The organism is Enterobacter sp. BNK-16 (genome assembly GCF_048684955.1).
Classification (GTDB): domain Bacteria; phylum Pseudomonadota; class Gammaproteobacteria; order Enterobacterales; family Enterobacteriaceae; genus Enterobacter; species Enterobacter bugandensis.
Window position 1 is genome coordinate 2283462 of record NZ_JBLQTQ010000001.1, and the last position, 114500, is coordinate 2397961.

At 59.2% G+C, this 114500-nt stretch carries 105 protein-coding genes, 1 tRNA gene and 1 pseudogene (2 of these 107 cut by a window edge); 55 read left to right on the forward strand and 52 right to left on the reverse strand.

Features of this window, described 5'->3' with window-relative positions; translation table 11 throughout:
• Both ACMGGH_RS10895 and tesA read right to left on the reverse strand, forming a co-directional pair.
• Nucleotides 1–308: the beginning of an SDR family oxidoreductase gene (locus ACMGGH_RS10895; protein ID WP_232948771.1), read on the reverse strand. It extends 502 nt beyond the left edge of the window; the window shows 308 of its 810 coding nt (coding positions 1–308); its start codon is at nt 306–308; the stop codon falls past the left edge of the window.
• Nucleotides 298–921 (reverse strand): multifunctional acyl-CoA thioesterase I/protease I/lysophospholipase L1, encoded by a 624-nt coding sequence (gene tesA, locus ACMGGH_RS10900; protein WP_041911043.1) that lies wholly within the window; start codon nt 919–921, stop codon nt 298–300. The genes ACMGGH_RS10895 and tesA overlap by 11 nt, the downstream gene beginning before the upstream one ends.
• On the opposite strand from tesA, the gene ybbA reads away from it, so the two are divergent.
• The 3 genes from ybbA to ACMGGH_RS10915 all read left to right on the forward strand — a co-directional run bounded on the left by ybbA (nt 892) and on the right by ACMGGH_RS10915 (nt 5317).
• Nucleotides 892–1578, forward strand: coding sequence for a putative ABC transporter ATP-binding protein YbbA (ybbA, locus tag ACMGGH_RS10905; RefSeq protein ID WP_232948772.1), 687 nt, complete (start codon nt 892–894; stop codon nt 1576–1578). The genes tesA and ybbA overlap by 30 nt on opposite strands.
• Nucleotides 1575–3989, forward strand: coding sequence for a putative ABC transporter permease subunit YbbP (gene ybbP, locus ACMGGH_RS10910; protein ID WP_232948773.1), 2415 nt, complete (start codon nt 1575–1577; stop codon nt 3987–3989). The genes ybbA and ybbP overlap by 4 nt, the downstream gene beginning before the upstream one ends.
• 182 nt (nt 3990–4171) lie before the next feature.
• On the forward strand, nt 4172–5317 hold the full coding sequence (locus ACMGGH_RS10915; protein WP_047367634.1) for a porin: 1146 nt from the start codon (nt 4172–4174) through the stop codon (nt 5315–5317).
• 122 nt (nt 5318–5439) lie between these two features.
• Here the strand turns inward: ACMGGH_RS10915 and mnmH are convergent, their stop codons facing one another.
• The 5 genes from mnmH to ppiB all read right to left on the reverse strand — a co-directional run bounded on the left by mnmH (nt 5440) and on the right by ppiB (nt 9508).
• Entirely contained in the window at nt 5440–6510 is a 1071-nt protein-coding gene (mnmH, locus tag ACMGGH_RS10920; protein ID WP_045260707.1) for a tRNA 2-selenouridine(34) synthase MnmH, read from the reverse strand.
• Nucleotides 6511–6594: 84 nt separating this feature from the next.
• On the reverse strand, nt 6595–7662 hold the full coding sequence (purK, locus tag ACMGGH_RS10925) for a 5-(carboxyamino)imidazole ribonucleotide synthase (RefSeq protein ID WP_232948775.1): 1068 nt from the start codon (nt 7660–7662) through the stop codon (nt 6595–6597).
• Nucleotides 7659–8168 (reverse strand): 5-(carboxyamino)imidazole ribonucleotide mutase, encoded by a 510-nt coding sequence (gene purE / locus ACMGGH_RS10930; RefSeq protein WP_006809824.1) that lies wholly within the window; start codon nt 8166–8168, stop codon nt 7659–7661. The genes purK and purE overlap by 4 nt, the downstream gene beginning before the upstream one ends.
• A gap of 119 nt (nt 8169–8287) precedes the next feature.
• The gene (gene lpxH, locus ACMGGH_RS10935) at nt 8288–9010 is read right to left on the reverse strand and encodes a UDP-2,3-diacylglucosamine diphosphatase (RefSeq protein ID WP_232948776.1); all 723 of its coding nucleotides are present in this window, start codon (nt 9008–9010) and stop codon (nt 8288–8290) included.
• Between the two features lie 3 nt (nt 9011–9013).
• The gene (ppiB, locus tag ACMGGH_RS10940) at nt 9014–9508 is read right to left on the reverse strand and encodes a peptidylprolyl isomerase B (RefSeq protein WP_000256009.1); all 495 of its coding nucleotides are present in this window, start codon (nt 9506–9508) and stop codon (nt 9014–9016) included.
• A 175-nt stretch (nt 9509–9683) separates the two neighbouring features.
• Here ppiB and cysS point away from each other — a divergent pair, with 175 nt between their 5' ends.
• Nucleotides 9684–11069 (forward strand): cysteine--tRNA ligase, encoded by a 1386-nt coding sequence (gene cysS, locus ACMGGH_RS10945; protein ID WP_193051080.1) that lies wholly within the window; start codon nt 9684–9686, stop codon nt 11067–11069.
• 42 nt (nt 11070–11111) lie between these two features.
• Here cysS and ACMGGH_RS10950 read toward each other — a convergent pair whose 3' ends face one another.
• The 5 genes from ACMGGH_RS10950 to folD all read right to left on the reverse strand — a co-directional run bounded on the left by ACMGGH_RS10950 (nt 11112) and on the right by folD (nt 15610).
• Nucleotides 11112–11633, reverse strand: coding sequence for a metal-dependent hydrolase (locus ACMGGH_RS10950; RefSeq protein WP_028012221.1), 522 nt, complete (start codon nt 11631–11633; stop codon nt 11112–11114).
• A 73-nt stretch (nt 11634–11706) separates the two neighbouring features.
• Nucleotides 11707–12723 (reverse strand): Mal regulon transcriptional regulator MalI, encoded by a 1017-nt coding sequence (gene malI, locus ACMGGH_RS10955; RefSeq protein WP_028012222.1) that lies wholly within the window; start codon nt 12721–12723, stop codon nt 11707–11709.
• Between the two features lie 83 nt (nt 12724–12806).
• Nucleotides 12807–14306: a PTS transporter subunit EIIC gene (locus ACMGGH_RS10960; RefSeq protein ID WP_028012223.1), complete on the reverse strand. Its 1500-nt coding sequence runs from the start codon at nt 14304–14306 to the stop codon at nt 12807–12809.
• 223 nt (nt 14307–14529) lie between these two features.
• Nucleotides 14530–14742: a ribosome-associated protein YbcJ gene (gene ybcJ, locus ACMGGH_RS10965; protein WP_028012224.1), complete on the reverse strand. Its 213-nt coding sequence runs from the start codon at nt 14740–14742 to the stop codon at nt 14530–14532.
• 1 nt (nt 14743) lies between these two features.
• A complete protein-coding gene (gene folD, locus ACMGGH_RS10970) occupies nt 14744–15610 on the reverse strand; it encodes a bifunctional methylenetetrahydrofolate dehydrogenase/methenyltetrahydrofolate cyclohydrolase FolD (protein WP_028012225.1) in 867 nt (288 codons plus the stop codon).
• Between the two features lie 310 nt (nt 15611–15920).
• Between folD and fimA the strand changes: the two genes are divergently transcribed.
• The 6 genes from fimA (at nt 15921) to sfmF (ending at nt 21932) form a co-directional block, all read left to right on the forward strand.
• Nucleotides 15921–16484 carry a type 1 fimbrial major subunit FimA gene (gene fimA, locus ACMGGH_RS10975; protein WP_028012226.1) on the forward strand — a complete coding sequence of 188 codons (564 nt, stop codon included), beginning with the start codon at nt 15921–15923 and terminating at the stop codon, nt 16482–16484.
• Between the two features lie 68 nt (nt 16485–16552).
• Entirely contained in the window at nt 16553–17098 is a 546-nt protein-coding gene (fimI, locus tag ACMGGH_RS10980) for a type 1 fimbrial protein subunit FimI (RefSeq protein WP_028012227.1), read from the forward strand.
• Between the two features lie 34 nt (nt 17099–17132).
• Nucleotides 17133–17825: a type 1 fimbria chaperone FimC gene (gene fimC, locus ACMGGH_RS10985; protein ID WP_028012228.1), complete on the forward strand. Its 693-nt coding sequence runs from the start codon at nt 17133–17135 to the stop codon at nt 17823–17825.
• A 14-nt stretch (nt 17826–17839) separates the two neighbouring features.
• Nucleotides 17840–20401, forward strand: coding sequence for a fimbrial biogenesis usher protein (locus tag ACMGGH_RS10990; protein WP_232929514.1), 2562 nt, complete (start codon nt 17840–17842; stop codon nt 20399–20401).
• Complete coding sequence (fimH, locus tag ACMGGH_RS10995) at nt 20394–21401, forward strand: type 1 fimbria D-mannose specific adhesin FimH (protein ID WP_059355415.1); 1008 nt, start codon at nt 20394–20396, stop codon at nt 21399–21401. Before ACMGGH_RS10990 ends, fimH begins: the two co-directional genes overlap by 8 nt.
• Nucleotides 21402–21410: 9 nt before the next feature.
• Nucleotides 21411–21932, forward strand: a complete 522-nt coding sequence (gene sfmF / locus ACMGGH_RS11000) for a fimbria assembly protein (RefSeq protein ID WP_226858963.1) — start codon at nt 21411–21413, stop codon at nt 21930–21932.
• Nucleotides 21933–21983: 51 nt separating this feature from the next.
• Here the strand turns inward: sfmF and fimZ are convergent, their stop codons facing one another.
• The 3 genes from fimZ to ACMGGH_RS11015 all read right to left on the reverse strand — a co-directional run bounded on the left by fimZ (nt 21984) and on the right by ACMGGH_RS11015 (nt 24868).
• Entirely contained in the window at nt 21984–22616 is a 633-nt protein-coding gene (gene fimZ, locus ACMGGH_RS11005; protein WP_028012232.1) for a fimbria biosynthesis transcriptional regulator FimZ, read from the reverse strand.
• Nucleotides 22617–23428: 812 nt separating this feature from the next.
• Nucleotides 23429–24145: a helix-turn-helix transcriptional regulator gene (locus ACMGGH_RS11010; protein ID WP_028012233.1), complete on the reverse strand. Its 717-nt coding sequence runs from the start codon at nt 24143–24145 to the stop codon at nt 23429–23431.
• A gap of 24 nt (nt 24146–24169) precedes the next feature.
• Complete coding sequence (locus ACMGGH_RS11015) at nt 24170–24868, reverse strand: EAL domain-containing protein (RefSeq protein ID WP_059357448.1); 699 nt, start codon at nt 24866–24868, stop codon at nt 24170–24172.
• 278 nt (nt 24869–25146) lie between these two features.
• Between ACMGGH_RS11015 and ACMGGH_RS11020 the strand changes: the two genes are divergently transcribed.
• The 8 genes from ACMGGH_RS11020 to ACMGGH_RS11055 all read left to right on the forward strand — a co-directional run bounded on the left by ACMGGH_RS11020 (nt 25147) and on the right by ACMGGH_RS11055 (nt 35989).
• Nucleotides 25147–25223: transfer RNA gene (locus ACMGGH_RS11020), tRNA-Arg, on the forward strand.
• Nucleotides 25224–25511: 288 nt separating this feature from the next.
• On the forward strand, nt 25512–27695 hold the full coding sequence (locus tag ACMGGH_RS11025) for a TonB-dependent receptor (protein ID WP_193052451.1): 2184 nt from the start codon (nt 25512–25514) through the stop codon (nt 27693–27695).
• 127 nt (nt 27696–27822) lie between these two features.
• Nucleotides 27823–29796: a PhoX family protein gene (locus ACMGGH_RS11030; protein WP_420299120.1), complete on the forward strand. Its 1974-nt coding sequence runs from the start codon at nt 27823–27825 to the stop codon at nt 29794–29796.
• Nucleotides 29797–29898: 102 nt separating this feature from the next.
• A complete protein-coding gene (pheP, locus tag ACMGGH_RS11035; RefSeq protein ID WP_047367642.1) occupies nt 29899–31287 on the forward strand; it encodes a phenylalanine transporter in 1389 nt (462 codons plus the stop codon).
• A 243-nt stretch (nt 31288–31530) separates the two neighbouring features.
• A complete protein-coding gene (locus ACMGGH_RS11040) occupies nt 31531–32766 on the forward strand; it encodes an MFS transporter (protein WP_136486474.1) in 1236 nt (411 codons plus the stop codon).
• A 15-nt stretch (nt 32767–32781) separates the two neighbouring features.
• Nucleotides 32782–33807, forward strand: a complete 1026-nt coding sequence (locus ACMGGH_RS11045; RefSeq protein ID WP_045260717.1) for a sugar phosphate isomerase/epimerase family protein — start codon at nt 32782–32784, stop codon at nt 33805–33807.
• The gene (locus ACMGGH_RS11050; protein WP_232948778.1) at nt 33800–34942 is read left to right on the forward strand and encodes a Gfo/Idh/MocA family protein; all 1143 of its coding nucleotides are present in this window, start codon (nt 33800–33802) and stop codon (nt 34940–34942) included. Before ACMGGH_RS11045 ends, ACMGGH_RS11050 begins: the two co-directional genes overlap by 8 nt.
• 75 nt (nt 34943–35017) lie before the next feature.
• Nucleotides 35018–35989: a LacI family DNA-binding transcriptional regulator gene (locus tag ACMGGH_RS11055; protein WP_420299121.1), complete on the forward strand. Its 972-nt coding sequence runs from the start codon at nt 35018–35020 to the stop codon at nt 35987–35989.
• On the opposite strand, the gene ACMGGH_RS11060 is transcribed toward ACMGGH_RS11055, so the two are convergent.
• On the reverse strand, nt 35990–37234 hold the full coding sequence (locus ACMGGH_RS11060) for a mechanosensitive ion channel family protein (RefSeq protein WP_041911005.1): 1245 nt from the start codon (nt 37232–37234) through the stop codon (nt 35990–35992).
• Nucleotides 37235–37299: 65 nt separating this feature from the next.
• Entirely contained in the window at nt 37300–38736 is a 1437-nt protein-coding gene (locus tag ACMGGH_RS11065) for an MFS transporter (protein WP_232948780.1), read from the reverse strand.
• A gap of 107 nt (nt 38737–38843) precedes the next feature.
• On the opposite strand from ACMGGH_RS11065, the gene ACMGGH_RS11070 reads away from it, so the two are divergent.
• The 3 genes from ACMGGH_RS11070 to ACMGGH_RS11080 all read left to right on the forward strand — a co-directional run bounded on the left by ACMGGH_RS11070 (nt 38844) and on the right by ACMGGH_RS11080 (nt 40449).
• A complete protein-coding gene (locus tag ACMGGH_RS11070) occupies nt 38844–39713 on the forward strand; it encodes a helix-turn-helix transcriptional regulator (protein WP_232948781.1) in 870 nt (289 codons plus the stop codon).
• Nucleotides 39714–39851: 138 nt separating this feature from the next.
• Nucleotides 39852–40181 (forward strand): type II toxin-antitoxin system RelE/ParE family toxin, encoded by a 330-nt coding sequence (locus ACMGGH_RS11075; protein WP_028012246.1) that lies wholly within the window; start codon nt 39852–39854, stop codon nt 40179–40181.
• Complete coding sequence (locus ACMGGH_RS11080; RefSeq protein ID WP_028012247.1) at nt 40162–40449, forward strand: helix-turn-helix domain-containing protein; 288 nt, start codon at nt 40162–40164, stop codon at nt 40447–40449. The genes ACMGGH_RS11075 and ACMGGH_RS11080 overlap by 20 nt, the downstream gene beginning before the upstream one ends.
• A gap of 36 nt (nt 40450–40485) precedes the next feature.
• Here ACMGGH_RS11080 and nfsB read toward each other — a convergent pair whose 3' ends face one another.
• The 3 genes from nfsB to ACMGGH_RS11095 form a co-directional block, all read right to left on the reverse strand.
• The gene (nfsB, locus tag ACMGGH_RS11085) at nt 40486–41139 is read right to left on the reverse strand and encodes an oxygen-insensitive NAD(P)H nitroreductase (protein WP_047367650.1); all 654 of its coding nucleotides are present in this window, start codon (nt 41137–41139) and stop codon (nt 40486–40488) included.
• A gap of 120 nt (nt 41140–41259) precedes the next feature.
• The gene (locus ACMGGH_RS11090) at nt 41260–41628 is read right to left on the reverse strand and encodes an MmcQ/YjbR family DNA-binding protein (RefSeq protein WP_126300327.1); all 369 of its coding nucleotides are present in this window, start codon (nt 41626–41628) and stop codon (nt 41260–41262) included.
• Nucleotides 41618–42208 (reverse strand): TetR/AcrR family transcriptional regulator, encoded by a 591-nt coding sequence (locus ACMGGH_RS11095; RefSeq protein ID WP_232948782.1) that lies wholly within the window; start codon nt 42206–42208, stop codon nt 41618–41620. The genes ACMGGH_RS11090 and ACMGGH_RS11095 overlap by 11 nt, the downstream gene beginning before the upstream one ends.
• 190 nt (nt 42209–42398) lie before the next feature.
• Here ACMGGH_RS11095 and ACMGGH_RS11100 point away from each other — a divergent pair, with 190 nt between their 5' ends.
• A complete protein-coding gene (locus ACMGGH_RS11100; RefSeq protein WP_048960930.1) occupies nt 42399–43502 on the forward strand; it encodes a RomA family MBL fold metallo-hydrolase in 1104 nt (367 codons plus the stop codon).
• Nucleotides 43503–43534: 32 nt separating this feature from the next.
• Nucleotides 43535–43876: a RamA family antibiotic efflux transcriptional regulator gene (locus ACMGGH_RS11105; protein ID WP_028012253.1), complete on the forward strand. Its 342-nt coding sequence runs from the start codon at nt 43535–43537 to the stop codon at nt 43874–43876.
• Between the two features lie 56 nt (nt 43877–43932).
• On the opposite strand, the gene ACMGGH_RS11110 is transcribed toward ACMGGH_RS11105, so the two are convergent.
• On the reverse strand, nt 43933–44181 hold the full coding sequence (locus tag ACMGGH_RS11110) for a DUF1158 domain-containing protein (protein WP_041910998.1): 249 nt from the start codon (nt 44179–44181) through the stop codon (nt 43933–43935).
• A gap of 488 nt (nt 44182–44669) precedes the next feature.
• Here ACMGGH_RS11110 and ACMGGH_RS11115 point away from each other — a divergent pair, with 488 nt between their 5' ends.
• The 3 genes from ACMGGH_RS11115 (at nt 44670) to ACMGGH_RS11125 (ending at nt 51661) form a co-directional block, all read left to right on the forward strand.
• Nucleotides 44670–47378 carry a cation-transporting P-type ATPase gene (locus ACMGGH_RS11115; protein WP_232948819.1) on the forward strand — a complete coding sequence of 903 codons (2709 nt, stop codon included), beginning with the start codon at nt 44670–44672 and terminating at the stop codon, nt 47376–47378.
• Between the two features lie 74 nt (nt 47379–47452).
• Nucleotides 47453–48517, forward strand: coding sequence for an efflux RND transporter periplasmic adaptor subunit (locus tag ACMGGH_RS11120; protein ID WP_232948783.1), 1065 nt, complete (start codon nt 47453–47455; stop codon nt 48515–48517).
• Between the two features lie 9 nt (nt 48518–48526).
• A complete protein-coding gene (locus ACMGGH_RS11125) occupies nt 48527–51661 on the forward strand; it encodes an efflux RND transporter permease subunit (RefSeq protein ID WP_232948784.1) in 3135 nt (1044 codons plus the stop codon).
• Here ACMGGH_RS11125 and ACMGGH_RS11130 read toward each other — a convergent pair.
• Nucleotides 51612–52733 (reverse strand): YbdK family carboxylate-amine ligase, encoded by a 1122-nt coding sequence (locus tag ACMGGH_RS11130; RefSeq protein WP_041910994.1) that lies wholly within the window; start codon nt 52731–52733, stop codon nt 51612–51614. The two genes, ACMGGH_RS11125 and ACMGGH_RS11130, sit on opposite strands and share 50 nt — an antisense overlap.
• Before the next feature lie 104 nt (nt 52734–52837).
• Between ACMGGH_RS11130 and ACMGGH_RS11135 the strand changes: the two genes are divergently transcribed.
• Nucleotides 52838–53728, forward strand: coding sequence for an oxidoreductase (locus tag ACMGGH_RS11135; RefSeq protein ID WP_232948785.1), 891 nt, complete (start codon nt 52838–52840; stop codon nt 53726–53728).
• A 53-nt stretch (nt 53729–53781) separates the two neighbouring features.
• On the opposite strand, the gene ACMGGH_RS11140 is transcribed toward ACMGGH_RS11135, so the two are convergent.
• From ACMGGH_RS11140 to tssD, 3 genes are read right to left on the reverse strand one after another with little or no spacing between them, the layout of a single operon-like run.
• Nucleotides 53782–54216 (reverse strand): hypothetical protein, encoded by a 435-nt coding sequence (locus ACMGGH_RS11140; RefSeq protein ID WP_232948786.1) that lies wholly within the window; start codon nt 54214–54216, stop codon nt 53782–53784.
• Entirely contained in the window at nt 54213–54569 is a 357-nt protein-coding gene (locus ACMGGH_RS11145) for a tlde1 domain-containing protein (RefSeq protein WP_045325586.1), read from the reverse strand. The genes ACMGGH_RS11140 and ACMGGH_RS11145 overlap by 4 nt, the downstream gene beginning before the upstream one ends.
• A gap of 10 nt (nt 54570–54579) precedes the next feature.
• The gene (gene tssD, locus ACMGGH_RS11150; RefSeq protein WP_232948787.1) at nt 54580–55071 is read right to left on the reverse strand and encodes a type VI secretion system tube protein TssD; all 492 of its coding nucleotides are present in this window, start codon (nt 55069–55071) and stop codon (nt 54580–54582) included.
• A gap of 447 nt (nt 55072–55518) precedes the next feature.
• Here tssD and ACMGGH_RS11155 point away from each other — a divergent pair.
• Nucleotides 55519–55671 (forward strand): annotated as a pseudogene (locus ACMGGH_RS11155) (ketopantoate reductase C-terminal domain-containing protein); the annotation flags it as partial.
• Between the two features lie 170 nt (nt 55672–55841).
• On the opposite strand, the gene ACMGGH_RS11160 reads toward ACMGGH_RS11155, so the two are convergent.
• Nucleotides 55842–56741 (reverse strand): LysR family transcriptional regulator, encoded by a 900-nt coding sequence (locus tag ACMGGH_RS11160; protein ID WP_045260750.1) that lies wholly within the window; start codon nt 56739–56741, stop codon nt 55842–55844.
• Between the two features lie 128 nt (nt 56742–56869).
• On the opposite strand from ACMGGH_RS11160, the gene ACMGGH_RS11165 reads away from it, so the two are divergent.
• On the forward strand, nt 56870–57442 hold the full coding sequence (locus ACMGGH_RS11165; protein ID WP_048998943.1) for a flavin reductase family protein: 573 nt from the start codon (nt 56870–56872) through the stop codon (nt 57440–57442).
• 179 nt (nt 57443–57621) lie between these two features.
• Here ACMGGH_RS11165 and ACMGGH_RS11170 read toward each other — a convergent pair whose 3' ends face one another.
• Both ACMGGH_RS11170 and ACMGGH_RS11175 read right to left on the reverse strand, forming a co-directional pair.
• Nucleotides 57622–58077, reverse strand: a complete 456-nt coding sequence (locus tag ACMGGH_RS11170; protein WP_028012261.1) for a hypothetical protein — start codon at nt 58075–58077, stop codon at nt 57622–57624.
• 192 nt (nt 58078–58269) lie between these two features.
• Nucleotides 58270–59151 carry a LysR family transcriptional regulator gene (locus ACMGGH_RS11175; RefSeq protein ID WP_048998942.1) on the reverse strand — a complete coding sequence of 294 codons (882 nt, stop codon included), beginning with the start codon at nt 59149–59151 and terminating at the stop codon, nt 58270–58272.
• A 105-nt stretch (nt 59152–59256) separates the two neighbouring features.
• Here ACMGGH_RS11175 and budA point away from each other — a divergent pair, with 105 nt between their 5' ends.
• The 4 genes from budA (at nt 59257) to ACMGGH_RS11195 (ending at nt 63125) form a co-directional block, all read left to right on the forward strand.
• A complete protein-coding gene (gene budA / locus ACMGGH_RS11180) occupies nt 59257–60036 on the forward strand; it encodes an acetolactate decarboxylase (protein WP_028012263.1) in 780 nt (259 codons plus the stop codon).
• Complete coding sequence (alsS, locus tag ACMGGH_RS11185; RefSeq protein WP_208298099.1) at nt 60008–61729, forward strand: acetolactate synthase AlsS; 1722 nt, start codon at nt 60008–60010, stop codon at nt 61727–61729. The genes budA and alsS overlap by 29 nt, the downstream gene beginning before the upstream one ends.
• A 20-nt stretch (nt 61730–61749) precedes the next feature.
• On the forward strand, nt 61750–62520 hold the full coding sequence (locus ACMGGH_RS11190; protein WP_045631532.1) for a (S)-acetoin forming diacetyl reductase: 771 nt from the start codon (nt 61750–61752) through the stop codon (nt 62518–62520).
• Between the two features lie 131 nt (nt 62521–62651).
• Nucleotides 62652–63125: a cold-shock protein gene (locus tag ACMGGH_RS11195; RefSeq protein ID WP_045260739.1), complete on the forward strand. Its 474-nt coding sequence runs from the start codon at nt 62652–62654 to the stop codon at nt 63123–63125.
• 43 nt (nt 63126–63168) lie between these two features.
• Here the strand turns inward: ACMGGH_RS11195 and ACMGGH_RS11200 are convergent, their stop codons facing one another.
• From ACMGGH_RS11200 to ACMGGH_RS11220, 5 genes are all read right to left on the reverse strand, one after another.
• Nucleotides 63169–63873: an ABC transporter ATP-binding protein gene (locus tag ACMGGH_RS11200; RefSeq protein ID WP_048998940.1), complete on the reverse strand. Its 705-nt coding sequence runs from the start codon at nt 63871–63873 to the stop codon at nt 63169–63171.
• Nucleotides 63860–64696 carry an ABC transporter ATP-binding protein gene (locus tag ACMGGH_RS11205; RefSeq protein ID WP_193066769.1) on the reverse strand — a complete coding sequence of 279 codons (837 nt, stop codon included), beginning with the start codon at nt 64694–64696 and terminating at the stop codon, nt 63860–63862. The genes ACMGGH_RS11200 and ACMGGH_RS11205 overlap by 14 nt, the downstream gene beginning before the upstream one ends.
• Complete coding sequence (locus ACMGGH_RS11210) at nt 64689–65522, reverse strand: ABC transporter permease (RefSeq protein ID WP_048998938.1); 834 nt, start codon at nt 65520–65522, stop codon at nt 64689–64691. The genes ACMGGH_RS11205 and ACMGGH_RS11210 overlap by 8 nt, the downstream gene beginning before the upstream one ends.
• Nucleotides 65522–66535 carry an ABC transporter permease gene (locus ACMGGH_RS11215; RefSeq protein ID WP_048961395.1) on the reverse strand — a complete coding sequence of 338 codons (1014 nt, stop codon included), beginning with the start codon at nt 66533–66535 and terminating at the stop codon, nt 65522–65524. The genes ACMGGH_RS11210 and ACMGGH_RS11215 overlap by 1 nt, the downstream gene beginning before the upstream one ends.
• A gap of 97 nt (nt 66536–66632) precedes the next feature.
• Nucleotides 66633–68201, reverse strand: coding sequence for an ABC transporter substrate-binding protein (locus tag ACMGGH_RS11220; RefSeq protein ID WP_232948788.1), 1569 nt, complete (start codon nt 68199–68201; stop codon nt 66633–66635).
• A gap of 200 nt (nt 68202–68401) precedes the next feature.
• On the opposite strand from ACMGGH_RS11220, the gene ACMGGH_RS11225 reads away from it, so the two are divergent.
• Entirely contained in the window at nt 68402–69100 is a 699-nt protein-coding gene (locus tag ACMGGH_RS11225; protein ID WP_048998934.1) for a GNAT family N-acetyltransferase, read from the forward strand.
• A 32-nt stretch (nt 69101–69132) separates the two neighbouring features.
• On the opposite strand, the gene ACMGGH_RS11230 is transcribed toward ACMGGH_RS11225, so the two are convergent.
• The 8 genes from ACMGGH_RS11230 to betI all read right to left on the reverse strand — a co-directional run bounded on the left by ACMGGH_RS11230 (nt 69133) and on the right by betI (nt 77580).
• Nucleotides 69133–70827, reverse strand: coding sequence for a thiamine pyrophosphate-binding protein (locus ACMGGH_RS11230; protein WP_232948790.1), 1695 nt, complete (start codon nt 70825–70827; stop codon nt 69133–69135).
• 33 nt (nt 70828–70860) lie between these two features.
• Nucleotides 70861–71601 (reverse strand): SDR family oxidoreductase, encoded by a 741-nt coding sequence (locus ACMGGH_RS11235; protein ID WP_232948791.1) that lies wholly within the window; start codon nt 71599–71601, stop codon nt 70861–70863.
• A 273-nt stretch (nt 71602–71874) separates the two neighbouring features.
• Nucleotides 71875–72522 (reverse strand): anti-sigma factor, encoded by a 648-nt coding sequence (locus ACMGGH_RS11240; protein ID WP_232948792.1) that lies wholly within the window; start codon nt 72520–72522, stop codon nt 71875–71877.
• The gene (locus tag ACMGGH_RS11245; RefSeq protein ID WP_059357470.1) at nt 72519–73073 is read right to left on the reverse strand and encodes an RNA polymerase sigma factor; all 555 of its coding nucleotides are present in this window, start codon (nt 73071–73073) and stop codon (nt 72519–72521) included. Before ACMGGH_RS11245 ends, ACMGGH_RS11240 begins: the two co-directional genes overlap by 4 nt.
• Nucleotides 73074–73116: 43 nt before the next feature.
• Entirely contained in the window at nt 73117–73680 is a 564-nt protein-coding gene (locus ACMGGH_RS11250) for a fasciclin domain-containing protein (RefSeq protein WP_028012276.1), read from the reverse strand.
• A gap of 148 nt (nt 73681–73828) precedes the next feature.
• Nucleotides 73829–75493, reverse strand: coding sequence for a choline dehydrogenase (gene betA, locus ACMGGH_RS11255; protein ID WP_232948793.1), 1665 nt, complete (start codon nt 75491–75493; stop codon nt 73829–73831).
• A 13-nt stretch (nt 75494–75506) separates the two neighbouring features.
• A complete protein-coding gene (gene betB / locus ACMGGH_RS11260) occupies nt 75507–76979 on the reverse strand; it encodes a betaine-aldehyde dehydrogenase (protein WP_059357472.1) in 1473 nt (490 codons plus the stop codon).
• A gap of 13 nt (nt 76980–76992) precedes the next feature.
• Nucleotides 76993–77580: a transcriptional regulator BetI gene (gene betI, locus ACMGGH_RS11265; RefSeq protein WP_232948820.1), complete on the reverse strand. Its 588-nt coding sequence runs from the start codon at nt 77578–77580 to the stop codon at nt 76993–76995.
• A 128-nt stretch (nt 77581–77708) separates the two neighbouring features.
• Between betI and betT the strand changes: the two genes are divergently transcribed.
• The 5 genes from betT to ACMGGH_RS11290 all read left to right on the forward strand — a co-directional run bounded on the left by betT (nt 77709) and on the right by ACMGGH_RS11290 (nt 83378).
• A complete protein-coding gene (gene betT / locus ACMGGH_RS11270; RefSeq protein WP_126300341.1) occupies nt 77709–79742 on the forward strand; it encodes a choline BCCT transporter BetT in 2034 nt (677 codons plus the stop codon).
• Nucleotides 79743–79976: 234 nt separating this feature from the next.
• Complete coding sequence (locus tag ACMGGH_RS11275; protein ID WP_232948794.1) at nt 79977–80888, forward strand: metal ABC transporter substrate-binding protein; 912 nt, start codon at nt 79977–79979, stop codon at nt 80886–80888.
• Nucleotides 80889–80890: 2 nt separating this feature from the next.
• Complete coding sequence (sitB, locus tag ACMGGH_RS11280; RefSeq protein WP_182034451.1) at nt 80891–81697, forward strand: iron/manganese ABC transporter ATP-binding protein SitB; 807 nt, start codon at nt 80891–80893, stop codon at nt 81695–81697.
• Nucleotides 81694–82542 (forward strand): iron/manganese ABC transporter permease subunit SitC, encoded by an 849-nt coding sequence (gene sitC / locus ACMGGH_RS11285; RefSeq protein ID WP_048959550.1) that lies wholly within the window; start codon nt 81694–81696, stop codon nt 82540–82542. Before sitB ends, sitC begins: the two co-directional genes overlap by 4 nt.
• On the forward strand, nt 82539–83378 hold the full coding sequence (locus ACMGGH_RS11290) for a metal ABC transporter permease (protein ID WP_232948795.1): 840 nt from the start codon (nt 82539–82541) through the stop codon (nt 83376–83378). The genes sitC and ACMGGH_RS11290 overlap by 4 nt, the downstream gene beginning before the upstream one ends.
• Here the strand turns inward: ACMGGH_RS11290 and entD are convergent.
• Both entD and ACMGGH_RS11300 read right to left on the reverse strand, forming a co-directional pair.
• Nucleotides 83314–84003 (reverse strand): enterobactin synthase subunit EntD, encoded by a 690-nt coding sequence (gene entD, locus ACMGGH_RS11295; RefSeq protein ID WP_232948796.1) that lies wholly within the window; start codon nt 84001–84003, stop codon nt 83314–83316. The genes ACMGGH_RS11290 and entD overlap by 65 nt on opposite strands.
• A gap of 81 nt (nt 84004–84084) precedes the next feature.
• Entirely contained in the window at nt 84085–86334 is a 2250-nt protein-coding gene (locus ACMGGH_RS11300) for a TonB-dependent siderophore receptor (protein WP_126300346.1), read from the reverse strand.
• A 145-nt stretch (nt 86335–86479) separates the two neighbouring features.
• Between ACMGGH_RS11300 and fes the strand changes: the two genes are divergently transcribed.
• Genes fes through entF form a run of 3 tightly spaced genes read left to right on the forward strand, consistent with a single transcriptional unit; the run spans nt 86480 to nt 91756 of the window.
• Nucleotides 86480–87679: an enterochelin esterase gene (fes, locus tag ACMGGH_RS11305; protein ID WP_420299122.1), complete on the forward strand. Its 1200-nt coding sequence runs from the start codon at nt 86480–86482 to the stop codon at nt 87677–87679.
• Between the two features lie 10 nt (nt 87680–87689).
• Nucleotides 87690–87902: an MbtH family protein gene (locus ACMGGH_RS11310; protein ID WP_028012289.1), complete on the forward strand. Its 213-nt coding sequence runs from the start codon at nt 87690–87692 to the stop codon at nt 87900–87902.
• On the forward strand, nt 87899–91756 hold the full coding sequence (entF, locus tag ACMGGH_RS11315) for an enterobactin non-ribosomal peptide synthetase EntF (RefSeq protein ID WP_126300348.1): 3858 nt from the start codon (nt 87899–87901) through the stop codon (nt 91754–91756). Before ACMGGH_RS11310 ends, entF begins: the two co-directional genes overlap by 4 nt.
• Nucleotides 91757–91830: 74 nt before the next feature.
• On the opposite strand, the gene fepC is transcribed toward entF, so the two are convergent.
• The 3 genes from fepC to fepD are packed head-to-tail and all read right to left on the reverse strand — an operon-like array spanning nt 91831 to nt 94615.
• A complete protein-coding gene (gene fepC, locus ACMGGH_RS11320; protein ID WP_232948798.1) occupies nt 91831–92625 on the reverse strand; it encodes an iron-enterobactin ABC transporter ATP-binding protein in 795 nt (264 codons plus the stop codon).
• Nucleotides 92622–93611 carry an iron-enterobactin ABC transporter permease gene (gene fepG, locus ACMGGH_RS11325; protein WP_120266909.1) on the reverse strand — a complete coding sequence of 330 codons (990 nt, stop codon included), beginning with the start codon at nt 93609–93611 and terminating at the stop codon, nt 92622–92624. Before fepG ends, fepC begins: the two co-directional genes overlap by 4 nt.
• The gene (gene fepD, locus ACMGGH_RS11330; protein ID WP_069733607.1) at nt 93611–94615 is read right to left on the reverse strand and encodes a Fe(3+)-siderophore ABC transporter permease; all 1005 of its coding nucleotides are present in this window, start codon (nt 94613–94615) and stop codon (nt 93611–93613) included. The genes fepG and fepD overlap by 1 nt, the downstream gene beginning before the upstream one ends.
• A 108-nt stretch (nt 94616–94723) precedes the next feature.
• On the opposite strand from fepD, the gene entS reads away from it, so the two are divergent.
• On the forward strand, nt 94724–95971 hold the full coding sequence (gene entS, locus ACMGGH_RS11335) for an enterobactin transporter EntS (RefSeq protein ID WP_047367699.1): 1248 nt from the start codon (nt 94724–94726) through the stop codon (nt 95969–95971).
• 46 nt (nt 95972–96017) lie between these two features.
• Here the strand turns inward: entS and fepB are convergent, their stop codons facing one another.
• Nucleotides 96018–96977 carry a Fe2+-enterobactin ABC transporter substrate-binding protein gene (gene fepB / locus ACMGGH_RS11340; RefSeq protein WP_232948799.1) on the reverse strand — a complete coding sequence of 320 codons (960 nt, stop codon included), beginning with the start codon at nt 96975–96977 and terminating at the stop codon, nt 96018–96020.
• A 188-nt stretch (nt 96978–97165) separates the two neighbouring features.
• Here fepB and entC point away from each other — a divergent pair, with 188 nt between their 5' ends.
• The 7 genes from entC (at nt 97166) to ACMGGH_RS11375 (ending at nt 104506) form a co-directional block, all read left to right on the forward strand.
• A complete protein-coding gene (gene entC / locus ACMGGH_RS11345) occupies nt 97166–98341 on the forward strand; it encodes an isochorismate synthase EntC (RefSeq protein ID WP_088205172.1) in 1176 nt (391 codons plus the stop codon).
• A 9-nt stretch (nt 98342–98350) separates the two neighbouring features.
• Entirely contained in the window at nt 98351–99961 is a 1611-nt protein-coding gene (entE, locus tag ACMGGH_RS11350) for a (2,3-dihydroxybenzoyl)adenylate synthase EntE (RefSeq protein ID WP_232948800.1), read from the forward strand.
• Between the two features lie 10 nt (nt 99962–99971).
• Nucleotides 99972–100826 (forward strand): isochorismatase, encoded by an 855-nt coding sequence (locus ACMGGH_RS11355; protein WP_063154729.1) that lies wholly within the window; start codon nt 99972–99974, stop codon nt 100824–100826.
• Complete coding sequence (entA, locus tag ACMGGH_RS11360) at nt 100826–101581, forward strand: 2,3-dihydro-2,3-dihydroxybenzoate dehydrogenase EntA (RefSeq protein WP_232948801.1); 756 nt, start codon at nt 100826–100828, stop codon at nt 101579–101581. Before ACMGGH_RS11355 ends, entA begins: the two co-directional genes overlap by 1 nt.
• On the forward strand, nt 101581–101994 hold the full coding sequence (entH, locus tag ACMGGH_RS11365) for a proofreading thioesterase EntH (RefSeq protein ID WP_028012300.1): 414 nt from the start codon (nt 101581–101583) through the stop codon (nt 101992–101994). The genes entA and entH overlap by 1 nt, the downstream gene beginning before the upstream one ends.
• Nucleotides 101995–102143: 149 nt before the next feature.
• A complete protein-coding gene (gene cstA / locus ACMGGH_RS11370) occupies nt 102144–104249 on the forward strand; it encodes a pyruvate/proton symporter CstA (RefSeq protein WP_232948802.1) in 2106 nt (701 codons plus the stop codon).
• Between the two features lie 59 nt (nt 104250–104308).
• A complete protein-coding gene (locus tag ACMGGH_RS11375) occupies nt 104309–104506 on the forward strand; it encodes a YbdD/YjiX family protein (protein ID WP_006809671.1) in 198 nt (65 codons plus the stop codon).
• Here the strand turns inward: ACMGGH_RS11375 and ACMGGH_RS11380 are convergent.
• The 4 genes from ACMGGH_RS11380 to ACMGGH_RS11395 form a co-directional block, all read right to left on the reverse strand.
• A complete protein-coding gene (locus ACMGGH_RS11380; RefSeq protein ID WP_232948803.1) occupies nt 104503–104907 on the reverse strand; it encodes a helix-turn-helix domain-containing protein in 405 nt (134 codons plus the stop codon). The two genes, ACMGGH_RS11375 and ACMGGH_RS11380, sit on opposite strands and share 4 nt — an antisense overlap.
• Complete coding sequence (locus ACMGGH_RS11385) at nt 104882–105184, reverse strand: type II toxin-antitoxin system RelE family toxin (RefSeq protein WP_017899060.1); 303 nt, start codon at nt 105182–105184, stop codon at nt 104882–104884. Before ACMGGH_RS11385 ends, ACMGGH_RS11380 begins: the two co-directional genes overlap by 26 nt.
• Nucleotides 105185–105367: 183 nt before the next feature.
• Nucleotides 105368–106111, reverse strand: coding sequence for an SDR family NAD(P)-dependent oxidoreductase (locus ACMGGH_RS11390; RefSeq protein WP_028012303.1), 744 nt, complete (start codon nt 106109–106111; stop codon nt 105368–105370).
• Nucleotides 106112–106168: 57 nt separating this feature from the next.
• The gene (locus ACMGGH_RS11395; RefSeq protein WP_232948804.1) at nt 106169–107257 is read right to left on the reverse strand and encodes an oxidoreductase; all 1089 of its coding nucleotides are present in this window, start codon (nt 107255–107257) and stop codon (nt 106169–106171) included.
• 159 nt (nt 107258–107416) lie between these two features.
• Between ACMGGH_RS11395 and ACMGGH_RS11400 the strand changes: the two genes are divergently transcribed.
• From ACMGGH_RS11400 to ACMGGH_RS11415, 4 genes are read left to right on the forward strand one after another with little or no spacing between them, the layout of a single operon-like run.
• A complete protein-coding gene (locus tag ACMGGH_RS11400; protein ID WP_232948805.1) occupies nt 107417–108919 on the forward strand; it encodes a sugar ABC transporter ATP-binding protein in 1503 nt (500 codons plus the stop codon).
• Nucleotides 108916–109911 (forward strand): ABC transporter permease, encoded by a 996-nt coding sequence (locus tag ACMGGH_RS11405; protein WP_069733597.1) that lies wholly within the window; start codon nt 108916–108918, stop codon nt 109909–109911. Before ACMGGH_RS11400 ends, ACMGGH_RS11405 begins: the two co-directional genes overlap by 4 nt.
• A 19-nt stretch (nt 109912–109930) precedes the next feature.
• Nucleotides 109931–110995 (forward strand): sugar ABC transporter substrate-binding protein, encoded by a 1065-nt coding sequence (locus ACMGGH_RS11410; RefSeq protein WP_232948806.1) that lies wholly within the window; start codon nt 109931–109933, stop codon nt 110993–110995.
• Nucleotides 110992–112233, forward strand: a complete 1242-nt coding sequence (locus tag ACMGGH_RS11415; protein ID WP_126327301.1) for an LVIVD repeat-containing protein — start codon at nt 110992–110994, stop codon at nt 112231–112233. Before ACMGGH_RS11410 ends, ACMGGH_RS11415 begins: the two co-directional genes overlap by 4 nt.
• Before the next feature lie 40 nt (nt 112234–112273).
• Here ACMGGH_RS11415 and mtnK read toward each other — a convergent pair whose 3' ends face one another.
• Entirely contained in the window at nt 112274–113473 is a 1200-nt protein-coding gene (mtnK, locus tag ACMGGH_RS11420) for an S-methyl-5-thioribose kinase (RefSeq protein ID WP_045261032.1), read from the reverse strand.
• Between the two features lie 104 nt (nt 113474–113577).
• Here mtnK and mtnA point away from each other — a divergent pair, with 104 nt between their 5' ends.
• On the forward strand, nt 113578–114500 hold the 5' portion of the coding sequence (gene mtnA, locus ACMGGH_RS11425) for an S-methyl-5-thioribose-1-phosphate isomerase (RefSeq protein ID WP_060573655.1). 94 nt of this gene lie beyond the right edge of the window; 923 of the gene's 1017 nt are visible here — the first part of the coding sequence; the start codon lies at nt 113578–113580; the stop codon falls past the right edge of the window.

Consider the following 114500-nt stretch of genomic DNA (forward strand, 5'->3'; position numbering starts at 1 on the left):
AGCGGGCCATACACGCCGTAACCGGCATTATTAAAGAGACCGTACAGACGGCCTTCGGTTAGGGCTATCACCTCGTCGGCGGCGCGTTCAACGCTCTCCGGCGAGTCCATATCCAGCTGTATGCCGGTAAAGCCCAGCCCGTTCATGCGCTCGACATCCTCAGGCTTGCGGCACGCTGCCAGCACCCTGAATCCCTGGCGCTTTAGTTCAAGCGCGCTTTCAAGGCCGATTCCGCTGGAACATCCTGTAATTAAGACCGATTTTTGCATAACTTTACCTGTCAGGAACTCCGCTGAATTACGAGTCATGTTTAACTAAAGGAGCCAGCCGCGTTGCCATCCAGTCGGCAATAAACGGCTGCGCATCGCGATTGGGGTGGATACCGTCGTCCTGCATCCACTGAGGTTTGAGATAGACCTCTTCCATGAAAAATGGCAGGAGCGGAATATCAAACTCTTTGGCAAGCTTAGGGTAGATCGCGCTAAAGGCCTCATTATACCGACGACCGTAGTTGGCGGGCAGGCGAATTTGCATCAGCAGCGGCTGGGCGTTTGCCGCCTTGATGTCCTGCAAAATGGTGCGCAGCGTTTGCTCGGTTTGCTGAGGCTGGAAGCCACGCAGGCCGTCATTACCGCCAAGCTCAACCAGCACCCAGCGCGGCTGATGCTGCTTGAGCAGCGCAGGCAGGCGCGACAGACCCTGCTGCGAGGTATCGCCGCTGATGCTGCCGTTGATAACGGTCGTCTTGCTTTGCCATTTGTCATTGAGCAGAGCCGGCCAGGCTGCGCTGGCCGCCATGCGGTAGCCCGCGCTCAGGCTGTCGCCAAGAATCAGTAACGTGTCCGCTGCCGCCGCGCGGAAGGTCATCAGCATCAAAAACAGGAAGGGCAAATGCCAGCGGAAAACAGTGTTGAAGTTCATCGTCTTAAGAAGTCCGTCGGTCAGGGGGAGCAGGAGCTTTCAATCCTTACCGGAGTTGAACTCGTTGTCAAACGCGCCGAAACCATCGCGCTGATTGGCGAATCCGGTTCCGGCAAGTCTACGCTGCTGGCGATTCTGGCCGGTCTGGACGACGGCAGCAGCGGCGAAGTCCACCTGGTCGGGCAACCGCTGCACCAGCTTGATGAAGAGGCGCGAGCCGCGCTGCGCGCGCGGCATATCGGTTTTGTCTTTCAGTCCTTTATGCTGATCCCGACCCTGAACGCGCTGGAAAACGTCGAACTCCCGGCGCTGCTGCGCGGCGAAAAGAGTCGCGAAAGCCGCACGCATGCGAAGGCGCTGCTGGAACAGCTCGGCCTGGGCAAGCGCCTCGACCATCTTCCGGCACAGCTTTCTGGTGGCGAGCAGCAGCGCGTGGCGCTGGCGCGGGCGTTTAACGACCGCCCGGAAGTGCTGTTTGCCGATGAACCCACCGGCAACCTTGACCGTAAAACCGGCGACAAAATTGCTGACCTGCTGTTTTCGCTTAACCGCGAACATGGCACCACGCTGATCCTCGTGACCCACGATCCGCAGCTGGCCGCCCGCTGCGACCGCCGCCTGCGGCTGGTGAACGGTATTCTTCAGGAGGAAGCATGATCGCCCGCTGGTTCTGGCGCGAATGGCGCTCGCCCTCACTGCTGATTGTCTGGCTGGCGTTAAGCCTGGCGGTGGCCTGCGTGCTGGCGCTCGGCAGCGTCAGCGACCGTATGGAAAAAGGGCTCAGCCAGCAGAGCCGCGAATTTATGGCCGGGGACCGGGCGCTGCAAAGCTCGCGTCCTGTGCCGCCTGGCTGGATTGAGGAAGCGCGCAAGGAAGGGCTAAAGGTGGGGGAGCAGCTCACCTTCCAGACCATGACCTTCGCGGGGGACACCCCGCAGCTCGCCAGCGTGAAGGCCGTGGACGACATCTACCCGATGTACGGGGAATTACAAACCAGCCCGCCGGGGCTAAAGCCGACGCCCGGCACGGTATTGCTGGCCTCGCGTCTGATGGCGCTTCTTAACCTGAAGCCCGGCGACAGTATTGACGTTGGCGATGCCACGCTGAAAATCGCCGGGGAAGTGGTGCAGGAGCCCGACTCCGGCTTTAACCCGTTCCAGCTCGCGCCGCGCCTGCTGATGAACACCGCCGATGTCGCGAAAACCAACGCCGTCCAGCCGGGAAGCCGCGTCACCTGGCGCTACAAGTTTGGCGGCACGCCCGCGCAGCTGGAGGCGTATGAAAAATGGCTTCTGCCGCAGCTCAAGCCGGAACACCGCTGGTACGGGCTGGAGCAGGACGAAGGGGCGCTCGGCAAATCCCTCGAACGTTCCCAACAGTTCCTGCTGCTGTCGGCGCTGTTAACCCTGCTGCTGGCGGTGGCGGCGGTTGCCGTGGCGATGGGGCACTACTGCCGCAGCCGCTACGACCTGGTGGCGATCCTTAAAACCCTCGGCGCGGGGCGGGCGCAGCTGCGCAAGCTGATCGTCGGTCAGTGGCTGATGCTGCTGGCCCTCTCTGCGCTTACCGGCGGAATAATAGGCCTGCTGTTTGAAAAACTGCTGATGGTGATGCTGAAACCGGTGCTGCCGGCCGCTTTGCCCCCGGCAAGCCTCTGGCCGTGGCTGTGGGCGATGGGCGCGATGACGGTGATCTCGGTGCTGGTGGGGCTGCGCCCGTACCGCCTGCTGCTCGCGACGCAGCCGCTGCGGGTGCTGCGTAATGATGTGGTGGCGAACGTCTGGCCGCTGAAGTTCTATCTTCCGGCGATTATTGCTGTTGCGGTCGGGCTTCTGGCCTGGCTGATGGGCGGCAGCACCCTGCTGTGGGCCGTGCTGGCCGGCGCGGTGGTACTGGCGCTGCTGTGCGGCGTGCTGGGCTGGATACTGCTCAACGTCCTGAAAAGGCTGACGGTAAAATCCCTGCCTGTGCGGCTGGCGGTCAACCGCCTGCTGCATCAGCCCTGGTCAACGCTCAGCCAGCTGTCGGCCTTTTCGCTGTCGTTTATGCTGCTGGCGCTGCTTCTTGTGCTTCGCGGGGATCTGCTGGATCGCTGGCAGCAGCAGCTTCCGCCGGAAAGCCCGAACTATTTCCTGATCAACATCGCACCGGAACAGGTGACGCCGCTGAAGGGTTTCCTGTCGGAGCATCACATTATCCCCGAGTCGTTCTATCCCATCGTCCGTGCGCGTCTGACGCAGATCAACGGCCAGTCAACCGAGGGGAACAAGGACGAGTCGCTTAACCGCGAACTCAACCTGACCTGGCAGGAGAAACGTCCCGACCATAACCCGATTACCGCCGGTAGCTGGCCGCCGAAAGCGGGAGAGGTGTCGATGGAAGAGGGGCTGGCGACGCGCCTGAACGTGAAGCTCGGGGACAGCGTGACCTTCACCGGTGATACCCAGGATTTTACCGCCAAAGTCACCAGCCTCCGTAAAGTGGACTGGGAAAGCCTGCGGCCAAACTTCTTCTTCATCTTCCCACCGGGCGCGCTGGGCGGGCAGCCGCAGAGCTGGCTGACCAGCTTCCGCTGGGAAAACGGCAACGGCATGCTGACGCAGCTTAACCGGGAGTTCCCGACGGTGAGCCTGCTGGATATTGGCGCGATCCTCAAACAGGTCGGGCAGGTGCTGGAGCAGGTGAGCCGCGCGCTGGAGGTGATGGTGGTGCTGGTGACAATCTGCGGCATATTGCTGCTGCTGGCTCAGGTGCAGGTGGGCATGCGCCAGCGTCATCAGGAACTGATAGTCTACCGCACGCTCGGCGCGGGTAAGCGGCTGCTGCGGGCGACGCTCTGGAGCGAGTTTGCGCTGCTTGGGCTGGTGGCGGGTCTGGTCGCGGCGATTGGCGCGGAGACGGCGCTGGCGGTGCTGCAGACAAAGGTCTTCGACTTCCCGTGGGAGCCTGACTGGCGTCTCTGGCTAGTACTCCCTCTCTGCGGCGCGGTGCTGCTCTCCCTCTGCGGGGGCTGGCTCGGGGCGCGATTGTTAAAGGGCAAGGCTCTGTTCCGGCAGTTTGTGAATTGATTTGGCATGGTAATAATTACGCACCGGTTTTTATGCCGGTGCGTAATGCTTAAATAGCACAAAGTGATAATGCCAACGCATTTAGTAGCACAAAACATTAAAAACCCGCCCACACAGCCCGAAAATTTCCGGTTAATATTCACCAGCTAAATATTTAGCAGCGTGTCTATTAAGGAAAAATAATGACTATAAAAAAATCAGCGCTGGCGGCAACGATCGGCGCGGCAGTGGCATTGACTACTTTTGCATCTCAGGCAGAAATCACCGTACTTAAGCAGGATCCTCAGGCGGGTAACCCGCTGAGCCGCCTGAACTTCACCGTTGGCGGTAGTATTCGTCCTCAGTTCCAGAACATGACCGGCGATGACGGCAAAAACGGCTACAAGCGTAACGGCTTTGACGGCGGTACCCGCTTCCGTTTCGCGGCAGACTACTACCTGTTTGATGACATCAGCTGGATCAGCTACTACGAGCTGGGGGTGAACATTCCGGCGCAGTTTAACTGGGATAACCACTACGCCGACGGCGCGCACGACACCTCACGCCGTATGCTCTACACCGGCCTGAAGAGCGATACCTGGGGTACGCTGACCTTCGGCCAGCAGAACAGCGTGTACTACGATGTGGTGGGCGCGAAAACCGATATCTGGGACTACGACATGATCGGTCAGGCGCCGGGTAACGGGATCAACGGCGACTACGACGGCTCTTACCGTTCACGCCAGATGCTGAAATATAAGAAAACCGTGGGCGATGCGGACATCTATGCATCCTACCTGTTTGAAGACAGCGAATACCTGCCGGGCAACGGCCTGCGCTACAAGCGTAAAGGCGGCGGCTCACTGGGTATTGATTACCACCTGACCACCGATCTGACCTGGGGCGCTGCGTGGAACTACACCCGCGCGGACATGCGTAACCCGGACAACGGCGACAGCAAATCCTACGACCAGAATATTGTCGGTACTGCGCTGAGCTGGACGCCGGACAACTGGACCTTCTCCGCGGGCGGCGGCTGGTACCAGAACTTCCTGACCACCAAAAAAGTGTCTGTTAACGACTACTTTGCGGGCGACGCGTGGGGTATTGAATACTTCGCAGGATACAAATTCCCAATCGGTCAGTACGCGGTGAAATCCATCCAGCCTTACTTCATGGGTGACCGCATCGAGTACGTGAACGGCCGTAACTACCAGCGCATCGACAACGGCGTGGGTATCAGCTTCCAGCTGGATTACGGTTTCCGCGTGGATTACGAACACGTGTTCACCTCCAGCACCGACAACCTGGGCGACATGAACCTGGTGCGTCTGCGTTACGACTTCTAAGGTGTCATGTAGGGTGCGGCCTGATGCCCTCACCCTGACCCTCTCCCACGGGGAGAGGGAAAAAACATTAAAAACGGCAACCCAGGTTGCCGTTTTGCTTTTACCTCGCCACCCGGCTTTTTTTAGCGATTAAGCCACTCGGCAATTTCTGCGAACGTCCCGCGATAGACAATCTTCTCCGCTTTCTTCTCCAGCTGATAGCCGTACATCGGGTCGTAATAGTCCTTCAGCAGCGGTACAAGCCAGCTGAAGTGCGCGTCGGTGCTGCCCGTTCGCTGTTGTTCGGCAAGTGCCGCGTCCAGCAGCGCCGTAAATTCCGCAAAACGCTGTAGCCCAAGCCGGCGGCGAATGGCAAACAGGCCGTGGTGCAGATACTCGCTGTACTCCTTCCAGCCCGCCTCCTCACCGTACGCGGCAGAAAAATCCGCCCACATGTGGTCAAAATACTCTTCGCGCAGGCGCTCAAGTCGGGTTTCAAACGGGTCTTCGACGACAACGATAGGGGCGTCAACCATGCGGTCGCGCAGGCACTCCGGCAGGTGGTTGGAGCCAATCATCCGGCCCTCATCCTCCAGCACCCAGCGCGCGGCGTCTTTTTTCAATAGCTCAACCGCAAGGTGATTCTCAAAGCTCGCCTGGGAAAGCTGCGGCGTAAGCGTGCGGCCAAACGACGAACCGCGATGGTGCGCCAGCCCTTCCAGATCGATGCCCTGCGCGTGCTGCTTCACCAGCAGCGTTTTACCGTTGCCGGTACAGCCGCCAATAAGCACCATCGGCTTTTGCGACTGCTCAATGGTGACCTGAATCGCCGTCTGGCGCAGGGCCTTATAGCCGCCGCGGATCAGCGGGTAGTCGATGCCAGCCTCTTTCAGCCAGGCCTGAGAGATATGCGAGCGCTGACCGCCACGCGCACAGCAGAGATAGCCCTCGGGGTGCGCAAGGCTGGCTTCGCGCCAGGCGTTAATGCGCGCCTCCCGCGTCTCGCCGCTCACCAGGCTATGGCCGAGCGCCAGCGCGGCGTCGGGTCCCTGGCGCTTATAGCAGGTACCGACGGCGGCACGCTCGTCGTCGTTCATTAAGGGCAGGTTGAGTGCGGCGGGCATCGCACCCTGGGCAAATTCGATCGGCGCGCGAACGTCGATTAAAGGGGTATCAGACGCGAGGATCGCGCGATAGTCCGTTCCATCGTTCATGGTGATTCCAGAAGAAAACTCAGCAGCAATGGGCGGGGATTGTACGCCGGGGAAGGGGAAGGTCAACTCCCCGGCGCAGATGTCTTACTTGAGCTTTGACTGTGCCCAGACAATTCCGCTCGCGTATTCTGGCGGCAGGAGAGGAACGATCGCCTCCAGGGTGGCGCTAAGGCGGTCGGTATCGCTGTCGTTCAGGTTGAGATGACCCACTTTACGACCCGCGCGAACCTCTTTGTCATACCAGTGCAGATGCACCAGCGGCAGCTTCAGCCAGTCGTAGTTCAGATCGGTCCCGATCAGGTTGATCATCACCGACGGGCTGTTAACGACGGGCTGTGGCAGCGGCAGGTCGGTGATGGCACGCAGGTGCAGTTCGAACTGGCTGATAGAGGCGCCGTTTTGCGTCCAGTGGCCGCTGTTGTGCACGCGCGGCGCCAGCTCGTTGATCAGCAGGCCCGACGGCGTGACGAAGCACTCCATCGCCATCACGCCCTCGTAGCCCAGCTCGTGCATGATGGCAGAAAGCATCTCTTCCGCCTGCGCCTGCTGGTCGGCATTGGCGTGCGGGAAGGCGACGCTGGTGCGCAGAATGCCGTCCTGATGCAGGTTATGCGTCAGCGGGTAAAACACCGTGCGGCCATCGTGCCCGCGTGCGCCAACCAGCGACACTTCGCCGCTGAAGTTGATGCCCTGCTCAACGATGCACTCGCCGTAGCAGTCGTCCGGCAGCTCGGCGGTGTCGCCTGCGCGCAGGCGCCACTGGCCGCGGCCGTCGTAGCCACCCACTCGGCGCTTCACAATCGCCAGTTCGCCCAGCATGGCGAAGACGTCATTCCACTCGCTTTTATCAGACAACAGCTGCCACGGGGCAGTTGCGAGGCCCAGCTTGTCGAACAGCTGCTTCTGCGTCAGACGGTCGGCAATGATCGGGAACACGTCGCGGTTCACAAAGGCGTTATGGCGCGCCAGCTCGCGGGTCAGGGCGGTTTCCGGCCAGCGTTCAATTTCGGCGGTGATTACGCTCTGATGGAACGGCACGGCTTCCGGCTCGGCGTCCAGCCCGACGGGCCAGACGGAAATCCCCAACGGTTCGCCAGCCTGACGCAGCATGCGGCCCAGCTGGCCGTTGCCGAGGACGCAAACCTGCTTCATGCCGCACCCCGCGGGTCCGGGTTATCCAGCACCTCGTCGGTCTGGGCTTTACGCCACTCCGCCAGGCGTTGGTGTAAATCTTTGTCGTGCGTTGCAAGAATTTGCGCGGCCAGCAGGGCGGCGTTCGCCGCGCCCGCTTTGCCAATTGCCAGCGTGCCGACAGGAATACCGCGCGGCATCTGGACGATGGAGTAGAGGCTATCGACACCGCTTAACGCGGCGCTTTGTACCGGGACGCCCAGAACCGGCACCAGGGTTTTGGCGGCAATCATGCCCGGCAGATGTGCTGCGCCGCCCGCACCGGCAATAATCACCTCATACCCGTTCTCTTCGGCGCTTTCGGCGAAGCTGAACAGTTTGTCCGGCGTACGGTGTGCGGAAACCACTTCAACGTGGTGCGGAACATTCAGGATTTCAAAGATTTCGGCGGCGAACTGCATGGTAGCCCAGTCGCTTTTGGACCCCATCACGATGGCGACACGCGCCGGATTATTGCGGGAAGACATGCGTCTTAAAACTCCTGTGGTGCGAAACACACTGCTTTCGAGGGCACAGAGAATAGCATGTTATACGGGCAAGGAAAACGGTTGCGTGGCTGAGAAACAAGCGAAACGACGAGAAAACGTTAAAACGGAAAAGCGATCAGTTCGACACCGTCGGGAGTGACTTTGACCATCGAACCCTCAGTATGCCATGCGCCCAATACCACGCGATGGGCCGGTTCACCGTTGGCGCTCAGAGAATGCACGTCAGGGCGATGGGTATGACCGTGGATCAGCCACTGAACGCCATGCTTTTCCATCACGCTCACCACAGCTTGCGGGTTGACGTCCATGATGGTCAGGGATTTGCTGCTGTTGGCGGCTTTGCTGCCCGCACGCATTCTGGCGGCGATGCGGTTGCGGATAAACAGCGGCAGGGCAAGGAACACCTTCTGGATCCACGGGGTGTGGACCTTGGCGCGAAACGCCAGATAGCCGGTATCGTCAGTGCAGAGCGTGTCGCCGTGCATGATCAGTACCTTGCGGCCATAGAGATCGAGCACCTGCTCTTCCGGCAGCAGCGTCATACCGCTTTCGCGGGCATAGCGCTTGCCGAGCAGGAAATCACGGTTGCCGTGAATGAAGTAGCAGGGGACGCCGGAATCTACCAGCGTTTTAATGGCGGCAGCCATTTCACGATGCAGCGGGTTACGATCGTCGTCGCCAATCCAGGCTTCAAACAGATCGCCCAGGATGTACAGCGCATCGGCGCTTTTCGCTTCACCGCGTAAAAAACGCAGAAAACCGGCGGTTATCGCCGGTTCTTCTGTTTGCAGATGCAGATCCGCAATAAAGAGTGTCGCCACGAATTACTCGCTGACGGTCACGCTTGTAATTACAACGTCTTCTTTAGGAACGTCCTGGTGCATGCCGCTGCGGCCGGTAGAAACGGCTTTGATCTTGTCGACCACGTCCATACCTTCAACCACTTCTGCGAACACGCAGTAGCCCCAGCCCTGCAGGCTTTCGCCGGAGAAGTTCAGGAAGTCGTTGTCCGCTACGTTGATGAAGAACTGCGCGGTGGCAGAGTGAGGCGCCTGAGTACGGGCCATTGCCAGCGTACCGCGGGTATTTTTCAGGCCGTTGTTCGCTTCGTTTTTGATCGCCTCTTTGGTCTCTTTCTGGCGCATGCCAGGCTCGAAACCGCCGCCCTGGATCATAAAGCCGTTGATCACACGGTGGAAAATAGTGTTGTTGTAGAAACCTTCGCGGCAGTAGTCCAGGAAGTTTTTAACTGTTTCAGGCGCTTTGTCATCAAAGGTCTTGATTACGATATCGCCATGATTAGTGTGGAAAGTAACCATTTTTGCATCCTGTTCCGTTATTGTGGTACGTCGACCCGCCTTCGGGTCATATATAGGGGCTTGTTATAGCATAACCACAGGACGCGATCACCTTGCATTGTGTGCTGATCCTATTCCGAATTATGGGTATTATATGGAACAAACAACTCACACACGTGTTTACATGGAATCTTCGATGTTAAAAATCTTTAATACAATGACGCGCCAGAAAGAGGAATTTAAACCTATCCATGCCGGGGAAGTCGGCATGTACGTGTGTGGTATTACGGTTTACGATCTCTGTCATATCGGCCATGGCCGTACCTTTGTCGCGTTCGACGTGGTCTCTCGCTACCTGCGCTTCCTGGGCTATAACCTAAAGTACGTGCGTAACATCACCGACATCGACGACAAAATCATCAAGCGCGCTAATGAAAACGGCGAAAGCTTTGTTGCGCTGGTGGATCGCATGATTGTTGAGATGCACAAAGATTTTGATGCCCTCAATATTCTGCGTCCGGACAGCGAGCCGCGTGCGACCCACCATATCCACGAAATTATCGAGATCACCGAAAAGCTGATCGAACGCGGTCACGCCTATGTGGCAGACAACGGCGACGTGATGTTCTCCGTGCCGACGGATCCAACCTACGGCGCGCTTTCCCGTCAGGACCTGGACCAGCTGCAGGCCGGCGCGCGCGTGGACGTGGTTGACGTGAAGCGTAACCCGATGGACTTCGTGCTGTGGAAAATGTCCAAAGAGGGCGAGCCGAGCTGGCCATCCCCGTGGGGCGAAGGCCGTCCGGGCTGGCACATTGAATGTTCCGCGATGAACTGCAAGCAGCTGGGCAACCATTTCGACATTCACGGCGGCGGTTCGGATCTGATGTTCCCGCACCACGAAAACGAAATTGCGCAGTCCACCTGCGCCCACGGCGGCGAGTACGTAAACTACTGGATGCACTCCGGGATGGTGATGGTTGACCGCGAGAAGATGTCGAAATCGCTGGGCAACTTCTTCACCGTGCGCGACGTGCTGAAGTATTACGACGCGGAAACCGTGCGCTACTTCCTGATGTCTGGCCACTATCGTAGCCAGCTGAACTATAGCGAAGAGAACCTGAAGCAGGCGCGCTCGGCGCTGGAGCGTCTGTACACCGCGCTGCGCGGCACCGACAAATCTGTGCCTGCGGCGGGCGGCGAAGCGTTCGAAGCGCGCTTCGTTGAGGTGATGAACGATGATTTCAACACCCCGGAAGCCTACTCCGTACTGTTCGACATGGCGCGCGAAGTGAACCGCCTGAAGTCAGAGGACATGGCGGCGGCGAATGCGCTGGCGTCCCATCTGCGCAAGCTCTCTTCCGTGCTCGGCCTGCTGGAGCAGGAGCCGGACGTGTTCCTGCAGAGCGGCGCGCAGGCGGACGACGGTGAAGTGGCGGAAATTGAAGCGCTGATTAAAGCGCGTCTGGAAGCGCGTCAGGCCAAAGACTGGGCGGCGGCGGATGCGGCGCGTAACCGTCTGACCGAGATGGGGATCATTCTGGAAGACGGCCCGCAGGGGACGACCTGGCGTCGTAAGTAAGTCTGTAACGCCCGGTGGCGCTAACGCTTACCGGGCCTACTTTTACCTTCTTTTCCACCACAACATCCCCATCAGCACCACCCCCGGCAGCCACACCCACAGCAGTTCCGAGATAATGACCTCATGCCCGTACGGCGTGGCGTAGCGCGACAGCGCAAACGGCGCGACCTTAATCACCTGCCACGGCGCAAAGAAGCGCTCGTCTGACCACGGCCACAGCCAGCCGACGCCTTTTCCGCCGGTGGTAACGGAATCCAGCAGGCTGTGCGACAGCAGTGAAACGGTTAAGAACAGCCAGCAGCGCGTCAGGCTGGCCCGGAACCATCGTCGGCCAATCAGCACGCAGAGTATCGGTACCGCAAAGGCAAACAGCAGCGAATGGGTAAAGCCGCGGTGGCCGAAAATATTCCCGTAGGCGACGCCGAATTTGAACGCCAGCACGTCGGCGTCCGGCAGCATGGCGAGCACGATCCCGGCAAACAGCAGGCGGGGAGGGATGACTTTCGTTCCCAGACCTAAGCCCAGGCAAAGGGGAACAGCAGCGTGAGTGATAACGGTAGGCATTGCAATTATCCATGGCAAATCACAGCAATATAGCAGCGAATTCGCTGCAGCAAACCTGTGTCAAATTCTGATTTTACGCCGACTCGCGGGCGATAAGCTGCCCGGACAGCGTAATGCGCTGGGTTTGCAGATCCGGCTCCTTCAGCTTGCGGATAATCAGCCCCGCCGCCTGTCGTCCGGTTTCATCGCTGGCCGAAGAGACGTAGGTGAAGGAAGGGGAGGTGAGGTTGACGTGGAGCATATCTTCAAAACCGATCAGCGCCACTTGCTGGGTCAGGAACACGTCTTTCCCCACGGTGCGGCCCACCTGGTGAATGCCGGAAATGGAGCCGATCATCGCATCCGGGGAGTGGCAAAGCAGGGCGGTGATGGAGCTGTTTTTCTCCAGCAGCTGGCGCGTTGCCATCGCGGCGGCCTGGGTGTCGTCGCTGCAGGCCGGTGAATAATCATCGCGCCAGACCAGCCCGTTTTGCGTCATCGCGCTGCGAAAGCCGAGCAGGCGCTGCTCGCGGATAAGACAGCCCTCGCGCCCGCCAATGTAGGCGATCGTGCGGTGTCCGCGTTCGATAAGATAGCGTGCGGCAAGGTTCGCTGCCTGGCGATTATCGCGCATGACCAGATTGCATTTTTCGTCCAGCAGAGACTGCGAGACCGCCACCAGCGGCAGCGGGCACTGGCGGATCTGCTCCGGTAAAGCGGCGTTACGGGTGTCAGACGCCAGATAAATAACGCCCGCGACGCCCTGCTGCTTAAACGACAGCAGGGTCCGTTCCAGATGTTCCTGGTCGTTCAGCGGCTGGCCGAGAAACACCATATAACCCTGCTTCTCCAGCTCCTGAACGATGCTCGCCATCACCTTGATGGAAAAGCTGTCGCTGAAGTCGCGCAGGATCAGGCCGATAAGATTGGAGGTGTTGGCGCGGAGGTTGGCAGCGGCAACGTTATGAACATAGCCCAGCGTCGTGATGGCGGCATTGACCTTCTCGATCGTCGCCTCTGAGATTTTCCCTTTCTGACGTAGCACCAGCGACACGGTAGAGACCGAGACGCCCGCGTGCTTTGCGACATCAATGATGCTGACTTTCTTCAAAACCGCTCCCTGAAATTTACCGATTATCAGCCGGATAAGACACGTCTCCCAGCGTACAGGAGACGTGTCGTTCAGGCATCTTATTATTTGCCGATCATGGTGGACATGGTCTGGGCGATAAACTGTGCTCTGGCACCGAAAATCACCTGGATCCCGTTGTCGCCGACGAAGACCACGCCGCGTGCGCCAAGCCCGTTCAGTCCGTCCCTGTCCACCGCATCGCTCTTCGCCACTTCCAGACGCAGGCGGGTGATGCAGGAGCCGACGGAGTCAATGTTCTGCGCGCCGCCCAGCAGGCCGATGATTTCGGTGGCAAGTTCGGAATCGGACTTGTCATTCGCGCTGGCGGTCACCTCCGTACGGCCCGGCGTTTTCACGTCGAAACGACGGATCACGAAGCGGAACGTGAAGTAGTAAATCAGCGCCATCGGAATGCCGATGATAATGGCACTCAGGAAGTTGGTCTGATAGCCGTTAAACGACGGCAGGATCCCGAACGACAGGTAGTCGATAAAGCCCGCCGAGAACGATTTGGCGATATGCGCGTGCAGCAGGTACATGGTCATGTACGCCAGGCCCGCCATGATGGCGTTGAAGACGTACAGAATCGGCGCCACGAAGATAAAGGTGAACTCTACCGGCTCGGTGATCCCCGTCAGGAAGCAGGTGAGGGCAGCGGAGAAGAGAATACCGGCCGCGATTTTCTTATTCTTCGTATGCGCTTCGTGGTACATCGCCAGGCATGCCGCGGGCAGCGCGAACAGCATCAGCGGGAACTCGCCCTGCATGAATTTCCCGGCGTTCTGGTAGGTGTCGCTGCTGAAGGATTTCACCCCCTCTTCGAGCATCTTGAACCAGATGGTCTGGTCGCCGTGGATCACCTGGCCCGCCTGGGTGGTGTAATCCCCGAACGAATACCAGAAGGACGGATACCAGATGTGGTGCAGGCCGAGCGGGATCAGCGCGCGCTCCACCAGCCCGAAGATAAAGGTCGATGCCGCCTGGTTATCACCGTTTACGATCACTGAGAGCGCGTCGATACCGGCCTGAATATGCTGCCAGACGTACGGTAGCAGCAGCCCCATCAGGAAAGAGAGGAACGCCGTGGCGATCGCCACAAAGCGCTTCCCGGAGAAGAAGCCGAGGAACTCCGGCAGCTGCATGGTGTGGAAGCGGTTGTAGCACCAGGCTGCGAGAATGCCGCAGATAAGCCCGCCGAAGACGCCCATCTGCAGCGTCGGGATGCCGACCACCATGGCATATTTTCCGCCCTGTGAGGCCATTTCCGGCGTAATGCTTAATACGGTACTGATGGTGATGTTAGTGACAAACACCGACACCGCCGCCGAGAGTGCTGCAATACCGGATTCCGAGGCCAGACCGACAGCAGAGCCGATGGCAAACAGCATCGGCAGGTTATCAAAGATAACCCCGCCGGCGTTCATCATCAGCGGCAGGTGGAACTTATCGCCGAAGGCCAGCAGCAGGCCCGCAGCGGGAAGCAGTGAAATTGGCAGCATTAAGGCGCGACCAATCATCGATAACTTAGACAGCGATTTAACAAACCCTGATATCAGACTCATGCTGATTTCCCCCGAGTAGCGCTTTTTAAGCGCTGTTATTGTAAGTAGAACGTTTTAGTAGAACGTTCTACTTATCGTGGGGAAAGAGTGAAAAACGCGCAACTGAAATCTCACCTTTCAACAGATGAAATAGTGATTATTTGAAGTTGATCGATAAATAACCGTGATGGATATGGGGGGATTTTTGATCCCCTCTCCCCTTTGGGGAGAGGGTGAGGAGGACTCAGGCCGTCACGGTCACGCTCTGCCCTTCAAAGCTCACGGTCTGGCCGGCGACAATTTTGCAGCGCTTGCGGGTTTCCACCACGCCGTCTACTTTCACCTGTCCGTCGGCGATAACGATTTTCGCCTGCGCGCCGCTTTCGCTCCAGCCTTCAAGCTTGAGCAGATCGCACAGCTCAACGTGCGGGTGTTTGCCTAATGAAAATGTGGCCATCTTATGCTTCCTCTACATCGTGGTACTCTTCGCATGCCTGCAAAGTATTCTGAATCAGCGTTGCTACAGTCATCGGGCCAACGCCGCCCGGCACTGGCGTAATGTAAGAGGCGCGAGCCGCGGCATCTTCATACACCACGTCGCCGACCACTTTGCCGTTTTCCAGACGGTTAATCCCGACGTCCACGACAATCGCGCCCTCTTTGATCCACTCGCCTGGAATAAAGCCCGGCTTGCCGACCGCGACGATCAGCAGATCGGCGTTTTCAACGTGGTGACGCAGGTTTTTGGTAAAGCGGTGGGTCACGGTGGTGGTGCAGCCGGCCAGCAGCAGCTCCATGCTCATCGGACGGCCCACGATGTTGGACGCGCCGATGACCACGGCGTTCAGGCCGTAGGTGTCGATGTTATAACGCTCCAGCAGCGTCACGATGCCGCGCGGGGTGCACGGGCGCAGACGCGGCGCGCGCTGGCACAGGCGGCCCACGTTGTACGGATGGAAACCGTCGACGTCTTTATCCGGTGCGATACGCTCTAGCACCTTCACGTTGTCGATGCCCGCAGGCAGCGGCAGCTGAACCAGAATGCCGTCGATCTCTTTATCGGCATTCAGGGTGTCAATAAGTTCCAGCAGTTCCGCTTCGCTGGTGGTTTCCGGCAAATCGTAAGAGCGGGAGACGAACCCCACCTCTTCACACGCTTTGCGTTTGCTGCCGACATAAATCTGCGATGCCGGGTTGCTGCCAACCAGCACAACGGCCAGCCCGGGAGCGCGTTTTCCGGCGGCTTTACGCGCCTTCACTTTTTCCGCGACCTCAGAGCGCACCTGCTGCGCAATCGTTTTACCGTCAATAATCTTTGCTGCCATCAGAGAGAAGATTCCGTCTGTAACGTTTGAAAGGGGGGATTGCCTGTATTTTGTCAGAAGCGAGCGCCGCTGTCAGTCACCCTTTACGAGTTTTCATCCGCGAGGCGCAAAAACCCTTCTTAAGTGATGGTCAATTTCTTAGGCGGGATTAGGATGTGACCTGGCGAAATGGCAGTGTTTTGACATATTTAAAAATTACATCCTGAGCTACTTTGTCTCCTCCGAAATAAGTTTTCAATTATGCAATTGAACGTATTTCTTATTCCCGATTTTTCGCGGGAAGGGTTATTTACATTTTAAAGGAATAGACATGAAACTCAGCAACATTGCTTCTTCTGTTATTGCAACACTGGCCCTGGTCGCGGGTGCCGCTAATGCAGCCGATCCCGTTACGCCGGTTACCGTAAATGGCGGTACCGTGCATTTTAAAGGTGAACTGGTTAATGCTGCTTGTTCAGTAAATACCGATTCTTCCGAGCAGACGGTTAATCTCGGTCAGTATCGTACCGCGAAATTCACCAAAGTGGGCGACACCACCTCTAATATTCCGTTCAACATTGAACTGAATGACTGCGATCCACTGGTTGCGAAAACCGCTGCCGTTGCTTTCACCGGCCAGATCGACGCGACCGACAAAACCCTGCTGGCCGTGACGTCCGGTAACAACGACAACACCGCGAAAGGCGTGGGTATCGAGATCCTCGACAGCAAATCCAGCGTGCTGACCCCGGACGGTGCCACCTTCTCTGCCGCGAAAGACCTGATTAAAGGGACTAACACCCTGCAATTCACCGCGCGCTACAAATCAACGGCTGCAACCACCGAGCCAGGCCAGGCGAACGCTGACGCCACCTTCGTAATGAAATACGAATAATACCCTCGCACAGGGATGTTCAGGCCTCAGGGACGAGGCCCGTCATACGCTACTGCCAGGAACGAAGGATGACAAGGACTGGAACACTACTGCTGTTAACCCTTGCGATGGCCTGCCCGGCATCGGCGCATACCGTGGTGATCGAAGGCGGCAAGGTGCATCTTCGTGGGGAGCTGGTAAACGGCGGCTGTGCCGTGGCGCCCGACAGCCAGAATATGCGCATCGACATGGGGCAGTACCGAACCAATTCATTTTCCGGTGTGGGCAGCTTTTCAACGGTTAATGTGCCGTTCACCGTGCGGCTGCTGGACTGCAGCGTGGATGTCTCCCGCATCGTGGGGATCCAGTTTCAGGGCGTGACGCCCGCGGAAGATCCGCAGGTTTTTCTGGCGACATCGCGGCCAGGTGAAACGCCTGTCAGCAGCGGCGTGGGGCTGGCGCTTTTTGATGAGCAGCAGCGTCAGATTATCCCGAATGCGACGGCCGTCAGCTGGTTGCCCGTGAATACCAGCGAGCTCGCATTTCATTTTAGCGCCCGCTATCGCGCTATTTCCGAACACCTCGTGCCAGGCAATATTCAGTCGGATGTCTGGTTTACGTTGATTTATCCATAACACCTGCGAACACATTATTAAAGGTACGGTTTTGATGAATATGCTAATTAAACCAGGACTGCTTTTATCGTTTATTTTAATGATGGTTTCTGCTTGCGCGAATGCTTCCGGCGGTATTGCGCTGGGGGCCACGCGCGTTATTTATCCGGCGGATGCGAAGCAAACGTCGCTGGCGATCACCAACAGCAATAAACAAGAACGCTACTTAATTAACGCGTGGATCGAAAATGCCAGCGGGCAAAAGGAAAAAACCTTTGCCGTCACGCCGCCGCTGTTCGTTAGCGAGCCGGACAGCGAAAACACGCTGCGTATTATTTACGCCGGGCCCGCGCTGCCCGCCGATCGCGAATCGCTCTTTTACATGAACGTGAAGGCGATCCCGTCAGTGAACAAAGCGAAAACGGAAAACAATAACGTGCTGCAGCTGGCGATCCTTTCGCGCATCAAGCTGTTTGTGCGCCCGAATAACCTGGCGATGCAGCCGGATGAGGCGCTTTCCCAGCTGCGCTTTGAGCGCGTGGGGAACCATCTCAAAGTCAGCAACGCCTCGCCGTATTACATCACTCTGGTCAACCTGAAGCTGGGCGGTCAGACGCTGGAAAACCTGATGGTCGCGCCGAAAAACTCGGCTCAGCAGGTGCTGCCTGCCGGGGCTGGCGGTACGCTCTCCTGGCAGAGCGTGAATGACTACGGTGCCATTACACCGGCGCGCAGCGTCAACCTGTGAGCAGAGTCAGGGCGATGAAAAACCACCAGGGACGTTACTGCCCGGTTGCACTGGCGCTGATGGCCGCGCTCTGGCCGCAGGCTGGCTGGAGCGAAAGCTACTTCAACCCGGCCTTCTTATCCGACGACACCGCCAGCGTGGCGGATTTGTCACGTTTTGAACAGGGGCACCAGCAGGCACCCGGCATCTATCGCGTGGATATCTGGCGTAACGATGAGTTTATCGGCACCCAGGACGTGCGTTTTGAACAGGCCGAGAACACGCCGCCGGTGGCGGGCGGCCTGTCGCCGTGCATTACGCGCGCGATGCTCGATCGCTTTGGCGTCAACGTTGCCGCATTTCCCGAGCTGGCGAAGGTGCAGGGTGAAACGTGCGTTCCATTGACCACGGCCATTCCCGGCAGCGAAACGGTATTTAACTTTGCTTCACAGCGCCTGAACGTCAGCCTGCCGCAGGTGGCAATGCAAAACAGCGCGCGCGGCTATATTCCGCCTGAACAGTGGGATGAAGGCATTCCCGCCGCGCTGGTGAACTACAGCTTTACGGGCAACCGGGGAAGCGAAGACGACAGCTATTACCTGAACCTGCAGAGCGGGCTGAACTATGGTGCCTGGCGTTTACGCAACAACGGCGCATGGCGCTACACGCAAAATAACGGGAAGCGGCGCAGCGAGTGGCAGAATATTGGCACCTGGGCGCAGCGCACCGTTATCCCACTGAAAAGTGAGCTGGTGCTGGGCGACAGCAACACCGGGAATGACGTTTTCGACAGCGTCGGTTTTCGCGGCGGGCGGCTCTATTCGTCTGACAGCATGTACCCCGACAGCCTGCAGGGTTACGCGCCGACCGTGCGCGGTATTGCCCGTACGCCTGCCAAAGTGGTGGTTCGCCAGAACGGCTACGTTATCTATCAAAGCTACGTCCAGCCCGGCGCGTTCGCCATTACCGATCTTAACCCGACCTCCTCCAGCGGTGACCTTGACGTCACGGTGGAAGAGAAAGACGGCAGCCAGCAGCGCTACACCGTGCCGTACTCCACCGTGCCGCTCCTGCAGCGTGAAGGGCGCTGGAAATATGACCTCGTGGCGGGGGATTACCGCAGCGGTAACAGCGACCAGGATACACCGTTCTTCGCCCAGGGCACCCTGATTACCGGCCTTGCCAACGGCTTTACGCTCTATGGCGGCACCCAGCTGGCGTCACGCTATACCGCAGTGGCCGTCGGTGCCGGGAAAAACCTCGGTGACTGGGGCGCAGTCTCCGTCGATATCACCCACGCCCGCAGCCAGCTCGCGGACGACAGCAAACATGAAGGGCAATCGCTGCGTTTTCTGTATGCAAAATCGCTGAACGGGTTTGGCACCAACTTCCAGCTGCTGGGCTACCGCTACTCAACGAAGGGGTTTTACACCCTGGACGACGTGGCCTGGCGCTCAATGGAGGGCTACCAGTATGCCGATAGCCAGGACGATAACGATGTGCCGGACGTGCAGAGCTATCACAACCTGACGTGGAATAAAAAAGGCCGCTTCCAGCTCAACATTTCCCAGTCGCTGGGGGATTACGGCTCGGTCTATATCTCCGGGAGCGAGCAAACCTACTGGGGGACGGACGAAACGAACCTCTGGTATCAGCTGGGCTACGCGGGGGGCCTGAAGGGGATCAATTACTCCCTGTCATGGTCGTGGAACAAATCCGTCGGGATCGACGGTACCGACCGGATCGCGTCGTTTAACGTCTCCGTGCCGTTTAGCCTCTTTACCCGCCAGGGCTATCGCCGGGACAGCGCGATCGATCGCGCCTATGCCACCGCATCCGCCAGCCGAAACAGCGATGGCGACACGAGCTGGCAAACCGGCGTCAGCGGCACGCTGCTTGAGGACCGCAACCTGAACTACAGCGTGACCCAGGGACACGCCAGCACCAACGGCTCAAGCGGAAGCGCCAGCGCCAACTGGCAGGCAACCTACGGCACGCTGGGCGTGGGCTACAACTATTCCCGCGATCAGCACGATCTCAACTGGCAGCTCTCCGGTGGAGTGGTTGGCCATTCAGACGGCGTGACCTTCAGCCAGCCGCTGGGCGATACCAACGTGCTGATTAAGGCGCCGGGGGCATCAGGCGTCAGCGTGGAAAACCAGACCGGCGTGAAGACCGACTGGCGAGGCTACGCGGTCATGCCGTATGCCACCGTCTACCGCTACAACCGCGTGGCGCTGGATACCAATACCATGAGCAACAACACCGACATCGAAAACAACGTGAGCAGCGTGGTGCCGACCAAAGGCGCGCTCGTCCGCGCCAGCTTTGATACCCGCATTGGCGTGCGCGCCCTGCTGACGGTAACGCGCGGCAACCAGCCGGTGCCGTTCGGCGCCGTGGTGCGCGAAACCCAGAGCGGCGTGACCAGCATGGTGGGGGATGACGGGCAAATTTACCTGAGTGGGCTGCCGCTGGAAGGCGAACTGCTGGTCCAGTGGGGTAACGGGGCGCAGTCCCAGTGCCGTGCGCCTTACAGCTTGCCTGAAAAGAGCCTGCAACAGGCGATCACACTTAAGGGGATCCGCTGTGATTAAAATCCATATCTTTGCCTTGTCGCTTCTGGCACTCCTGCCCGCGACAAACGCGTTAGCCACCGTGTGCGTCAATGAAAAGGGCGTGCCGACGGAGGTGCATTACGACCTGACGGATAAATTCAACAGCTCGAATAACCAGGTTGGGCAGGTTGTCACCCTCAGCGAGAAATCGCAGTGGGTGGGGGTAAACGCCGTCTGCCCGAAGGGCACCGTCGGGAATACCACCAAGCGCAGCTACGTGACGGATTACCCGATCACCGGGACCAGCGATGGCTATCAGTATCTGAAGCTTAACGACTATCTGGACGGGGCGATGAAGATCACGGACAGCTATGCTGGCGCGTTTTATCCACCCAAAAGCTATATCCAGATGGGGAGCCATCCGAACGTTTCAAAAAACAAACCGTTTGGCGTGCAGGATTCCAGCCTTATTTTCCGTCTTAAGGTGACCCGACGCTTTATCAATATGGTGGTGATCCCGCGTGCCACCATGTTCCGCGTTTACGTCACTACCACCTCCTCCGATCCGTTGACCACGCCGGTCTACACCATCAGCTACAGCGGAACCATTCAGGTGCCGCAGAGCTGCGCCATCAACGCCGGCAATGTGGTTGAATTTGATTTCGGCGACATTGGCGCCTCCCTGTTCAGCAAGGCGGGCGTGGGTAACAAGCCGGAGGGCGTCTCATCGCAAAGCAAAACCATCGCGATTAAATGCACCAACGTGGAGGCAAACGCTATGCTGACGATGCGCGTCGAGGCTGAAAAGGTCTCCAATAATGTGGTGGTGTCGGATAACCCGGATGTGGGGTTTATCATTGCCAACGAGAGCGGTGCGCCGCTCACGCCTAACAACCTGACGAGCAAAATTCCGTTCCGCCTGGACGACAGCGCGCAGGCGCAGGTGGGGATCCGGGTCTGGCCGGTGAGCGTGACGGGCAACAAGCCAGCGGAAGGGCGCTTTACCTCGCGCGGATATTTGCGTGTGGATTACGACTAAGGAGCAGACATGCGAAACGGGATCCGTTTTATCACCGTGGCGCTCTTTGCGCTTTGCACCCAGGCTCAGGCGGAAACCGCATTGGGCGAAATTAATATTCGGCTCTACGGCAATATTGTCGATTTCACCTGCGTGGCAGAGGGCAACGATAGCGACAAAACGGTCACGCTGGGCACCTGGCCCACTAAGCAACTCAACACCACGGGGAGCCGCACGCAGCCTATGCCCTTCACGCTGAAGCTGACCGGCTGTCCCCCCGGGGCGGCGTCCATTACGTTCTCGGGTAAGGCTGACGGGAGCAATAGCGGGTTGCTGGCGCTGAATGATGCCAGTACAGCGAGCCACGTCGCCGTCGAGATCAGGGATGCGGATAAAACGCGTCTGGCGCTTCAGCAGGTCAGCCAGCCGGTCACGGTTGATGCACAGGGGAATGCGACCCTATCATTTTATGCCAATTATATTGCTACGGCCGATAACCCTCAGCCCGGACGGGCTGATGCGGATGCTACCTTCATGATTAATTATAATTAGCACTGACCGCACTCCCTGCAGCTCGGATAAACTGCAGGGAGTGAATTCAGGTTATAGCAGCTCGTGCGCTTTGGCGTAATCTATTAATTCCACGATGCTTTGTACGCCAAGCTTGGAATAAATATTGGATTTGTGCGCACTGATGGTCTTATTGCTTAACAGTAACTGTTCAGCAATCTCCTTATTGGATAATCCATTCGCCAGATAACGTAATACCGTGACCTCGCGATTCGATAATGGCATATCCGCTGCCATCCCTTTTCCCGAACCCATATGGTTTATAAAATTCAGCGTTTCCGACGGGAAAAAAGAATAACCCATCAGAATCATCTCTACGGCGTTGTAGATCTCACCCAAATCTTTTCGTTTACTGACGAAGCCGTTGGCCCCGGCGCGAATCGCACGACCCGCGTAAAATAACTCTGATTTAGAGGAGAGGAACAGAATCTTAATGTCTTTGTTTAAGTTTCTGATTCTCTTCAGTAAAGCGAAGGCGTCTGTGCCCGTAAGTTCGATGTCAAGGATCACCAAATCGATAGGATGATTGCGAATACAGTCAAGAACTTCATGGCTATCGCCAGACTTAAGCTTGACTGTGATATTTTTATTTTTCTGTAGCAGGACCTCTATCGACATTCTGACGATAGGATGTTCGTCCATAATGATAACGGATGCCGGTTTCATTTTTAATGCCTCAGATTGTTAAAAGCGTTATGCAGAGTTTTGTAAAACTCTCGAAATGCCGGAAGGATATAAAGTGCAGATCCCTATACCGTAGTATTTCCCTGGAAAGAGCGAAAGCATCCTTGTTTACGTAATGAAAAGAACAGTGCCTCAGCGCGGTCATCTCATTTGGCTGGTGTTGGCAAAAAGATTTTTCTTATTCAGATTTGGTACGCATCTTATTATACAGAGTAAGTTTTTTCCGAAAACCCTGTAAATTAGTCTCCGCTTATTGGTTTGTATTATCTTCTGGATCTTAATGGCTATGTTTTTAAATTTAGCGGAAATATCCTGTTATCCCATTTACCGCATCTTTTCATCTTTATGTAATAACAAAAAATAACAGATGTCACTTTATGTTGCGTAATTGTTAATAAAAAAGACCGTCGATTCGGCGGGCGACCCAGGGTCAAAGAGGCGAAAAAGTGCCCTCGCAAGGTGTCAAACCTTCATCTGAAAGTGCTTAAGGCGCATCAACGTCACGCCATCATCGCGCAGGAGAACATGCTATTCACTTTGCTTTCCGCTCCTGGAGAGTGAAGCGAAGCTGCTTGTTTTTACATCATTATCATCTTATTAACGCCTTCTGCATTCACTTAACGGATGGAGGAAAGTGCTGCCTTTGGTTCATTCTGTGACATTTCACATGGTTCCGAACCATAAATTAGGAATAGTTATAAAATCGAATACATTGTTAAAATTTAACCATTTCATAACATGCGTGGTAAGTAAATTCCTAAAGCGCTTTAGGAAATAAGAAGTTAGTGCGTAAGTTAAAACGTGCAGTCAGAGAGGTTATTAAGAAGGTGTAACAATTCCTGGCGATGGCTCAGCCCCAGCTTAAGCAGGATGCAGCTGAGACGATAGATAATGCGGCTATAGGGGCGATTCTGCAGAAGGGCAATCTGACGCAGCGTCTTACCGCGGGCAAGCTCCTGCAAAATGGGCCATTCATTGCGGGAAAACCAGTCTTTATCGGACCCCTGCGGTGGGCGGGCATCCATCAGGCTGTGTTGAAGCCCTGCCGCGTTCATCTGACGTTCCAGCACGTGAAAAGGCCCCGCAGCTTTGCAGAAGAGGCGGGTATCATAATTATCTGCCCGGACCAGTAGCCACGGCGTCAGGAAGGGGGGATACAGGCTATGCCTTCTTAACTGATCCAGTTGATCAATCAGCCCGGTGGAACGGCTTTCTACATCCACCACCAGACGCGCTGAAGGCCATTGTGCCTGAGCACCGAGCGCATCATCCAGTGAGATATAGTCGCAACAGCTGCTCAGGGGAAACTGCCCATTGAGAAAACCGGTGCGCAGAAAATGATCCTCCGTGACCAGAATGATAAACGGAGCGTCGGTTTTTCGGGGCTGGCTGATGGACTGGCTCAAAAACTCGAGCCGGTCGAAAAAGGGGGGAGCAAAAGGTGAGCGCGTAAATCCCAGTGCATCACTTCCTGTACGCCGCCGCCGGTAACGGCGCACTGTCATTCGCATGGTCTCCCTCCTGGAAATGGCTCTTTAATCCTCCGGCCATGTCCAGGACGGCCAGTAATATCCCTGGCCGAGATCTGCGCCTGCCTGCAGTGCCCAGGTGCGATCGCGTTCAGTCTCAATACCTTCGATGAGCACGCTCCCGGCCAGCTGAAAGCAACGTGAAACCAGCTGCCTCAGCGCGGGTGTGGCGCGTAAACGCCAGAATGCGCCCTTATCAATTTTGATGCCGTTCAACGGTAATCGACAAAATAAAAACGGCTGAATAACCGTTTCGTCGATGTCATCCAGCCATATACTGTGCCCCTGTTCCCGGAGTTTCGACAGGTTTTGAATGACGCGCTGCTTCTGTGCGGCAGAGAAAGCCAGAAAGACAGAGAGATCAACAATCTCGATATTCAGCGGCGTGTTTTTCAGATTGATGAGCCGCTGAAAGGACGCTGGCTCTGTCAGAACGGTTATCGGCAGATTAATAAAAAGATTTTTACCGTGCGGCGTCTTTTTTAGTGCAGCAAGCTGCGCTTCAAGCAGCGTCATTGACCAGCCTGCCGACTGATGGCGGAAAAAATCCTCGCTGTGCTGCGTTTCGGACAGAATGCTAAGCACCTCCACGCCAACCTGACGCTGAGAGGTGAGGGCGACGACAGGCTCCAGTTTGATGCCGACGATGTCCTGAGACATAAACTGTAACCGGGGGGGCGTATCGAACGGGTTGTGCGCTGTCACTCCATTGTCCTGTTGTCTGTCAGCCTCCAGGCGGCCGGGAAACCTCGCTCTAGTGTGACGAGCCGACGAGCAGGAAAACAGCAGGCGTTACTTAAATGCAACTAAGCCTTTTCGCAGCGCTAAATTTTACGGTGAAACAGCGAGAAATGTTGAGAAAATAGCCGTATTTACAATCGGCTAGCGGTAATTGCCCCCGAAAACGGAAAAGGCATTGACTCACCTGCCATTGACCGTATAATTCTTCGCGTTTCACCACCGCGAAGTTCACTCTTCTCAGTGCGCCCTTAGCTCAGTTGGATAGAGCAACGGCCTTCTAAGCCGTAGGTCGTAGGTTCGAATCCTACAGGGCGTGCCATTTAGAAACAGGCACTTACGCCAGTTTCAAACCATCCTGATTTTCTCCTTGTGTCGTATTTGCGTCATGGTTGCCAAAATGGCATCCATTTTCCGTGCGTGTTCACTTAAATGGTTCAGCGCAAGGTGAGCATCCCCTTTTATCACGCATTAACTTGAGCAGGATCCTGCAGAGATTTGCGCTTGCCAAAGCATAGATAATGCGTATAGTTCTCATTTGCATTGCAACCAATATATTCTAAGGCCCGTCCACGGGCTATTTTTGCGCGCACTTTCAAACGAGTTAACGATGAACAACACCAAAATGCATAAAACGCTGCTGGCGCTCGCCATTGGCGCGGTTACACATTCCGCCTGGGCGGCAGAGGATAAAAAAGAAGACACCATCGTTGTGCAGTCTGCACCTGCCGGCGACTTTAAACCCGGTGGCGACCAGCTGGTGCCGGCCTTCCTTGACGGACAGGTGGCGAACGGCGGGCGAATGGGGATGCTCGGCCAGCAGAACGCCATGGACGTGCCGTTCAACATCATCAGCTACACCTCAAAGCTGGTGGAAGATCAGCAGGCGAAAACCATTGCTGACGTGGTCGCCAACGACGCGGGCGTGCAGTTTGTTCAGGGTTACGGCAACAGCGCAGAAACCTTCCGCATTCGCGGCCTGAAGTTTGACGGCGACGACATGACCTTCGGTGGCCTCTCCGGCGTGCTGCCGCGTCAGGTGGTGGATGCCCAGATGGTTGACCGCATTGAGATCTTCAAAGGGGCCAACTCCCTGATGAACGGCGCGGCAAGCTCGGGTGTGGGCGGGATGATTAACCTTGAGCCTAAACACGCGGGCGACACCCCGCAGGCGAAAGTGGGCGTGGACTACACCTCGGATTCCCAGATTGGCACCACGCTGGATGCGGGGCGTCGCTTTGGCGATAACGACCAGTTCGGCGCGCGCGTGAACCTCGTGCATCGTGAAGGGGAAACCGGCGTACCGAACGATCGCCGCCGCACCACGCTGCTCTCCACCGGCCTGGACTACAAAGGCGACCGCTTCCGCACCTCGCTGGATCTGGGCTATCAGAAAAAAACCTTCCACGGCAGCCCGACCAGCGTCAACATCTCGGCGGTGGATTTTGTGCCAGAACCGCCGAAGAACGATCGTAACTTCTCGCAGAAGTGGGCCTACAGCGATATCGAAAACGAGTTCGGGATGTGGCGCAGCGAGTACGACATCACCGACAGCTGGACGGCCTATACCGGCCTGGGCGCGCAGCACGCGCATGAAGAAGGGATCTACAGCGCACCGAAGCTGGTGGACAAGAGCGGCAAGGCGACGGCCAGCCGACTGGATACCAACCGCATCAGCGATTCCGTCAGCGGCATGGCGGGCATTCGCGGCAACTTCAACACCGGCTTCGTCTCGCACAAGGTCAACGTCGGGTATTCCGCAATGACCAAAAACGAAAAAATCGCGTGGAAAATGTCGGCGACGGCGGATAACCCGACCACCAACATCTACCACAACACCGGCGTGGATATGCCGGACAGCACCAACTTCAACGGCTCCGGCGGTAAATACAGCGATCCGCTGACCAGCGGGCGCACCCGCACCCAGGGCTGGCTGCTGAGCGATACCTTGGGCGTGCTTGATGACAAGCTGCTGTTCACCGCAGGCGCGCGCCATCAGAAAGTGGTCGTTCGCGGGTATAACAAAATTACCGGCGCAGAGAACGACGCGGACGGCTTCGACGGCAGCCGCTGGATGCCAACCTACGGCGTGGTTTACAAACCGTGGGAAGAAATTTCCCTCTACGCCAACCACACCGAAGCGCTGCAGCCGGGCAAAACCGCACCTAACACCGCCACCAACTACGGCCAGAGCACCGGCATCGTTCACTCTAAGCAGAACGAAGTGGGCGTGAAGGCGGACTTCGGGCGCGTGGGCGGCTCTCTGGCGCTGTTTGAGATTAAAATGCCCTCGGCGATCCTCGATGCTAACAATCACTACGGCCTGGACGCTGAACAGCGCAACCGTGGCGTGGAGCTGAACGTCTTCGGCGAGCCGATGCTCGGGATGCGTCTGAACGCCAGCGCCACCTGGCTGCAGGCGGAGCTAACCAAAACCAAAAACGGCGTGAACCAAGGCAACGATGCAATTGGTATTCCGAACTTCTACGCCGTGCTGGGCGCGGAGTACGACATCAAGCCGGTTGACGGCCTGACAGCGACCGCGCGCGTGAACCACTCCGGCACGCAGTATGCCGACCTCGCGAACAGCAAAAAGCTGGATAGCTACACCACGCTGGATCTGGGCATGCGCTATCGCTTCGCGGTGAACCACAACGCAAACCAGATGACCGTGCGCGCGGGCATCGACAACGTGACCAATGAGAACTACTGGGCCAGCGTGGACGATTCCGGTACCTACATCACTCAGGGCGAACCGCGTACCTTTAAGGTCTCGGTTGGCTACGAGTTCTAAGCGTTCCACCTCGTTATCCGGGGCACGGATGCCCCCATCCTTCCGTCATCGTGTTATAAAATTGTAATAAAAGCTTCTTACACTGGTCGCCAACTCTTTACCTCTTGGCCAATGACAGGAAGCCGCTATGGGCAGACCCCTCAAATCCGTTTTTAAAAAAGAACATCGCGACGACATCGCTAACCGCAGCGCAAACCCGGTATTCTCCGAGGTGGCAGATGTGTTCCTCTCCCGCCGCCGTTTTCTCCAGATGGGGGCCGTTGCGGGGGCCGCCGTATCATTCCCGTTTCTGATCAAACCTGAGATCGCCATTGCCGCGGTATCGAAACCTTCCGCGCTGGCAAAAGCGGTTTCCCTGGGCTTTACCAGCATCGACGTCTCCACCGAAGATACGGTCAGGGTGCCGGAAGGCTATATTGCCCGCCCGTTCTATCGCTGGGGTGACCCGACGGGGATCAAAAACAACATGCCGGCCTTTAAGCCGGACGCCAGCAACACCACGGACGAACAGGCCGTGCAGGCGGGCATGCACCACGACGGCATGGCGTGGTTTAGCCTGCCGCAGGGGGAGCAAAACCCGGAGCATGGCCTGCTGGCGATGAACCATGAATACATCGACAACGGGATGCTGTTTACCGACGGTACGGCGAACTGGAGCCTCGACAAGGCCCGCAAGGGGCAGAACGCGATGGGCGTCTCGGTGGTGGAAGTGAAAAAAGCGGGCAGCGACTGGCAGGTGGTACGCCCGTCTTCATATGCCCGCCGCATCACCGTCAATACGCCGATGCAGCTTACCGGCCCGGCGCGGCATCAGGACTTAATGAAAACCGCCGCCGACCCGCAGGGGGAGCGCGTGCTGGGCACCATGCAAAACTGCGCTAACGGCCACACGCCGTGGGGCACCTATCTCACCTGCGAGGAAAACTGGTCGGATATTTTTGTCAAAAAAGCTGATCTCAATCCGCTGGAAAAACGCTACGGCATCAGCGACAGCGATGAATCCTACCGCTGGAACGAGGTGGACGAGCGGTTCAGCGTCGATAAAACCCCTAACGAACCCAACCGTTTCGGCTGGGTCGTGGAGATCGATCCTTACGACCCGACCTCTACGCCACGCAAGCATACCGCGCTCGGTCGCTTCAAGCATGAGGGGGCTGCCGTCACGCTCGCCGCCGATAATCGCGTGGTGGTCTATATGGGTGACGATCAGAAGTTTGAGTACATCTATAAGTTTGTCTCGGACAAAAAATACGATCCCGAGAACCGTGAAGCCAATATGCAGCTGCTGACCTCCGGCACGCTGTACGTCGCCAGGTTCAACGAGGACGGGAGCGGAGACTGGCTGCCGCTGATCTTCGGGCAAAATGGCCTGGATAAGAGTAAAGGGTTTGAAAGCCAGGGCGATCTGCTGATTAAAACCCGCCTGGCGGCCGACGCGGTGGGGGCGACCAAAATGGATCGCCCCGAATGGATAGCCGTCGATCCGCACGCCAGCGGCAGCGTCTACAGTACGCTCACCAACAACAGCGATCGCGGGAAAGAGGGGAAAGCGCCGGTGGATGCCGCCAACCCGCGCGCCAACAACGTGTTTGGGCATATCATGCACTGGCACGAAGACGGGGCCGATCCTGCTGCCGCGCGCTTTAAGTGGGATATTCTGGTCATGGCCGGACGCACCGACGGCGACGATCCGAAGGCCAAAGGCTCCATGCAGGGCGCGGCATTCGGCAGTCCGGACGGACTCTCTTTCGATCATCAGGGCGTCCTGTGGATCCAGACCGACGTCTCCTCCAGCACCATCAATAAGAAAGCGTATGAGGGGATGGGCAATAACCAGATGGTGGCGACCATTCCGGGCACCAACGAGTATCGCCGTTTCCTGACCGGGCCGCGCGGGTGTGAGATCACCGGCATTGCGTTTACGCCGGACAACCGCACGCTGTTTATCAACATACAGCACCCAGGGGAGGGCGGGGATGATATTACCGACCCGGCCAATCCTCGCGCCGTCTCCAACTGGCCGGACGCCAGCCCGAACGGACGCCCGCGATCGTCCACGGTGGTGATCGTTAAAGCGGACGGCGGAATTATCGGGTCGTGACGTTTATCCGCCGGGCGCACGCGCTGGCCCGGCGTTAAGCTTGCTACCACCAGCATGAAGTGTTAAAACGTGCCCCTTCTAAAAAAGAGACAGGGGTAGGGCGTGAAAGACGCGTCATCCGCTTCAGGCCATGGTCGCGCTGAAGCCTCGTCGGATCAGAATCCGACGCTGCAACGTGGTTTGCAAAATCGACATATTCAGTTAATTGCCCTTGGTGGCGCAATCGGTACCGGGCTGTTTCTCGGCATCGGCCCCGCCATTCAGATGGCCGGCCCGGCGGTTCTGCTGGGTTACGCTATCGCCGGGATTATCGCCTTCCTGATCATGCGCCAGCTCGGCGAGATGGTCGTTGAAGAGCCGGTGTCAGGCTCCTTCGCGCACTTTGCCTATAAATACTGGGGCCCGTTCGCAGGCTTCCTCTCCGGCTGGAACTACTGGGTGATGTTCGTGCTGGTGGGGATGGCGGAGCTGACCGCCGCAGGCATCTACATGCAGTACTGGCTGCCGGACGTGCCCACGTGGATCTGGGCGGCGGCCTTCTTCATCATCATTAACGCCGTTAACCTCGTCAACGTGCGCCTGTATGGTGAAACCGAGTTCTGGTTTGCGCTGATTAAGGTGCTGGCAATTATCGGCATGATCGGCTTTGGCCTGTGGCTGCTGTTCTCCGGCCACGGCGGCGAGCGGGCCACTATCGACAACCTGTGGCAGCACGGCGGCTTCCTGGCGACCGGCTGGAAAGGGCTCATCCTCTCGTTGGCGGTGATTATGTTCTCCTTCGGCGGTCTGGAGCTGATTGGCATTACCGCGGCCGAAGCGCGCGATCCGCACAAAAGCATTCCTAAAGCGGTCAACCAGGTGGTGTACCGTATTCTGCTGTTCTATATCGGCTCGCTGGTGGTGCTGCTGGCGCTTTACCCGTGGGTGGAAGTGAAGTCCGACAGCAGCCCGTTCGTGATGATTTTCCACGATCTCAACAGCAACGTGGTGGCTTCGGCACTGAACTTTGTCATTCTGGTGGCCTCTTTGTCGGTGTACAACAGCGGGGTCTACTCCAACAGCCGTATGCTGTTTGGCCTCTCCGTACAGGGCAACGCGCCGAAGTTCCTCACCCGCGTCAGCCGCCGCGGCGTGCCGGTCAATTCGCTGTTCCTTTCTGGCGCGATTACGTCTCTGGTAGTGCTAATTAACTACCTGCTGCCGAAACAGGCCTTCGGCCTGCTGATGGCGCTGGTTGTGGCGACGCTGCTGCTGAACTGGATCATGATCTGCCTCGCGCACCTGCGTTTCCGCGCGGCGATGCGCCGTAAGGGGCGCGAGACGCAGTTCAAAGCGCTGCTCTATCCGGCGGGGAACTACCTCTGTATCGCGTTCCTGGCGTTGATTCTGGTGCTGATGTGCACCATGGATGAGATGCGGCTTTCAGCAATGCTGCTGCCGGTATGGGTGGTGTTCCTGTTTATCGCGTTTAAGCTCTCACGCAAAAAGTAGCCCGTTTTTCTCCCTCTCCCTGTGGGAGAGGGCCGGGGTGAGGGCAACAGACCGCACCAAACCAGACCGCACCTGCCTTCACGCCCGGTGGCGCTGCGCTTACGGGCCTACAAAACACTGCTTCATCTTTATCGTGACCCCCCTCCCAAATCTTCTACGATCCACAGGATCTTTATTTTGTAATCGATTACTTTTCATTTGAGTTGTTTTGTAATCGATTACTTTTTCCGGGTGAGGCTTATCATGGTGTCAACTGAAAGTAGTGAAAAGGCGATAGCGCAGCACCGGCTGCTGGTACCGCGGCTGTCGCTGATGATGTTTCTGCAATTTTTTATCTGGGGTAGCTGGTCGGTCACGCTCGGCCTGGTGATGACCCAGCACAACATGTCTCTGCTGATTGGCGATGCGTTCTCCGCCGGGCCAATCGCCTCGATTCTCTCGCCGTTCGTGCTCGGGATGCTGGTGGACCGCTTCTTCGCCTCGCAGAAGGTGATGGCGGTGATGCACCTCGCGGGCGCGGCGATCCTCTGGTTCGTGCCGGGGGCGCTGATTGCCGAGAACGGCGCGCTGCTGATTGGCCTGCTGTTTGGCTACACGCTCTGCTACATGCCGACGCTGGCGCTGACCAACAACATCGCGTTCCATAGCCTGGCGAACGTGGATAAAACCTTCCCGGTGGTGCGCGTGTTCGGCACCATCGGCTGGATCGTGGCGGGCATTTTCATCGGCGTCACCGGCGTGGCGTCCAGCGTTACCATCTTTAAGGTAGCGGCGGCCAGTTCCGTGCTGCTGGCGCTTTACAGCCTGACGCTGCCGCACACGCCTGCGCCCGCGAAAGGCCTGCCGGTGAAGGTGCGGGATCTCTTCTGCGCGGATGCGTTCGCGCTGCTCAAAACCCGCCACTTTTTCGTCTTCTCCGTCTGCGCGATGCTGATCTCCGTCCCGCTCGGCACCTATTACGCCTACACCGCCTCGTATCTGGCGGATGCAGGAATTGCCGACGTCAGCACCGCCATGTCCTTCGGGCAGATGTCCGAGATCTTCTTCATGCTGGTCATTCCGCTGCTGTTCCGCCGTCTGGGCGTGAAGGTCATGCTGCTGATCGGCATGCTGGCGTGGTTTGTGCGCTACGCCATGTTCGCGCTGGGCGTCAGCGAGGAGGGGCGCATTCTGCTGTATCTCGGCATTCTGCTCCACGGCGTCTGCTACGATTTCTTCTTTGTCGTCGGCTTTATCTACACCGACCGGGTGGCAGGCGAAAAGGTGAAAGGCCAGGCGCAGAGCATGATCGTGATGTTCACCTACGGCATCGGCATGCTGCTCGGCTCGCAGATTTCCGGCGCGCTCTATAACCGCCTGGTGGCAGGGCAGGCCGTGCCGCAGGCGTGGGTGACATTCTGGTGGATCCCGGCGGTAGCGGCCGCGGCGATCGCGCTGATTTTCCTTCTCACGTTTAAGTATGACGATGACAAGGCGTAACGTTCAGGAGGTGGTATGAGGACGATGAAAGGACCCGGCATTTTTCTGTCGCAGTTTATTGGCGCAGAAGCGCCGTTTAATTCGCTCGACGGGCTGGCTGAATGGGCGGCAGGTAAAGGTTATAAGGCGGTGCAGATCCCCTGCAACCATCCGCACATCTTTGACGTCGAGAAAGCGGCGGAGAGCCAGGCCTACTGCGATGACATCGCCGCTACGCTGGCCGCGCACGGGCTGGTTATCAGCGAGCTGTCTACCCATCTGGAAGGGCAGCTCGTGGCGGTGAACCCCGCCTACAGCGACGCGTTTGACCACTTCGCGCCCGCATCAGTGCGCGGTAACGATGCTGCGCGTCGGGCGTGGGCCACGGAGAAGCTGAAGCAGGCGGCGGTCGCCTCGGCAAGATTAGGTCTGAAAGCGCACGCCACCTTCTCCGGCTCGCTGGCGTGGCCGTTTTTCTATCCGTGGCCGCCGCATAACGAGCAGCGTTTTCAGGAAGCGTTCGAGGAGCTGGCAACCCGCTGGCGGCCAATACTGGATACCTTTGGCGAGCAGGGGGTGGACGTCTGCTTTGAGCTGCATCCCGGGGAAGATCTGCACGACGGCGTGACCTTCGAGCGTTTTCTGGCGCTGGTGGATAACCATCCGCGCTGCAACATCCTCTTTGATCCGAGCCATATGCTGCTCCAGCAGATGGACTATCTGGCCTTTATCGACATCTTCCATGCGCGCATCAAGGCGTTCCACGTGAAGGATGCCGAGTTCCGCCCCAGCGGGCGCAGCGGCGTGTACGGCGGCTACCAGCCGTGGATCAACCGCGCCGGTCGCTTCCGTTCGCCCGGCGACGGGCAGATCGACTTTAAGGGCATTTTCAGCAAGCTGACCCAGTACGACTACGACGGCTGGGCGGTGCTGGAGTGGGAGTGCTGCCTGAAGGACGGCGATACCGGCGCGCGCGAAGGCAGCGAATTTATCCGCCGCCATATCATTCCCGTTTCCGGACGGGCGTTTGACGATTTCGCCGCAGGGGGCAGTCATGATTAACGTCGGGATCGTCGGCAGCGGGTTTATTGGCCCGGCACATATCGAGGCGCTCAGGCGCCTCGGGTTTGTTCAGGTGGTCGCGCTGTGCGACGGCTCGCTCGTTAAGGCGCAGGAAAAGGCGCGCCTGCTAAACGTACCGCACGCGTACGGCAGCGTTGAGGAGCTGCTCGCGCACCCTGATTTGCACGTGGTGCACAACTGCACGCCGAACCACCTGCACGCACAGATTAACCGCCAGATCCTGCGCGCGGGCAAACACGTGTTTTCCGAAAAGCCGTTGTGCATGACGCCTGAGGAGGCGCGCGAGCTGGTGGCGCTGGCGGAGCAGGCGGGCGTGGTGCACGGCGTGAGCTTCGTCTATCGCCAGTTTGCGATGGTGCGTCAGGCGGCGAGCATGCTGCGCGCAAGCAGCCTCGGGCGGATTTTTGCCTCACACGGCAGCTACCTACAGGACTGGATGCTGCTGGAAACCGACTACAACTGGCGGGTGGATGCCGCGCTCGGCGGCGAATCGCGCGCGGTGGCGGATATCGGCTCCCACTGGTGCGACACGGTGCAGTTCGTCACCGGGCGGCGCATTACTGAGGTGATGGCGGATCTCTCCATCGTCTGGCCGACGCGCAGGGCCAGCAAGGGCGGGAATCAAACCTTCTCCCATGACGAACAGGCGGAGTATGAAGACAAACCAGTCACGACCGAAGACTTTGGCTCGGTGCTGTTCCGCTTTGACGACGGCAGCAAAGGCAGCTTTAGCGTCTCGCAGGTAAGCGCCGGGCGAAAAAACCGTCTGACCTTTGAGATCAACGGCAGCGAGCGGTCGGTGGCATGGGATCAGGAGATCCCGCAGCAGCTGTGGATCGGCCATCGCGACCGGGCAAACCAGACGCTCACCGACGATCCGGGGCTGATGAACCCTGACGTTGCCGACAGCGCCCATTTCCCTGGCGGGCATATTGAAGGCTGGCCGGATGCCTTCAAAAATATGATGGCGCAGTTCTACCGCGCCGTGCAGGCGGGCGCAATGCCGGAGACGCCGCAGTTTGCGACGTTTCACGATGGCGCAAACGTGATGTATATCATTGATGCCATTGTGAAAAGCCATCAGCAGCAGCGCTGGGTGCGCGTGGAATGCTGACGCATTGCCCGGTTCGCCGGGCAACAAATTTATGGTAGCCTGCACAAAACGCTAACCGCAGGATGTATCGTCGCTATGTCAATTCAGAAAATCGCTCAGCTGGCCGGGGTTTCCGTGGCGACGGTCTCCCGCGTGCTGAATAACAGCGACACCGTGAAGGCGAAAAACCGCGAGCGCGTTCTGCAGGCGATTCAGGAGAGCAACTACCAGCCAAACCTGCTCGCCCGACAGCTGCGCACCGCTCGCAGCTATATGATCCTGGTGATGGTGTCCAACATCGCCAACCCGTTCTGCGCCGAAGTGGTGAAGGGCATCGAAGCCGAGGCGGAGAAAAACGGCTACCGCATTCTGCTATGCAACTCCGGCTCGGACATCGAGCGCTCCCGCTCGGGCTTGAGCCTGCTCTCCGGCAAAATCGTCGACGGCATTATCACCATGGACGCCTTCTCGAAGCTGCCGGAACTTGCCGCGCTGATTGGTTCTGCACCGTGGGTGCAGTGCGCCGAATATGCCGATGCGGGCGCGGTCTCCTGCGTCGGCATCAATGATGTGGACGCTTCACAGCATGCCGTCAGCCAGCTGGCCGACGGCGGCCGCAAGCGTATCGCGATGATCAACCACGATCTCAGCTACAAATATGCTCGCCTGCGCGAACGCGGCTACAAGAGCGTGATCCACCTGCAGGATCTGGACTATCAGGCGGTGGAGTATGCCAGCGATCTCAGCTCCGGGGCGGGCATGGCGGCGATGCAAAACCTGTTAAAAGATAATCCGCCGGATGCAGTATTTGCCGTTTCCGATACGCTGGCAGCGGGCGCGCTGCGCGCCATTCAGCAGGCAGGTCTGCGGGTGCCAGAGGATATTGCCGTGGTCGGCTTTGACGGTACTGAGCTGGCGGACATGATTTCACTTACCACCATCGAACAGCCGTCACGTGATATCGGGCGCAAGGCGGTCAATCTTCTCTTAAACAAAATCGACAACCCGGATGCGCCCACGGAAAGGGTGATGATGGACTGGCGCTTTATTTCCCGCGCCAGCACCTGATTATCTGGCAATAACGCCTGCCAGGGAGCGAATATCGTTCCCGGTCGGCGACTGGTGAATACGCAGGCCAAACTCATCCACTACCGCGAAAATATGGTCGAAGATATCGGCCTGAATATCTTCGTATTCCGCCCAGATTACCGTATTGGTAAAGGCATATATTTCAATCGGCAACCCGTTGGCATCCGGCGCCAGCTGGCGCACCATCAGCGTCATATCTTTACGAATACGCGGATGGTTACGCAGATATTCATTCAGGTAGGCGCGGAAGGTGCCGATATTGGTCATCTTGCGCAGGTTTAATACCGATTCCCCTTCGCCGTTCTGCTGATTCCACAGGCTAATTTCCTCATGCCGCGCGGCCAGATAGGGCTTCAGCAGTTTCGCCTGAATCAGCTTCTGCTGCTCCTGCTCGTCGAGAAAATGAATGCTGGTGGTATCGATATTCAGGCTGCGCTTGATGCGTCGCCCGCCGGAGGCGGACATCCCGCTCCAGTTGATAAAGGCGTCGGAGACCAGCGCCCACGTCGGAATGGTGGTGATGGTGTTATCGAAGTTGCGTACTTTAACGGTCGTCAGGCCGATGTCCGTCACCGTACCATTAGCGCCGTACTTCGGCATTTCCAGCCAGTCGCCGAGCTTGAGCATGTCGTTGGCGGAAAGCTGAATACCCGCCACAAGGCCGAGTATCGGGTCTTTAAACACCAGCATCAGGACGGCGGCCATGGCACCCAGACCGCTGATCAGAATCGCCGGGGACTGGCCGATCAGCAGGGAGATAATCAAGATCCCCACCAGGATAGCGCTCACCAGCTTAATGCCCTGGAAGATCCCCTTCAGCGGCAGCTGCGAGGCGGTCGCCATCTTTTGCGACAGATTAAATATCACGTCCAGCAGCGAGAAGAAGGAGAGCAGGGCATACACCATCACCCACAGCTTCGCGCAGGTGGTGAGTATTTCCGCCGCTTCGCTGCCTTTTTGCAGCCACAGTACCGCCTGAACGTTGACGATTATCCCCTGCAGGGTAAAGGCCAGACGGTGAAATAATTTATTCTGGGTAATGATTTGCAGCCATAAATGGCTACTGGCCTGCGCGCGTTTCTCGAATGCGCGCAGCACCAGTTTGTGCAAAATAAAATGAACAATGATGGCGGTGAGAAAAATAATACCAAAGATAATCACTAAAGAGGTGGTGTGATTAATTTCAATCCCTAACTCTTCAACCTGAGCAATTAATTCCTGCATAACGTCTCCTGTATTGATGCAGCCCCATAATGGCGGCTGCGGATCTATTATGCAAATTCACAGGGTTATTTGGCGGCCTCACAGACCTTCACTACCGGCAGGCAGAGACGATGACGCATGCGCAGCGTCGCCAGAGTCAGGATAACCATCAGGCCGGTTTCCACCGCCAGGAAAAGGTTAATCGCCTGCGCGTAATCCCCGTGGTAATTCTGCAGCCCGTGCAGCAAAATCGCCCCGAAAATGGCCGGTCCCAGACCCAGCGCGGCCTGCTGCAGCGTGCTGAGAATGGCGCTTGCGGCCCCTGCGTCGTCAGGCTGGATGTCGCGCATCCCGATGCGGTAGAAGCTGTTTACAATCAGCGCCTGGCCGTAGCCGACCAGCCCGGTGGCAGGGGCCAGCGTCAGCGCGGTGTTGTTCACGCCCCAGAGCCGGAACGTCGCGATGAGCGCCAGCAGGCCGATTATCTGAATTGCCAGACCCGTCAGCAGAATCGTGCTGGTACTGTAGCGGGCAATCAACCGCGGCGCGAACCAGGCAGAGATAAAATAGGTCACGCCCAGGGCGATAAAGCTGTTCCCGGACTGCCACGGCGCCATCCCCAGACCGGTCTGCATGGTCAGCGCCATACAGAACATAAACCCGGACCAGACGCTGAAAAAGAGCAGCGCAATCACGATGCCAAAGCGAACGCTGCGAAGCTGAAGCAGGCGTGGCGGGATCAGCGGATGGGCATTCTCTCTCTCCTTTTTGCGTGCGTTCTGCGCCATCAGCCAGGCCAGCGGAATAATGGCAAGAAGCATAACCTTCAGCGACCACGGCCAGTGCCACTGCGGACCGAGCGCCATCGGGAACAGCAGGCAGCAAAGAATGAGGGCCAGCAGCACGGTGCCTGTCCAGTCGATGCGCGACGGCGTTTCACGACGGGTTTCCGGCACGTAGCGGAGGCTTAACGCCAGCACCACCAGACAAATCGGCACGTTGATAAAGAAGGCGTTACGCCAGCCCAGCCCGGCGATATCCGCCGACACCAGCCAGCCGCCGCCCATCTGCCCGACGATAAACGCAATCCCGCCAATGCCGCCAAACAGGCTAATGGCCTTCGCGTGGGCGCTACCTTTTAGCGTGACGTGCAGCGTGGCGAGGATCTGCGGCATGATGAGCGCTGCCCCCGCGCCCTGAACGATGCGTGCGGCCAGCAGTTGTTCAATATTTCCCGCCATCCCGCACAGCAGCGAGGCCAGCCCAAAAACTGCCACGCCCCACATAAACAGGCGACGGCGGCCACGGTTATCCCCCAGCTTGCTGCCGAGCGCAAGGCAGACGGCAAAGGCCACGCCGTAGAGAGCGACAATGAGCTCCAGCTCGGTGGCGGTGGCGTGCAGCGAGTGGGTGATGGCGTCCAGCGCCACGTTGGTGATTGAGGTATCAATCATCGGCAGCATCTGGCCGGTTAACAGCAATATCAGGCCTGCGCGACCCGGTGAAACAACTGACGTATTCATGGTAACTCCATTGCGTCATTCATCAGATGGTCGTAGCATCAACCATCTGATAAACGGGTACCAGTTCTTGCTTATACTGGTACTGGCACTACCATGCAGGGGGATTTATGGCCTTGATGTCTGAACCCGTCACCTCACTTCAGGATGACACCCGAAAACAGCTGGGGGCATTTTTACGCGCCCGGCGGGAAAGCCTCGATCCCCAGCGTCTCGGCCTGCCGCGCAGCGGTCGGCGGCGCACGCCGGGCCTGCGCCGGGAGGAGGTGGCGATGCTCGCTGACGTGGGCGTGACCTGGTACACCTGGCTTGAGCAGGGCAGGGACGTCAACCCCTCCAGCGCAGTGATGGCCGCCATCGCAAAAGCGCTGCAGTGCACCCCGACCGAGGCCCGGCATCTTTTCGTGCTCGCCGGCTTGCCGCCGGGAGAAGCCCCGCAGGCGGTCTGCTGCGAGGGCATCAGCGAAGGCACGCGCCGCCTGCTGGATACCCTGATGCCTAAACCCGCCAGCATTCAGAAGCCCAACTTCGACATCGTCGCGTGGAATGACAGCTTCGGGCATCTCATGGGCGTCGATTTCAACGCCATCCCGCCGGAAGACCGCAACTGTATTTACCTGTTCCTTACCCATCCGGCGTGGCGTGCGCGTCTCGGCAGACGCGACGACGTGCTGCCGATTTTCGTCTCCTACTTCCGCGCGGCAATGGCCGAGCACCGGGGCGACCCGCTGTGGGAAGCCAAACTGGCGCGCTTCTTCGCGGTGTCCGAAGAGTTCAAAATCCTGTGGCACCAGCGCAACGACGTGCGCGGCGTGGAGAACCAGCTCAAGCTGTTTACCCATCCAGAACTGGGAGATTTTACGCTGCAGCAGATGTACTGGTACTCCGCGCCACGAAACGGATCGCGGCTGCTGGTGTATCTCCCGGTGGATGAGGCGGGGGAAAGGGCGATGGAATGGCTGGCCGGGCAGGGGAAATAAGTTTTTGCGAGGCGCTTTCAGGGAATCGAAGCGGATCCGGTTCTTCCTGTTAAAAATGGGTAAGGTGGGACACGAAAAGCTAAATTAGCCTTTAATGCAAATTGCCTTATATGCTAATATCATCAGGGATGAAATATCGTGTTCAGACTTATCGTTCATGAGGCGGTAAGGGAAGAGATTCTCTTACTGCCTGCTGGGGTGAAGGCGAAGCTGATTCGCCAGCTTGATAAATTGCGTTTAAACCCGACGGCTCTTCGGGAACCTGACAGCAAACCATTGCCGCATGGCCTGTTTGAAATAAGGACCGTTGGGCTGATCCATACCCGAGGTATCTATGTTTACCAGCGGGAAAAGACGATTTTTCTTTTGCGCGTGTTTGTTAAGAAGACGCAAAAAACGCCCTCTGCTGAACTTCGTCTGGCACTGAAGCGACAACAGGAGATGTTGGATGAGCAAGAAGATTATTGACTGGGATGAACTCAGGGCTGAACTGTTAAGCGATTCAGAGGTTCAGGCTTCCTTTGATGCAGAAGAGCGCAAGGAGCGTTTGCGGGAGATGCTGGCGCAATGGCGCAATCATGCTGGCCTGACGCGCGCCCAGGTGGCGGAGCGGATGGGCGTCAGCGCACCAACGGTTTCAAGAATGGAAGCGAATATTACCCGGGCGAGTCTCGATACATTAACGCGTTATGCGCTGGTGTGCGGGATAAAGCATCCGCAGATTACGCTTTATTGAAAACGGGCACGCCTCAAGCGGGCGTGCCCGAAACGATCAGCACTCGGTCACAATCGTGCTCAGCGGCAGACGAGACTTCGGCAGCGTGGCGTTAAAATCTTCCACGCTGTGGTGCCCGACCGGGACCACCACCAGGCTGGTGAAGCCTTTCTCTTTCAGGCCAAACTCTTCATCCAGAATCGCCGCGTCAAAGCCTTCAATCGGCACCGCGTCCAGACCCATCGCGCCCACGCCCAGCAGGAAGTTACCGACGTTCAGGTAAACCTGTTTCGCCATCCACTGGTCGTCATCTTTCAGATCCACGCGGTGCATATCGGCGAAGTAGGTGCGGCCCTTATGGTTCGCGGCTTTAGCTTCCGGCGTGTTGAAACGGCCATCGGCCTCTTCCTGGTCGACAACGCGTTCCAGCCAGGCGTCGTCCATCGCGGTTTTCGCGCAGAACACCACCACGTGAGAGGCGTCCAGCATTTTGCGTTCGTTGAACACGTAAGTGCCCGCCGCGGATTTCGCCACGCGGGCTTTACCTTCCTCGGTGCTGGCCACAATGAAGTGCCACGGCTGGGAGTTGGTGCTGGACGGGCTGTACTGCAGCAGGGTTTTGATTTTCTCTGCTTCTTCAGCGGTCAGTTTTTTGGTTGGGTCGAACGCCTTAGTAGAGTGGCGTTTCAGGGCGACAGAAATGATATCCATAACTACTCCTGGTAATGAAATTCGCCCGTGCGCGGGCGCGAAAGGAGAGCAGATTACCGCGCGAAGCGGCAAAAGATAAGTGCGATTCGAGCGGTTATACTGTTCGGCACAGACGAACAATCAGGCAGGGCGTATCCATTTCTGGTCTTTTTTCGGCAGCTTATCGACGACCAGGTTCCACGAATCCTCGATCAGGTCGGAGACCAGTTCTGGCGTGATGTCCTCGGTGCCGTAGAGCGAAATCCAGTGTTTTTTATTGAGGTGGTAGCCCGGCTCAACGCCACGGTAAATCTGCTGATTTAACAGGGATTTTTCCGGGTCGGATTTCAGGCTAACGTGGGGGCGTCCGTGCGCGGTGGCCATCAGCATAAAAATTTTCCCGCCCACCTTAAACACGTCGTACTCGGGGCCAAACGGCCAGCAGTGTTCGGTGAAAGGCATCTCCAGCGCGACGCGTTTTGCGTGCGCCTGCAGGGATTTACTGTCCATCGTTATCCTCCTGAGCCAGCCCGCGCCACATGGCTTCAAAACCCAGCGCTTTAAAATCGTTGGCGCGGGACGGATCGCGGGTGGCAAACTCCATGGTGGTTTCCGCCAGCGATAAGAAAAGCGCATCGCCAAACGTTTTGAATTCATCGGACATAAACACCGGGCGCACCGAACGGCGGCATAGCTCGTGAAGTTCCGGAAACATCTCTTTCACCGCCTGTTCCGTTTCAGCGCTCAGCTTTTCACTCACGCCAATCTGGCGGATCGCCGCATGCGCCACGGGGTTACGAATCCCCCAGTCCACGTAGCTGTTCCAGATATTGCGGGTATGCTCTTTAGGAAGCGTGAGGGTGCGATCGAGGTTCGCCAGCATGGTCTGGCAGAGATCCTGCTTGAGGTGCAGGTAAAGGGCATTCAGCAGATCGTCTTTAGTAGCAAAGTAGCGAAACAGCGTGCCTTCAGCGACGCCCGCATTACGGGCAATTAACGCCGTTGAGGCGGCAATACCTGACTGTGCAAATGCCACCGTCGCGGCTTCCAGTAAGGCCTGTTTTTTATCTTCACTCTTCGGACGTGCCACTAAATTTTTCCCCCTTTCAATTATAAAAACCCTGATTGAAACACGTGTTTTGACACGCTGCAACGCGGAATGTCAAAGATCGAAAACGTCTTGACGACTTTATCATCATATCTATAATGAGTGCTTACTCACTCATAATCAAGTTTCCCTCGCGTAAACCATCGGATGGCGCGCGTTTTCGGGTCAGGATATGAAAAAGCCTCTCTTCATCTGCGTGGTGTTCCTCATGATTATTGCTTCAGCTGCGAGTTTACCGTTTGTTCTGAATGCCGGATTTGGCCAGCCGCCGCAGGGTGCGCAGCTCACCGAAGTGGAGGCTTCTCCGCACTATCGCGACGGGAAGTTCCACAACGCGCTCCCGACGCCTGGCTTTACCGGGCAGCAAAACATGCTGGTGGCGTGGTGGCAGTTCCTGACCCGTAAAACCGAAAACGCTCGTCCGGCGCAGCCGCTGCCGCTGGTGAAAACCGATCTGGCGAGCCTGCCTCTGGAGCAGGATACGCTGGTGTGGCTCGGCCACTCCTCGTGGTATATGCAGCTGGCGGGAAAACGCATTCTGATCGACCCGGTCCTCGGCAACTACGCCGCGCCGTTCTCGTTCCTCAATAAAGCGTTTGCGGGAGAGTATCCGTGGCGCGCGGAGAGCATGCCGGAAATCGACCTGCTGATTATCTCGCACGATCACTACGACCATCTGGACTACGCCACCATCCGGGCGCTGCTGCCGAAGGTGAAGCGCGTCGTTACGCCGCTCGGCGTGGGATCCCACCTGCGCTACTGGGGAATGAAGCCTGAAATTATCGACGAACGGGACTGGAACCAGTCGGTGCACATCAGCGATGCGCTGACGGTTCATGTCCTGCCCGCGCGCCACTTCTCGGGGCGCGGCATTAAGCGTGACCAGACCCTGTGGGGCAGCTTCATGTTTGTCACGCCAGAGCAGAAGGTCTACTACAGCGGCGATTCCGGTTATGGCCCGCACTTTAAGGCCATCGGCGAGCAGTTTGGTGAAGTCGATTTAGCCATCATGGAAAACGGCCAGTACGACCAGGACTGGAAGTACATCCACATGCTGCCGGATGAAACGGCGCAGGCCTCGGCGGACCTCAATGCGAAAGCGGTGGTGCCGGGGCATAACGGACGCTTCGTGCTGGCGAAACACACCTGGAACGATCCGCTGATCCAGCTGGCGCGGGCCAGCAAGGACAAAAATTATCGGCTGCTGACGCCGGAGCTGGGTGAGCCGGTCCGGGTGAGCGATAGCACGCAACAATTTCGTGAGTGGTGGGAATAATGTTGAACCAAGAAACAGAGGGGGAGAGCAGCATGACGATTTCCGCTCAGGTCATTGATACGATTGTCGAATGGATCGATGACAACCTACACCAGCCGCTACGCATCGAAGAGATCGCCCGCCACGCGGGTTACTCCAAGTGGCATTTACAGCGGCTGTTTATGCAGTACAAAGGCGAAAGCCTGGGGCGCTACATCCGCGAGCGCAAGCTTCTGCTGGCGGCGCGGGATCTGCGTGAATCTGACGAGCGCGTGTACGAAATCTGCCTGCGCTACGGCTTTGAATCGCAGCAGACCTTTACGCGCATCTTTACCCGCACCTTCCATCAGCCGCCCGGGGCTTACCGCAAAGAGAACCATAGTCGGGCGCATTGAAATTGACGAAACAAAGGCCGGGTAAGGCATCGCTGCTACCCGGCTTTTTTATTGGCCTACGACGCCAGTGAAAACCAGCGGCGCCAGACGAAACGCAGGATGAAGAATTCGATAGCGCCGAGCAGTAAAAACCACACGCAGAACAAAATGGTGTAGAGCTGGTTCAGATCGACCATATGAAAGGTTTGAACCAGCTTCTGCGCCAGCACCAGACCCAGCGACGGCGCGGGTAGCAGTAAGCAAGAGATCAGGGCCATCAATAAAATGCCCCCCGCAGTCAGCAGCGATTCCAACGGGTGTTTCATCGTAATGTTAATCGTCAGTTAAAAATGTCATTGTCCGGCATCCTTTAACGTAAAGCAATATCAACCCGGCGGCCCTTTTTTAATTAAATAATTCCTTCCCTCGAAGAATAATGCGCGGAAGGAGAATAATTTAATCCTGATGATTAAATTAATATCGCGCTATGTAAATAAATGTCTGCATCACGAAAATAATTTTACAAACATATAGGTGCTATATCCAATTAACGTCGCAATAACAATGGCTGCGACAATGTATAACGCCAGGCGCCGTCCGCGATAAATACCAAACATGGTTCCCCCTCGTTTAGGATTGGTTTAGAAATATTTTGTAAAAATCAGCTCGTCGAAATAATTTTAATCAATTTTGAATAACCCAGTGGTAAATATATTGCGGTAGATCAATTTTACCCGCAAGACTTTAAAATCAATTTATTTAAGCCAGAAAGGAATTCAGGCTTCTGTTCACCGGATATTGAAGGAAAAATATGATGACCGAAAAAAAATACTCCCCAAACGTGCCGCCTTCCGGCGGGCTGGCATACCAGCAGACCGCAGAGCAGGCGCTTACCCACGTGCAGAGCCAGGCCAGCGGTCTGGATCGTGCAGAGGCGCAGGCGCGTCTGCAAAAAACAGGGCCGAACGCGCTGCCGGAGAAAAAAGGTAAACCCGCCTGGCTGCGTTTTTTGGCCCATTTTAACGATGTGCTGATTTACGTTCTGCTGGCCGCCGCGGTATTAACGGCGGTAATGGGGCACTGGGTCGATACGCTGGTAATTTTGGGCGTGGCGGTCATCAATGCGCTAATTGGCCATATTCAGGAAAGCAACGCAGAAAAATCGCTGAAGAGTATTCGCAATATGCTTTCCAGCGAGGCGCGCGTTATTCGTAACGGCAGCCATGAAACCATACCGACGACGGAAATAGTTCCGGGCGATATTATTGTATTGCGCGCGGGGGATCGTATTCCGGCGGATATGCGTTTAATCGAAGCGCATAATTTACGCGTGGAGGAGGCGATTCTCACCGGTGAGTCCACCGTGGTGGATAAACACACGAATTCGCTGAGCGGCGAATTACCGCTGGGCGACCGCACCAATATGGTTTTTTCCGGGACGACCGTGAGCGCAGGCGGCGGCGTCGGCGTGGTCACCGCGACCGGTAAGGATACGGAACTCGGCCACATCAACCAGATGATGGCGGGCATTGAAAAGCACCGTACCCCGCTGCTGGTGCAGATGGACAAGCTCGGTAAAGCCATCTTCGTCATTATTCTGGCGATGATGGCCGCGCTGTTCATCTTCAGCCTGATGTTTCGCGAGATCCCGATGGGCGAGCTGCTGCTCTCCCTGATTAGCCTGGCGGTCGCCTCCGTGCCGGAAGGTCTGCCGGCGATTATCTCCATCATCCTCTCCCTGGGCGTACAGGCGATGGCACGCAAGCGGGCGATTATCCGCAAGCTGCCGACGGTTGAAACGCTGGGCGCGATGACCGTGGTCTGCTCGGATAAAACCGGGACCCTGACCATGAACGAGATGACGGTAAAAGCCATCATCACCGCCGACGTCTGCTACCGCGTGGACGGCAACAGCTACGAGCCGGTAGGCAATATCTACCTGGAAGGCAGCGACGAGCCGGTGCAGATCCAGCCGGGCACCGTCCTGGAGCAGTATCTGCGCACCGTTGACCTGTGCAACGACAGCCAGCTGATTCAGGACGAGCGCGGCCTGTGGGGCATTACTGGTGGGCCGACCGAGGGCGCGCTGAAGGTGCTGGCGGCGAAGGCCAGCCTTGAGCCGGTGGCGACCACGCTGGTTAACAAGATCCCGTTCGACTCGCAGTACAAGTATATGAGCACCCACTACCAGATTGGCGGTGAGGAGCAGATTTTGATTACCGGCGCGCCGGACGTCATTTTCGCCCTGTGCAACCAGCAGCAGACGCGTAACGGTGCGCAAGCGTTCAACCGTGCGTACTGGGAAACGGAGATGGAGCGCTATGCGCGTCAGGGGCTGCGCATGGTCGCCGCGGCGTTCAAGCCGGCGAACGGCGAGCAGGAGCTGACGCACGACGACCTGAGCCACGGCCTGATCTTCCTCGGCATCGCCGGAATGATGGATCCGCCGCGCCCGGAAGCGATTGATGCGATTAACGCCTGCCAGCAGGCGGGGATCCGCGTCAAGATGATTACCGGCGATCACCCGCAGACGGCGATGAGCATCGGCCAGATGCTGGGGATCAGTAACAGCGAGCAGGCGGTCACCGGCTATCAGCTGGAGAAAATGGACGACGCCGAGCTGGCGGAAGCGGCGGTGAAGTATGACATCTTCGCCCGTACCAGCCCGGAGCATAAGCTGCGCCTGGTGAAAGCGTTGCAGGATAAAGGCGAGATCGTCGGCATGACCGGCGACGGCGTAAACGATGCCCCGGCGCTGCGCCAGGCGGACGTCGGCATCGCGATGGGCATCAAAGGCACGGAAGTCACCAAAGAGGCGGCGGACATGGTCCTGACGGATGATAACTTCGCCACCATCGCCAGCGCGGTGAAAGAGGGGCGTCGCGTTTACGACAACCTGAAGAAAACCATCCTGTTCATCATGCCGACCAACCTGGCGCAGGGGCTGCTGATTGTGATTGCGCTGCTGGCGGGGAACATCATTCCGCTAACGCCGGTGCTGATTCTGTGGATGAACATGGCGACCTCCGCCACGCTCTCCTTCGGCCTGGCCTTTGAGGCCGCCGAGCGCAACATCATGCGCCGCCCGCCGCGCCAGACCGGGCAGCACGTGATGGATGCCTACGCCGTATGGCGCGTGGCCTTCGTCGGCACCATGATTGCCATCGCCGCCTTTGCGCTTGAAGCCTGGCTGGCCCCGCGCGGGCACAGCGCGGAGTTCATCCGCACCGTGCTGCTGCAGATGCTGGTCTGCGCCCAGTGGGTGTACATGATTAACTGCCGCAACACCGAAGGGTTCTCCCTCAACCGCGGCCTGCTGGCGAACAAAGGGATCTGGCTGGTGACGGGCGTACTGTTCCTGCTCCAGGCGGCCATTATCTACCTGCCGTTTATGCAGATGCTGTTCGGCACCGAAGCGCTGCCGCTGCGCTACTGGTTCGTGACGCTGGCGGTGGCTGGGGTGATGTTCTTCATCGTCGAAATCGAGAAGCGACTGACCCGCAGGTTCCGTAAGGCTGCATAACGAAAACCTTACCCCGGCCCTCTCCTCTTTGGGGAGAGGGTTAGGGTGAGGGGAAAACACTGAGGTACTTCTTAATGAAATTCCCGCTTCTGTTCGCACTCCTCGCCTGCACGCTGCCGCCCGCATTCGCCGCGGCTATTCCCGTTCGCGTCGCCACCGTGGAGCAGACCGCCCATGCCGCCGAGCGCCAGATCCCGGGCCGCATCGAAGCCATTCACACCGTTGAGCTGCGCGCGCGTACGGAAGGCGTGATAACGAAAATCAACTTCCGCGACGGGCAGTACGTGAAAAAAGGCGACGTGCTGTTCGAGCTGGACGACGCCGAGCCGCGCGCTGCCCTGCGTCTGGCGCAGGCTGAAGTGAGAAGCGCTGAAGCCACGCTGCGTCAGGCGCAGCAGCAGCTTTCCCGCTTCGAAAGCCTGGGCAGCAGCAACGCCATCAGCCGTCACGACGTGGACAACGCCCGCATGCAGCGCGACGTGGCGAGCGCCGCGCTGGAGCAGGCGAAAGCCCGGCTCGACACCCGCAGCGTCACCCTGAACTACACCCGCATCACCTCGCCGATTGACGGTCGCGTGGGCCACAGCCAGTTCCACGTGGGCAGCCTGGTGAATCCTGCCAGCGGCGTGCTGGTGGAGGTGGTCCAGCTCGATCCCATTCGCATCGCCTTTGCGCTGGAAGAGGGCGCGTTTGCCACCAAAGCCGGACAGCACGCAGATATCAGCGCCATGAAGCAGGCCTGGCAGGCGCTGATCGACAGCAACGGTCAGCGCGTCGGCGGGGAACTGACATCCGTGGACAACCGGATCGATCCGCGCACCGCCAGCGTGATGCTGCGCGCCGAGTTCGCTAACCCGCGCCACCAGCTGCTGCCCGGCGGCAACGTGAATGTCTATCTGCGTCCGGCGAGCGAGCTGCCGGTGCTGACGCTGCCTGCCGCCGCGGTCCAGCAGAACGGCGACGGCTACTTTGCCTGGGTCGTTAACGCCGACGGCAACGCCGAAAGGCGCCCGCTGAGCGTGGCCGGGCAGATCGGCCAGCAGTTTCAGATTGCCTCCGGCGTGAAGCCCGGTGAGCGAGCGATTACCGACGGCGCGCAGCGCGTGCAGCCCGGCGCTGCCGTCCAGATACTCAATTAAGGAGCCATCATGCTGACGTTTTTCATCAAACGCCCGCGCTTCGCGATGGTGATTGCGCTGGTCATCACCCTGCTGGGGGCCATCGCGCTGAGGATCATTCCGGTGGAGCAGTACCCGCAGATCACCCCGCCTGTGGTGAATGTTTCTGCCAGCTGGCCGGGCGCCAGCTCGGCTGACGTGGCGGAGGCCATCGCCACGCCGCTGGAGACGCAGCTTAACGGGGTGGATCACATGCTCTATATGGAGTCCACCAGCTCGGATGAAGGCACCTACAGCCTGAACATCACCTTTGCGGCGGGGACCGATCCGGACCTTGCTGCCATCGACGTGCAAAACCGCGTGGCGCAGGCCGTGGCGCAGCTGCCGACCGAGGCACAGCAAAACGGCGTGCAGGTGCGCAAGCGCGCCACCAACCTGATGATGGGTGTAAGCCTTTACTCACCGAACAACACCCACACGCCGCTGTTTGTCAGCAACTACGCCAGCACGCAGGTGCGCGAGGCGCTGTCGCGTCTGCCGGGCGTGGGACAGGTGCAGATGTTTGGCGCGCGGGACTACAGCATGCGCATCTGGCTGCGTCCGGACCGCATGAACGCCCTGAACGTGACCAGCGATGACGTGGCGCAGGCGCTGCGCGAGCAGAACGTGCAGGGGGCGGCAGGCCAGGTCGGCACGCCGCCGGTGTTTAACGGCCAGCAGCAGACCCTGACCATCAACGGTCTGGGGCGCTTAAGCCAGGCCGAAGACTTTGCCGACATCATTATTCGCGCCGGGGAGATGGGCCAGCTGGTGCGCCTGAAGGACGTCGCCACCATCGAGCTCGGTTCGCGCAGCTACAGCTCGGGTGCCCAGCTGAACGGGCATGACTCTGCTTACCTTGGCATCTACCCAACGCCGTCCGCCAACGCCCTGCGCGTGGCCGACGCGGTGCGCGCGGAGCTGGAGCGTCTCTCGACGCGCTTCCCGGACGACCTGGTCTACGAGGTAAAATTCGACACCACCACCTTCGTTGCCGCCACCATTAAAGAGATTGGCGTCTCGCTGGCGCTGACCATGCTGGCCGTTGTGGTCGTGGTGTCCCTGTTCCTGCAAAGCTGGCGCGCGACGCTGATTGTCGCCCTCGCCATTCCGGTGTCGCTGGTGGGCACCTTTGCGGTGCTCTACGCGCTCGGCTACTCCGCCAACACGCTGAGCCTGTTCGCCATTATTCTGGCGCTGACCATGGTGGTGGATGATGCCATCGTGGTGGTGGAAAGCGTCGAAACCCTGATGGCGGAAGGGCAGAGCCGCACGGCGGCGACCGCGCTGGCGCTGCGCCAGATTGCCGGGCCGGTGATTGCTACCACGCTGGTGCTGCTGGCGGTGTTTGTGCCGGTAGCGCTCCTGCCGGGAATTGTGGGCGAGCTGTACCGCCAGTTCGCGGTGACGCTCTCCACCGCCGTCACGCTCTCAAGCCTGGTGGCGCTGACCCTGACGCCCGCGCTCTGCGCGATGCTACTGCGCCCGCGTCCGGCGAAGCCTGCCGCCATTTTCCGTGGGTTCAACCGTGGGCTGGACGCCACGCGCACGCTTTACACCCGGATAGTGAGCGTATTCAACCGGCGTCCGTGGCTGGCGCTGCTGGCCACCGCAGGCGCGGCGGCGGTGGTGGCGTTCAGCTTTATGTCGATGCCAAAGGGCTTCCTGCCCCAGGAAGATCAGGGCTACTTCTTCGCCAGCGTCCAGCTGCCGGAAGCGGCCTCGCTGGAGCGCACCGAAGCGGTGATGGCTACCGCGCGCGAGCTGATTGCTAAAAACCCGGCGGTGGAAGACGTCATTCAGGTCTCCGGGTTTAACATCCTCAATGGTACCAGCGCGTCGAACGGCGGGTTTATCTCCATCATGCTGAAGGACTGGAGCGAGCGCCCGCCGCTGGATGAGGTGATGGGCACCCTTCAGCGCCAGTTGCTGGCCCTGCCGGAAGCGACCATCATGACCTTCGCGCCGCCGACGCTGCCGGGGCTGGGCAACGCCTCTGGCTTCGACCTGCGCATTCAGGCGCAGGCGGGGCAGAGCCCGGCGGAGCTGGAGCGCGTCACGCGTGAGGTGCTGGCAAAAGCCAACCAGCATCCGCAGCTGAGCCGCGTGTTCACCACCTGGAGCAGCAACGTGCCGCAGCTGACGCTGACCGTTGACCGCGAGCGTGCGGCCCGGCTCGACGTGCCGGTGTCGCGCATCTTCAGCAGCCTGCAAACCGCCTTCGGCGGCACCCGCGCCGGGGATTTCAGCGTCAACAACCGCGTTTACCACGTGGTGATGCAGAACGAGATGCAGTGGCGCGAGCGCGCGGAGCAAATCAGCGAGCTGTTCGTGCGTAGCAACAGCGGCGAGCGGGTGCGTCTGAGCAACCTCGTCACCATCACGCCGACCGTCGGCGCGCCATTTATCCAGCAGTACAACCAGTTCCCGTCGGTATCGGTAAGCGGCTCAGCAGCGGAAGGGGTAAGCAGCAGCACCGCGATGGCGGCGATGGGCGAAATTCTGGCGCAGAGCCTGCCTGCCGGGTACGACTACGCCTGGAGCGGCATGTCGTATCAGGAGCAGCAGACCGGCAACCAGGCGGTATGGATTGTGCTGGCGGCGGTGGTGATGGCGTGGCTGTTCCTCGTCGCCCAGTACGAGAGCTGGACGCTCCCGGCGAGCGTGATGCTTTCGGTGCTGTTCGCCATCGGCGGGGCGCTGGTCTGGCTGTGGCTGGCGGGCTACGCCAACGACGTGTACGTGCAGATCGGTCTGGTCTTGCTGATCGCGTTAGCGGCTAAAAACGCGATTCTTATCGTGGAGTTCGCCCGCGCGCGGCGGATGGACGGGATGGCGATTGTCGATGCCGCGCGGGAAGGGGCATCGCGCCGCTTCCGCGCGGTGATGATGACCGCCGTGTCGTTCATCATCGGCGTCCTGCCGATGATGCTGGCGACCGGGGCGGGTGCCCAGAGCCGCCGCATCATTGGCACCACGGTGTTCAGCGGCATGCTGGTGGCAACCGTGGTAGGGATTGTGTTTATCCCCGCGCTGTTCGTGCTGTTCCAGCGCCTGCGCGAGTGGGGCCACGGCCTTACGGACTCGTCGCCCACAGCTCGCAGTGCTTCTGAACCAGAGAAATAAGCGAGCCGCCGTCGGCGATGAAGTCCCGCATGCGCTGCGCCTCGCTCTTGCCCTGCTTTAACAGCAGGGCAATTTCCTTGATGGCGCTCGTTGCGCCGAGCTTTTCGGCCGACGGCGCAACCTGCTCCAGCAGCCAGGCGATATCCTCCGCCACGGTTTTGTGCTCGCCGGTATGCACGTCCGTCAGAACCCCCTCCAGCCCGTAGCGACACGCCTGAAAACGGTTAAAGCGGTACAGCAGAAAATCCCGCTCCTGATGCTTATACGGCCGCGTGGTCAGCAGCCAGTGGGACGTCGCCTGGATCAGCCCGGCGATGTTAATCGCGTGGCCGAGCGTCAGCGGGGTATCCATCACCCGTACCTCCACGGTGCCAAAATGCGGGCTGGGGCGAATATCCCAGTGCAGATCTTTAATGCTGTCGATCATGCTGGTAGCGCTCAGGCGGCGGAACAGCCCTTCGAACTCCTGCCAGCTGTTAACCCACGGCATCTGGCCGTTATCCGGGAACCCGGAGAAGATGTTGAGCCGCGACGAGGAGAACTTCGTGTCGGTGCCCTGCATGTACGGCGAGGCGGCCGCCAGGGCGATAAAGTGCGGCACAAAGCGCGACAGGCCGTGCAGGAGATAAATGGCGTCATCCCCGGTCCGGCAGCCGACGTGCACGTGCTGTCCGAACACCGTCGCCTGCAAAATCAGATAGCCAAAGCGCTCCAGCGTGACGTTATAGCGCTCGTCGTCGCACACCTCCTGACGCTGCCACTTCTGGAACGGGTGCGTCCCGCCGCCGCAGATCTGGATGTGCTGCTCCGCCGCCGCGCGCAGGATGCTCTGCTGCATCACCGAGAACTGCGCCGCCGCCTGGTCAATGTTCTGGCACACGCCGGTGGCGATTTCGAGCATGCTTTCGGTGATATCGTGTTTGACTTCACCGCCTTTGATGTCGTCTTTGACGGCGGCGATGAGGGCAGAGGAGTCCTGGCTCAGATCGTAGCCCGGCGGGTTAACCACCTGCAGTTCGAGTTCGATGCCGAGGGTGAACGGTTCAGAGGATTTGAAATCAGGTAAAGGCATGGCGCACTCCGTTGTCTGTGAATGTTGAGTATAGACAACGGGTGTGGCGCGCTCGTCTCAGGGTGGTATAACTGATAGCAGGCTTAGCAAAAGGGGAGTGACTCATGTCTGACCATCCAACCATTGCGCTGATTGGTCCCGGTGCGATTGGCACCACCATTGCCGCGGTGTTGCATGACGCTGGCCGCACGCCGCTGCTGTGCGGACGCACCGCGCATCCGGAATTACGCCTGCGTTACGACGAGGGGGAAACGGTTGTGCCCGGTCCGGTATTCACCGATCCGTCCGTCATTACTCGCCCCGCAGATCTTGTTTTTGTGGCGGTAAAAACGACGCAAAATTCCGACAGCGCCGGGTGGCTGCGCGCGCTGTGCGATGAAAACACCGTGGTCTGCGCGCTGCAAAACGGCGTAGAGCAGAAGGCGCAGCTTGAGCCTTTGGTCAGTGGCGCAACGGTGCTGCCGTCGGTGGTCTGGTTCCCGGCGCAGCGCGAGCCGGATGCCTCCGTCTGGCTGCGCGCCAAACCGCGCCTTACGCTGCCGGACGCACCGCAGGCGCAGCGGGTGGTCGAAGCGCTTCGTGATACGCGCTGCGCGGTTGAGCTCTCGGAAGATTTCGCCACCGTCGCCTGGCGCAAGCTGCTGCAAAACGCGGTCGCCGGGCTGATGGTGCTGGCCAACCGCCGCGCCGGGATGTTCAGGCGCGAGGATGTCAGCGAGCTGGCGCTGGCCTACCTGCGCGAAGGGCTGACCGTCGCCCGCGCTGAGGGGGCGAAGCTGAACGATGAGGTGGCGCAGGAGATCCTGGCGAACTTCCAGCAAGCGCCTGAGGACCTGGGTACGTCGATTCTCGCCGACCGCCAGGCGGATCGCCCGATGGAGTGGGATATCCGTAACGGCGTCATCCAGCGCTACGGCCGCAAACACGGCATTGCGGTGCCCATCAGCGATGTAGTGGTGCCGCTGCTGGCGGCGGGGAGCGAGGGGCCGGGGTGAGCCTGGGTCTGGAGTGAAGGAAAGACCCGGCCGTTGTGCGCCGGGTAGCGTCTCTACTTAGCCTGACGGGCTTTCTCTGCTTTCAACTCTTCCATGGTTGCCTCCAGAATCCAGAGGCACTGAGCACCGTCAAACGTTTCCAGCAGCGCCTGGCGGGTACGCTGATAGAACGCGTCGATTTCTTCGGGGGATTTCTCTAGAGGCGGCGTGCAGACAATATCGCTGCCTACCATGTGCGGCCACTTTCCGGCGTCAATGGTGCGGAGCGCTTTCAGCGTTGCGTTCGTGTTTGTTATGAGCGCTGCGGCTAAGGCGTCCTCCAGCTGTTGCGCCTGTTTGACGTCTGCCGTGGCAGCCAGCGTTGGGGCTTGCGCTATCCAGTTTGCATCACCAGAGGCGATTCCATTAAGTGCTGAGGGCCAGTCATTGCTGGCTGCAATGGCTGGGACGGCGAGCGCACATAGCAGGAGTACGGTAGGGTATTTCATCGCACGACCTCAAGGTCACCGCCGTCACGAAGGATTTTACGTCGCGTTGACAGTGAGAGAATGATGCACCCCTCTGATGCAAACCCGGCTGGACCATACTTGTGGTCACCATGAATGCGGAATTCTGAGCGACCAAAACTCTCTCCGGAGGTTTGCTCAAGGATGATTGTAATTGGTCCTTTTGAATTCGAATGACCCGCGATTTTATATGTCCCGCGAGGCAGTGGCCCCAGTCCCTTTACATGCTGACGGTCCGGGTTGTTTTTATTCGTAAGAGCTCCGGAATATCCGGTTTCAATTAATTTGCCGTCTTTATACATCTTGCCGGTAGACTGCTCATACTTCCATACCATAACGTTCTCCTTATGCCGTTTTGCGATCATTCCAGCTATCAGAATGCATGATGTTACCGTCGACATAGCGCCAGGTAATTTTTTCATACAGCAGTTCTACCAGCTCAAGATGGTTATGTTTCTCATAGTCAGGATCTTTGACGTCAAGCATCATTGGACAGACGCTGACGATCGTCACTCCTTCCATAAGGCTGGAAAAATATTCCACTTCCTGGCCGGCATCGTTGATATGGTAAAACTTTACCTCTGCGCATTTTAGCTTCTGACCTGTGCTGACAGCCTTGTACAAATAGGGGCTGGAGGCGTCGATCTCTTTATCGAAAGAATAAGGGGAATGGACGCGAAGACTTGTTGCTTTGCCGTTATGCTTGTCCGTGGATTGCATTACGCCGTGGTTCAGTGCGATTAACTCAATACTTCCTTCACGACCATGTATATCGACAGAGCCTTTGATGTCGGCACCACCGTCGTCTTTGAGCCATAAATAAGCGGGAATAGCCATTTGTATAAAACTCCATTTAAAAAATCCTGAAAAAGCCTTTTGGTTAAGTTGGTTAGGTAACCATGGTGACGCTAGCGCTTATAAAGTGGGTCGTCAATTTTTGTACGATTTGGATATGAAATGATCTGCATTTTCGTTGATATAAATTAATAAAATGTGGGATCTTACGGTTAGAAACTGGAAAATTTATTAATGTTTAATGCCGTGGTTTTACTTAAGTATTAATTAAGTAAATATTGATTGAAAGTCTAATAAATATTTGGGTTGTTATTAGGTTTATATCTATTTAACGATTTTATTGATTGGTTAAAGCTCATAACGGTTCGTCAGAATACCCGCAAATCCCTAGCGACATGCCTGAAACGGTTAAAGAGGTTAAGCAGAAAATCCTACTTCCGATGCTTATATAGCCGTCTGGTTAGCTGCCAGTGCAGATCTTTTATGCTGTCATTCCTGGCCGACCGTCAGGCGGATCGCCCGATGGAGTGGGATATCCGCAACGGCGTCATCCAGCGCTACGGCCGCAAACACGGCATTGCGGTGCCCATCAGCGACGTGGTGGTGCCGCTGCTGGCGGCGGGGAGCGAGGGGCCGGGCTAACGGCCGCTGTTTTTCCATTCGGCAAAGTAATGGGCGGCCGTGCTGCCCATCGCTTTTCTAAACAAAATGATAAACGCATTCATACCTGAGAGTGGAGGCGGGCCGATAGAGAGGAAGGGAGATGAATATGAATGTCCGCTCTGTGCCAGCAGCAGACGTTGAGGAGAATATTATTTTGATGTGAAATATTTGCGTAATATTTTTTCTAATAGCGAGAAAACGACCGTCACCCTTTTGGGAGTAATCAGCTGGTAAGGTCGATATAAATAAAATTGCCATTTCTCCTGTCGGAGTTCTGGCAGTGGGGGAACTAGTTGGCCGCTTGCTAAGTACTCCCTACAGATAAAATCGCTGGATTGTACAACCGTTTTTCCGGCCAATGCAGCCTGAATTTCGGCGTATGGGTCTGTAGTATAAAACTCAATATGACGAGGGACAAAAGTGTTCACTGCGTCACTCATAAACTCAAATGATTTTCCCGTCTCAGGATTAATTAAACCACTGAATGGATAACGCTGTCGAAGATCTTCTAAATCAGTAGGTGCTCCCAGACGCTCAATAAGTTCAGGGGATGCAACCAAAATATGTTCAACTTGTCCGATGTTTTTAATGATAAAGTTTGGATTAGGTTCTCGCCCTACGCGTATACCTATATCGATACGATGCTCAATAGTATCAAGTTTCATCATATCTAAACGCCAGTCGATAAATAACTCAGGATAGGGGCGTAGTGCAGTCAAGAGTTCATACAAGATTTGTTCATGATTTGGAAATCGAAGTAATGTGATGCGAACAATACCTTTCATTTCATTATCATCTTTCGCCATCTGAAATAATTTTTCAGAATCTTCCAGCAGTCGCTTCGCTTGGGGTAAAAATAGTTCGCCGAAACTGGTGAGAAAGATAGAACGAGTATTGCGTTTGAATAAAGGTTCACCAAGTTGTTTCTCCAACTCAGCGACTGTTCGGGTTACTACTGATGGTGAAACCGACAGTTTGATGGCTGCTTCGCGGAAGTTCAAGGTTTCAGAGGCGATGATGAAAAATTTTAGTGCATCAAGTTTGTTCATGATTATTGTGAAATTTGCAATAATGTATTTTGATAATAGCAATTAATTTGCAACTATTCCAGCCATATAATCGAACAATCAAATAAGTAACCTGTCTTACTTTTTATCAGAACTCAAAAGAGTAAATTATGTCAATTCAACCAGTAGAGTTAAACAAAGCCTATCGTTTATTACAGGTCGGGCCAACCACGATGATATCGGCTAAAAATGATGGCATTGAAAATGTCATGGCAGCGGCCTGGGTGGGATTAGTAGGTAATAACAAAGTGATGGCTTTTATAGGTCCACAGGCATTTACTCGCGGGCTTGTAGAAAAAAGCGGATATTACGCTGTCCAGATCCCAGTAGTAAATCAGATGGAAATGGTTTTATATGCTGGAGGCCACAGTTATTCCGACACACCAGAAAAAAATAGTAAAATCCCACTATTTTATCAGAAAGAGTTTGATCTGCCTCTAGTTGAAGGTTGCGCTGGCTGGTTAGTATGTAAGGTCATACCCAATGAAGAAAATGAAAAGCAGCACAACTTGTTCTTGGGGGAAATTGTCGGAGCATGGAGTGATGACCGCGTTTTCAGAAATGGGCACTGGATTTTTGATGATGCGCCTGATGAATTACGTACTGTCCATTACGTAGCTGGTGGACAGTTTTATGCCATTGGCAAAGGTACAAAATTTAATTATGGTCCGGGAAAAGACTAATCCTTACTTCTGTATAAATGTAGCCATATAACATGGCTACATAGAGGTAGTAGCAAAAAAAACAATTAAGATGTCCGCTTTTCGCTCTTAACGGACATTCAACACACTACTCTGTACTTTGAGTAAGGCCAAAGTCCTGCTTTTTACCCCAGCAGAACCCCGGCCACCCATCACCCGCCTCAGTGCGCCGTTATATAAGGCTCCTTCACAAACTCCGCCAGCAGCCAGACCATATCATGCAACAGCCCGGTGAGCTCTTTCGCCACGCTCGCAGGTAATGTCCCGCCCATTACTGCCAGCGTTAACGCCACGGCATAATCCACCTGTAGCGCCGTTTCTTGCCAGCATTCTGGCACGCAGGAGGTTATCTTTTCCCCCGCAATGAGCCGTTCCACCAGATACGGTGGAAGTTCTGAGTCGCAGCACTCGCGCAGCCGTTTCAGCGCAGCCAGCAGTCGCTCGCATAGCGTGGCAAATGTCACTGCGTCGTAAGTTTCCACCAGTACGCTTACGTAAGCGGCGCAGGCATCGGCCAGTTCGAAGAGATCCGCAGAATCGGAAATTGGGTGGTTGATGAGCTGATGAACAACGCTTTCCTCAGAAAGCGCGTAGGAAAATTCAGGGGTAGTCGCCATTTAGCATCCTCTTTGTCTAAAAAATGTCATGTTATGCTAACGGGTTCCTACGCCCGGTTACGGTTGTGCCGCAACGCAGGCACTTTACGACCATAAACAAGGGATGAAAAGCGATAACCCTGAATTACATAAGGTTGCTTGCAGGTTTGCGAGGCGGCTTCCAGAACGGCATTTCCGGGCACCGCCGCACCATTAATCCTCGCTCATCATCGCCAGAAACCGCTTCACCGTCCGCGAACGTTCGAAGCGCCGCCAGCAGAGCGCGATATCGGTATAAAGCTCCGGCGAGCGCAGCGCGTGGTAGGTGACATTCGGCGGTGAAATGGCCGCCATGGATTTCGGCACCAGCGCGAACCCGCCGCCGGCGGAGACCATGCTCAGGGAAGAGGAAAGCTGCGACGACTGCAGCGCGCGCTGCACGTTTATTCCGGCCCGCTCGCAGCAGCCGTAAACCCGGTCATACAGCCCCGGCGCGACCTCCTGCGGGAACAGCACCACCGGCGTATCCCGAAGTTCCTCCAGCGCCAGATCGCCGCACGTTGCCAGGGGATGATCGCGATGCAGCGCCACCACCATTGGCTCCCGGTCGAGGATTTTTAATTCGAATACCTTGCTGCTTTCGCACGGCAGGCGCACAAAGGCGATATCCAGCTCACCCTCCGCCAGCATCGTGGTCAGCGACGACATGTTGGCTTCCACCTGGTGAACCTGCACTGCCATGTTCTGCACCTGAAACTGGCGGATCAGGGCGAAGATTTTGGGATGAAAGGCATCCGAACTGGTAATGCCAATCGACAGGCTGCCGTTCAGCCCGCGCGCGATGCCCCGGGCTTTCTCCAGCGCGGCGTCGCTCAGCGCCAGGATCTTACAGGCGTCCTCATAGAAGGCTTCTCCCGCCTCGGTCAGCTCCACGCCCCGCGTCAGGCGCCTGAACAGCGGCGTGCCCACTTCCTCCTCAAGCCGTTTGATCTGCTGGCTCAGAGGAGGTTGTGAAATACCCAGCGCGTTGGCCGCCCTGGTGAAGTGTCGCTCGCGTGCTACCGCGACAAAATAGCGCAGATAACGAAGTTCCATATCAAAAACGTCTCAAACCAGCATGGATTCTATATTGGAACTCTCTGCTGAATCGGGTCAACATTTATTTAACCTTTATAAATAAAGTTGAAGAGGACGAGCATGATGATGCATTCATCTGCATGCGACTGTGAGGCGAGTTTATGCGAGACCCTGCGCGGGTTCTCGGCTCAACATCCTGACAGCGTGATCTATCAGACATCGCTAATGAGCGCCCTGCTAAGCGGCGTCTACGAAGGGGAGACCACCATCGCCGACCTGCTGGCACACGGCGATTTTGGCCTCGGCACCTTTAACGAGCTGGACGGCGAAATGATTGCCTTCAGCAGCCAGGTGTACCAGCTGCGCGCCGACGGCAGCGCCCGCGCCGCGAAGCCGGAGCAAAAAACGCCGTTCGCGGTGATGACCTGGTTCCAGCCGCAGTACCGCAAAACCTTCGACGGGCCGGTCAGCCGTCAGCAGATCCACGACGTGATCGACCAGCAGATCCCCTCCGACAACCTGTTCTGCGCGCTGCGCATCGACGGCAACTTCCGCCATGCCCACACCCGCACCGTACCGCGCCAGACGCCGCCGTACCGGGCGATGACCGACGTGCTGGACGACCAGCCGGTGTTCCGCTTTAACCAGCGCGAGGGCGTGCTGGTGGGGTTCCGTACCCCGCAGCATATGCAGGGGATAAACGTGGCGGGCTATCACGAACACTTCATCACCGACGACCGACAGGGCGGCGGCCATCTGCTTGACTACCAGCTGGAGAGCGGCGTGCTCACCTTCGGTGAAATTCACAAGCTGATGATCGACCTGCCCGCCGACAGCGCGTTTTTACAGGCCAACCTGCACCCCAGCAACCTTGATGCGGCTATCCGCGCCGTCGAAAACTAACAGGAGTACTACCGTGAACAGTGAGAAACAGTCACGTCAGTGGGCGCACGGCGCCGATATGGTTGTCGGCCAGCTGGAAGCGCAGGGCGTGAAGCAGGTGTTCGGGATCCCGGGCGCAAAAATCGACAAGGTCTTTGATTCCCTGCTGGACTCCTCCATTGAGATCATTCCCGTACGCCACGAGGCCAACGCGGCGTTTATGGCGGCGGCAGTAGGGCGGTTGACCGGCAAAGCCGGGGTGGCGCTGGTCACCTCCGGACCGGGCTGTTCGAACCTGATCACCGGTATTGCCACCGCCAACAGCGAAGGCGACCCGGTGGTAGCGCTGGGTGGGGCGGTGAAGCGGGCGGATAAAGCGAAGCTGGTGCATCAGAGCATGGACACCGTCGCGATGTTCAGCCCGGTGACGAAATACGCCGTGGAAGTGAACTCCCCGGACGCGATTGCCGAGGTGGTGTCCAACGCGTTTCGCGCCGCCGAGCACGGCAGGCCGGGCGGGGCGTTTGTCAGCCTGCCGCAGGATATTGTCGACCAGCCCACCACGGGGGCGATTTTGCCCGCCAGCGGTCCGGCGCTGATGGGGCCAGCACCGGAATCCGCCATTAACGACGTGGCGAAGCTTATTGAAAAGGCCAAAAACCCGGTCATCTTACTCGGCCTGATGGCCAGCCAGCCCGCCAACAGCGCCGCGCTGCGCAAGCTGCTGGAGAAAAGCCGTATCCCGGTCACCAGCACCTACCAGGCCGCCGGGGCGGTGAATCAGGAACACTTCACCCGCTTTGCCGGACGCGTCGGCCTGTTTAACAACCAGGCGGGCGACCGGCTGCTGCATCTGGCGGATCTGATTATCTGCATCGGCTACAGCCCGGTGGAGTACGAGCCTTCTATGTGGAACAGCGGCGACGCCACGCTGGTGCACATCGACGTGCTGCCTGCCTATGAGGAGCGCAAGTATGTTCCCGATCTGGAGCTGGTGGGGGATATCGCCGCCACGCTGAACCTGCTCGCCAGCCGCATTGAGCACAAGCTTGAACTGAGCCAGCGCGCCTCGGAAATTCTGGTCGATCGCCAGCATCAGCGGGACCTCCTCGACCGCCGCGGCGCATCGCTTAACCAGTTTGCCCTGCATCCGCTGCGCATCGTGCGCGCCATGCAGGACATCGTGAATAACGACGTGACGCTGACCGTCGATATGGGCAGCTTCCACATCTGGATCGCCCGCTACCTCTACAGCTTCCGCGCGCGTCAGGTGATGATCTCCAACGGTCAGCAGACCATGGGCGTGGCGCTCCCGTGGGCGATTGGCGCGTGGCTGGTCAACCCGGGGCGCAAGGTGGTGTCGGTTTCCGGGGACGGCGGCTTTTTGCAGTCGAGCATGGAGCTGGAAACCGCCGTACGCCTCAACGCCAACGTGCTGCACATCATCTGGGTGGATAACGCCTACAACATGGTTGCCATTCAGGAAGAGAAAAAATACCAGCGTCTTTCCGGCGTCGAGTTCGGCCCGGTCGACTTCAAAGCCTATGCCGACGCTTTTGGCGCGAAAGGCTTTGCCGTGGAGAGCGCCGACGCGCTCGAACCGACGCTGCGTGCCGCAATGGATGTCGATGGCCCGGCCGTGGTGGCCATTCCCGTCGACTACAGCGATAACCCGCTGCTGATGGGCCAGCTCCATCTCAGCCAGATTTTGTGAATCAACATAAGGACAGAGAAATGCAAAAAGTGGCTCTCGTAACCGGCTCAGGCCAGGGGATTGGCAAAGCGATCGCGCTTCGTCTGGTGAAGGATGGTTTTGCCGTCGCTATCGCCGATTACAACGAAGAGACGGCGAAAGCGGTTGCCGATGAAATCACCCGCAGCGGCGGGAAGGCCGTCGCCGTGAAGGTGGACGTCTCTGACCGCGAGCAGGTGTTTGCGGCCGTGGAGAAAGCCCGCACCGAACTGGGCGGCTTCAACGTTATCGTCAATAACGCCGGGGTGGCGCCGTCCACGCCGATCGAATCCATCACGCCGGAGATTGTCGACAAGGTCTACAACATCAACGTGAAAGGGGTGATCTGGGGCATTCAGGCCGCGATTGACGCGTTCCGCAAAGAGGGGCACGGCGGCAAAATCATCAACGCCTGCTCACAGGCGGGGCATACCGGCAACCCGGAGCTGGCCGTCTACAGTTCCAGTAAATTTGCGGTGCGCGGCTTAACCCAGACCGCCGCACGGGATCTTGCTCCGCTGGGGATCACCGTTAACGCCTACTGCCCGGGCATCGTTAAAACGCCGATGTGGGCGGAGATCGACCGTCAGGTCTCCGAGGCAGCGGGTAAACCGCTCGGCTACGGGACCGAGACCTTTGCCAAACGCATTACGCTTGGCCGCCTGTCCGAACCGGAAGATGTTGCCGCCTGCGTTTCATATCTTGCCGGGCCAGATTCTGACTATATGACCGGCCAGTCTCTGCTCATCGATGGTGGGATGGTGTTCAACTAAATTTTAATAAGCTCTGACATGAGTTTTCCCCTGCCTCCGTGCAGGGGCTTTTTTTTGTCTCCTCCGCCATTGTGCATTACACTGCGCGCTGCAAAACTTTAGTCATTACGATCTGACAGGCGGTAACAGCGATGAACGGTACAATCACAACGTGGTTTAAAGATAAAGGCTTCGGATTTATCAAAGATGAAAACGGCGACAACCGCTATTTTCATGTGATTAAGGTCGCGAACCCCGATCTGATTAAAAAAGACGCTGCGGTGACCTTCGAGCCAACCACCAACACCAAAGGCCTCTCCGCCTACGCGGTGAAGGTGATCCCCGAAAGTAAGCACCTCTATATTGCAGGCGAGCGCGTGAAGCTCACCTCGATCAAATCCTTCGTGGTATTCAGCGAGGAAGAGCCCGTTGAGACCAAAATCGACAAAGAGAACGCGGTGCTGTCGGTGGGTCTGCTGATGAACAGCATCAAACCAAAATCCGACAAGAAGCCGGGCGAAATGCGCACGGTGAAGAAGCTGGCGATCACCACCTTCCAGAACACGACGATGATCTTTACCGAAGATGAAATCGACATTGATGCCACGGTGAAGCTGCTGAAGTGATGGTTTGCCGGGTGGCGGCGATGCCTTACCCGGCCTGCAAAACTTAACCCATTCTGTGCTCGCCCCGTAACATCGCCTCACGGTCAAACACCTTCTGAATCGCCCCGTGCGCCATAAACGCTGCCCGGTCGGACATATGGGCAATCACGTCCGCGTCGTGGCTCACCAGCAGATAGGTCATCTCATGCTCGGCCTTCAGGCGGTTAAGCAGGTTCAGGATTTCCGCCTGCACCGACATATCCAGCGCCGAGGTCGGTTCATCCAGCAGCAGAAGCTGCGGGCGCAGCAGCAGCGCCCGGGCAATGGCAACGCGCTGGCGCTGGCCGCCGGAAAGCTGGTGCGGGTAGCGCCTGCCCGCCTCGGCGGAAAGCCCCACCTGCTGCAGCGCATCCGCCACCTTTTCCGCAACCTGCGTTTCACCGTGGAGGCTTAACGGCTCCGACAGGGTGCGCGCAATGGTGTGGTTTGGATGCAGCGACGCCCACGGATCCTGAAACACCATCTGCACGTTGCGGCGAAGATTGCCTTCAAAGCGGCGCCCTGGCGTTAACGTTTCTCCCAGCAGCGCAATACTGCCGCGCCACTCGCGCTGTAGCCCTGCCAGCACGCGCAGAAGGGTTGATTTGCCGCAGCCGGATTCGCCAATCAGGCTGAACGTCTCGCCTCTCTCTATGCTAAAGCTGGCGGCAGAGACCGCCGTTTTTTCCCCGAAGGTGACCTGCACCTGGTTAACCTCAACGAGCGCCATCGCTGGCCTCCTTCCACAGCTGCGAACGATCGAGCGTCGGCAGCATCTGTCCATAAGTATGGGCGTCTGGACGACAGGTCCACAGGGTGCGCGTGTACGGATGCGTCGCCTGCGGAAGCTGGCTTGCCGCCATCTCATCGACCTTTTCACCCTGATACATCACCAGCACGCGGTCGCAGTGCTCCGCCACCAGCGGCAGATCGTGGCTGATTAACAGCATCGCCATCTGGCGTTCTTCGCACTGCTGCACCAGCAGCTCGAGGATCTGGTTGCGCAGGCGGGCGTCCAGCGCGGAGGTCGGTTCGTCGGCAATCAGCACCTGCGGGTTGTTGATCAGCGCAATCGCAATCATCACCCGCTGGCCCATGCCCCCGGAAAGCTCGCCGGGATAGCGTGACAGCACGTTCTCGTTCAGCCCGACGGCGCTGATGATGTCGTGAATGCGCGCCGCACGCTCCGGGCGCGTCAGGCGCTGATGCAGCGTGAGCGCCTCATCAAGCTGGGCGGCGACGCTTTTCACGGGGTTTAGGGCGTAGCGCGGGTCCTGCAGGACCATCGCAATCCCGTTGCCGCGCAGCGCCTGCCAGCGGCGGGCGTTCAGGGTCAGCAGATCGTTGCCAAGCACGTTAAGCCGGTTCGCGCTCACGATACCGGGTTTACGCACCAGACCCATCAGGGCGCGGGCGGACATCGACTTACCGGAGCCGGATTCTCCCACCAGCGCCAGCCGCTCGTTGCCAAGCCGAAAGCTCAGGTTGTTGACCACGCGCGCGGCGGGGTAGTCGATATTCAGCGCATCGACGATAACGCGGTGTTCAGTCATGCTGTGGCTCCAGTACGTCGCGCAGGCCATCGCCCAGCAGGTTAAACGCCAGGCTGGCAAACAGGATGGCGCCGCCCGGAATGGCGGCAATCCACCACTGGTCGAAAATCACCTGCATGCCGTCGGCAATCATCGCCCCCCATTCGGCCATGGGCGGACGCGCGCCAAGGCCGAGGAAGCCGAGACCGGCGGCGGCCAGAATAATCCCCGCCAGATCCAGCGCCAGCCGCACAATCGCGGACGGCAGGCACAGGGGCAGAATATGGCCGACCAGCAGGCGCAGGCCGCGGATCCCCATCATCTCCGCGGCGGCCAGATAATCGCTGTGGCGCAGACGCTGAATCTCGCTCCGCGCCTGACGCGCGTAGGCGGGCCAGGTGGTTAAGGCCAGCGCCAGCGCGCCGTTGACCAGCCCCGGGCCAAGCATCGCCACAAACGCGAAGGCGAGGATCAGGCGCGGCATCGACATCACCACGTCGGTAAAGCGCATCAGGATACGCTCCACCCAGCCGCCGTAGTAGCCGGACAAAATGCCCACCAGCAGCCCGGCGGGCAGGGTAATGACCGTCACCAGGGCCACCAGCCCGAGCGCCGGACGGGTGCCGTAAATCAGGCGCGAGAGCAGATCGCGCCCGTAGCTGTCGGTGCCCAGCCAGTGCTGGGCGCCAGGTGCCTCCAGGCGCGCGGCAGCGTCCTGCCAGTTCGGATCTACCGGCGCCAGCCAGGGCGCGAACAGGGCAATAAACACCAGCAGCGCGAGGCCAATCAGTCCGCAAACGGCGGCAGGGGAGCGGCGCAGGCGGCGTAAGAAGAGATAAAACGGCATCAGCGCACCCTGGGATCGGTCGCCCGCACAAGCAGGTCGGTAAGGTTATTGATCAGTACAAAGCAGACGCCAATCAGCAGCGTACCGCCCATAACCGCGGTCGTGTCTCCGGCGAACAGGGCGGTGGTGAGATAGCGTCCGATGCCCGGCCACGAGAACACGGTTTCGGTTAATACCGCACCTTCCAGCATGCTGGTATAGGCCAGGGCGATCACCGTCAGCAGGGTACTGCGAATGTTCGGCAGCACGTGGCGCAGCAGAATGGCCATCTCCCCGGCACCCTTGGCGCGGGCAAGCAGGATGTACTCCTTGTTCATTTCGCTGAGGCAGGCCGAGCGGGTCAGGCGGGTAATGCTTGCCAGCGAGTAATAGGCCAGCAGCAGCACCGGCAGCACCAGGTGGCTGATGGCGTTGCGGAATGCCTCGCGATCGCCGGAAAGCCAGGTGTCTATCAGCGCAAAGCCGGTGCGCGGCTCGACGGTGAACTGCCAGATATCGTCCAGCCTGCCGGGGCCCACGCTCCACTGCAGCTTCGCGTAGAACAGGGCCAGCATCAGCAGGCCAAGCCAGAAAATCGGCACCGAGTTGCCGAGCAGGGTAAGCGTTCTGATCGCGACATCGAGCGGCGAACCGGCGTAGCGGGCGCACAGCACCCCGGCCGTCACGCCGAGCACGGACCCAATGATTAACGCCAGCGTCGCCAGCTCCAGCGTAGCGGGGAAGGCGTGCAGCAGATCCTGCAGCACCGGCTGCCCGGTAGCGCTGGCGGTGCCTAAATCACCGTGGGCGAGATTTTGCAGATAGTGCCAGAACTGCACGGGCAGGGGACGATCCAGCCCGAGCTGGTGGCGAACCTGATCGTACGTTGACTGGCTGGCGTGATCCCCGACGATCTGCAGCACGCGATCGACCGGGGAAAACGCCGAAAGCGCAAACGTGACGAGCAGCAGCCCGAAGAGCGTCAGCAGCAGGGTCAGCAGACCCTGAAGCACGCGGGTGGAAAGATGTGGCATGGGAAATCTCTTCATGCCGGGTGCGGCTTCGCCTTACCCGGCCAACAAAAACCGAGAACACAGGCCGGGTAAGCGCAACGCCACCCGGCAACAAGGGCTACTTCGTGACGCGATCGTACCAGACCATATCCGCGTTCAGCCCCTGCTGATATCCCTTCACGTTATCGCGCACCGCGATCTGGGTTTTGCCCTGATCGACGAACACGTACGGCGAGCTCTGCTGCAGCTGTTCCTGCATCTTCTTGTACAGATCCAGACGCTTCGCCGGATCCGGTTCGGCAACCGCCGCCAGCGTGGCCTTGTTCAGCTCTGGGATTTTCCAGCCGTTCAGACCGGCCACGGTGCTGGACTTCCCGTCGTTCCACGCGAAGGCGCTGGCGTTTGAGTGCGCATCGAAGTAGTCCGGGATCCACAGACGAATCGCCGCCTGATGCTGCTTAGCGCGCACGCGGGCATAGACCTGGCTCCCGGCGGCAGGCAGCAGATCCACCTTCACGCCACCCTGAGCAAAGCTCGCCTGCATCGACTGGGCAATAGTGATAAACGGCGGCTTGTTCTCCACGTCCAGCGTGAAGTGCGCGTCCTTAATGCCCGCTTTGGCGAGGATTACCTTCGCTTTTGCCGGGTCAAATTTAAACGGATTGTCTTCCAGCGCGCCCGGCAGGCCGACCGGCAGGAAGCTCTGGTGAACAAAATACTGGCCTTTCAGCAGGTTTTTAGTGATGCCGTCATAGTCGACCAGCCAGCGCGACGCTTCCCAGAACGCCGGGTTGTTCAGCAGCGGATTGGCGCTGTTGCCGGTGTTAAACACCAGGTAATTCTGCTCGGCGGACGGAATGCTCAGCACCTTCACGCCCGGCTTGCCGTCGAGGGCGCTAATCTGGTCTGCACCCAAATCGCGCGCCACGTCCGCATCCCCCTGCTGGATCAGCAGGCGGCGTGAAGCCGGATCGGGAACGTTTTTAATGATGATGCTTTTGAGCTTCGGCGCGCCGCCGGGGGCGGAATCGTTGGCTTCCAGCACGATGGCCTGATGCGGCTGATAGACGCGCATTTTGAACGCGCCGCTGCCCGCCGAGTGCATTTTCAGCCAGGCGTTGCCGAAGTCATTATCCTTGACGTTTGCCGCGACCTGCTTTTCATCGACGATGGAGGCTATCGGCGTGGAGAGAATATTCAGCGCCACCGAGGGGCTAACGTCCGCCGTCCAGTGAAGCTGGAGGGTATGATCGTCCACCTTTTTCAGCTGGCTGGCGATGTTGCTCGCGTCCCAGCCCAGCACGTTGAGGATAAAGGCCGGGGATTTGTTCAGCTTCACGGCGCGGGTATAAGAGAAAATCACGTCTTCCGGGCGCAGCGGGTTGCCGGAGGCGAATTTTGCATCGGGTTTAAGCTTGATGGTCAGGGTTTTTGCTGCCGCATCCGCGTCCCAGCTTTCTGCCAGAACCGGCGTGATTTTTTCCGGATTATCGCGGTCCGGCTGCACCAGACGCTGGTACAGGCTCGGCACGGTCTGGATGCTGGAGAGCTCGTTGGCTTCGGCCGGGTCGAGGCTCACGATGTCATCAAGACCCTGAGCAACCACCAGCGTCGTCGGCGGCGTAGCGGCGTGGGTAGCGCCTGAGAGCGCAGCCAGCATCAGTAACGGCAACAGTTTTTTTGTCATAGCGATCCCTGAGAAGAATATATTGTGATTGTTTTATGCTCCGCTACGTTAGGTCGACTCCACATTTCTTCAAAGTCGAAATTCTGCTTTGCTTATGCCATGCGGATATATCGCATGCGGCCTGGTTATTAAACGCCTCTCTTTTCGCCGCCCTTTTAACCTGATATAACAAAATCCTTACCTTTCAGGGAGTCACCCCCGTGCCCGAAATCAATCAATATGGTCAAACCGTTAACGATCTCGTCCCGGACTGGAAGTGCGCGCAGGTATTAACCCGCACGGCGCTGACCGGCCAGTATTGCCGTCTTGAGCCGCTGGACGCCGGGCGTCACGCGGCGGATCTCTTTGAGGCCTACGCGCTGGGCGACGACAGCGACTGGACGTGGCTTGCCAGCACCCGGCCTGAAAGCGTGGAAGCCACCGCACACTGGGTGTCCGGAAAGGTGATGGATGATGACCTGGTGCCCTTCGCCGTGATGGATTTACGCACTGAAAAGGCGGTCGGGCTGGTGAGCTATATGGCGATCGAGCGCTTTCAGGGCTCGGTGGAGATCGGCCACGTCACCTGGTCGCGCAGGATGAAAGGCACCCGCATCGGCACCGAGGCGGTGTGGCTGCTGCTGAAAAACGCCTTTGACCACAAATACCGACGGCTGGAGTGGAAGTGCGACTCGATGAATACCGCATCGCGCAGCGCCGCGGAGCGGCTTGGATTCGTCTGGGAAGGGCGCTTACGCCAGCGGCTGGTGCGGAAAGGCCGCAACCGCGACAGCGATATGCTTTCTATTATTGATGGCGAATGGCCGCAAAGAGACGCGGAGCTGCGCGCTTGGCTGGCGGCGGCGAATTTTGACGAGGAAGGACGGCAAATAAAGCGGCTTGAGGCGTTTCGGTTATAAGTTTTTATGTAGGGTACAGCCCAACCACGCGGCTAATCCGCGGAAATCGCGATTTCAATCAGGTTGGTTTTTCCGGACTGCAGGCCGCGCGTTACCGCTTCGGCGATATCCGCCGCCTCGGTCACCCGGCAGCAGTGGACGCCCATGGCGGTGGCCAGCGACTGAAAATCGATATGCGGGTTCACGAGGTCCATCCCGATAAAACGGCCCAGCCGCGTTGAGCTGTAGTCGGCCTGGCTCTTCATAAAGTTTTTCAGGATGTTGTACTCCCTGTTATTCATGACGATAAAGGTGACCGGCAGATTTTCGTGTGCTGCCGTCCAGAGCGCCTGCGGCGAGTACAGGGAGGCCCCGTCGCCGATCAGGCAGACCACCGGCTCCCGTCCGCGTCCCAGCGAATGCCCCACGGAGGCAGGCATCCCCCAGCCCAGTCCGCCGCCGCGCATAAAGTAGTAGCGCTGATGCTGCTGGTCAGAGATGAACCGGCGGACATGCCTGGCGGTCGCTATCGCCTCATCAACGATGGTGGTACCCGCCGGAATGGCTTTAATGACTTCAAAGGCTGCGACCATCGGCGAAATATGCGGGCGCAGCCGCTCTGCCGACAGACGTTCTTCCTGCTGCTGCCACTCTTTTTCACGTTCGCTGAGTGCCGTTTTAAGCAACTGCTGATGGATCAGTTTGCCTGCCACCAGACGTTGCTCAAGCAGCGGTAAGAGCGCCTTCAGGGAAAGTTTGATATCCCCCATCACCGAGAGCCGGGTGGCATAGGTGCGACCCAGCTCGTTCATGTCGGCGGAGAGCTGGTAGACAGCGCACGAGCCCGGAATCGCGTCCCCTTCGCTGTAGAGAATGGTGATCAGGCTTCTGCCGCCGATGATAAATACGGCATCGTAGGCATTGATGACGCTGGCGATTTCGCTGGCGGTGGTGGGCATATTGCCCCGCCAGAGCGCGTGCTGGGTGGGAAATGGCAAATTCAGCGGCCAGGAGGAGCCGTAGACGTGGGCGCCGAGCGCTTCCGCCAGCTGGACAATTTCCTGCGTCGAGCCGCTGGAGTGTACCTCATCGCCCGCCACAATCATGATCCTGCCCGGCGCGATCTCGCTGAGCGCCTCCGCCAGCTCGTCCAGCGAGCCCGCAACGGTGTGGTAGTTTACTCTCGACGCCGTCTGTATCCCGGCGTCGCTCAGCTCTTCCATCACGTTCATCGGCAGGGAGAGCAGCACCGGGCCGCCAGGAGGATAGCTGGCAGCGTGAAACGCGCGGCGCACCAGCACCGGGAGCTGGTCGGCGCTGGTGACCTCCTGCGCCCACTTCATGACCGGAGAGCCGATGGAAACAATATCATCATACAGAAGCGGGTCGCGGACGTAGTGTCGCGTATCCTGCTGTCCAACGGTCACCACCAGCGGGGTTTTCATAATCCGCGAATTAATGAGATTCCCCATGCCGTGCCCCAGGCCGCTGGCGGTATGCAAATTGATAAAGCCCGTTTTGCCGGAGGCTTTCGCATAGCCGTCGGCAATCGCCACCACGGTGCTCTCCTGAAGCGCCAGAATATAGTGAATATTTTCATGGCGAAGCAGGGCATCAATGAGCGGAAGTTCGGTGGTGCCGGGGTTGCCAAAAATATATTCCACGCCTTCACTCTCCAGCACTTCAAGAAGAATATCGGCACCCGTTCGCATATTGAGATCTGATAAGGACGTTAATGATTTAATCATAATGACACCTCATTCAGCATTATTTAACGCAGGCTAAAATTCTTCCTGCGTTGGACGCACAACAATTTCATTAATATCAACGTCGCCAGGCTGTTCTATGGCAAATAAAACCGCGCGGGCAACTGCGTCAGCCGGAATAGCCTGCTTATAAAACTCATTGAGAAATTTTTTACTCTCTTCGTCAGAGCTGCCGAATTGCAGTTCGCTTTCGACGGCACCGGGCGAAATAAGCGTCGTGCGGATAGTTTTACCCGACTCCTGACGTAAGCCTTCGCTCAGCGCGCGGACGGCGAATTTCGTGGCGCTGTACACCACGCCGCCAGGGGCCAGCACCTTGATGCCCGCAACGGAGGCAACGTTAATAAAATGCCCGCTGCCCTGACGCTGGAACACCGGGAGCGCGGCAGCGATGCCGTACAGCACGCCCTTCAGATTGGTATCAATCATCTTGTCCCATTCGTCGGTTTTCAGCTCGCTGAGGGGGGCGATGGCCATAAAGCCCGCGTTATTGATCACCACATCCACGCGCTGGTATGCGGCAACGGCAGCGTCAATGGCGCGCTGCACCTCTTCCTGACGGGTCACGTCAGCCTTTACGGCAATCGCCTTGCCGCCCTGCTGAATAATCTGATCCACCAGGGCATTAATTCTGTCCAGACGGCGCGCCACCAGCACCAGCGAAAACGCGTTATTCGCTAAATGGAGGGCAATGGCCTGACCAATACCGCTGCTGGCACCGGTGATGACAACCACCTTGTTTGAACTAATATTCATGATCTTATCTCGCTATTGAGTGATGCAAAAAATAAAAGGCAGAGAAGCGTTAATGAATAATGACAAATTCATTAACGCGGTTTTTGATATATTCTGTATCGGGAATAAAATGATGTTCGTTTAAAACTTAATGGAGTACGGAAGCGTCTGTCAATGTCGTTTTTTAATAATTAAATTAATTGCAGGCCTAATATTTAATTCTTATAGGTAACCGAGAATATTATATAAATAAAAGGGGGGAACGATAGCGGCCCTGCAAACAGGGCCTGAGGATTACAGTTTGCCACTGTAAAGCACCGGACCTGTGGGGAGGCCGGTAGGCGATCCGCCCTCTGGTTCAAGGCTTATGGCTATCGTGGCGTCAGCAGGGAGTGTTGCGTTCCTGAGGGTGACGCGTGTGGGGATGTCGTTATGCAGCAGCCCCATGGATACCGGCGCCTGCCCGCCTGGGATCAGCCAAAGCTGCAGGCTGTGTTGCGCGGCGACAGCTGTCGGTCGAAGCGGGGCAATGCTCAGGTGCTGGCGGCTGGCGTCCGCGCTGACGACCCACTGCCCGTGCTGTTGGTCATCGTTGAGTATCATCAGCGGAGCGAGTTCCGGGGCTCGGGTGGCATACCAGGCAACGACCGTGAGGGCGGCGAGTGAGGCCGCAACCATCCAGCCGAGATAAGGCCGACTTTGGCGTAAAGGTTTTTTGGGCGGCAGGTCGAGGGCGATTCTTTTCCACACCGTCTCGGGTGGAGGGACGGGCACAAGATGACTATCCAGCGTGCTGAACAAGTCCTGCCAGTACGCCACGCGGGCGGCCAGAGCCGGTTCACGGAGGACCCTTTTCTGGAACTGAAGCCGTGCTCCTCCTCGCAGCGAGCCGAGGGCATACTCTGCTGCCAGCATGTCGTCGCGTTTTTCTGCGTCATTCATAGCCCCACGCACTCCCGAAGATGATCCATTGCCCGACGTATCCAGCTTTTCACCGAGCCTACAGGCTGCTGGAGCCAGTCGGCAATGTCGCTGTGAGACATTCCCTGATAGTAGGCGAGCGTAATGCTCTGGCGCTGCTCGCTGCTCAAATGTTCGAGACAATGCCTAAGACGCTCTGCCTGCGCATCGTCGTGCCAGTTATTCTGCTCATCGTTCTCGCCGGGCAAAAGCGCTTCGTTATACGGCGACTCGCGTTCGGCAGCGCGGGTTTGCCCGCTGCGCAGCCAGTCAATACAGCGATTGCGAACAATATGCGTAAGCCAGGTCATTGGGGAGCTCAGTGCAGCGTTGTAGGTTTCGGCTTTACTCCAGACGGTGATAAAACAGTCGTGAAGGATCTCTTCTGCCCACGCGCGGTCGCGCAGCATGCGCAGCGCGACGGCAAACAGGTGTGGCGATGTGAGTCGATAGAGTTGTTCAAATGCGCGGCGATCGCCGTTTGCGACCGCCTGCATTAATTTCTGCTGCTGTTCTGCCAGCGCGTTATCCATGTTTTTCCCGGAAGGTAACGTCACACTTCCGAAGTATAGACAACTACTTAGGCATCAGGACGGTATCAATCACATCGATCACGCCGTTTTTTTGATGAACGTCATAGGTGCTAATGTTCGCCACATTGCCTTTACCGTCCTTAAGCTGAATGTTGTGCGGGCCGTTGCTCATGATCCACAGCGGCTGACCGTTAACGGTCTTCAGCTCCGCGTGTCCGCCGCCCTGTTTAATTTTCTGCTCCAGCGCCTTCATATCGTAATTACCGGCAACCACGTGATAGGTGAGGATGCTGGTGAGCGTGGCTTTGTTTTCGGGTTTGACCAGGTTCTCGACCGTGCCGGCAGGCAATTTCGCAAACGCCGCATTGGTCGGCGCAAATACGGTGAATGGCCCTTTGCTCTGAAGCGTCTCCACCAGTCCAGCCGCTTTGACGGCGGCCACCAGCGTGGTGTGATCTTTCGAGTTCACGGCGTTTTCAACGATATTTTTGCTCGGGAACATTTCGGCTCCGCCTACCATCACGGAGCCTGACGTCATGGCGGCTGATGTGCCTGCACAGAAGAGTAAAGCGCTGGTGACGAGTGCAACACGGGTTAGCTTTTTCATCATCTTTCCTCGGTTTGGGGAGCAAAGGGATTGCTCACATATGCATATACGAGGGGAGGGGGTGAACTGGATGCAGGAAAATAAAAATAAATTTTGGGTGGGAAGCCCTCTCCCGTATGGAAGAGGGCCAGGGGGAGGGGAAATATCCTCAGCGCCTGACCGGCGCCCCGTTGGCCACATAATACGCGGCCGTACTTTTTGCCAGCGGCTCGCGCCCGCGAATCGCATCAGCAATTTTCTCACCGATCATAATCGTGGTGGCGTTCAGGTTGCCGGTAATAATCTGCGGCATGATCGACGCATCCACCACGCGTAATCCTTCCAGCCCGTGAACGCGGCCTTCACCGTCAACCACCGCCATCTCGTCATAGCCCATTTTGCAGGTGCCGCACGGATGGAACGCGGTTTCGGCGTGGTTACGCACAAACTCGTCCAGCTGTTCGTCGGTCTGGCATTCGACGCCCGGGCTGATTTCACGACCGCGGTATTTGTCCAGCGCGGGCTGGTGCATGATCTCGCGGGTGATGCGGATCGCGTCGCGGAACTCCTGCCAGTCCTGCTCGTGGGACATATAGTTGAACAGGATCGCCGGATGCTGGTGCGGATCGCGCGACTGAATGCGCACGTGTCCACGGCTCGGGGAGCGCATGGAGCCGACGTGGCACTGGAAGCCGTGTTCCTTCACCGCGTTTGAGCCGTTGTAGTTAATCGCCACCGGCAGGAAGTGGTACTGAATGTTCGGCCACTCAAACTCCTCGCGGCTGCGGATAAACCCGCCCGCTTCGAAGTGGTTGCTCGCACCCACGCCGGTGCCGCCAAACAGCCACTCCGCGCCAATCTTCGGCTGGTTCCACCACTGCAGGGCAGGGTAGAGGGAAACCGGCTCCTTACATTCATACTGGAGGTACATCTCCAGATGATCCTGCAAGTTTTCTCCCACGCCGGGTAAATCATGCACCAGCGGGATATCGAACTGCTTCAGCAATTCAGCATTGCCCACGCCGGAACGCTGGAGGATCTGCGGTGACGCAATGGCGCCTGCGCACAGGAGGACTTCTTTATTCGCCGTCGCTTTTGACGGAATGGTGCTTTCGCCTTCCAGCCACTCAACGCCCGCCGCGCGCTTGCCGTCAAAAATAATGCGATCGGTCATGGCGTGGGTGCGGATAGTCAGGTTAGGACGCGGTTTTGCCTGGTCCAGATAGCCGCGCGCGGTGCTGGCGCGTCGGCCCTGCGGCGTAACCGTGCGGTCCATCGGGCCAAAGCCTTCCTGCTGGTAGCCGTTGAGATCGTCGGTGCGCGGATAGCCCGCCTGCACGCCTGCTTCCACCATTGCTTCAAACAGCGGATTTACGCCCGGCTTAGAGGTGGTGACGCTCACCGGACCGTCGCCGCCGTGATAATCGTTCGGCCCCACGTCGCGGGTCTCTGCCTTGCGGTAGTAGGGCAGGCAGTTGAGGTAGCTCCAGTGCTCCAGACCCGGTTCTTTCGCCCAGTTGTCCAGATCCATCGCGTTGCCGCGCACGTAGCACATGCCGTTGATCAATGACGAGCCGCCCAGCCCTTTGCCGCGTCCGCACTCCATGCGGCGGTTGTTCATGAAGGGCTCTGGCTCGGTTTCATACGCCCAGTTGTAGCGCTTGCCCTGCAGCGGGAAGGCCAGCGCGGCAGGCATCTGGGTGCGGAAATCAAAGCGGTAGTCCGGCCCGCCCGCCTCAAGCAGCAGGACGGTGGTGTTCGGATCTTCAGTCAGTCGTGTAGCCAGTACGTTGCCGGCAGAGCCGGCCCCGATAATGATGTAGTCAAATCGCAAATAAACCTCCCGGTTAAAATATGGACTGGAATTTACCCATCTCAACCTGGATGGACTTCACCTGGGTGTAGCTCTGAAGCGTCATCACGCCATTCTCGCGGCCAATGCCGGAGTGCTTGTAGCCGCCAACCGGCATCTCCGCGGCGGATTCACCCCAGGTGTTGATCCAGCAGATGCCCGCTTCAAGCTGGTGAATGGCGCCGTGCGCGCGGTTCAGATCGGCGGTGACGATGCCCGCCGCCAGACCGTAGTCGGTGTCGTTGGCGCGGCGAATGGCTTCTTCATCGCTTTCATAGGTAAGGATGGACATCACCGGGCCGAAGATCTCTTCGCGCACGATGGTCATTTCGTCGGTGCAGTCGGTGAACACGGTCGGGGCCACCCACGCGCCGTTATCAAACCCGTCGCCCTTCAGCACGTCGCCGCCGCACAGCACGCGCGCACCTTCTTCTTTGCCTTTGGCGATGTAGCGCATCACGTTGTCGCGGTGCGGGAAGCTGACCATCGGGCCAAAGTTGGTGTTTTCATCGAACAGATCGCCCGCGCGGATGCGGCCCACGCGCTCAACGATTTTCTGCTCAAACGCGGCCTTATATTTTGCAGGCACGAACACGCGGGTGCCATTGGTGCACACCTGGCCGGAGCTGAAGAAGTTGGCCATCATGGCGATGTCTGCGGCGAGATCCAGATCCGCATCGTCAAACACAATCAGCGGGGATTTGCCGCCCAGCTCCATCGTCACCTCCTTCAGGGACGAGGCTGCGGAGTTAGCCATCACCTTTTTGCCGCTGGCGACGCCGCCGGTAAAGGAGACTTTGGCAATGTCCGGATGCTCGGTCAGGTACTGGCCGGTTTCCGCGCCCACGCCCGGCAGGACGTTAAACACGCCGTCCGGCAGGCCCGCCTCGGTGTAGATTTCCGCCAGTTTCAGGGCGGTGAGCGGGGTGACCTCGCTCGGCTTGAAGATCATCGCGTTGCCCGCCGCCAGCGCCGGGGCGGATTTCCACAGGGCGATCTGGATCGGGTAGTTCCACGCGCCGATGCCCGCCACCACGCCCAGCGGCTCGCGGCGGGTGTAGACGAATGAGGTGTCGCGCAGCGGGATCTGGCTGCCTTCCAGCGCCGGGATCAGCCCCGCGTAGTACTCCAGCACGTCCGCGCCGGTGACGATGTCGACGGTCGAGGTTTCAGAAAACGCCTTACCGGTGTCGAGGGTTTCCAGCTTTGCCAGCTCGTCGTTGCGCTCGCGCAGGATGTCGACGGCGCGACGCAGGATGCGCGAGCGCTCCATGGCGGTCATCGCCGCCCAGATTTTTTGCCCGCGCTTTGCGCTCTCTACGGCGCGGTCCACGTCTTCGCGCCCGGCGGCATGCACGCTCGCCAGAACTTCACCGTTGGCCGGGTTGATGGTCTCGAAGGTGCGACCGCTGGTGGCGGATGTATAACCACCATTGATATAAAGCTGCTGTTCTGCCATTCGGGACATGCTTCCTCCTCGGTTATTCGGTCGGTAAATGCTGGCTGATAAAGTGGCTGGTGAGCGATTGCGCGAGGGTTTTGTCCAGCGGTTTGCCGCTGAGCGCGGCGCGCAGCCACAGCCCGTCGATCAGCGCCGCCAGCCCGTAGCCCGCCTCTTCAGCCTGTTCACGCGGCAGCTCGCGGCGGAACTCGTACACCAGGTTTGAGAGCAACCGGCGGCTGCTGACCTGCTGCAAACGGTAGAGCATCGGCTGATGCATGCTGCTCGCCCAGAAGGCCAGCCAGGCCTTCATCGCCGCGCCGCTGATCTGGGTTTCATCAAAATTGCCGCCGACAATCGCCTGCAAACGCTGCTCCGCGCTGCCGTTCGGCAGGGCGCGTAAGCGGCTTAATACCGCATCGCGCAGCTGGCCGGTGATGTCGCGCATGGTCGCTTCCAGCAGGCCGTTTTTATCTTTGAAATAATGGCTGATGATCCCCGTGGACACGCCCGCCCGACGGGCGATCTGCGCGATGGTTGCGTCATGCATTCCCACTTCATTAATTGCTTCCAGCGTGGCGTCGATAAGCTGCCTGCGCCGGATCGGCTGCATCCCCACTTTGGGCATTTTTGCCACTCCATTCATCAGCGTTGGTAATCTATTAAAGCGGTTTTTGATTGGACGTTCAATATAAAATGTGTCTTAATTGTTGCGATTTTGGATTTCAATAGTTACAAAAACAGTGGGGATACTGGATGACAGACCTTTCACAAGACAGAGAAAAAGACAAAATCAACCCGGTCGTTTTTTACACGTCCGCCGGGCTGATTTTGTTGTTTTCCCTGACGACCATTTTCTTTAACGATTTTTCTGCCGAGTGGATTGGCCGCACCCTGAACTGGGTGTCGAAGACCTTCGGCTGGTACTACCTGCTGGCGGCGACGCTCTATATTGTCTTCGTGGTCTGCATTGCCTGCTCGCGCTTCGGCTCGGTGAAGCTCGGGCCAGAGCAGTCCAAGCCCGAGTTCAGCCTGCTAAGCTGGGCGGCGATGCTGTTTGCCGCGGGCATCGGCATCGACCTGATGTTCTTCTCCGTGGCGGAGCCGGTCACGCAGTATATGCAGCCGCCGGAAGGGGCGGGGCAGACGATGGAGGCCGCGCGCCAGGCGATGGTCTGGACGCTGTTCCACTACGGCCTGACGGGCTGGTCGATGTACGCCCTGATGGGCATGGCGCTCGGATACTTTAGCTATCGTTATAATTTGCCTCTCACCATCCGCTCCGCGCTGTACCCGATTTTCGGGAAAAGAATTAACGGCCCGATTGGTCACAGCGTCGATATTGCGGCGGTAATTGGCACCATCTTCGGCATCGCGACGACGCTCGGCATTGGCGTGGTCCAGCTCAACTACGGGCTAAGCGTGCTGTTTGATATTCCGGATTCGATGGCGGCGAAAGCGGCGCTGATTGCGCTCTCGGTGATTATCGCCACCATTTCGGTGACCTCCGGCGTGGATAAGGGCATCCGCGTGCTCTCTGAGCTGAACGTGGCGCTGGCGCTGGGGCTGATCCTGTTCGTGCTGTTTATGGGCGACACGTCGTTCCTGCTCAACGCCCTGGTGCTGAACGTGGGCGACTACGTGAACCGCTTCATGGGCATGACGCTGAACAGCTTCGCCTTTGACCGCCCGGTGGAGTGGATGAACAACTGGACTCTGTTCTTCTGGGCGTGGTGGGTCGCATGGTCGCCGTTTGTTGGCCTGTTCCTGGCGCGTATTTCGCGCGGGCGCACCATTCGTCAGTTTGTGATGGGCACCCTGATCATCCCGTTCACCTTTACCCTGCTGTGGCTGTCGATTTTCGGCAACAGCGCGCTGCACGAGATCATCCACGGCAACGCAACCTTTGCCCAGGAAGCGATGGCGCACCCGGAGCGCGGCTTCTACAGCCTGCTGGCGCAGTATCCGGCGTTTACCTTTAGCGCCTCCGTGGCGACCATCACCGGCCTGCTGTTTTACGTCACTTCGGCGGATTCCGGCGCGCTGGTGCTGGGCAACTTCACCTCGAAGCTGAAGGACATCAACAGCGACGCGCCGAACTGGCTGCGTATCTTCTGGTCCGTCGCCATCGGCCTGCTGACGCTCGGCATGCTGATGACCAACGGCATTTCGGCGCTGCAGAACACCACGGTGATCATGGGCCTGCCGTTCAGCTTTGTGATCTTCTTCGTGATGGCCGGGCTGTATAAATCGCTCAAGGTGGAAGACTATCGACGCGTCAGCGCCAGCCGCGACACCGCGCCGCGGCCAATGGGCGCCCAGGACAGGCTGAGCTGGAAGAAACGCCTGTCGCGCCTGATGAACTACCCGGGCACGCGCTACACCAAACAGATGATGGAGACGATCTGCTTCCCGGCGATGGAAGAGGTGGCGCAGGAGCTGAGGCTGCGCGGCGCCTACGTGGAGCTGAAAAACCTGCCGCCGGAAGAGGGTGAAACCCTGGGGCACCTGGATCTGCTGGTGCACATGGGCGACGAGCAGAACTTTGTCTACCAGATCTGGCCGCAGCAGTACTCGGTACCTGGCTTTACCTACCGGGCGCGCAGCGGGAAATCAACCTACTACCGGCTGGAAACCTTCTTACTGGAGGGTAGCCAGGGGAATGATTTGATGGACTACAGCAAGGAGCAGGTGATTACGGATATTCTGGACCAGTATGAACGGCACCTGAACTTTATCCATCTGCACAGGGAAGCGCCGGGGAATAGCGTGATGTTCCCGGATGTTTGAGTAATGACAAACTCTTTTAATTAAAAATCCAGCCATTTTTTTGCCGGGTGGCGCTGCGCTTACCCGGCCTTCAAAACTGCTTTTCCGTAGGCCTGATAAGCGAAGCGCCGTCAGGCCCACCCTTCATTGACATAACTTTAATGATAACCATTTTCATTTAAATATAGCCTGTGCTATACCTTATAGCACGGGCTAATTTTGCTTTGAATTTCACCACCTCAGGAGACTTCTGCGATGCACCCACTGCAAGGATTAAAGCGTCTGTTGCTCGGCGCGCTGCTCACGGCTACGACCAGCACGGGCGCGCTGGCGGCTGAAAAGTTCCAGGTCATCACCACCTTTACCGTCATCGCGGATATGGCGAAAAACGTGGCGGGGGATGCCGCAGAAGTCACCTCCATCACCAAACCGGGCGCTGAAATCCACGAGTACCAGCCGACGCCGGGGGATATCAAGCGCGCGCAAAAGGCGCAGCTGATTCTGGCGAACGGCATGAACCTGGAGCTGTGGTTCCAGCGTTTTTATCAGCATCTGAACGGCGTGCCGGAGGTGATTGTCACCCAGGGCATCACCCCGATGGGCATCAGCGAGGGGCCGTACGACGGCAAGCCTAACCCGCACGCGTGGATGTCGCCGGACAACGCGCTGATTTACGTTGATAACATCCGCGACGCGCTGGTGAAGTACGACCCGGCCAACGCGCAGGTCTACCAACGCAACGCTGAGGCCTACAAGCAGAAGATCGTCGCGACCCTCGAACCGCTGCGCAAGCAGGTGGCGGAGATCCCGGAAGACAAACGCTGGATGGTGACCAGCGAGGGCGCCTTCTCCTATCTTGCGCGGGATCTGGGCATGAAGGAACTTTACCTGTGGCCGATCAACGCCGATCGGCAGGGCACGCCGCAGCAGGTGCGCAAGGTGATCGATCTGGTGAAGAAATATCGCCTCCCGGCGGTATTTAGCGAAAGCACGGTCTCCGATAAGCCGGCGCGTCAGGTGGCGCGGGAAACCGGCGCCCACTACGGCGGTGTGCTGTATGTTGACTCCCTGAGTGCGGAAAACGGCCCCGTGCCGACCTATATCGACCTGCTGAACGTGACCACCCGCACGCTGGTGCAGGGCATTCGCGACGGCATGAAGGAGTGACCATGCAGAAGGGGATTGTCGTCACGGACGTAACCGTGACCTACCGCAACGGCCACACGGCGCTGCGCAATGCGTCGTTCAGCGTGCCCGGCGGATCGATTGCCGCGCTGGTGGGGGTGAACGGCTCCGGCAAGTCCACGCTGTTTAAGGCGGTGATGGGCTTTGTGCGGGCGGCGAGCGGCACAATCTCTATTGAAGGGCTGCCGCCTCACCGGGCGCTGCGCCAGAACCTGGTCGCCTACGTGCCGCAGTCTGAAGAGGTCGACTGGTCGTTTCCGGTGCTGGTTGAGGACGTGGTGATGATGGGGCGCTACGGACACATGGGTTTTCTACGGCGGCCTAAAGCGCAGGATCGGCAGATCGTGACCGACGCCCTGAAGCGCGTGGACATGCTTGAGCTGCGCCATCGGCAGATTGGCGAACTGTCCGGCGGGCAAAAGAAGCGCGTCTTTCTGGCGCGGGCGATTGCCCAGCAGGGCGAAGTGATCCTGCTCGACGAGCCGTTTACCGGCGTGGACGTCAAAACCGAAGCCAGAATCATCAGCCTGCTGCGCGAGTTGCGCGACGAGGGCAAAACCATGCTGGTCTCGACCCACAATTTAGGCTCGGTCACGGAGTTTTGTGATTACACGGTGATGGTCAAAGGCACCGTGCTGGCGAGCGGTCCGACGGAAACCACCTTCACCGCCGAAAACCTTGAGCGCGCCTTCAGCGGCGTGCTGCGCCACGTGGTGCTCAGCGGCTCGGAAGATCGCATTATCACCGACGACGAGCGGCCCTTCGTGACGCACCGGCAGGAGGCAAAATGAACGCGCTTCTCGAACCCTTCGGCTATGAGTACATGCTTAACGCGATGTGGGTCTCGGCGATGGTCGGCGGGCTGTGCGCGTTTCTCTCCTGCTATCTGATGCTCAAAGGCTGGTCGCTGATCGGCGATGCGCTCTCGCACTCCATCGTGCCGGGCGTGGCGGGGGCTTACATGCTTGGGCTGCCTTTCTCGCTGGGGGCGTTTTTATCGGGCGGGCTGGCGGCGGGCAGCATGCTGTTTCTCAACCAGCGCAGCCGCCTGAAGGAGGATGCCATTATCGGGCTGATCTTCTCCTCCTTTTTCGGGCTGGGGCTGTTTATGGTCTCGCTTAACCCGACCTCGGTAAATATTCAGACCATCGTGCTCGGCAATATTCTGGCTATCGCTCCGGAGGATATCGTCCAGCTGGCGATTATCGGCGTGGTGTCGATGGTCATCCTGCTGTTCAAATGGAAAGATCTGATGGTGACCTTTTTTGATGAGAACCACGCCCGCGCCATCGGCCTGCGCCCGGAGCGCCTGAAGATCCTGTTCTTCACCCTGCTGGCGGTATCCACCGTGGCGGCGCTGCAAACCGTCGGCGCGTTTCTGGTGATCTGTCTGGTAGTCACCCCCGGCGCGACCGCGTGGCTGCTGACCGACCGCTTCCCGCGTCTGCTGATGATTGCCGTCGCCATTGGCAGCCTCACCAGCTTCCTCGGCGCGTGGGCCAGCTATTACCTGGACGGCGCCACCGGCGGCATTATTGTGGTCGCCCAGACGCTGCTGTTCCTGCTCGCGTTCGTTTTTGCGCCGAAGCACGGGCTGCTCGCCAGCCGTCGTCGCGCGAAGGAGGCACACCCATGATGGCGCTGCTCCTGGAACCCTTCCAGTTTGCGTTCATGAATAACGCCCTGCTGATTTCACTCCTGGTGGCCGTGCCCTGCGCGCTGCTGTCGGTTTTTCTGGTGCTGAAAGGCTGGGCGCTGATGGGCGACGCCATGAGCCACGCGGTGTTTCCCGGCGTGGTGCTGGCGTGGATGATGGGCCTGCACCTGGCCCTGGGCGCATTCGTTGCCGGCCTGTTTTGCGCCGTCGCCACCGGCTACCTGAAGGACAACAGCCGAATCAAGCAGGATACGGTGATGGGGATTGTCTTTTCCGGGATGTTCGCCGCCGGGCTGATCCTCTATATCGCCGTCAAACCCGAGGTGCATCTCGACCACATTCTGTTCGGTGATATGCTGGGCATTAACGGGATGGATATTCTGCAAAGCGGCCTCGTGGCGGGCCTGATTGCGCTGGTGATTGGCCTCAAGTGGCGCGACTTCCTGCTCTTCAGCTTTGACTATCAGCAGGCCCAGGCGAGCGGCCTGCGCGCCCGCTGGCTGCACTATGGCCTGCTGTGCATGGTCGCGCTGACCATCGTGGCGACGCTGAAGGCGGTGGGGATTATTCTGTCGATTTCGCTGCTGATTGCCCCCGGCGCGGTGGCGGTGCTGATCGCCCGACGCTTTCACACGGCGCTGCTGGTGGCAGTGGTGGTATCAGTACTGGTGTCGGTCAGCGGCGTGTATGCCTCGTTTTATCTCGACAGCGCACCCGCGCCGACCATAGTGGTCCTGTTCGCGGTGGTGTTTATCGTGACGTTTGTGGTGACCAGCGTGAAGGCGCGTCGGCAGGAGCGTGTGACAGCAGGGTAATCGTCTGTTCGCCTTGCTGCTGCCAGTGAAGGGGGAAGGCGGTGCCCTCGGCGTATCCTGCCAGCGCACGGGTCAACGCCAGCGTAAGCGTGTTATCGTCGAGCAGGGTGACGCGCGCGCTGTCAAACCCCATGTAAGCCTGCACCCGCGGAAAGAGAGCCTTAAACAGGCTCTCTTTGGCGCTGAAAACCAGCGTCAGGGCGAGGGCGAAAGGGTAACCCGAGCAGGAAAGCACACGCTCTTCATGGGCATCTATAATGCCATCTTTGATTTCCCATGCTTCATTTTCGGTGAGGATCGCTTCACTATCGATACCGATAAGCGCAGGGTAAGGCGCGACGACAGCCATCGCCTGCGTGCCGCTGTGGGTGATGCTGCCGGAAATTCCGTCCGGCCAGCGCGGTTCCCCGCTGGGGCCGATGGCGGGAACGGTGTGGTCAGGTAAGGCGTGCGCGGCCGCGATGCGTCCTGCCAGATGGTCAGCCTTGCGTTTACGTCCGGCGTCAGCGAGCTGGGCGTGATGGGGGAGCCAGAGGAGATCGGCGTCGGTGAAGGTGGCGGGGGCGAAGGTGATGCGGTGGAGGGTGAGGCCGGCGAGAGAAAATGTGCTGTGGGTGGTGTGCATGGTTTTTCCCTCTGAATTGTGCGGACTGATGCCCTCACCCCAACCCTCTCCCACAGGGAGAGGGGGAAGTCACTGCCTGTATCAGAATCTTGTGTTTACGCTCATGTACCAGGTGCGACCCGGTTCATTATACGTATACGCACCCGCACCGTACATATACGCGCCGGTTGTCGCGTTCCCCGTGGTCTGGGCATTACCCGCGCGCCACTGGCGCTTGTCGAAGACGTTGTCCACGCCGCCGGTCAGGCTGACGTTTTTTGTCACGTCCCAGGTGGCGCTCAGGCCAACGATGCTGTACGGGCTGACCTCGTCTTTCTCAGACCCGGTCACCGGCTGGCCTTTGTAGTTGTACTTCTTCGGCTGCTGCTTGCCGTACCAGGTGAAGGTCGACTGCAATGATACATCCTGGTGCACCTGCCAGCTCAGGGTTGAGTTGAGCGTGTATTCCGGGATGATCGACAGACGGTCGCCGGTCTCCTTGTTCTTGCTTTGCAGCATATAGGTGATGTTGTTGGTCCAGTTGATGGTGTCACTGACCGGCACGTTTAGGGAGCCTTCCAGGCCTTCCACCACCGCCTTCGGCACGTTTTCCCACTGGTAGATATCGGTGGTGACTTTACCGGTGGAGGTCTGGCCAATCGGCGCGTAGCCCGCTTCAATCTTGTTGCGGTAGTCGTTGCGGAACCAGGTCACGCCCGCCAGCCAGCCGTCGCGTTTCCACTCCAGGCCAATCTCTTTGTTGATGCTGGTTTCCGCTTTCAGATCGTCATTACCCATCATGTAGCAGCCCACGCCGTCGGAACTGGCGTAGCAGCCCTGGCCTTTACTGTACAACAGGTAGTTCGGGTTGGTCTGGTACAGGCTTGGTGCTTTGTAGGCACGCGCGATGCCCATCTTCAGGGTGAAGTCATCCCCCAGACCCTGCGACAGGTTCAGGGACGGGCTCCAGTTATTGCCCACGATGGTGTGGTGGTCGAAGCGCAGGGCAGGGGTCAGCATGGTGCTGTCGGTCAGCTCCATGTTGTTCTCAGCGAACAGGGAGAAGATCTCCGCTGACGTGTACGGGCTACGGTCTTCGCTCATGCCCGGGATGGTGCCACCCTGTTGGGTTTGCGAGAAGGAGGTTGAATCCTTCATCCGCTGCTGGTTCCACTCGGTGCCGAGCGTCAGGTTCTGGTTCACAATGAAATCAATCGGCAGGTTGATTTCGCTGTGCAGCATTACGTCGGCCAGATCGGTGTCGGTGAATTTATTGCTGTTGAACAGGCCTTCCGTACCGCCCGCCAGCCCTTCGCCCAGACGGGAGTTGCGGGTGTGCTCGTACTGCGCCCAGTTGCTGGTGGTAATGCCGTTGTCCCAGCCGCCGTTCCAGGTCACCGCGAAGTTCTGGCGATAGATCCGGTTAGTTTCTTTGCCGTAGTTTTTCTTCACCAGCCCGCTGGAGCTGTTGTCGTTGTTGGTGTTCTGGGTATCGCCCGCGTAGAGGTTGTTCTGGCGGCTGTAGCCCGCCTCAAACTCCAGTGACTGCATTGGCGCAAAGTCCCAGCGCACCACGCCGTTGATGTCTTTATTCTCTACCCCTTCACGGCCCGCGGGCAGCGTGTCGGCGTAGGCACCGGTACGGTCAGACTGGTGACCCTGGTTGATGTCCCACGCGTCGGCCTGGGTTTTATCCAGGTTACCGAACATGCGGAAGCTGAAGTCGCCGCCCAGCGGGCCGCTCAGGCTGAAGTTGGTGCGTTTGGTGGAACCTTCATCCTTGTGCTCAGGCGCATTCAGGTAGGTGTTCCAGGAACCGTGCCACTGGTCGTCGAATTTTTTGGTGATGATGTTCACCACGCCGCCTGCCGCGCCGTTACCGTAGCGCGCGGCGGCCGGACCGCGAATCACTTCGATGCGCTCGATCATCTCCGGCGGCACCCAGCCGGTATCGCCGCGGGTGTCACGTTCGCCGCGCCAGCCCAGACGGATAGAGTTACGGCTGGTCACCGGCTTGCCGTCGATCAGGATAAGGGTGTTTTCTGGCCCCATGCCGCGGATATCAATCTGACGGTTATTCCCGCGCTGGCCGCTGGTGGAGTTACCGGTCAGGTTAACGCCCGGCATGGTGCGGATGATTTCCGCCACGTCCCGCGCGGGCGGGTTTTTGCGGATCTCATCGGCGGTGATGGTCGACACGCCTGGCGCCTGCAAATTCTGCTCGGCGGCGGTGATCACCATGGTGTCTTCGTGCTGCGCAGAGGCGGCGTTGTCGTCTGCCATGGCAGGCAGCGCGACGCCATAAATCCCTAAATTGACCAGCAAGGCCAGAGAGTGAATCTTCTTATTCATTGTACGTCCCGCTTTTATGGTTATTTATGAACGCGCTTCCCACAGCGCGGGCAATACGCTATTGCAAATGCAAATAGTTATCAATAATATTATCAATAAAATTTGCTCTGAAACAAAAAATATTGCTAAACATGGGGTTATAAGGGTGACGGCGTTAACAACCGGAAGTGAAGCGTGGTGGCAGTCGAAAAACGGGCCGGAATGGCAACGTCATGAGGAAAACTTTCGCGTCACATTCTGGTGGCGGGACCCGGCAGGAACCCAGCAGACCTCGACGGTTAAACGCGTCTGGCTCTACGTTACCGGCGTGACCGACCACCATCAGAATGCCCGCCCGCAATCGCTTGAACGCATTCCCGATACCGACGTCTGGCAGTGGCAGGGGGAGTTCAGCCCCGAATGGCGCGGCAGCTACTGTTTTATCCCCTCCGATAACGAAAACGATTTTGCCGATGCAGTATTTGAAGGCGAGCAGCCGGACCGCATGGCGCTGCGCGAAGGCTGGCGCAAGCTGCTGCCGCATGCGGTTTCAGACCCGCTGAATGCGCAGAGCTGGCGCGGCGGGCGCGGGCACGCCGTCTCGGCGCTGGAGATGCCGGAGGCGCCCGTACAGCCGGGCTGGAACCATCCCGATATGCCCTTCAACGCGCCCATTTGCATTGAGTGGGAAAGCGCACGCCTGAAAAATCGCCGTCGCGTCTGGATTTTCACCACCGGCGGGGACGACCGGGAACGCCCGCTGGCGGTGCTGCTTGACGGGCAGTTCTGGGCCGAAAGCATGCCGGTCTGGCCTGCGCTGGCGTCGCTCACCGCCGAGCGCAACCTGCCGCCTGCGGTCTACGTCTTAATCGATGTTATTAATATGGAGCACCGTAACCGCGAGCTGCCGTGCAATCCCGACTTCTGGCTGGCGGTGCAGGAAGAACTTCTCCCCCTTGTCCAACAACGCGCGCCGTTTAGCGACCGCGCCGACCGTACGGTGGTCGCAGGGCAAAGCTTTGGCGGTCTTTCCTCCCTTTATGCCGCACTGCACTGGCCGCAGCGTTTTGGCTGCGTGCTCAGCCAGTCCGGATCCTACTGGTGGCCGCACCGCGGCGGGCAGCAGGACGGGCTGTTAATCGAACAACTTAAAACCGGCGAAATATCCCCTCGCGGGCTACGCATCCTTCTTGAAGCCGGGCGCAACGAGCCGCTTATCTTGCGCGCAAACCAGGCGATCCTCGCCGAACTACACACTCAGCAACCGGTTATCTGGCGTCAGGTTGACGGCGGACACGATGCGCTTTGCTGGCGCGGTGGGCTGACGCAGGGGCTGATTACCCTCTGGCAGCCGCTCATTCACTAACGGAGTCTGTATGGAATTCAGCAATCCTTTCGATAATCCGCAGGGACAGTTCGCCATTTTGCAAAATGACCAGGGGCAGTACAGCCTGTGGCCGCAGCAGTGCGAGTTGCCCGCGGGCTGGCGCGTGGTCTGCGAGCCGCACTCTCAGGAGGCGTGCCAGCAGTGGCTGGCGCAACGCTGGCAGACGCTTGAGCCGTCCTCTTTTGCGGGGGAGCGCGCATGAACCGTCTCCCTCTCGTCGCCGCCCAGCCGGGTATCTGGATGGCAGAGCAGCTTTCCTCGCTACCAAACGCCTGGAGCGTGGCGCACTACACCGAGCTGAAAGGGAATATCGACGCGCCGCTGTTGGCTAACGCCATCGCCGAGGGCATGATGCAGGCCGATACCCTGCGCACGCGTTTCGCTGAAGATAACGGCGAGGTGTGGCAGTGGGTGGATGACACCTTCATTCTGCCGGAACCGTCCATTGTTCGCGTTGATTCCCACGCCGCCGCCGTGGCGCTGATGAACGCCGATCTTAACCAGAACCTGCGCGTCGACAGCGGGCAGCCGCTGGCCTTTCATCAGCTGATTCAGGTCGGTGAAAACCACTGGTACTGGTATCAGCGCTATCACCATCTGGTGGTGGATGGCTTCAGCTTCCCGGCCATAACCCGCCAGATCGCCGCGATTTATGCCGCGTGGAAAAAGGGCGAACCCACGCCGGAATCCCCGTTTACGCCATTTGCAGAGGTGGTGGACGAGTATCAGCGCTACCGCGACAGCGAGGCGTACCGGCGCGACGGCGCCTTCTGGGCCGAGCAGCGCAAACAGCTGCCTTCTCCGGTCTCGCTCTCCCCCGCGCCGCTGCCGGGCCGCGCCGCCACGACTGACATTCTTCGCCTGAAGGTTGCCGCCGACGGCCGCGCCTTTAGCCAGCTTGCGCAGGCGGCAGGGCAGGCACAGCGCACCGACCTGGCGCTTGCGCTGGTGGCGCTGTGGCTGGGGCGCCTCACCGGACGGCTGGACTACGCCGCCGGGTTTATCTTTATGCGCCGGATGGGATCCGCGGCGCTCACCGCGACCGGGCCGGTGCTTAACGTTCTGCCGCTGGCGGTCAATATCGATCCCCAGGAGAGCCTGCCCTCGCTGGCGCTGCGCCTCGCGAACCAGCTGAAAAAAATGCGCCGCCATCAGCGCTACGACGCCGAGCAGATCGTGCGCGACAGCGGGCGGGCCGCAGGGGACGAACCCTTGTTTGGGCCGGTGCTGAACGTGAAGGTATTTGATTATCAGCTGGATATCGACGGCGTGGAGGCCATCACCCACACGCTGGCGACCGGCCCGGTGAACGATCTCGAGCTGGCGCTGTTCCCGGACGAGCAGGGCGGATTAAGCATTGAGATCCTCGCCAACAGGCAGCGTTACGACGACGCGACGCTGAAGCGCCACGTTTCGCGCCTGAACGCGATGCTGGCGCAGTTTGCCGCGAACCCGGACCTGCGCTGTGGCGACGTGGAAACCGTATCCGAGCAGGAATACGCCCGGCTGGCGCGCATCAACGATACCGGCCTGGCGCTGCCCTCCACCACGCTGGCGGATCTGGTGGCGGAGCAGGCGAGCAAAACGCCGGACGCTCCCGCGCTGGCGGATGCCCATATTGAGCTGAACTACCGCCAGATGCGCGAGCAGGTGGTCGCGCTGGCAAACCTGCTGCGCGCGCGCGGCGTGAAGCCGGGCGACAGCGTGGCGGTGGCGCTTCCGCGCTCGGTGTTCCTGACCCTGGCGCTGCACGGGATTGTTGAAGCCGGCGCCGCCTGGCTGCCGCTGGATACCGGCTACCCGGACGATCGTCTGCGGATGATGCTGGAGGACGCGAAACCGTCGCTCCTCATTACCACCGACGCGCAGCTTCCGCGCTTTAACGATCTGCCGATACCTTCGCTTAGTTACAACATGCTATTGCCAACCACAGGCGCTGAACCTCTGCGTCTGGCGAAGCCGGAGCAGACCGCGTACATCATCTTTACCTCAGGTTCAACGGGACGCCCGAAAGGGGTGATGGTGGGGCATACCGCCATCGTTAACCGCCTGAAGTGGATGCAGGATCATTATCCACTGGCGGCGCATGACGTCGTGGCGCAGAAAACGCCGTGCAGCTTTGACGTGTCGGTGTGGGAGTTCTGGTGGCCGTTTATCGCCGGGGCAAAGCTGGTGATGGCCGAGCCGGACGCGCACCGCGATCCGCAGGCGATGCAGAGCTTCTTCGCAGAATATGGCGTAACCACCACCCACTTCGTGCCCTCGATGTTGGCGGCATTTGTTGCCTCGCTGACGCCGGAAAACGTCGACTGTTGCAGGACGCTGAAGCAGGTGTTCTGTAGCGGCGAGGCGCTGCCAACGGCGCTGTGCCGCGAGTGGGAGCAGCTCACTCATGTACCGCTGCACAACCTCTACGGCCCAACCGAAGCGGCGGTGGACGTGAGCTGGTATCCGGCGTACGGCCCGGAGCTGGCGGCGGTGGAGGGCAACAGCGTGCCGATCGGCTTCCCGGTGTGGAATACGGGGCTGCGCATTCTGGATGCGATGATGCGCCCGGTGCCGTTCGGCGTGGCGGGCGATCTGTATCTCACCGGCATTCAGCTGGCACAGGGGTATCTGGGACGTCCCGACCTCACCGCCAGCCGCTTTATTGCCGATCCGTTTGCCCCAGGCGAGCGGATGTATCGCACCGGAGACGTTGCCCGCTGGCTGGACAACGGCGCGGTGGAATATCTGGGCCGCAGCGATGACCAGCTGAAAATCCGCGGTCAGCGCATTGAGCTGGGCGAAATCGACCGGGCGATGCTGTCATTGCCTGACGTGGCTCAGGCCGTGGCGCATGCGTGCGTGTTTAATCAGGCTGCGGCAACGGGCGGCGATGCCCGCCAGCTGGTGGGGTACGTGGTTTCCGAATCCGGTTTACCGCTGGATCGCGACGCGCTGCTGGACTCGCTCAGGGCACAGCTGCCGCCGCATATGGTGCCGGTGGTGCTGCTGCAAATCAGCGCGCTGCCGCTGAGCGCCAACGGCAAGCTGGATCGCAAGGCGCTGCCGCTGCCGGAGCTGACCAGCAAAACCTGCGGTCGCGCACCCGAGACGCAAACCGAAGCCGCCGTGGCGCAGGCGTTTTCTGCGCTGCTGGGCTGCGAAGTGAACGATATCGACGCCGACTTCTTTGCCCTCGGCGGTCATTCGCTGCTGGCGATGCGCCTCGCGGCTCAGCTCGGCCGTGCGTTCAGCCGCAAGGTCACGCCGGGGCAGATTATGGTCGCCTCGACGGTCGGCAAGCTCAGCGCGCTGCTGGACTCGCAAATGAGCGACGAACAGGCGCAGCGTCTGGGGTATGAAACCCTGCTGCCGCTGCGTGAAAGCAACGGCCCGACGCTGTTCTGCTTCCATCCGGCGTCCGGCTTTGCCTGGCAGTTCAGCGTCCTGGCGCGCTACCTCAGCCCGCGCTGGTCGATTACCGGCATTCAGTCGCCGCGGCCAAACGGCCCGATGCAGCAGTGCGCTGATCTCGATGGGGTGATCGAACATCACCTGAAAACGTTGCGTAAGCAGCAGCCGCACGGACCGTATTACCTGTTCGGCTATTCGCTCGGCGGTACGCTGGCGCAGGGCATTGCGGCGCGTCTGCGCGAGCAGGGTGAAGAGGTTTCGTTCCTTGGCCTGCTGGATACCTGGCCGCCGGAAAGCCAGAACTGGGCGGAGAAAGAGGCAAACGGCCTTGACCCGGAAGTGCTGGCGGAGATCGAGCGCGAGCGTCAGGCGTTTATCGCCGCCCAGCAGGGACAGGGCTCCAGCGAATTGTTTAACACCATTGAAGGCAACTACGCGGACGCGGTGCGGTTGCTCACCACCGCGCACAGTTCACGCTTTGACGGTAAAGCGACGCTGTTTGTTGCCGAACGTACCCGAACGATGGATCCGCATACGGCCTGGGCGCCGTGGGTGGGCGAGCTGGAGGTCTGCAGCCAGGACTGCGCCCACGTGGATATCATTTCACCGCAGGCGTTTGAAAAGATTGGGCCGGTACTGAAGGAAATTTTAGGATAGTGCAAATGCGCCGGTGGCGCTGTGCTTACCGGGCCTGAATGTAGGCCGGGTAAGGCGTAGCCGCCACCCGGCAATTACCGCCGACCTAACGGCACCACCAGCGGCGTACCCGCCACCGGATCGTCAATAATCATGCAGCGCATGCCGTAGATCCGCGCGATCAGCTCTGGCGTCACAATCTCCTTCGGCGCGCCCTGCGCCACAATCTCGCCGTCGCGCAAGGCAATCAGATGCGTGGCGTAGCGGCAGGCCTGATTTAAGTCGTGCAGCACCGCCGCCAGGGTATACCCCCGCGTGCGGTTCAGCTCGCTCAGCAGCTCCAGCAGGTCAATCTGATGGCTGATGTCCAGCCAGGTCGTCGGCTCGTCCAGCAGCATAATGGCGGTCTCCTGCGCCAGCACCATCGCGATCCACGCCCGCTGTCGCTGTCCGCCGGAGAGGGTATCCACGCTTTGCTGAGCCAGATCGGTGATGCCCGTTGCCTCCATCGCGCGCTTCACGGCCTCGTCGTCCTCTTTGCGCCAGCGGGTAAACAGCGGCTGGTGTGGGTAGCGCCCGCGCGAGACCAGCTCCTGCACGGTAATATCTCCCGGCGTGGTGGCGTTTTGCGCCAGCAGCCCGATGCGCCTGGCCACCTCTTTGCTGGCGAAGCGCTGGATCTGCTCTCCGTCGAGGAATACGCTGCCCTCTGTCGGCGACATCAGGCGGCTCAGGGTGCGCAGCAGGGTCGATTTGCCGCAGCCGTTCGGACCGATAATCGCGGTGAAGTGGCCGTCCGGAATGGCGACGGTTAAATCACGGGCAATGATTTTTTTGCCATAGCAGAGGGTCAAGTTTTCGCCGCGCAAGCGGGTTGTTGAATCTGTCATTTCTTGCGTGACTCCTGAACGAGCAAGACGATGAGGTAAATCCCGCCGAGGCTGACGGTCACCACGCCCACCGGAAGTTGATAAGGCATAAACAGCCGCTGGGCGCAGAGATCGGCGGCCAGCAGCAGCATCGCACCGCACAGGGCAGCCTGGGTCAAGCCCCAGCGCGCGGTGCCGCTAAGACGCCGCGCGATATGCGGCGCGACAAGGGCAATAAACGAGATCGGCCCGGCAATCGCGGTGGATGCAGCGGTCAGCAATACCGCCACCAGCATCAGCATCAGGCGCGAGCGCTCAACGCTCACGCCCAGCGCGCAGGCGCTGTCGTCGCCCATCTCCAGCAGGCGCATCCGGCGTACCAGCAGCAGGGCGCCGATAAACATCAGCAAAATCAGCGGCGCGGCGGGCCAGGTTTTGCCCCACGTCAGGCCGTTAAGTGAGCCGGCGTACCACAGCCCGGCGGAGAGCGCGGTTTCCAGAGACGCCTGCAACAAAAGCCAGGTGTTAAACGCCATCAGCATCGCGCGGATGCCGATCCCGATAATGATCAGCCGGAAGGTGTCGATGCCGTTGCGCCAGGCCAGGGCCCAGATAAGCAGCGAGGTCAGAATGCCGCCCGCCATCGCCGTAAAGGTAATGGCCGTCAGATGCTGCCCGAACAGCACCATCGCCACCAGCACGCCGCTCCACGCGCCGGTATTCAGGCCCATCACGTCCGGGCTGCCGAGGGGGTTACGCATCAGCGACTGGAAAATCGCGCCGCTGACGCCGAGCGCCGCGCCCACCAGGATCGCCATCGCCACGCGCGGCAGTCGCCATTCGGTGACCACCATGGTGATGTTACGCGGCGCACTGCCGGTGAGGGCGTGAAAGACCTGCGCGAAATCAAGCGTTACGGCACCGCTTTGCAGGCTCCAGACCGCCAGCAGAGTAATGGCGATAGCCAGCAGGAAGACGCTGGTGAGTAAACGACGGGAAGGAGCCATCATGCGCCACCTCCGCGTCTGCGACGTACCAGGAAGATCAGCACCGGCGCGCCGATAAACGCGCTCACCACCGAGACGCGCAGCTCGCCGGGCACCAGCAGGCGGCCCAGCACGTCGGCAAACAGCAGCAGGGCAGGGGTGGCCAGCAGCGTGACCGGCAGCGACCAGCGGTGGTCCGACCCCACCAGCCAGCGCGCCATGTGCGGCATCATCAGGCCGATAAAGGCAATCGGACCTACCACGGCGGTTGCGCTGCCGCTCAGCACGGTGATAGCGAGCAGGCCAGTCAGCTGCGTGCGCGCCACGCGGTTGCCGAGGGCGGTTGCGGTGTCGCTGCCGAGGCTCAGGCTGTTCAGCGACCGACTTAAACACAGCGCCACGACGGCGGCGATAATGACCGGGATTGCCACCACGTTTAAGGTTTCAAGGGTGCGGATATCCAGCGAACCGGCCTGCCAGAAGCGCAGCTGGTCATACACGTCCGGGTTGAGCAGGGCGATACCGCTGGACAAGCCTTCCAGCACCGCCGCGAGCGCTACGCCCGCAAGCGTCAGGCGAACCGGGCTCAGCTGCCCGCCGCCCTGGCTGCCGGTAAACGCGACCACCAGCGAGGCGGCCAGCGCGCCGCAGAAGGCCATCGCCAGCTGTTCAGAGGGTGACGTCAACCCGAACAGCGCTGCGCCGAGCACGATGGCAAAGCTGGCCCCGGAGTTGACGCCAAGAATGCCGGGGTCCGCCAGCGGGTTACGGGTAAGGGTTTGCATCAGGGCACCCGCAAGGCCGAGCGCGCCACCGGCCAGCAGTCCGGCAAGAGTGCGGGGCAGGCGGGCGTCGAGCACGATGGTGCAGTCGGCGCTCTGACAGGTGCCGGAGAGCGCATCAACGATAACGTAGGCGGGTAGCGGCTTCGCGCCGACCAGCAGGCTGAGTGCAATCGCAAGGATTAGCAGTAGCAATAATACGGGCACGGCAATGGCGCGCACCGCAGAAGAGGAAAACGACATAGCAACATCCATGATTTGATAATGATAGTGATTATCGTTATCTATCTTATTTGGCTATGTTAGCATGTGCGCCCATGGAATGGGTAGAAATAGACTCAAGGCTTTGTCATGAATCAAAAATCCTGGCTGCTTAACCTCAGCCTGTTGAAAACGCACCCGGCGTATCGCGCCGTTTTTATCGCTCGCTTTATCTCCATTTTGTCCCTCGGCCTGCTCGGCGTCGCCGTGCCGGTACAGATCCAGACCATGACGCACTCCAGTTGGCTGGTGGGGCTATCCGTCACCTTAACCGGCGGGGCGATGTTTATCGGGCTGATGGTCGGCGGCGTGCTGGCGGATCGCTACGAGCGTAAGAAGCTGATCCTGCTCGCGCGCGGCACCTGCGGGGTGGGCTTTATCGGGCTGTGTCTGAACGCCATGCTGCCGGAGCCGTCGCTGATGGCGATTTATGCCCTTGGCCTGTGGGACGGTTTTTTCGCCTCGCTAGGCGTGACGGCGCTGCTGGCGGCGACGCCCGCGCTGGTGGGGCGCGAGAACCTGATGCAGGCGGGGGCGATCACCATGCTCACGGTACGCCTCGGCTCGGTGATTTCGCCGATGGTCGGCGGCCTGCTGCTGGCCACCGGCAACGTGGCGTGGAACTACGGCCTTGCCGCGGCGGGCACCTTTATCACCACGCTGACGTTACTGCGTCTGCCGCTCCTGCCACCGCCACCGCAGCCGCGCGAGCACCCGCTTAAATCGCTGATGGCCGCGATTCGTTTTCTGTTCAGTAACCCGCTGATTGGCGGCATTGCGCTGCTCGGCGGCCTGCTGACGATGGCGAGCGCCGTGCGCGTGCTTTACCCGGCGCTGGCGGGCGAGTGGCAGATGAGCGCCTCAGAGATTGGCGTGCTGTACGCCGCCATTCCGCTCGGTGCGGCCTGCGGGGCGCTGACCAGCGGTAACCTGGCCCAAAGCGCGCGTCCGGGCTTGATTATGCTGGTGGCGACGCTGGCCTCGTTTATCGCCATCGGCTTCTTCAGCCTGATGCCGGTCTGGGCGCTGGGGGTGATGTGTCTGGTGATTTTCGGCTGGCTGAGTGCGGTCAGCTCACTTTTACAGTACACCCTGATCCAGACCCAGACGCCGGAAGGGATGCTGGGGCGTATCAACGGCCTGTGGACCGCGCAGAACGTGACGGGCGATGCGATTGGCGCGGCGATCCTCGGCGGGCTGGGGGCGATAATGACCCCGGTGGCGTCGGCGAGCAGCAGCGGGTTTGTGTTAGCGATGGTTGGCGCGATCTTACTGGTGGCGCTGGTGGAATTGCGGCGGTTCAGGCAGGAGGTCGTGTTGAACGACGGTGCGGCCTGATGCCCTCACCCCGGCCCTCTCCCACGGGGAGAGGGAGGGAAAATGCCTACTTAAACAACGCATTCAATCTGTCTAACACCAGCATCGCGCTGTAATAATCCAGGCGGAACGTCTCCGTTCCCAGCGCCCAGACGCGTTTGTTTTTCACCGACGGTAAATGCGCCAGCAGCGGGTTGGCGTAAATCGCATTCACGTCTTTCTCGTCGCCGGCAAACACGAACAGCCCTTCGCCGTTCAGTCCCGTCGCCAGGTTTTCACCGCCCAGCTGGATAATGTCGTGGCGCTTGCCCTGGCTTGTTGAGGTGTGCAGCCCATCGGGTAACGCCGCCAGCGTAAAGCCCAACTGGTGTAACAGCTTGCCCTGCGCCGATTCTGTCGTCCACAGGTTCGCCGTGTGCGCGGCGGCGGTGTAGACGATGGCATTCACCGGCTGCGGCGGCAGTTTCATCTGCTGTTTCACCTGCGCGAGCTGTTTATCGAACGCGGCGATGCGTTCAGCGGCCTGTTTCTCGTGCCCGGTCATCGTGCCCAGCTGGGTCAGCAGTTCCTGCCAGCTTTTGTCGTCGTAATTGATGATAAGCGTCGGGGCGATGGCGGAGAGCTGATCGTAGAGCGCCAGCGCGGAATCCCCGCCGGTGGCGCTGATTAGAATCAGGTCCGGCATCTGGGCGGCCACCGCTTCGGCGCTCGGCTCGCCGATGTACAGCCGTGCAACCTTACGCTGTTTTGCAATATCCCCCCACTGGCGCAGGAAACCCTGCGCGTCCGCCACGCGGTTGTTCGGCGTGGTTGCGCCGCTGGCAATGACCGGCGCGTCAATCGCCAGCAGGGAGCCGGTTAAGGTCACGCTGGTAGAAACAATGCGCGTCGGTTTGCTCTCAAGCGTATGCACGCCGCGGCTGTCGTTGACCTGGCGCGGCCAGTCGGCGGCGGCGGCTGAGGTTAGTCCTAAAACAAAAAGTCCTGTCAGAAGAAGGGCATTGCGGCAAACGGCAGCGATTTTCACAGAGCGGCATCCTGTTTTTATTGAAGATAATGCTTCTCATTTTCATGGTTACCGGGAAGGGATGCAAGCGTTTGTCGCAGAAGTTAATGGCCCGACGGTTGACAGCGGCGCGCTGTGGGATTAGGTTAGCCGACGAAAATATAAATGATAATCATTATTGCTTCTTTTATCATTTTGAGGAGGATGATATGGACACGTCCCTGGCTGAGGAAGTTCAGCACACCGCGACCACGCTGCAATCAGACAGCTTTTTCTTTATGTCGCCTTACCGCAGTTTTACCACCTCGGGCTGTTTTGCGCGATTCTCTGAACCTGCCGTCGGCGGCGACGATCCGGCGGGGCAGTTCCAGCAGAAATTAGCCCAGGCTTTCCGGGATGCGAAAGCCAGCGGCATCGCCCATCCCGTCATGGTAGGGGCCATCCCGTTCGATACCCGCAAGCCGTCTTCGCTGTTTATTCCGCAACGCTGGGAGACGTTTTCCCGCCCCGCGCGTCAGCAGTCCGCACGCTATTTCTCCGGCGCGCAGGCGCTGAAGGTGGAACAGCGCACCGAGATCCCCGCTCAGCCCGTTTTTGAAGAGATGGTCGCGCGCGCCGCTTCGCTCACCGCCACGCCGCAGGTGAATAAGGTAGTGCTGTCGCGCCTGATTGATATCGCCACCGACAAAAAAATGGACAGCGGCGCGCTGATGGAGCGTCTGATCGCCCAGAACCCGGCGAGTTTTAACTTCCACGTGCCGCTGGAAGACGGCGGCGTGCTGCTCGGCGCCAGCCCGGAACTGCTGCTGCGCAAAGAGGGCAGGCACTTTAGCTCGCTGCCGCTGGCAGGCTCCGCGCGCCGCCAGCCGGACGACGTGCTGGATCGCGAGGCGGGCAATAAGCTGCTGGCCTCCGAAAAGGACCGCCACGAACACGACCTGGTGACCCAGGCGATGAAGGCCATTCTGGCGCCGCGCAGCCATCACCTGAGCATGCCGTCTTCCCCGCAGCTCATCACCACGCCGACGCTGTGGCATCTGGCGACGCCGGTTGAAGGTGACGCGCGCGAGAACGAAAACGCCCTGACGCTGGCCTGCCTGCTGCACCCGACCCCGGCCCTGAGCGGCTTCCCGCATCAGGCGGCTAAAGAACTGATTGCCGAGCTGGAGCCGTTCGACCGTGAGCTGTTCGGCGGCATCGTCGGCTGGTGCGACAGCGAAGGCAACGGCGAGTGGGTGGTGACCATCCGCTGCGCGCGTCTTCACGAAAATACCGTTCGCCTGTTTGCCGGCGCGGGCATTGTGCCTGCCTCCTCCCCGGTGGGCGAGTGGCGCGAGACGGGCGTGAAGCTCTCCACCATGCTTAACGTGTTTGGTTTGCACTAAGGAATACCCATGACCATCCCTTTTACCCGCTGGCCTGAGGATTTTGCCCGCCGCTACCGTGAAAAAGGCTACTGGCAGGATCTGCCGCTGACCCACATCCTGACGGACCATGCGCAAAGCGATGCGGTGGCGATTATCGACGGCGAACGGCACATCACCTACCGCGCGTTTCATCTGGCGGTGAATAACCTCGCGTCTGCCCTTCAGGCGCAGGGGCTGCACCGCGGCGAGACCGCGCTGGTGCAGCTCGGCAACGTGGCCGAGTTTTACATCACCTTTTTCGCGCTGCTGCAGATCGGCGTCGCGCCGGTTAACGCGCTCTTTAGCCATCAGCGCAGCGAGCTAAACGCCTACGCCGCCCAGATCAAACCCGCCGTACTGATCGCCGATCGCGAACATGCCCTGTTCGCGGGGGATGATTTTCTCAATACCTTTGTGAATGAACACCGCTCGGTTCGCGCCGTGCTGCTGCGCGGCGATAAGGGTGAACATGCGCTGGAAGCGGCGATTGCGCGCCCGGCGGATAACTTCATCCCCAACCCGACGCCCGCAGACGAGGTGGCGTTCTTCCAGCTCTCCGGCGGCAGCACAGGCACGCCGAAGCTGATCCCGCGTACGCACAACGACTACGACTACAGCATCCGCCGCAGCAATGAAATCTGCGGCATCACTGCGCAGACTCGCTATCTGAACGCGCTTCCCGCAGCGCATAACTACGCCATGAGCTCGCCGGGATCGTTAGGCGTGTTCACGGCGGGCGGCTGCGTGGTGCTGGCGAACGATCCGAGCGCCACGCTCTGCTTCCCGCTGATTGAGCAGCATCAGATCAACGTGACGTCGCTGGTCCCTCCGGCGGTGAGCCTCTGGCTGCAGGCGATTGCCGACGGCGCGGGGAACGCGCAGCTGAAATCCCTCAAGCTGCTCCAGGTGGGCGGCGCACGCCTCTCCGCCACGCTCGCGGCGCGTATCCCGGCGGAAATCGGCTGCCAGCTGCAACAGGTGTTTGGCATGGCGGAAGGGCTGGTGAACTACACCGCCCTCGACGATGCGCCGGAACGCATCATCAACACCCAGGGCCGTCCGATGTGCCCTGATGACGAAGTGTGGGTGGCGGACGAGGACGGCAATCCGCTCCCGCGCGGGGAAGTCGGACGTTTGATGACGCGCGGCCCGTACACCTTCCGCGGCTATTTCAACAGCCCGGAGCACAACGCCAGCGCCTTTGATGCCAACGGTTTCTACTGCTCCGGCGATCTGATCGCCATCGATGAGCAGGGCTACATCACCGTGCAGGGGCGCGAGAAAGATCAGATCAACCGCGGTGGCGAAAAAATTGCCGCCGAAGAGATCGAAAACCTGCTGCTGCGCCACGAGGCGGTGATCCACGCCGCGCTGGTGAGCATGGAGGACAGCCTGCTGGGCGAAAAAAGCTGTGCGTATCTGGTGGTGAAACAGCCCCTGCGTGCGGTTGAGGTGCGTCGCTTCCTGCGCGAGCAGGGCATTGCCGAATTTAAGCTGCCGGACCGCGTGGAGAGCGTGGATGCGCTTCCGCTCACGCCGGTCGGCAAAGTTGATAAGAAACAGTTGCGCCTGTGGCTTGCTGAACGCGCCCGGGGCTGAGGAACAGAGTATGGCCATTCCAAAATTAACCGCTTACGCGCTGCCAACCGCTGCAGAGCTGCCGACCAACAAGGTGAACTGGGCGTTTGAGCCGGAGCGCGCCGCGCTGCTGATCCACGATATGCAGGAGTATTTCCTGAACTTCTGGGGCGAAAATAGCGACATGATGCAGCAGGTGGTGGCGAACATCGCTAAACTGCGCGCGTACTGCAAAGAACACAATATCCCGGTGTACTACACCGCGCAGCCGAAAGAGCAGAGCGATGAAGACCGTGCCCTGCTGAACGACATGTGGGGGCCGGGCCTGACCCGCTCGCCGGAGCAGCAGCGTATCGTGGCTGAACTGACGCCGGACGAAGCGGACACCGTGCTGGTGAAGTGGCGCTACAGCGCGTTTCACCGCTCGCCGCTGGAGCAGATGCTGAAAGAGACCGGCCGCAACCAGCTGCTGATTACCGGCGTTTATGCCCACATCGGCTGCATGACCACCGCTACCGACGCCTTTATGCGCGACATCAAGCCGTTCTTTATCGCCGACGCGCTGGCGGACTTCACCCGCGACGAGCACCTGATGTCGCTGAAATACGTGGCAGGACGTTCTGGCCGCGTGGTGATGACCGACGAGCTGCTGCCGTCTGTTCCGGCAACGAAAGCCGCGCTGCGCGAGCTGATCCTGCCGCTGCTGGACGAGTCCGACGAGCCGATGGATGACGAAAACCTGATCGACTACGGTCTGGACTCGGTGCGCATGATGGCGCTGGCCGCCCGCTGGCGGAAGGTGCACGGCGACATCGACTTCGTGATGCTGGCGAAAAATCCGACCCTCGATGCCTGGTGGGCGCTGCTCTCCCGTGAGGTGAAGTGATGGCGGAGCTCGATTTTACCGGTAAAACGGTTTGGGTAACGGGCGCGGGTAAAGGTATCGGCTATGCGACCGCGCTGGCCTTTGTGGAGGCGGGCGCGCGGGTGACCGGGTTCGATCTGGCCTTTCCGCAGGACGATTATCCGTTTGCTACCGAAACGCTGGACGTGGCGGACGCGTCGCAGGTGGGCAACGTCTGCGGGCGTTTACTCGGCACCCTTGAGCGCCTCGACGTGCTGGTTAACGCGGCGGGCATTCTGCGCATGGGGGCGACGGACGAGCTCTCGCTGGAGGATTGGCAGCAGACCTTTGCGGTTAACGTCGGCGGTGCGTTTAACCTGTTTCAGCAGACGATGGGCCAGTTCCGCCGTCAGCAGGGCGGGGCGATAGTGACCGTAGCCTCCGACGCGGCGCACACCCCGCGCATCGGGATGAGCGCCTACGGCGCGTCGAAGGCGGCGCTGAAAAGCCTGGCGCTGACCGTCGGGCTCGAGCTGGCGGGCAGCGGCGTGCGCTGTAACCTGGTGTCGCCCGGCTCAACGGATACCGACATGCAGCGCACCCTGTGGAAAAGCGACGATGCGGAGCAGCAGCGCATTCGCGGCTTTGGCGAGCAGTTCAAGCTCGGCATTCCGCTCGGCAAAATCGCCCGCCCGCGGGAAATTGCCGCCACCGTGCTGTTCCTTGCGTCCGATGCCGCCAGCCATATTACCCTGCAGGATATCGTGGTGGACGGCGGCTCCACGCTGGGGGCGTAATGATCTGGAAACGTCATTTATCGCTTGAAGAACTGAACGCCACCAGCGTGAACACCCTGGTGGCGCACCTGGGCATCGTCTATACCCGCCTCGGGGACGACACGCTGGAAGCGGAGATGCCGGTGGATGCCCGTACCCATCAGCCGTTTGGCCTGCTGCACGGCGGGGCGTCGGCGGCGCTGGCGGAAACGCTGGGCTCAATGGCCGGTTTTCTGATGACCCGCGACGGGCAGAGCGTGGTCGGCACTGAGCTTAACGCCACGCACCACCGCGCGGTCTCTCACGGTAAGGTGCGCGGCGTGTGTCAGCCGCTACATCTGGGGCGTTCGAGCCAGAGCTGGGAGATCGTGGTATTCGACGAGCAGGGGCGGCGGTGCTGTACCTGTCGGTTGAGCACGATGGTGCTGGGGTAGGCCATTCAGCTGAAAGTGATCGGCTTAACACTGTGGTGTAAATCTCTGGTTTGACCACGCATTATTGCGTTTCAAAGTTGTTAAATTTTATCCGTTGTTCTAGAAACAAAATGTAACATCTCACTGTTTCACAACAACGGACAACAACTATGAACAACTCAGGGAAATACCTTACGTGGGCGGTGCTCTCCGTTGTGGGAGCCTTTGCCCTGGGCTATATCGCCCTCAACCGGGGGGAGCAGATCAATGCGCTCTGGATCGTCGTCGCCTCCGTCTGCATTTATCTCATTGCGTACCGTTTTTATGGCCGCTATATCGCAAAGACGGTACTGGGCGTAGACGGCACACGCATGACGCCTGCCGTGCGCCACAACGACGGGCTGGACTACGTGCCGACCGATAAAAAAGTGCTGTTCGGTCACCATTTCGCGGCGATTGCCGGTGCAGGCCCGCTGGTGGGGCCGGTGCTGGCGGCGCAGATGGGCTACCTGCCGGGGATGATCTGGATCCTCGCGGGGGTGGTGCTGGCGGGCGCGGTGCAGGACTTTATGGTGCTGTTCGTCTCCACCCGTCGCGACGGCCGTTCTCTGGGTGAGCTGGTGAAAGAGGAGATGGGGGCAACCGCCGGGGTGATTGCGCTGGTGGCGACCTTTATGATCATGGTGATCATCCTCGCGGTGCTGGCGATGATCGTGGTGAAAGCGCTGACCCACAGCCCGTGGGGAACCTACACGGTCGCCTTTACCATTCCGCTGGCGTTGTTTATGGGGATTTACATTCGCTACCTGCGCCCGGGGCGCATCGGTGAAGTCTCTGTCATTGGCCTGGTGTTCCTGGTATTTGCGATTATCTCCGGCGGCTGGGTGGCGGAAAGCCCGACCTGGGCACCATTCTTCGACTTTACCGGCGTGCAGCTGACCTGGATGCTGGTGGGCTACGGCTTTGTGGCGGCAGTGCTGCCGGTGTGGCTGCTGCTGGCCCCGCGCGATTACCTCTCAACCTTCCTGAAAATCGGCACCATCGTCGGGCTGGCCATCGGCATTCTGATTATGCGCCCGACCCTGACCATGCCTGCGCTAACCAAATTCATCGACGGAACCGGCCCGGTCTGGACCGGCAACCTGTTCCCGTTCCTGTTTATTACTATCGCCTGCGGTGCGGTGTCGGGCTTCCACGCGCTGATTGCCTCCGGGACCACGCCGAAGATGCTGGCCAACGAGAATCAGGCCTGCCTGATTGGCTACGGCGGCATGCTGATGGAGTCCTTCGTGGCGATTATGGCGCTGGTCTCCGCCTGCATTATTGATCCGGGCGTTTACTTCGCGATGAACAGCCCGATGGCGGTACTGGCCCCGGCCGGCACCGTTGACGTGGTCGCCTCTGCCGCGCAGGTGGTAAGCGGCTGGGGCTTTTCCATTACCCCGGAAACGCTTACGCATATCGCTAATGAGGTGGGCGAGCAGTCAATTATCTCCCGCGCGGGCGGGGCGCCGACGCTGGCGGTGGGCATGGCCTACATTCTCCACGGCGCGCTGGGCGGGCTGATGGACGTCTCGTTCTGGTATCATTTCGCCATTCTGTTCGAGGCGCTGTTTATCCTGACGGCGGTGGATGCGGGTACGCGTGCGGCGCGCTTTATGCTGCAGGATCTGCTGGGGGTGATCTCCCCGAACCTGAAGCGGACCGATTCGCTCCCGGCTAACCTGCTGGCGACGGCGCTGTGCGTGCTGGCGTGGGGCTACTTCCTGCATCAGGGCGTGGTCGATCCGCTGGGCGGGATCAACACCTTGTGGCCGCTGTTCGGTATCGCCAACCAGATGCTGGCGGGCATGGCGCTGATGCTCTGCGCGGTGGTGCTGTTCAAGATGAAGCGCCAGCGTTACGCGTGGGTGGCGCTGTTGCCAACCGCCTGGCTGCTAATCTGTACCCTGACGGCGGGCTGGCAAAAAGCCTTCAGCCCGGACAATAAGGTGGGCTTCCTGGCGATCGCCAACAAGTTCCAGGCGATGATCGACAGCGGTAAGATCCCGGCGCAGTACACTGAGTCACAGCTGTCGCAGCTGGTGTTCAACAACCGTCTGGATGCCGGGCTGACCATCTTCTTTATGGTGGTAGTTGTGGTGCTGGCGTTGTATTCTCTGAAAACCGCGCTGGCGGCGCTGAAGGTCGACACGCCGACGGCGAAAGAGACGCCGTACGAGCCGATGCCTGAAAACCTGGACGAGATTGTGACCCAGGCGAAAGGGGCGCATTAACCTGTGTGCCGGGTGGCGCTAGCGCTTACCCGGCCTACATTTCCAGTGAGACCAGAATGATGTTCGACACCCTCTCCAAAGCAGGTAAGTACCTGGGCCAGGCCGCCAAAATGATGATTGGCGTGCCGGATTACGATAACTACGTCGAGCATATGCGCGTCAACCACCCGGACCAGACGCCGATGACCTACGAAGAGTTTTTCCGCGACCGCCAGGACGCCCGTTACGGCGGCAAGGGCGGGGCGAAGTGCTGCTAACCCTCTTTCGGTAAATAGAGGCTGATTTGCTCCTGCTTGCAGCCATAAATTGCCGCCAGCTTTTCGCGGGTGCGCTTTTGCGGACGGGAGTCCAGCGCTTCCAGCTGTGATACGGCGGACTGGCTGATGCCGAGTTTTTCCGCCACTTCCTGCTGGGATAGCCCGCGCAGAATGCGCCATGCGGCCTGCAGGCTGACGTTCTCGTTATGCATGACGTCGCACACTTCACCCGGTAAACCTACGTTATCGTAGATATCTGATTCGTAAGGGATGTCTTCCCAGTCGTTTTCATCATCGTCATCATACTCAAGCATGGCTAAACGCATGCGAAAATATTCATCGTAGGGAATGACAGCATACTGTTTTTTTCCTTCTTCATCCTTGATGAACTGAATAGTCATATTCCGTATGCTCCTCATGAAGGTAGGTGGTGGTTGTCCGGCGTTTTACCGCCACTACGTAACAGGTATCACCCGGCGGGTCTCCGAAGGTGTAAATGACCCTGTAATCACCTAATCGCAACCTGTAGTGGTTTTCGGGAGAAGATAATTTCTTGATATCCGCGACAGGTGATGTTTTATCATCCATCTTCTCCAGCCTGAATTTAATGCGGTTCTGATATCGCGTATCGATTTTAGAAAATTGCTTCTCTGCTGTTTTTGACCACACGATCTTCATCCGTACCTCCACTGTACGCCCACACAAATTATAAGGAAATAATAAGACTATTAGATAAATTCCGAATTTCTTATGGGGTACTGTAGAGCGGAAAAAAAGCGCAGGTAAGAGGCAAAACGCAAACCGTCGAGGCGGCTCGACAAGGCCTCTGCCGGGCGACAGAGGCTTGCAGGAAAATTGCGATCAGGCGTTCAAACCGCCGTCCACGTCCAGACCGGTGCCTGAGATCTGCCCGGCTGCCGGGCTGGCAAGGAAGGTGACCGCCGCCGCGACGTCTTCCGGCTGGCCGTAATGGCCCAGGGCAATAAGCTGACGCTGTGAGTCAGCCTGTTCACCGTCCTCCGGGTTCATATCGCTGTTGGTCGGGCCGGGGTGCACCAGGTTAACGGTAATGCCGCGCGGGCCAAGATCGCGGGCCAGACCGCGGGTGAGGGAGTTCAGTGCAGATTTGGTCATTGAGTAGACGGCAATCCCCGGTTGTGCCACGCGGTTCGCCAGGCAGCTGCCGATGTTGATAATGCGCCCGCCGTCAGACATATGCACCAGCGCTTCCTGAATAGCGATCACCACGCCGCGGATGTTGACGTTGATGAGGGCGTCGATGTCCGCCAGCGTCATGGACTCCAGCGGGCCGCCGCGCGCGATACCGGCGTTATTGACCAGGATGTCCAGTCCGCCGAGAGAGCGTGCCGCATGGGTGACGGCATCCTGAATCGCCTGCGCGCTGGCGCTGTCGGCCTGAATGGCCTCGCCGTGCCGTCCCAGCGCCTTAATTTCATCGGCGACCGCCTGGGCTTTATCGGCGGATTTTTCATAGGTGATGACCACATCGGCACCGGCGCGCGCCAGCGACAGGGCAATCGCACGACCCAGCCCGCGGCTGGCGCCGGTAACCAGCGCCTTTTTACCTGTTAAATCGATCTGCATGATGACCTCGTTACGAGAGTGGTGAGAACCATCATTAGGTATAGCCCGTCGGCGCAATTAACGGCGGAAGGATTCTACTTTCTCAAACGCGGCGCGCAGAGCCTCAGGCGTTAACGTCACCGGCAGATAGTGAATCGACTCCACCGGGCGCAGAGTGTGGGCGATGACCTTGTCGAGATCGTCGCGGTTATTGATGTCGACGTCCAGCTCGCGAAGCGTGGTCGGCAGGTTAAAGCGCCGGTATGCCGCCACCAGCTGTGCCAGCACGTCGTCCTGGCCGAGCAGGGCGCTCTGCACCAGAATGCCGTAGGCCACCTTGGTGCCGTGCAGGTATTTTTCCGTCTGCGGCAGCACGGTCAAGCCGTTGTGCACCGCGTGCGCCGCCGCCACGCGGGTGTAGCGCTCCCCCAGACCGCCCACCATCCCGCCACCGGCAATAATGGCGTCCACCACGTCCCGAAACGCCTGCGTTAGCTCGCCGCGCTGCTGGTCGGCAAGCGCTTGCTCACTGTGTTCCAGCAGCACGTCGCGGATCGCCAGCGCGCCGTTAAGGCCAAGGCGCACGGTCAGCGGCAGGATTTCCGGCTGTGGGGCGAGAACCGCCGCTTCGTACCACTTCGCTAGCGTATCGCCGATGCCCGCCAGCAAATATTCCGCCGGGGCGTTCAGAACGATCCGCGGCTCCACCAGCACCAGAAAGTTAGCGTCGTCAAAAATCTCAAACTGCAGCGCCTGACCGGCATCGTTGTACCAGACGGAGAGCGGCGTCCACGCTGCGCAGGTGGCGGCGATGGTGGGAATGCCCACGAACGGCACGCCTAAGCGGCGCGCCACGGCCTTGACGGTGTCCATCACCGCGCCGCCGCCCACGCCAATCACCACGCTGGCATCGCTGCCGGATTCGTTCACCAGCCGGGTGACGTCGCGCTCGCTGCAATGGCCCTTAAACAGCAGGTGCTTCGCCCCCGGCGCGTTAAAGCTCTCCGGCAGGAACGGGCGCGCGCCCTCTATTGCGCGCTCGCCGTAAATCCACACCGCGCGGGAAAGCTGTTCCGGGGTAAAGAAGTCATTCAGATGCGTAAGGCTTCCGGAATGGGAGAAGTAGTTCGCCGGCCCGGGCACGACGCGGATGTCGGTGTTGCTCATGGTGTTGTCCTTTTTTCGCAAGCGCTAACCCGATGTTATGTCTGGACATCCGGATGGCTAATAATATTTCGCTTTATCTTATGCCTTTTCCGTCGTTGTCAGTCAACCGGAGCTGTGAAAAATTCGCTAAATCAGAAGAGTAATGAAGGATTTACGCGGATGGTTTCCAGTCGCCTTGAAATGCGCGGTATCAGCCTGGCCTTTTCCGGCTTTCAGGCGCTGACGCGCGTGGACTTCACGCTGAACGGCGGGTCGGTGCATGCGCTGACTGGCGCCAACGGTGCGGGGAAATCAACGCTGATGGCGGTGCTGTGCGGGACGCACGACCACTATGAAGGCGAAATCAGCATTAACAACCAGCCGGTAAGCATCCGCGAGCCGCTGGACGCCAAACGGCTGGGCATTCACCTCGTGCAGCAGGAGGTGGACGTGGCGCTAATCCCGGGGTTAAGCATTGCTGAAAACATCATGCTCGACCAGCTGGCGCAGCCGGGGCACCGCTACCGCTGGCGCACCGTTCGTCAGCAGGCGAGACAGGCGCTGGCGCAGCTCGACGTTACGCTGGACGTTCGCCGCTCCATCGACAGCTGCACGCTTGCCGAAAAGCAGCAGATTTTGCTGGCACGCGCTTTGTCCCACCACTGCCGTTTTTTGATTCTTGACGAGCCCACCGCGCCGCTGGACGCGCACGAGAGCGAGCGTCTGTTTGCGGTGGTAAGACGTCTGCAACAGCAGGGCATCGGCGTGGTGTTTATCTCCCACCGCATTCACGAGCTGAAGGCCATCTGCGACACCCTGACGGTGCTGCGCGACGGCAAGCTGATTGAGTCCGGCCCGATGGCCGATCTCAGCGGTGAAGAGATTGTTGAGAAGATGCTCGGCCACGTGCTGAGCGATATCTACCCGCCCGCGCGACCGCCGCACGGCGACGAAACGCTGCTGCGAGTGGAAGGACTGCACGACGACGCGCTGCTGAAGGATATCTCCCTGCACCTGCGCAAAGGCGAAATCCTCGGCATTGCCGGGCTGGCGGGGGCGGGGAAAACCGAACTCTGTAAGGCGCTGTTTGGCGCCAGCAAAAGCCGCGTGGCGCGCGGTGAGCTGAATCATCAATCCTGGCAGCCGCGCGATCCGGCAGACTCGGTGCTGCGCGGCCTGGCGCTGGTGCCGGAGGAGCGGCGCAAAGAGGGCATTTTTATCGACGAGCCGGTGAGCATGAACCTTGCCGTGTGCGCCGATAACAGCTTCTCGCGCTGGAGCCTGTTCGGCCATCGTCAGGCGTGGCGCTGGGCGGAGGAGGTGATCGCCCGCGTCGGCGTTCGCGCCCGCGGTCCCGGACAGGTTTTGCGACGTCTCTCCGGCGGTAACCAGCAGAAGGTAGCCATCGGCAAGTGGCTGCGTAATGACGCCAGCGTGCTGATCTTCGACGAGCCGACCAAAGGCGTGGACGTGAAGGCCAAAACCGATCTGTTCCAGCTGATTGACGGCCTGGCTCGCGAGGGCAAAGGGGTGATTTACGCCTCCGGCGAGTTCGCCGAGCTGGTGGGACTGTGCGATCGCATCTGCGTCCTGTGGGACGGGCTCATCGTGGCAGAAATCGCCGGGGCCGAGGCCCGTGAAGAGACACTACTTTATTATTCAACCGGAGGAACGGCGTCGTGAGCAAGGCCCTTTCAGTGACCCCGGCGGCGTCTGGCCGTCAGCAACTTTTTGATTTTCTCTATAAATGGGGCATGTTGCTCACCGTCGTCGCGCTGGTGGCCGTCTTTGGCCTGGCGTCGGACAGCTTCCTCGACCCGAACAACATCATCAACATTCTGCGCTCGATTGCCATCGTGACGGTGATTGCCGTTGGCGTGTCGATTTCATTGACCGTCGGCGGGTTCGATCTCTCCGTGGGCTCCACGGCGTCGCTGGCGAACGCGCTGGTCATTTCGCTTTTCGTCTGGCACGGCTTCGGCACCACCGAGTCGATTGTAATCACTCTCGCGCTCTGCACGCTGGTCGGCCTGTTTAACGCTTTCCTGATCGTCATCCTGCGTATTCCGGACATGCTCGCGACGCTCGCCAGCCTGTTTGTCATCCAGGGCGTGGCGATGACCTACAGCTACGGCGGGTCGATCACCGAGAACATGGTGCTGCCGAGCGGCGACATGGCTGAAGGGACCATTCCGGCGGCGTTCAGCCTGCTGGGGCAGGTGCCGACCATCGTCATCATCATGCTGGCGGTGACCCTTCTGGCGCAGCTGGGGCTGTCGCTGACCACTCACGGACGCCGGATGTATGCCATTGGCGGCAACCCGGAAGCGGCGCGCCTCTCGGGCATTCGCACCACGCGCTACAAGGTGGCGGCCTATGTGATTGCCTCGCTGCTGGCGGGGCTGGGCGGCATTCTGCTGGCCTCCCGCATCGGATCGTCGCAGGTCAATGCGGGTGGCGGCTATCTGATGGATGCGGTGGCCGCGGCGTGGATTGGCTTCTCGCTGGCCGGGTCCGGCAAGCCGAACGCGCTGGGCACGCTGGTGGGGGCGGTGATCCTCGGCGTGCTGTCGAACGGGCTGGTGATGCTCTCCGTGCCGTATTACGCCATGGACATAATAAAAGGGCTGGTGCTCGCGGTAGCGCTGGCGATTACCTACATACAAAAACGCTGACAACACAACGGGATAAAAAATGAAAAAGATTGCGCTCTCTTTGGTGGCACTGGGGTTACTCACTTCTCTGCCGGGATTCGCGGCCACGCCCGCGCCGGTTCCGGCCGCCATTGCGAACCACGACGGACCGATCCGCATCGCGGTGATCCGTAACCTCGGCTCGGACGACAACACCACGCAGTTTGTTGCCGGGGTCATTCAGGAAGGGAAAAAACTCGGCTTTAAGGTCAGCACCTTTTTGAGCAACGGGGATGACGCTAAATTCCAGGACTTCGTTAACCAGGCCATCAGCCAGAAATATGACGGGATCATCCTGTCGCAGGGCCGCGATCCGTACTCCACCGCGCTGGTGAAGAAGGCGGTGGATGCTGGGATCAAGGTCGCCGTATTTGATACCGCCGTAAACGGCGAGATCCCGGGCGTGACCGTCACTCAGCAGGACGACGCCTCCCTGACGAATCTCTCCTTCGGCCAACTGGCGAAAGATTTCAACGGCAAGGCGAATATCGTCAAGCTGTGGGTGGCGGGCTTCCCGCCGATGGAGCGCCGTCAGGCAGCCTATAAAGAATTGCAAAAGCAGTACCCGGAGATTAAAGAGCTGGAGTCCATCGGCGCGGTCTCTTCTGACGTGCAGGGCGACACCGCCAACAAGGTGGGCGCGATCCTGGCGAAATACCCGAAAGGCAAAATCGACGCCATCTGGGGCACCTGGGACGCCTTCAGCCAGGGGGCATATAAAGCGCTGAAGGAGAATGGACGCACCGAGATCAAACTCTACAGCATCGACATCTCCAACCAGGATCTGCAGCTGATGCGCGAGCCGGGTAGCCCGTGGAAGGTGAGCGTGGCGGTGGATCCGAAGCTGATTGGTGCGACTAACGTGCGCCTGATCGCCAACAAGATTGCCGGGGAGGCCACGCCTGCCACCTACGACTTCAAAGCCGCTGCGATCCCGCAGGCGCTGCTGACCGCGCAGCCGGGGGCAGTGAACGTAGCGTCGCTGGGCAAAATCATTCCGGGCTGGGGCCAGACGGAAGATTTTATCGCGCCGTGGTTTGCGACGCTGGAAGCGAAAAATAAATGAGCATCCTCCCCACGCCAGAATACAACCGCAATATGCGGCTGATCGGCCATAGCGACCAGGGCGGTCGCCCGGACGGCGTGCAGCTGATGGTGCACCGCGGTTTCGCCTATATCGGCCATATGGTGTCGCAGGGCTTTTCGATAGTAGACGTGCGCGACCCGAAAAACCCGAAACCCGCGGGCTATGTGCCTGCGCCGCCGGGCACCTGGAACGTGCACCTCCAGGCGCATGACGACCTGCTGCTGGTGATCAACGCCCGGGATCTGTTTGCCGATGCCCGCTTCGCCGACGAGAAGGTCTACTACACCCGTCAGGTAGGAGAGACCGTCAGCGACGTGCAGGACAGGGGCTGGAGCGCCGGGCTTCGCGTTTTTGATATCTCAACCCCGGACGCGCCGCGCGAAATCGGCTTTCTGTCGCTGAGCGGGATTGGCATTCACCGCATCTGGTACGTCGGTGGCCGCTGGGCGTACGTGTCGGCGCTGATCGACGGTTTTACCGACTACATCTTTCTGACGATCGACCTGGCGGACCCGCGTAAGCCTGAGGTGGCAGGGCGCTGGTGGCTGCCGGGCATGAACCAGGCCGAAGGCGAACAGCCGAACTGGCCGGAAGGGAAACGCTACGCGCTCCACCATGCGATTATTGCCGGCGATACGGCGTACGGCAGCTGGCGCGACGGCGGCCTGACGCTGCTGGACGTGAAGGATCGTACCCAGCCTAAGCTGATTAGCCACCGTAACTGGAGTCCGCCGTTTGGCGGCGGCACGCACACCGCGCTGCCGCTGCCGGACCGGGATCTGCTGGTGGTGCTGGACGAAGCGGTGCTGGATAACCAGGAAGACGGCGAGAAGCTGATCTGGCTGTTTGATATTCGCGAGCCGTCGAATCCGGTCAGCATCTCGACCTTCCCGCAGCCGAATGAAACCGACTACGTGGCAAAAGGGGCGCATTTTGGGCCGCACAACCTGCACGAGAACCGGCCGGGGAGCTTTGTCAGCTCAACGCTGATTTTTGCTACCTATCAGAATGCGGGCGTGCGCGCGTATGACATCTCCAATCCGTATCGCCCGGTGGAAACCGGTGCGCTGGTGCCCGCGGCACCGGAGAGGATGATGGACACGCGGCCGAATCGCCCGCAGGTGATCCAGTCCTGTGACGTGTTTGTGGATGCGCAGGGAATTATCTACAGCACGGACTATAACGCCGGGCTGTCGGTGATTGAGTATCTGGGGTGAGTGCGGTTTGATGCCCTCACCCACAGGGAGAGGGAGAAAATCAACTGTACTGCCGCACCCGCGCCACCAGATCTTCCGCGTTGTCGATACGGTCGGCAATGACAATCAGCGCCTTGCCGAGCGCGATCGCGTGGCGCAGACACTCGTGGCGCATGGCCTCGTCCTGGATGCTATCGATATCCGCGACGTGGGAAAGCCCGACGCTGCGGCGAATGAGTTCGGTGCCGCAGAACCCGATGGCATCATGCCAGACTTTTTTCAGGAACGCGGAGGCATAGCCCGGTGCGCTGAGCGCGGCGTCGCGGGCTTTCTCGTTTGCCAGCGCCTGGAAGCGTTCCGCGAAGGTGTTCCACAGCTCCTGAATATCGGTCAGGCGCTGCTCGCGCGCGGCGGCGGCATCGCGAATGCCCAGATGGCCCGGCAGGCCGCAGAAGTTGAGCAGCAGGTTGCCGATGGCGGTGCCGACGTCAAAGCCAATCGGCCCGAAATAGCCGAACTCGGCGTCGATGGCCTTCAGGCTGCCGTCGGCCACAAATATCGAGCCGCTGTGAATATCCCCGTGCAGCAGCGCTTCGGCATGCGAGAAGAAGCGGTGCTTCAGGGAGGCCACGGCAATTTTTAGCGGGGCGTCGTCGCGCAGGGCGGCGACGTCATTTTCCAGCTCGGCAGGGTAGTTATTGCGCTCATGAACCTGGTACGGATCGTTGAAGAACAGATCTTCGGTGATCTCACACATCTCCGGGTTGATGAATTTCGCCACCTGCGCTTTTTTCGCGTGCGGGTGCAGGTAGAAATCGCTGGTGTGAAACAGCGCATGCGCGAGATATTCGCCCAGCTGGCACGCCGCCTGCGGGTAGTAAATGTTGTTGATCAGCTCGCCGCGCCAGATGCGATGGCTGGAGAGATCTTCCATCACCATCACCGCCAGTTCCGGATCAAAGTGGTGGATTTTCACGGTGTGCTGCGGGCTGTGCTGGTAATGCTCGACCAGAGTTTGCGCCTCGAGGCGAGCGCGATCCAGCGTCAGCGGCCATGACTCGCCGACGCAGCGCACGTAGGGCAGTGCCTGTTTGACGATAATGCGGCTGACGCCCGCGCTGTCGTAAATTTTAAAAACCAGATTGAGGTTGCCGTCGCCCACTTCCTGCGCCTCTACCAGCGATGACGGATCGTCAAGCCCACCAAACTGCCTGGCATACTCCACGGCGTCCTGAGCGGTAAAGGTACGGTATTGCGACATGGCCTGTTCCTCATGAGTTAACTAATTAAGACATGTAGACGTCTATACATCTGGATTTCATCCTGACACAATGTGCTACAACAACGCAACAGGGAATTAACGACATGCAGACATTACAGACGACCAGCCTGCGGGTGGCGGATAATCAGCTCTTTATTCTCGACCAGCAGGCGCTTCCGCAGGAGAAACGCTGGCTGGATGCCTCAACGGTGGAGGCGCTGGTTGGGCATATCCATGCTCTGCGCGTGCGTGGCGCACCGTTGATTGGTCTCTCTGCAAGCCTGCTGCTGGCGCTGCTGGCGGAAAACGGCAAAAGCCGCGATGAGCTGGCGGTGGCGCTGGAAACGCTTCGCGCATCCCGCCCGACGGCGGTAAACCTGATGAACAACCTCGACCGCATGAAGCTTGCGCTGTGGGAAGAGGATTTCGTTCCGGCGCTGGTGGCTGAGGCGCTGCGCCTGATTGACGAAGACAAACGGCTTTGCGACGCGATTGCAAAAGCGGGCAGCGCGCTGGTGAAGCCCGGCAGCCGTCTGCTGACCCACTGCAACACCGGCGGGCTGGCAACCGCGGGCGTCGGTACGGCGCTGGGCGTGATTGCCCGCGCGCATCAGGAGGGTAACGTCAGCAGCGTCTGGGTGGATGAAACCCGTCCGCTGTTGCAGGGCGGCAGGCTGACCGCATGGGAGCTGGGCGAGCTGGGGGTGCCGTATCAGCTGATTACCGACTCCATGGCCGCCAGCCTGATGGCGAAAGGGCAGGTGGACGCCGTGTGGGTAGGGGCCGATCGCATCGCCGCTAACGGTGATGTGGCGAACAAGATCGGCACTTATTCGCTGGCGGTGCTGGCGAAATTCCACGGTATTCCATTTTACGTCGCCGCCCCACAAACGACGCTCGACCCGGCCTGCCCGAACGGGGATGCGATCCCCATCGAGCAGCGCGACGCCAGCGAGGTGACGGGCGTTGCCGGAAGCTTTGGCGCGGTGCAGTGGGCGCCGGAAGACGCGCAGGTCTATAACCCGGC

Coding starts and splice junctions, on each gene's coding strand:
- ybbA (WP_232948772.1), top strand. CDS start 892: ATGCCAGCGGAAAACAGTGTTGAAGTTCATCGTCTTAAGAAGTCCGTC.
- tesA (WP_041911043.1), bottom strand. CDS start 921: ATGAACTTCAACACTGTTTTCCGCTGGCATTTGCCCTTCCTGTTTTTG.
- ybbP (WP_232948773.1), top strand. CDS start 1,575: ATGATCGCCCGCTGGTTCTGGCGCGAATGGCGCTCGCCCTCACTGCTG.
- ACMGGH_RS10915 (WP_047367634.1), top strand. CDS start 4,172: ATGACTATAAAAAAATCAGCGCTGGCGGCAACGATCGGCGCGGCAGTG.
- mnmH (WP_045260707.1), bottom strand. CDS start 6,510: ATGAACGATGGAACGGACTATCGCGCGATCCTCGCGTCTGATACCCCT.
- purK (WP_232948775.1), bottom strand. CDS start 7,662: ATGAAGCAGGTTTGCGTCCTCGGCAACGGCCAGCTGGGCCGCATGCTG.
- purE (WP_006809824.1), bottom strand. CDS start 8,168: ATGTCTTCCCGCAATAATCCGGCGCGTGTCGCCATCGTGATGGGGTCC.
- ppiB (WP_000256009.1), bottom strand. CDS start 9,508: ATGGTTACTTTCCACACTAATCATGGCGATATCGTAATCAAGACCTTT.
- cysS (WP_193051080.1), top strand. CDS start 9,684: ATGTTAAAAATCTTTAATACAATGACGCGCCAGAAAGAGGAATTTAAA.
- ACMGGH_RS10950 (WP_028012221.1), bottom strand. CDS start 11,633: ATGCCTACCGTTATCACTCACGCTGCTGTTCCCCTTTGCCTGGGCTTA.
- ACMGGH_RS10960 (WP_028012223.1), bottom strand. CDS start 14,306: ATGAGTCTGATATCAGGGTTTGTTAAATCGCTGTCTAAGTTATCGATG.
- ybcJ (WP_028012224.1), bottom strand. CDS start 14,742: ATGGCCACATTTTCATTAGGCAAACACCCGCACGTTGAGCTGTGCGAT.
- folD (WP_028012225.1), bottom strand. CDS start 15,610: ATGGCAGCAAAGATTATTGACGGTAAAACGATTGCGCAGCAGGTGCGC.
- fimA (WP_028012226.1), top strand. CDS start 15,921: ATGAAACTCAGCAACATTGCTTCTTCTGTTATTGCAACACTGGCCCTG.
- fimI (WP_028012227.1), top strand. CDS start 16,553: ATGACAAGGACTGGAACACTACTGCTGTTAACCCTTGCGATGGCCTGC.
- fimC (WP_028012228.1), top strand. CDS start 17,133: ATGAATATGCTAATTAAACCAGGACTGCTTTTATCGTTTATTTTAATG.
- ACMGGH_RS10990 (WP_232929514.1), top strand. CDS start 17,840: ATGAAAAACCACCAGGGACGTTACTGCCCGGTTGCACTGGCGCTGATG.
- sfmF (WP_226858963.1), top strand. CDS start 21,411: ATGCGAAACGGGATCCGTTTTATCACCGTGGCGCTCTTTGCGCTTTGC.
- fimZ (WP_028012232.1), bottom strand. CDS start 22,616: ATGAAACCGGCATCCGTTATCATTATGGACGAACATCCTATCGTCAGA.
- ACMGGH_RS11010 (WP_028012233.1), bottom strand. CDS start 24,145: ATGCGAATGACAGTGCGCCGTTACCGGCGGCGGCGTACAGGAAGTGAT.
- ACMGGH_RS11025 (WP_193052451.1), top strand. CDS start 25,512: ATGAACAACACCAAAATGCATAAAACGCTGCTGGCGCTCGCCATTGGC.
- ACMGGH_RS11030 (WP_420299120.1), top strand. CDS start 27,823: ATGGGCAGACCCCTCAAATCCGTTTTTAAAAAAGAACATCGCGACGAC.
- ACMGGH_RS11040 (WP_136486474.1), top strand. CDS start 31,531: ATGGTGTCAACTGAAAGTAGTGAAAAGGCGATAGCGCAGCACCGGCTG.
- ACMGGH_RS11045 (WP_045260717.1), top strand. CDS start 32,782: ATGAGGACGATGAAAGGACCCGGCATTTTTCTGTCGCAGTTTATTGGC.
- ACMGGH_RS11050 (WP_232948778.1), top strand. CDS start 33,800: ATGATTAACGTCGGGATCGTCGGCAGCGGGTTTATTGGCCCGGCACAT.
- ACMGGH_RS11055 (WP_420299121.1), top strand. CDS start 35,018: ATGTCAATTCAGAAAATCGCTCAGCTGGCCGGGGTTTCCGTGGCGACG.
- ACMGGH_RS11060 (WP_041911005.1), bottom strand. CDS start 37,234: ATGCAGGAATTAATTGCTCAGGTTGAAGAGTTAGGGATTGAAATTAAT.
- ACMGGH_RS11065 (WP_232948780.1), bottom strand. CDS start 38,736: ATGAATACGTCAGTTGTTTCACCGGGTCGCGCAGGCCTGATATTGCTG.
- ACMGGH_RS11070 (WP_232948781.1), top strand. CDS start 38,844: ATGGCCTTGATGTCTGAACCCGTCACCTCACTTCAGGATGACACCCGA.
- ACMGGH_RS11080 (WP_028012247.1), top strand. CDS start 40,162: ATGAGCAAGAAGATTATTGACTGGGATGAACTCAGGGCTGAACTGTTA.
- nfsB (WP_047367650.1), bottom strand. CDS start 41,139: ATGGATATCATTTCTGTCGCCCTGAAACGCCACTCTACTAAGGCGTTC.
- ACMGGH_RS11090 (WP_126300327.1), bottom strand. CDS start 41,628: ATGGACAGTAAATCCCTGCAGGCGCACGCAAAACGCGTCGCGCTGGAG.
- ACMGGH_RS11100 (WP_048960930.1), top strand. CDS start 42,399: ATGAAAAAGCCTCTCTTCATCTGCGTGGTGTTCCTCATGATTATTGCT.
- ACMGGH_RS11105 (WP_028012253.1), top strand. CDS start 43,535: ATGACGATTTCCGCTCAGGTCATTGATACGATTGTCGAATGGATCGAT.
- ACMGGH_RS11110 (WP_041910998.1), bottom strand. CDS start 44,181: ATGAAACACCCGTTGGAATCGCTGCTGACTGCGGGGGGCATTTTATTG.
- ACMGGH_RS11115 (WP_232948819.1), top strand. CDS start 44,670: ATGACCGAAAAAAAATACTCCCCAAACGTGCCGCCTTCCGGCGGGCTG.
- ACMGGH_RS11120 (WP_232948783.1), top strand. CDS start 47,453: ATGAAATTCCCGCTTCTGTTCGCACTCCTCGCCTGCACGCTGCCGCCC.
- ACMGGH_RS11125 (WP_232948784.1), top strand. CDS start 48,527: ATGCTGACGTTTTTCATCAAACGCCCGCGCTTCGCGATGGTGATTGCG.
- ACMGGH_RS11130 (WP_041910994.1), bottom strand. CDS start 52,733: ATGCCTTTACCTGATTTCAAATCCTCTGAACCGTTCACCCTCGGCATC.
- ACMGGH_RS11135 (WP_232948785.1), top strand. CDS start 52,838: ATGTCTGACCATCCAACCATTGCGCTGATTGGTCCCGGTGCGATTGGC.
- ACMGGH_RS11140 (WP_232948786.1), bottom strand. CDS start 54,216: ATGAAATACCCTACCGTACTCCTGCTATGTGCGCTCGCCGTCCCAGCC.
- ACMGGH_RS11145 (WP_045325586.1), bottom strand. CDS start 54,569: ATGGTATGGAAGTATGAGCAGTCTACCGGCAAGATGTATAAAGACGGC.
- tssD (WP_232948787.1), bottom strand. CDS start 55,071: ATGGCTATTCCCGCTTATTTATGGCTCAAAGACGACGGTGGTGCCGAC.
- ACMGGH_RS11160 (WP_045260750.1), bottom strand. CDS start 56,741: ATGAACAAACTTGATGCACTAAAATTTTTCATCATCGCCTCTGAAACC.
- ACMGGH_RS11165 (WP_048998943.1), top strand. CDS start 56,870: ATGTCAATTCAACCAGTAGAGTTAAACAAAGCCTATCGTTTATTACAG.
- ACMGGH_RS11170 (WP_028012261.1), bottom strand. CDS start 58,077: ATGGCGACTACCCCTGAATTTTCCTACGCGCTTTCTGAGGAAAGCGTT.
- ACMGGH_RS11175 (WP_048998942.1), bottom strand. CDS start 59,151: ATGGAACTTCGTTATCTGCGCTATTTTGTCGCGGTAGCACGCGAGCGA.
- budA (WP_028012263.1), top strand. CDS start 59,257: ATGATGCATTCATCTGCATGCGACTGTGAGGCGAGTTTATGCGAGACC.
- alsS (WP_208298099.1), top strand. CDS start 60,008: ATGCGGCTATCCGCGCCGTCGAAAACTAACAGGAGTACTACCGTGAAC.
- ACMGGH_RS11190 (WP_045631532.1), top strand. CDS start 61,750: ATGCAAAAAGTGGCTCTCGTAACCGGCTCAGGCCAGGGGATTGGCAAA.
- ACMGGH_RS11195 (WP_045260739.1), top strand. CDS start 62,652: ATGAACGGTACAATCACAACGTGGTTTAAAGATAAAGGCTTCGGATTT.
- ACMGGH_RS11200 (WP_048998940.1), bottom strand. CDS start 63,873: ATGGCGCTCGTTGAGGTTAACCAGGTGCAGGTCACCTTCGGGGAAAAA.
- ACMGGH_RS11205 (WP_193066769.1), bottom strand. CDS start 64,696: ATGACTGAACACCGCGTTATCGTCGATGCGCTGAATATCGACTACCCC.
- ACMGGH_RS11210 (WP_048998938.1), bottom strand. CDS start 65,522: ATGCCGTTTTATCTCTTCTTACGCCGCCTGCGCCGCTCCCCTGCCGCC.
- ACMGGH_RS11215 (WP_048961395.1), bottom strand. CDS start 66,535: ATGCCACATCTTTCCACCCGCGTGCTTCAGGGTCTGCTGACCCTGCTG.
- ACMGGH_RS11220 (WP_232948788.1), bottom strand. CDS start 68,201: ATGACAAAAAAACTGTTGCCGTTACTGATGCTGGCTGCGCTCTCAGGC.
- ACMGGH_RS11230 (WP_232948790.1), bottom strand. CDS start 70,827: ATGATTAAATCATTAACGTCCTTATCAGATCTCAATATGCGAACGGGT.
- ACMGGH_RS11235 (WP_232948791.1), bottom strand. CDS start 71,601: ATGAATATTAGTTCAAACAAGGTGGTTGTCATCACCGGTGCCAGCAGC.
- ACMGGH_RS11240 (WP_232948792.1), bottom strand. CDS start 72,522: ATGAATGACGCAGAAAAACGCGACGACATGCTGGCAGCAGAGTATGCC.
- ACMGGH_RS11245 (WP_059357470.1), bottom strand. CDS start 73,073: ATGGATAACGCGCTGGCAGAACAGCAGCAGAAATTAATGCAGGCGGTC.
- ACMGGH_RS11250 (WP_028012276.1), bottom strand. CDS start 73,680: ATGAAAAAGCTAACCCGTGTTGCACTCGTCACCAGCGCTTTACTCTTC.
- betB (WP_059357472.1), bottom strand. CDS start 76,979: ATGTCCCGAATGGCAGAACAGCAGCTTTATATCAATGGTGGTTATACA.
- betI (WP_232948820.1), bottom strand. CDS start 77,580: ATGCCCAAAGTGGGGATGCAGCCGATCCGGCGCAGGCAGCTTATCGAC.
- betT (WP_126300341.1), top strand. CDS start 77,709: ATGACAGACCTTTCACAAGACAGAGAAAAAGACAAAATCAACCCGGTC.
- ACMGGH_RS11275 (WP_232948794.1), top strand. CDS start 79,977: ATGCACCCACTGCAAGGATTAAAGCGTCTGTTGCTCGGCGCGCTGCTC.
- sitB (WP_182034451.1), top strand. CDS start 80,891: ATGCAGAAGGGGATTGTCGTCACGGACGTAACCGTGACCTACCGCAAC.
- sitC (WP_048959550.1), top strand. CDS start 81,694: ATGAACGCGCTTCTCGAACCCTTCGGCTATGAGTACATGCTTAACGCG.
- ACMGGH_RS11290 (WP_232948795.1), top strand. CDS start 82,539: ATGATGGCGCTGCTCCTGGAACCCTTCCAGTTTGCGTTCATGAATAAC.
- entD (WP_232948796.1), bottom strand. CDS start 84,003: ATGCACACCACCCACAGCACATTTTCTCTCGCCGGCCTCACCCTCCAC.
- ACMGGH_RS11300 (WP_126300346.1), bottom strand. CDS start 86,334: ATGAATAAGAAGATTCACTCTCTGGCCTTGCTGGTCAATTTAGGGATT.
- ACMGGH_RS11310 (WP_028012289.1), top strand. CDS start 87,690: ATGGAATTCAGCAATCCTTTCGATAATCCGCAGGGACAGTTCGCCATT.
- entF (WP_126300348.1), top strand. CDS start 87,899: ATGAACCGTCTCCCTCTCGTCGCCGCCCAGCCGGGTATCTGGATGGCA.
- fepC (WP_232948798.1), bottom strand. CDS start 92,625: ATGACAGATTCAACAACCCGCTTGCGCGGCGAAAACTTGACCCTCTGC.
- fepG (WP_120266909.1), bottom strand. CDS start 93,611: ATGGCTCCTTCCCGTCGTTTACTCACCAGCGTCTTCCTGCTGGCTATC.
- fepD (WP_069733607.1), bottom strand. CDS start 94,615: ATGTCGTTTTCCTCTTCTGCGGTGCGCGCCATTGCCGTGCCCGTATTA.
- entS (WP_047367699.1), top strand. CDS start 94,724: ATGAATCAAAAATCCTGGCTGCTTAACCTCAGCCTGTTGAAAACGCAC.
- entC (WP_088205172.1), top strand. CDS start 97,166: ATGGACACGTCCCTGGCTGAGGAAGTTCAGCACACCGCGACCACGCTG.
- entE (WP_232948800.1), top strand. CDS start 98,351: ATGACCATCCCTTTTACCCGCTGGCCTGAGGATTTTGCCCGCCGCTAC.
- ACMGGH_RS11355 (WP_063154729.1), top strand. CDS start 99,972: ATGGCCATTCCAAAATTAACCGCTTACGCGCTGCCAACCGCTGCAGAG.
- entA (WP_232948801.1), top strand. CDS start 100,826: ATGGCGGAGCTCGATTTTACCGGTAAAACGGTTTGGGTAACGGGCGCG.
- entH (WP_028012300.1), top strand. CDS start 101,581: ATGATCTGGAAACGTCATTTATCGCTTGAAGAACTGAACGCCACCAGC.
- cstA (WP_232948802.1), top strand. CDS start 102,144: ATGAACAACTCAGGGAAATACCTTACGTGGGCGGTGCTCTCCGTTGTG.
- ACMGGH_RS11375 (WP_006809671.1), top strand. CDS start 104,309: ATGTTCGACACCCTCTCCAAAGCAGGTAAGTACCTGGGCCAGGCCGCC.
- ACMGGH_RS11380 (WP_232948803.1), bottom strand. CDS start 104,907: ATGACTATTCAGTTCATCAAGGATGAAGAAGGAAAAAAACAGTATGCT.
- ACMGGH_RS11385 (WP_017899060.1), bottom strand. CDS start 105,184: ATGAAGATCGTGTGGTCAAAAACAGCAGAGAAGCAATTTTCTAAAATC.
- ACMGGH_RS11390 (WP_028012303.1), bottom strand. CDS start 106,111: ATGCAGATCGATTTAACAGGTAAAAAGGCGCTGGTTACCGGCGCCAGC.
- ACMGGH_RS11395 (WP_232948804.1), bottom strand. CDS start 107,257: ATGAGCAACACCGACATCCGCGTCGTGCCCGGGCCGGCGAACTACTTC.
- ACMGGH_RS11400 (WP_232948805.1), top strand. CDS start 107,417: ATGGTTTCCAGTCGCCTTGAAATGCGCGGTATCAGCCTGGCCTTTTCC.
- ACMGGH_RS11410 (WP_232948806.1), top strand. CDS start 109,931: ATGAAAAAGATTGCGCTCTCTTTGGTGGCACTGGGGTTACTCACTTCT.
- ACMGGH_RS11415 (WP_126327301.1), top strand. CDS start 110,992: ATGAGCATCCTCCCCACGCCAGAATACAACCGCAATATGCGGCTGATC.
- mtnK (WP_045261032.1), bottom strand. CDS start 113,473: ATGTCGCAATACCGTACCTTTACCGCTCAGGACGCCGTGGAGTATGCC.